124 protein-coding genes (2 of these 124 cut by a window edge) are annotated in these 115343 nt (G+C 27.9%); 118 read left to right on the top strand and 6 right to left on the bottom strand.

Features of this window, described 5'->3' with window-relative positions; all coding sequences use genetic code 11:
• From priA to ATCC9714_RS13335, 13 genes are all read left to right on the top strand, one after another.
• Positions 1-1550, top strand: partial view of a primosomal protein N' gene (priA, locus tag ATCC9714_RS13395; RefSeq protein ID WP_208872219.1) — the 3' portion only. 907 nt of this gene lie to the left of the window's left edge; 1550 of the gene's 2457 nt are visible here — the last part of the coding sequence; its start codon lies off the left edge, out of view; the stop codon is at positions 1548-1550.
• Between the two features lie 19 nt (positions 1551-1569).
• Entirely contained in the window at positions 1570-2010 is a 441-nt protein-coding gene (gene def, locus ATCC9714_RS13390) for a peptide deformylase (protein ID WP_021129213.1), read from the top strand.
• Between the two features lie 15 nt (positions 2011-2025).
• A complete protein-coding gene (gene fmt / locus ATCC9714_RS13385) occupies positions 2026-2958 on the top strand; it encodes a methionyl-tRNA formyltransferase (protein ID WP_057574333.1) in 933 nt (310 codons plus the stop codon).
• Positions 2959-2960: 2 nt separating this feature from the next.
• Positions 2961-3698: a DUF116 domain-containing protein gene (locus tag ATCC9714_RS13380; RefSeq protein ID WP_054630726.1), complete on the top strand. Its 738-nt coding sequence runs from the start codon at positions 2961-2963 to the stop codon at positions 3696-3698.
• Positions 3699-3700: 2 nt separating this feature from the next.
• A complete protein-coding gene (locus tag ATCC9714_RS13375; protein WP_021122949.1) occupies positions 3701-4399 on the top strand; it encodes a zinc metallopeptidase in 699 nt (232 codons plus the stop codon).
• 56 nt (positions 4400-4455) lie between these two features.
• Entirely contained in the window at positions 4456-5781 is a 1326-nt protein-coding gene (rsmB, locus tag ATCC9714_RS13370) for a 16S rRNA (cytosine(967)-C(5))-methyltransferase RsmB (RefSeq protein WP_057545440.1), read from the top strand.
• Positions 5782-5790: 9 nt separating this feature from the next.
• The gene (rlmN, locus tag ATCC9714_RS13365; RefSeq protein ID WP_021129209.1) at positions 5791-6819 is read left to right on the top strand and encodes a 23S rRNA (adenine(2503)-C(2))-methyltransferase RlmN; all 1029 of its coding nucleotides are present in this window, start codon (positions 5791-5793) and stop codon (positions 6817-6819) included.
• A 17-nt stretch (positions 6820-6836) separates the two neighbouring features.
• Complete coding sequence (locus ATCC9714_RS13360) at positions 6837-7586, top strand: Stp1/IreP family PP2C-type Ser/Thr phosphatase (protein WP_021122944.1); 750 nt, start codon at positions 6837-6839, stop codon at positions 7584-7586.
• A 12-nt stretch (positions 7587-7598) separates the two neighbouring features.
• Positions 7599-9413 (top strand): Stk1 family PASTA domain-containing Ser/Thr kinase, encoded by a 1815-nt coding sequence (gene pknB, locus ATCC9714_RS13355; protein ID WP_057545441.1) that lies wholly within the window; start codon positions 7599-7601, stop codon positions 9411-9413.
• Between the two features lie 107 nt (positions 9414-9520).
• On the top strand, positions 9521-10405 hold the full coding sequence (gene rsgA, locus ATCC9714_RS13350) for a ribosome small subunit-dependent GTPase A (protein WP_057545442.1): 885 nt from the start codon (positions 9521-9523) through the stop codon (positions 10403-10405).
• 2 nt (positions 10406-10407) lie between these two features.
• Positions 10408-11064, top strand: a complete 657-nt coding sequence (gene rpe, locus ATCC9714_RS13345; RefSeq protein WP_021129205.1) for a ribulose-phosphate 3-epimerase — start codon at positions 10408-10410, stop codon at positions 11062-11064.
• An 8-nt stretch (positions 11065-11072) separates the two neighbouring features.
• A complete protein-coding gene (locus ATCC9714_RS13340) occupies positions 11073-11723 on the top strand; it encodes a thiamine diphosphokinase (RefSeq protein WP_057545443.1) in 651 nt (216 codons plus the stop codon).
• A gap of 125 nt (positions 11724-11848) precedes the next feature.
• On the top strand, positions 11849-11995 hold the full coding sequence (locus tag ATCC9714_RS13335) for a hypothetical protein (protein ID WP_021122935.1): 147 nt from the start codon (positions 11849-11851) through the stop codon (positions 11993-11995).
• 155 nt (positions 11996-12150) lie between these two features.
• Here ATCC9714_RS13335 and rpmB read toward each other — a convergent pair whose 3' ends face one another.
• On the bottom strand, positions 12151-12339 hold the full coding sequence (gene rpmB, locus ATCC9714_RS13330) for a 50S ribosomal protein L28 (protein ID WP_021122933.1): 189 nt from the start codon (positions 12337-12339) through the stop codon (positions 12151-12153).
• Between the two features lie 208 nt (positions 12340-12547).
• Between rpmB and ATCC9714_RS13325 the strand changes: the two genes are divergently transcribed.
• The 6 genes from ATCC9714_RS13325 to ATCC9714_RS13300 all read left to right on the top strand — a co-directional run bounded on the left by ATCC9714_RS13325 (position 12548) and on the right by ATCC9714_RS13300 (position 18339).
• Positions 12548-12898 carry an Asp23/Gls24 family envelope stress response protein gene (locus ATCC9714_RS13325; protein ID WP_021129203.1) on the top strand — a complete coding sequence of 117 codons (351 nt, stop codon included), beginning with the start codon at positions 12548-12550 and terminating at the stop codon, positions 12896-12898.
• 16 nt (positions 12899-12914) lie between these two features.
• Positions 12915-14537, top strand: coding sequence for a DAK2 domain-containing protein (locus tag ATCC9714_RS13320; RefSeq protein WP_021129202.1), 1623 nt, complete (start codon positions 12915-12917; stop codon positions 14535-14537).
• A gap of 126 nt (positions 14538-14663) precedes the next feature.
• Positions 14664-16724: an ATP-dependent DNA helicase RecG gene (recG, locus tag ATCC9714_RS13315; protein WP_057545444.1), complete on the top strand. Its 2061-nt coding sequence runs from the start codon at positions 14664-14666 to the stop codon at positions 16722-16724.
• A gap of 40 nt (positions 16725-16764) precedes the next feature.
• Positions 16765-17319 carry a 16S rRNA (guanine(966)-N(2))-methyltransferase RsmD gene (rsmD, locus tag ATCC9714_RS13310; RefSeq protein WP_021129200.1) on the top strand — a complete coding sequence of 185 codons (555 nt, stop codon included), beginning with the start codon at positions 16765-16767 and terminating at the stop codon, positions 17317-17319.
• Between the two features lie 2 nt (positions 17320-17321).
• Positions 17322-17819 carry a pantetheine-phosphate adenylyltransferase gene (gene coaD / locus ATCC9714_RS13305; protein ID WP_021129199.1) on the top strand — a complete coding sequence of 166 codons (498 nt, stop codon included), beginning with the start codon at positions 17322-17324 and terminating at the stop codon, positions 17817-17819.
• 1 nt (position 17820) lies between these two features.
• On the top strand, positions 17821-18339 hold the full coding sequence (locus ATCC9714_RS13300) for a vacuolar-type H+-ATPase subunit H (protein WP_021129198.1): 519 nt from the start codon (positions 17821-17823) through the stop codon (positions 18337-18339).
• Between the two features lie 28 nt (positions 18340-18367).
• Here the strand turns inward: ATCC9714_RS13300 and ylbJ are convergent, their stop codons facing one another.
• Together ylbJ and ATCC9714_RS13290 are read right to left on the bottom strand one after the other, a co-directional pair.
• The gene (gene ylbJ, locus ATCC9714_RS13295; protein ID WP_057545445.1) at positions 18368-19555 is read right to left on the bottom strand and encodes a sporulation integral membrane protein YlbJ; all 1188 of its coding nucleotides are present in this window, start codon (positions 19553-19555) and stop codon (positions 18368-18370) included.
• An 82-nt stretch (positions 19556-19637) separates the two neighbouring features.
• Entirely contained in the window at positions 19638-20903 is a 1266-nt protein-coding gene (locus ATCC9714_RS13290) for a nucleotidyltransferase (protein WP_057545446.1), read from the bottom strand.
• Positions 20904-21217: 314 nt separating this feature from the next.
• Between ATCC9714_RS13290 and ATCC9714_RS13285 the strand changes: the two genes are divergently transcribed.
• The 86 genes from ATCC9714_RS13285 to buk all read left to right on the top strand — a co-directional run bounded on the left by ATCC9714_RS13285 (position 21218) and on the right by buk (position 103880).
• Entirely contained in the window at positions 21218-22414 is a 1197-nt protein-coding gene (locus tag ATCC9714_RS13285; protein ID WP_021129195.1) for an acetate/propionate family kinase, read from the top strand.
• A 144-nt stretch (positions 22415-22558) separates the two neighbouring features.
• Positions 22559-23086, top strand: coding sequence for a YceD family protein (locus ATCC9714_RS13280; protein ID WP_021129194.1), 528 nt, complete (start codon positions 22559-22561; stop codon positions 23084-23086).
• Positions 23087-23099: 13 nt separating this feature from the next.
• Positions 23100-23276 (top strand): 50S ribosomal protein L32, encoded by a 177-nt coding sequence (rpmF, locus tag ATCC9714_RS13275; RefSeq protein ID WP_021122919.1) that lies wholly within the window; start codon positions 23100-23102, stop codon positions 23274-23276.
• 191 nt (positions 23277-23467) lie between these two features.
• A complete protein-coding gene (fapR, locus tag ATCC9714_RS13270) occupies positions 23468-24025 on the top strand; it encodes a transcription factor FapR (RefSeq protein ID WP_021129193.1) in 558 nt (185 codons plus the stop codon).
• A gap of 12 nt (positions 24026-24037) precedes the next feature.
• A complete protein-coding gene (plsX, locus tag ATCC9714_RS13265) occupies positions 24038-25051 on the top strand; it encodes a phosphate acyltransferase PlsX (protein WP_057545447.1) in 1014 nt (337 codons plus the stop codon).
• 25 nt (positions 25052-25076) lie between these two features.
• A complete protein-coding gene (locus ATCC9714_RS13260) occupies positions 25077-26063 on the top strand; it encodes a beta-ketoacyl-ACP synthase III (RefSeq protein ID WP_057545448.1) in 987 nt (328 codons plus the stop codon).
• Between the two features lie 11 nt (positions 26064-26074).
• Entirely contained in the window at positions 26075-27025 is a 951-nt protein-coding gene (fabK, locus tag ATCC9714_RS13255) for an enoyl-[acyl-carrier-protein] reductase FabK (protein ID WP_054630378.1), read from the top strand.
• On the top strand, positions 27018-27968 hold the full coding sequence (gene fabD / locus ATCC9714_RS13250) for an ACP S-malonyltransferase (protein WP_057545449.1): 951 nt from the start codon (positions 27018-27020) through the stop codon (positions 27966-27968). Before fabK ends, fabD begins: the two co-directional genes overlap by 8 nt.
• Positions 27968-28717 (top strand): 3-oxoacyl-[acyl-carrier-protein] reductase, encoded by a 750-nt coding sequence (fabG, locus tag ATCC9714_RS13245; RefSeq protein WP_155485738.1) that lies wholly within the window; start codon positions 27968-27970, stop codon positions 28715-28717. The genes fabD and fabG overlap by 1 nt, the downstream gene beginning before the upstream one ends.
• Positions 28718-28762: 45 nt before the next feature.
• Positions 28763-28987, top strand: a complete 225-nt coding sequence (gene acpP, locus ATCC9714_RS13240; RefSeq protein WP_021122909.1) for an acyl carrier protein — start codon at positions 28763-28765, stop codon at positions 28985-28987.
• Between the two features lie 13 nt (positions 28988-29000).
• Positions 29001-30239, top strand: a complete 1239-nt coding sequence (gene fabF / locus ATCC9714_RS13235; RefSeq protein ID WP_057545450.1) for a beta-ketoacyl-ACP synthase II — start codon at positions 29001-29003, stop codon at positions 30237-30239.
• A 116-nt stretch (positions 30240-30355) separates the two neighbouring features.
• The gene (gene spoIIIAA / locus ATCC9714_RS13230) at positions 30356-31321 is read left to right on the top strand and encodes a stage III sporulation protein AA (RefSeq protein WP_057545451.1); all 966 of its coding nucleotides are present in this window, start codon (positions 30356-30358) and stop codon (positions 31319-31321) included.
• Positions 31311-31832: a stage III sporulation protein AB gene (locus tag ATCC9714_RS13225; protein WP_021122905.1), complete on the top strand. Its 522-nt coding sequence runs from the start codon at positions 31311-31313 to the stop codon at positions 31830-31832. The genes spoIIIAA and ATCC9714_RS13225 overlap by 11 nt, the downstream gene beginning before the upstream one ends.
• 10 nt (positions 31833-31842) lie before the next feature.
• The gene (gene spoIIIAC / locus ATCC9714_RS13220) at positions 31843-32040 is read left to right on the top strand and encodes a stage III sporulation protein AC (protein ID WP_021122904.1); all 198 of its coding nucleotides are present in this window, start codon (positions 31843-31845) and stop codon (positions 32038-32040) included.
• 21 nt (positions 32041-32061) lie between these two features.
• Entirely contained in the window at positions 32062-32439 is a 378-nt protein-coding gene (gene spoIIIAD, locus ATCC9714_RS13215; RefSeq protein ID WP_237164402.1) for a stage III sporulation protein AD, read from the top strand.
• A 14-nt stretch (positions 32440-32453) separates the two neighbouring features.
• The gene (spoIIIAE, locus tag ATCC9714_RS13210) at positions 32454-33617 is read left to right on the top strand and encodes a stage III sporulation protein AE (RefSeq protein ID WP_057545452.1); all 1164 of its coding nucleotides are present in this window, start codon (positions 32454-32456) and stop codon (positions 33615-33617) included.
• An 11-nt stretch (positions 33618-33628) separates the two neighbouring features.
• A complete protein-coding gene (locus ATCC9714_RS13205; RefSeq protein WP_057545453.1) occupies positions 33629-34186 on the top strand; it encodes a stage III sporulation protein AF in 558 nt (185 codons plus the stop codon).
• 14 nt (positions 34187-34200) lie between these two features.
• Entirely contained in the window at positions 34201-34749 is a 549-nt protein-coding gene (locus ATCC9714_RS13200; protein WP_055340254.1) for a stage III sporulation protein AG, read from the top strand.
• 79 nt (positions 34750-34828) lie between these two features.
• Positions 34829-35464, top strand: coding sequence for a SpoIIIAH-like family protein (locus ATCC9714_RS13195; RefSeq protein WP_021129180.1), 636 nt, complete (start codon positions 34829-34831; stop codon positions 35462-35464).
• 102 nt (positions 35465-35566) lie between these two features.
• Complete coding sequence (locus ATCC9714_RS13190; protein ID WP_021129179.1) at positions 35567-35914, top strand: Asp23/Gls24 family envelope stress response protein; 348 nt, start codon at positions 35567-35569, stop codon at positions 35912-35914.
• 93 nt (positions 35915-36007) lie between these two features.
• Entirely contained in the window at positions 36008-36514 is a 507-nt protein-coding gene (nusB, locus tag ATCC9714_RS13185) for a transcription antitermination factor NusB (protein ID WP_057538657.1), read from the top strand.
• Positions 36495-37463, top strand: a complete 969-nt coding sequence (locus ATCC9714_RS13180) for an O-sialoglycoprotein endopeptidase (RefSeq protein ID WP_057545454.1) — start codon at positions 36495-36497, stop codon at positions 37461-37463. The genes nusB and ATCC9714_RS13180 overlap by 20 nt, the downstream gene beginning before the upstream one ends.
• A gap of 2 nt (positions 37464-37465) precedes the next feature.
• The gene (gene xseA, locus ATCC9714_RS13175; protein ID WP_057545455.1) at positions 37466-38671 is read left to right on the top strand and encodes an exodeoxyribonuclease VII large subunit; all 1206 of its coding nucleotides are present in this window, start codon (positions 37466-37468) and stop codon (positions 38669-38671) included.
• Between the two features lie 2 nt (positions 38672-38673).
• The gene (xseB, locus tag ATCC9714_RS13170) at positions 38674-38889 is read left to right on the top strand and encodes an exodeoxyribonuclease VII small subunit (RefSeq protein WP_021122888.1); all 216 of its coding nucleotides are present in this window, start codon (positions 38674-38676) and stop codon (positions 38887-38889) included.
• Between the two features lie 2 nt (positions 38890-38891).
• Positions 38892-39779 carry a polyprenyl synthetase family protein gene (locus ATCC9714_RS13165; protein WP_021129175.1) on the top strand — a complete coding sequence of 296 codons (888 nt, stop codon included), beginning with the start codon at positions 38892-38894 and terminating at the stop codon, positions 39777-39779.
• A 9-nt stretch (positions 39780-39788) separates the two neighbouring features.
• Positions 39789-40226 carry a divergent PAP2 family protein gene (locus ATCC9714_RS13160; RefSeq protein ID WP_057574334.1) on the top strand — a complete coding sequence of 146 codons (438 nt, stop codon included), beginning with the start codon at positions 39789-39791 and terminating at the stop codon, positions 40224-40226.
• Between the two features lie 41 nt (positions 40227-40267).
• The gene (gene dxs, locus ATCC9714_RS13155; RefSeq protein ID WP_057545456.1) at positions 40268-42130 is read left to right on the top strand and encodes a 1-deoxy-D-xylulose-5-phosphate synthase; all 1863 of its coding nucleotides are present in this window, start codon (positions 40268-40270) and stop codon (positions 42128-42130) included.
• A 13-nt stretch (positions 42131-42143) separates the two neighbouring features.
• Positions 42144-42953 (top strand): TlyA family RNA methyltransferase, encoded by an 810-nt coding sequence (locus tag ATCC9714_RS13150; RefSeq protein ID WP_021129172.1) that lies wholly within the window; start codon positions 42144-42146, stop codon positions 42951-42953.
• 36 nt (positions 42954-42989) lie between these two features.
• Positions 42990-44657 (top strand): DNA repair protein RecN, encoded by a 1668-nt coding sequence (recN, locus tag ATCC9714_RS13145; RefSeq protein ID WP_021129171.1) that lies wholly within the window; start codon positions 42990-42992, stop codon positions 44655-44657.
• A gap of 95 nt (positions 44658-44752) precedes the next feature.
• The gene (locus ATCC9714_RS13140; RefSeq protein ID WP_077065723.1) at positions 44753-45724 is read left to right on the top strand and encodes a SpoIVB peptidase S55 domain-containing protein; all 972 of its coding nucleotides are present in this window, start codon (positions 44753-44755) and stop codon (positions 45722-45724) included.
• 101 nt (positions 45725-45825) lie between these two features.
• Positions 45826-46653: a sporulation transcription factor Spo0A gene (spo0A, locus tag ATCC9714_RS13135; protein WP_038293803.1), complete on the top strand. Its 828-nt coding sequence runs from the start codon at positions 45826-45828 to the stop codon at positions 46651-46653.
• Positions 46654-46738: 85 nt separating this feature from the next.
• On the top strand, positions 46739-47935 hold the full coding sequence (locus ATCC9714_RS13130; protein ID WP_057545457.1) for a CCA tRNA nucleotidyltransferase: 1197 nt from the start codon (positions 46739-46741) through the stop codon (positions 47933-47935).
• Positions 47936-48019: 84 nt separating this feature from the next.
• Entirely contained in the window at positions 48020-49141 is a 1122-nt protein-coding gene (gene steA, locus ATCC9714_RS13125) for a putative cytokinetic ring protein SteA (protein ID WP_021129167.1), read from the top strand.
• A gap of 19 nt (positions 49142-49160) precedes the next feature.
• The gene (locus tag ATCC9714_RS13120; protein ID WP_021129166.1) at positions 49161-50030 is read left to right on the top strand and encodes a copper transporter; all 870 of its coding nucleotides are present in this window, start codon (positions 49161-49163) and stop codon (positions 50028-50030) included.
• Between the two features lie 19 nt (positions 50031-50049).
• The gene (locus tag ATCC9714_RS13115; protein WP_057545458.1) at positions 50050-50742 is read left to right on the top strand and encodes a glycosyltransferase family 2 protein; all 693 of its coding nucleotides are present in this window, start codon (positions 50050-50052) and stop codon (positions 50740-50742) included.
• 5 nt (positions 50743-50747) lie between these two features.
• Entirely contained in the window at positions 50748-51572 is an 825-nt protein-coding gene (locus ATCC9714_RS13110; RefSeq protein WP_118028327.1) for a glycosyl transferase, read from the top strand.
• Between the two features lie 4 nt (positions 51573-51576).
• Positions 51577-52674, top strand: coding sequence for a DUF3866 family protein (locus ATCC9714_RS13105; RefSeq protein ID WP_057538659.1), 1098 nt, complete (start codon positions 51577-51579; stop codon positions 52672-52674).
• Complete coding sequence (locus ATCC9714_RS13100) at positions 52646-53176, top strand: NUDIX hydrolase (RefSeq protein WP_021122862.1); 531 nt, start codon at positions 52646-52648, stop codon at positions 53174-53176. Before ATCC9714_RS13105 ends, ATCC9714_RS13100 begins: the two co-directional genes overlap by 29 nt.
• 66 nt (positions 53177-53242) lie before the next feature.
• Entirely contained in the window at positions 53243-53842 is a 600-nt protein-coding gene (locus ATCC9714_RS13095; RefSeq protein ID WP_021129162.1) for a hypothetical protein, read from the top strand.
• 17 nt (positions 53843-53859) lie between these two features.
• A complete protein-coding gene (locus ATCC9714_RS13090; protein WP_021129161.1) occupies positions 53860-54741 on the top strand; it encodes a tyrosine-type recombinase/integrase in 882 nt (293 codons plus the stop codon).
• A gap of 23 nt (positions 54742-54764) precedes the next feature.
• Entirely contained in the window at positions 54765-55934 is a 1170-nt protein-coding gene (locus ATCC9714_RS13085) for a phosphopentomutase (protein ID WP_057545459.1), read from the top strand.
• Between the two features lie 21 nt (positions 55935-55955).
• On the top strand, positions 55956-56777 hold the full coding sequence (locus ATCC9714_RS13080) for a purine-nucleoside phosphorylase (RefSeq protein ID WP_118028326.1): 822 nt from the start codon (positions 55956-55958) through the stop codon (positions 56775-56777).
• Positions 56778-56817: 40 nt separating this feature from the next.
• Complete coding sequence (locus ATCC9714_RS13075) at positions 56818-58143, top strand: pyrimidine-nucleoside phosphorylase (RefSeq protein WP_057545460.1); 1326 nt, start codon at positions 56818-56820, stop codon at positions 58141-58143.
• A gap of 137 nt (positions 58144-58280) precedes the next feature.
• Positions 58281-59336, top strand: coding sequence for an endolytic transglycosylase MltG (gene mltG / locus ATCC9714_RS13070; protein WP_021129157.1), 1056 nt, complete (start codon positions 58281-58283; stop codon positions 59334-59336).
• A 102-nt stretch (positions 59337-59438) separates the two neighbouring features.
• Entirely contained in the window at positions 59439-60107 is a 669-nt protein-coding gene (locus ATCC9714_RS13065) for an O-methyltransferase (RefSeq protein ID WP_057545461.1), read from the top strand.
• Complete coding sequence (locus ATCC9714_RS13060; protein ID WP_055331082.1) at positions 60100-61035, top strand: peptidase U32 family protein; 936 nt, start codon at positions 60100-60102, stop codon at positions 61033-61035. The genes ATCC9714_RS13065 and ATCC9714_RS13060 overlap by 8 nt, the downstream gene beginning before the upstream one ends.
• 63 nt (positions 61036-61098) lie before the next feature.
• On the top strand, positions 61099-61728 hold the full coding sequence (gene udk / locus ATCC9714_RS13055) for a uridine kinase (protein WP_021129154.1): 630 nt from the start codon (positions 61099-61101) through the stop codon (positions 61726-61728).
• A gap of 58 nt (positions 61729-61786) precedes the next feature.
• Complete coding sequence (locus ATCC9714_RS13050) at positions 61787-63481, top strand: peptidoglycan D,D-transpeptidase FtsI family protein (protein WP_057545462.1); 1695 nt, start codon at positions 61787-61789, stop codon at positions 63479-63481.
• Positions 63482-63562: 81 nt separating this feature from the next.
• Positions 63563-64213 (top strand): RNA polymerase sporulation sigma factor SigK, encoded by a 651-nt coding sequence (gene sigK / locus ATCC9714_RS13045; protein ID WP_021129152.1) that lies wholly within the window; start codon positions 63563-63565, stop codon positions 64211-64213.
• A 97-nt stretch (positions 64214-64310) separates the two neighbouring features.
• On the top strand, positions 64311-66680 hold the full coding sequence (locus ATCC9714_RS13040) for a PAS domain-containing sensor histidine kinase (RefSeq protein ID WP_057545463.1): 2370 nt from the start codon (positions 64311-64313) through the stop codon (positions 66678-66680).
• Between the two features lie 28 nt (positions 66681-66708).
• Entirely contained in the window at positions 66709-68988 is a 2280-nt protein-coding gene (locus ATCC9714_RS13035) for a PAS domain-containing sensor histidine kinase (RefSeq protein ID WP_057545464.1), read from the top strand.
• Between the two features lie 120 nt (positions 68989-69108).
• Entirely contained in the window at positions 69109-69957 is an 849-nt protein-coding gene (gene aroE / locus ATCC9714_RS13030) for a shikimate dehydrogenase (protein WP_081013642.1), read from the top strand.
• A 1-nt stretch (position 69958) separates the two neighbouring features.
• Positions 69959-70318, top strand: a complete 360-nt coding sequence (locus ATCC9714_RS13025; RefSeq protein WP_021129148.1) for a hypothetical protein — start codon at positions 69959-69961, stop codon at positions 70316-70318.
• The gene (locus ATCC9714_RS13020) at positions 70315-70815 is read left to right on the top strand and encodes a hypothetical protein (RefSeq protein ID WP_021122831.1); all 501 of its coding nucleotides are present in this window, start codon (positions 70315-70317) and stop codon (positions 70813-70815) included. The genes ATCC9714_RS13025 and ATCC9714_RS13020 overlap by 4 nt, the downstream gene beginning before the upstream one ends.
• A 20-nt stretch (positions 70816-70835) precedes the next feature.
• Positions 70836-71258 carry a hypothetical protein gene (locus ATCC9714_RS13015; RefSeq protein ID WP_021129146.1) on the top strand — a complete coding sequence of 141 codons (423 nt, stop codon included), beginning with the start codon at positions 70836-70838 and terminating at the stop codon, positions 71256-71258.
• Positions 71248-71766: a hypothetical protein gene (locus ATCC9714_RS13010; protein ID WP_021122829.1), complete on the top strand. Its 519-nt coding sequence runs from the start codon at positions 71248-71250 to the stop codon at positions 71764-71766. The genes ATCC9714_RS13015 and ATCC9714_RS13010 overlap by 11 nt, the downstream gene beginning before the upstream one ends.
• 8 nt (positions 71767-71774) lie before the next feature.
• The gene (locus tag ATCC9714_RS13005) at positions 71775-72281 is read left to right on the top strand and encodes a shikimate kinase (RefSeq protein WP_057545465.1); all 507 of its coding nucleotides are present in this window, start codon (positions 71775-71777) and stop codon (positions 72279-72281) included.
• Between the two features lie 58 nt (positions 72282-72339).
• Positions 72340-72762, top strand: a complete 423-nt coding sequence (gene aroQ / locus ATCC9714_RS13000) for a type II 3-dehydroquinate dehydratase (RefSeq protein ID WP_021122827.1) — start codon at positions 72340-72342, stop codon at positions 72760-72762.
• 9 nt (positions 72763-72771) lie between these two features.
• Complete coding sequence (locus tag ATCC9714_RS12995; protein WP_077065724.1) at positions 72772-73839, top strand: M24 family metallopeptidase; 1068 nt, start codon at positions 72772-72774, stop codon at positions 73837-73839.
• A gap of 27 nt (positions 73840-73866) precedes the next feature.
• Positions 73867-74424: an elongation factor P gene (gene efp, locus ATCC9714_RS12990; protein WP_021129141.1), complete on the top strand. Its 558-nt coding sequence runs from the start codon at positions 73867-73869 to the stop codon at positions 74422-74424.
• An 87-nt stretch (positions 74425-74511) separates the two neighbouring features.
• On the top strand, positions 74512-74940 hold the full coding sequence (locus ATCC9714_RS12985) for a CD1247 N-terminal domain-containing protein (RefSeq protein WP_021122822.1): 429 nt from the start codon (positions 74512-74514) through the stop codon (positions 74938-74940).
• Positions 74941-75075: 135 nt separating this feature from the next.
• Entirely contained in the window at positions 75076-75777 is a 702-nt protein-coding gene (gene rnc, locus ATCC9714_RS12980; RefSeq protein ID WP_021129139.1) for a ribonuclease III, read from the top strand.
• 1 nt (position 75778) lies between these two features.
• Entirely contained in the window at positions 75779-76849 is a 1071-nt protein-coding gene (locus ATCC9714_RS12975; RefSeq protein ID WP_057545466.1) for an elongator complex protein 3, read from the top strand.
• Between the two features lie 27 nt (positions 76850-76876).
• Complete coding sequence (smc, locus tag ATCC9714_RS12970; protein WP_057545467.1) at positions 76877-80434, top strand: chromosome segregation protein SMC; 3558 nt, start codon at positions 76877-76879, stop codon at positions 80432-80434.
• A 10-nt stretch (positions 80435-80444) separates the two neighbouring features.
• A complete protein-coding gene (gene ftsY / locus ATCC9714_RS12965) occupies positions 80445-81629 on the top strand; it encodes a signal recognition particle-docking protein FtsY (RefSeq protein ID WP_057582218.1) in 1185 nt (394 codons plus the stop codon).
• 101 nt (positions 81630-81730) lie between these two features.
• Positions 81731-82099, top strand: coding sequence for a YlxM family DNA-binding protein (gene ylxM / locus ATCC9714_RS12960; RefSeq protein ID WP_021127819.1), 369 nt, complete (start codon positions 81731-81733; stop codon positions 82097-82099).
• The gene (ffh, locus tag ATCC9714_RS12955) at positions 82096-83448 is read left to right on the top strand and encodes a signal recognition particle protein (RefSeq protein WP_021127820.1); all 1353 of its coding nucleotides are present in this window, start codon (positions 82096-82098) and stop codon (positions 83446-83448) included. The genes ylxM and ffh overlap by 4 nt, the downstream gene beginning before the upstream one ends.
• A 38-nt stretch (positions 83449-83486) precedes the next feature.
• Entirely contained in the window at positions 83487-83759 is a 273-nt protein-coding gene (rpsP, locus tag ATCC9714_RS12950) for a 30S ribosomal protein S16 (protein ID WP_021122808.1), read from the top strand.
• A gap of 21 nt (positions 83760-83780) precedes the next feature.
• A complete protein-coding gene (locus tag ATCC9714_RS12945) occupies positions 83781-84008 on the top strand; it encodes a KH domain-containing protein (RefSeq protein WP_021127821.1) in 228 nt (75 codons plus the stop codon).
• Positions 84009-84095: 87 nt separating this feature from the next.
• Complete coding sequence (rimM, locus tag ATCC9714_RS12940) at positions 84096-84611, top strand: ribosome maturation factor RimM (RefSeq protein ID WP_021122806.1); 516 nt, start codon at positions 84096-84098, stop codon at positions 84609-84611.
• Between the two features lie 15 nt (positions 84612-84626).
• Positions 84627-85319: a tRNA (guanosine(37)-N1)-methyltransferase TrmD gene (trmD, locus tag ATCC9714_RS12935; RefSeq protein ID WP_057545469.1), complete on the top strand. Its 693-nt coding sequence runs from the start codon at positions 84627-84629 to the stop codon at positions 85317-85319.
• A gap of 107 nt (positions 85320-85426) precedes the next feature.
• Positions 85427-85771 (top strand): 50S ribosomal protein L19, encoded by a 345-nt coding sequence (gene rplS / locus ATCC9714_RS12930; protein WP_021122803.1) that lies wholly within the window; start codon positions 85427-85429, stop codon positions 85769-85771.
• Between the two features lie 168 nt (positions 85772-85939).
• Positions 85940-86845, top strand: coding sequence for a ribosome biogenesis GTPase YlqF (gene ylqF / locus ATCC9714_RS12925; protein ID WP_244465146.1), 906 nt, complete (start codon positions 85940-85942; stop codon positions 86843-86845).
• A gap of 310 nt (positions 86846-87155) precedes the next feature.
• Complete coding sequence (gene brnQ, locus ATCC9714_RS12920) at positions 87156-88481, top strand: branched-chain amino acid transport system II carrier protein (protein ID WP_057545470.1); 1326 nt, start codon at positions 87156-87158, stop codon at positions 88479-88481.
• A gap of 231 nt (positions 88482-88712) precedes the next feature.
• Positions 88713-90830, top strand: a complete 2118-nt coding sequence (locus tag ATCC9714_RS12915; RefSeq protein WP_057545471.1) for an adenosylcobalamin-dependent ribonucleoside-diphosphate reductase — start codon at positions 88713-88715, stop codon at positions 90828-90830.
• Positions 90831-90920: 90 nt separating this feature from the next.
• Positions 90921-91688, top strand: coding sequence for a ribonuclease HII (locus ATCC9714_RS12910; RefSeq protein ID WP_021127827.1), 768 nt, complete (start codon positions 90921-90923; stop codon positions 91686-91688).
• A gap of 57 nt (positions 91689-91745) precedes the next feature.
• On the top strand, positions 91746-92768 hold the full coding sequence (locus tag ATCC9714_RS12905; RefSeq protein WP_057545472.1) for an alpha-hydroxy-acid oxidizing protein: 1023 nt from the start codon (positions 91746-91748) through the stop codon (positions 92766-92768).
• A gap of 221 nt (positions 92769-92989) precedes the next feature.
• Complete coding sequence (locus tag ATCC9714_RS12900; RefSeq protein ID WP_054631481.1) at positions 92990-93334, top strand: YraN family protein; 345 nt, start codon at positions 92990-92992, stop codon at positions 93332-93334.
• A gap of 21 nt (positions 93335-93355) precedes the next feature.
• Positions 93356-94879, top strand: coding sequence for a YifB family Mg chelatase-like AAA ATPase (locus ATCC9714_RS12895; RefSeq protein WP_057574336.1), 1524 nt, complete (start codon positions 93356-93358; stop codon positions 94877-94879).
• Positions 94880-94899: 20 nt separating this feature from the next.
• Positions 94900-95988: a DNA-processing protein DprA gene (dprA, locus tag ATCC9714_RS12890; protein WP_057545474.1), complete on the top strand. Its 1089-nt coding sequence runs from the start codon at positions 94900-94902 to the stop codon at positions 95986-95988.
• 27 nt (positions 95989-96015) lie between these two features.
• Entirely contained in the window at positions 96016-98109 is a 2094-nt protein-coding gene (gene topA, locus ATCC9714_RS12885) for a type I DNA topoisomerase (RefSeq protein WP_057545475.1), read from the top strand.
• A gap of 149 nt (positions 98110-98258) precedes the next feature.
• Positions 98259-99041, top strand: a complete 783-nt coding sequence (codY, locus tag ATCC9714_RS12880; protein ID WP_021127833.1) for a GTP-sensing pleiotropic transcriptional regulator CodY — start codon at positions 98259-98261, stop codon at positions 99039-99041.
• Between the two features lie 104 nt (positions 99042-99145).
• Positions 99146-100393, top strand: a complete 1248-nt coding sequence (locus tag ATCC9714_RS12875) for an aminotransferase class I/II-fold pyridoxal phosphate-dependent enzyme (protein WP_054631485.1) — start codon at positions 99146-99148, stop codon at positions 100391-100393.
• 30 nt (positions 100394-100423) lie between these two features.
• Positions 100424-102205, top strand: a complete 1782-nt coding sequence (iorA, locus tag ATCC9714_RS12870) for an indolepyruvate ferredoxin oxidoreductase subunit alpha (protein ID WP_057574337.1) — start codon at positions 100424-100426, stop codon at positions 102203-102205.
• A 1-nt stretch (position 102206) separates the two neighbouring features.
• A complete protein-coding gene (locus ATCC9714_RS12865) occupies positions 102207-102785 on the top strand; it encodes an indolepyruvate oxidoreductase subunit beta (RefSeq protein ID WP_057545477.1) in 579 nt (192 codons plus the stop codon).
• Between the two features lie 3 nt (positions 102786-102788).
• Positions 102789-103880 carry a butyrate kinase gene (buk, locus tag ATCC9714_RS12860; RefSeq protein WP_155485735.1) on the top strand — a complete coding sequence of 364 codons (1092 nt, stop codon included), beginning with the start codon at positions 102789-102791 and terminating at the stop codon, positions 103878-103880.
• A 49-nt stretch (positions 103881-103929) separates the two neighbouring features.
• Here the strand turns inward: buk and ATCC9714_RS12855 are convergent, their stop codons facing one another.
• Complete coding sequence (locus ATCC9714_RS12855) at positions 103930-104235, bottom strand: DUF1540 domain-containing protein (RefSeq protein WP_021122772.1); 306 nt, start codon at positions 104233-104235, stop codon at positions 103930-103932.
• Positions 104236-104332: 97 nt separating this feature from the next.
• The gene (locus ATCC9714_RS12850; RefSeq protein ID WP_057545478.1) at positions 104333-104758 is read right to left on the bottom strand and encodes a hypothetical protein; all 426 of its coding nucleotides are present in this window, start codon (positions 104756-104758) and stop codon (positions 104333-104335) included.
• 161 nt (positions 104759-104919) lie between these two features.
• Here ATCC9714_RS12850 and ATCC9714_RS12845 point away from each other — a divergent pair, with 161 nt between their 5' ends.
• The 13 genes from ATCC9714_RS12845 (at position 104920) to ATCC9714_RS12775 (ending at position 115177) form a co-directional block, all read left to right on the top strand.
• Entirely contained in the window at positions 104920-105891 is a 972-nt protein-coding gene (locus ATCC9714_RS12845) for an ion channel (protein WP_057545479.1), read from the top strand.
• A 335-nt stretch (positions 105892-106226) separates the two neighbouring features.
• Positions 106227-106481, top strand: coding sequence for a thioredoxin-like (seleno)protein SaoT (gene saoT / locus ATCC9714_RS12840; RefSeq protein WP_242853419.1), 255 nt, complete (start codon positions 106227-106229; stop codon positions 106479-106481).
• Positions 106482-106492: 11 nt separating this feature from the next.
• Positions 106493-107572: an efflux transporter SaoE gene (saoE, locus tag ATCC9714_RS12835; RefSeq protein ID WP_055331104.1), complete on the top strand. Its 1080-nt coding sequence runs from the start codon at positions 106493-106495 to the stop codon at positions 107570-107572.
• A complete protein-coding gene (saoC, locus tag ATCC9714_RS12830) occupies positions 107562-108026 on the top strand; it encodes a Cys-Cys-COOH (seleno)protein SaoC (RefSeq protein ID WP_057545480.1) in 465 nt (154 codons plus the stop codon). Before saoE ends, saoC begins: the two co-directional genes overlap by 11 nt.
• Before the next feature lie 33 nt (positions 108027-108059).
• The gene (gene saoX / locus ATCC9714_RS12825; protein ID WP_057545481.1) at positions 108060-109172 is read left to right on the top strand and encodes an ABC transporter substrate-binding subunit SaoX; all 1113 of its coding nucleotides are present in this window, start codon (positions 108060-108062) and stop codon (positions 109170-109172) included.
• Positions 109159-109953, top strand: coding sequence for an ABC transporter substrate-binding (seleno)protein SaoB (gene saoB, locus ATCC9714_RS12815; protein ID WP_244465145.1), 795 nt, complete (start codon positions 109159-109161; stop codon positions 109951-109953). Before saoX ends, saoB begins: the two co-directional genes overlap by 14 nt.
• The gene (saoP, locus tag ATCC9714_RS12810; protein WP_244465144.1) at positions 109920-110723 is read left to right on the top strand and encodes an ABC transporter permease subunit SaoP; all 804 of its coding nucleotides are present in this window, start codon (positions 109920-109922) and stop codon (positions 110721-110723) included. Before saoB ends, saoP begins: the two co-directional genes overlap by 34 nt.
• Entirely contained in the window at positions 110723-111472 is a 750-nt protein-coding gene (saoA, locus tag ATCC9714_RS12800) for an ABC transporter ATP-binding protein SaoA (RefSeq protein WP_021122758.1), read from the top strand. Before saoP ends, saoA begins: the two co-directional genes overlap by 1 nt.
• A 15-nt stretch (positions 111473-111487) precedes the next feature.
• A complete protein-coding gene (gene saoL / locus ATCC9714_RS12795; RefSeq protein ID WP_244465143.1) occupies positions 111488-112114 on the top strand; it encodes a MerB-like organometallic lyase SaoL in 627 nt (208 codons plus the stop codon).
• Positions 112115-112256: 142 nt separating this feature from the next.
• Positions 112257-112580, top strand: a complete 324-nt coding sequence (locus ATCC9714_RS12790) for a hypothetical protein (protein ID WP_021122754.1) — start codon at positions 112257-112259, stop codon at positions 112578-112580.
• Between the two features lie 116 nt (positions 112581-112696).
• Complete coding sequence (locus tag ATCC9714_RS12785) at positions 112697-113353, top strand: sigma-70 family RNA polymerase sigma factor (protein WP_021122753.1); 657 nt, start codon at positions 112697-112699, stop codon at positions 113351-113353.
• A 9-nt stretch (positions 113354-113362) separates the two neighbouring features.
• Entirely contained in the window at positions 113363-114490 is a 1128-nt protein-coding gene (locus ATCC9714_RS12780; protein WP_057545485.1) for an anti-sigma factor domain-containing protein, read from the top strand.
• Positions 114491-114634: 144 nt separating this feature from the next.
• Positions 114635-115177, top strand: coding sequence for a VanZ family protein (locus tag ATCC9714_RS12775; RefSeq protein WP_021127853.1), 543 nt, complete (start codon positions 114635-114637; stop codon positions 115175-115177).
• 41 nt (positions 115178-115218) lie between these two features.
• Here the strand turns inward: ATCC9714_RS12775 and ATCC9714_RS12770 are convergent, their stop codons facing one another.
• Positions 115219-115343: the end of a CD3073 family putative ECF transporter S component gene (locus ATCC9714_RS12770; RefSeq protein ID WP_055330268.1), read on the bottom strand. It continues 442 nt past the right edge of the window; 125 of the gene's 567 nt are visible here — the last part of the coding sequence; its start codon lies off the right edge, out of view; it ends in the stop codon at positions 115219-115221.

Below are 115343 nucleotides of genomic sequence, written 5' to 3'. Positions count from 1 at the left end.
CAGGAAGTGGAAAGACAGAAGTCTATATGGAAATAATAGAAAATGCGTTAAATCAAGGCTTAGACAGCTTGATGTTAGTACCTGAAATATCATTAACACCACAAACTATATCTAGATTTAGAAATAAATTTGGAAATATAGTTGGGGTTTTTCATAGCCAACTATCAGAGGGTGAAAAACATGATGTTTATAAGCAAGTAAAAGAGGGAAAAATACGTATATTAATCGGGGCTAGATCTGCTTTATTTATGCCATTTACAAGTTTAGGAGTAATAATAATAGATGAGTTTCATGAAAGTGCGTATAAGTCTGAAAAAAATCCTAAATTTAATACTATAGAAGTTGCAAACTTTATATCAAGAAAAAGAGAAGTTTCTTTGGTTTTAGGTTCAGCAACCCCTTCAATTGAGGAATATTATAAGGCTATTAATGGGAAATATAAGCTACTTGAAATAAATAAAAGAGCAAATAATAAACCTATGCCAAAAATTGAAGTTGTTGATATGAAGGATGAGCTAATGATAGGAAATAAAAGTATATTTAGTTCTAGATTAAAACTTGATATGGAAGAAGCCGTTAAAAATAAAAATCAAATTATTCTATTTTTAAATAGAAGAGGATATTCTAATTTTGTTTCTTGTAGAAAATGTGGATATGTCTTTACGTGTGAAAATTGTGATATATCACTTACTTATCATAAAAAAAGCAATACAGGAAAGTGTCATTATTGCGGATATGAAAAAGAAATACCTAAAGAATGTCCTGAATGTAAAAGCAAGTATATTAAACCTTTTGGAATTGGAACTCAAAAGATAGAAGAAGAAATAAAAAGCTTATTTCCAAACATGAGAGTTTTAAGACTAGATAGAGATACAACATCAAAGAAAGGCTCATTTGATAGAATATTAAATAGTTTTAAAAATAAAGAGGCCGACGTTTTAATAGGTACCCAAATGCTTAGCAAAGGTCTAGATTTTGATAATGTTACTTTGGTAGGAATTTTATCAGCAGATATGATTTTAAAATTTCCTGACTTTAGGAGTGCAGAAAATACTTTTCAACTGATTACACAGGTTTCAGGAAGAGCAGGTAGATCTGAGCAAGAAGGAAAGGTTATTCTTCAGACTTATGACACAGAACACTATGCAATTAAACATGCTATAAATTATGACTTTAAAGGATTTTACCAAGATGAAATAAAAATAAGAAAACTATTTGACTATGCACCATTTAACAATATGTTAAGTGTAGTATTAAGTGGTAAAAATAATAAACTAGTAGAGATAAATGCGAAAAAAATGTATGATACTTTAGCATATTTACTAAATGAAAGAGGAATAGAAGATCTAAGTTTTATTTTAGGTCCAAATCAGTGTTCTATAAGTAAGATAAACCAAAATTACAGATGGCAAATATTATTTAAAGATGAGGATATTGAAATAAATTTATTAAAGGGTATAATAAAATATATATGTATAACTAAGCGCGAAATAGTTTTTGATAAGGATATAAATATATCTATCGATATAAATCCTTACAGTGTATTATAAAATTTAGGAGGGTTATAAAATGGCTTTAAGACAAATTGTACAAATAGGAGAACCGGTATTAAGAAAAAAGTGTAAAATTGTAGATAAAATCGATGAAAAAATAATACAATTATTAGATGATATGGCTGATACTATGTACGAAGCGGACGGTGTTGGACTGGCTGCACCACAAGTTGGAATATTAAAGAGAATAGCGGTAATAGATATTGGTGATGGAATAATCGAACTTATAAATCCAGAAATAATAGAAACTTCAGGAACACAAACTGATGATGAAGGATGCTTAAGTGTCGTAAATGAATGTGGACCAGTTACAAGACCATATTACGCTAAAGTAAGAGCTATGAATAGAAATGGACAAGTGTTTGAGATAGAAGGAGAAGAACTTTTAGCTAGAGCATTTTGCCATGAAATAGACCACTTAGATGGTATACTATTTGTAGATAAAATTGAAAAGTAGTAGGAGTTGAGATAAATGAAAATCGTATTTATGGGAACGCCAGAGTTTGCTGTTCCATGTTTGCAAAAGATAATAGATGAAGGACATGAAGTACTAGCAGTTGTTACTCAACCAGATAAACCAAAAGGTAGAGGAAAAAAATTAGCTATGCCTCCAGTAAAAGAATTAGCTTTAAAGTATAATATAGATGTTTACCAGCCTGTAAAAGCTAGAGAAGAGTCTTTCGTAGAGAAATTAAAAGAGATAAATCCTGAGTTAATTGTAGTTGTAGCTTTTGGACAAATTTTACCAAAGAGTATAGTAGATATACCTAAGTTTGGATGTGTAAATGTGCATGCATCATTACTACCAAAATACAGAGGAGCAGCACCTCTAAACTGGGTTATAATCAATGGTGAAGAAAAAACAGGTGTTACAACTATGTATATGGATGTTGGACTAGATACAGGTGATATGATTCTAAAAAGTGAAATACCATTAGATGATGAAATAACAGCAGGAGAGCTTCATGATAAAATGATGGTTCAAGGTGCAGAGGTCTTAAAAGATACAATAGATCTTATATCAAAAGGAGAAGCTCCTAGAGAAAAACAAAATGATGAAGAAACTTGTTATTCACCTATAATGGACAAATCTTTAGGAAATATAGATTGGAGCAAGTCTGCAACGGATATACACAATCTTATAAGAGGTGTGAATCCATGGCCTAGTGCATATACAACATATGATAAACAAACTATGAAAATATGGAAAACTAAAGTACTAGATAAATTAAGTGAAAAAACACCTGGAACTATATTAAGTGTTGATAAAAATGGAATTGAAGTAAGTACAGGAGACAAAGTATTACAAATATCTGAAATACAAATGTCTGGAAAGAAAAGAATGATAGTATCTGAATATATAAAAGGAAATGATATAAGCACTGGAATTGTATTAGGAATATAAACATGATAAATTTAAAAAAATACATGACTACAATAGGTTTTTTCATATTAATAATACTTTTACTATTTTTAGGAATAAATGTATTTATGAAAAGTTTTGAAAATATATTTTCTATGATAGTAAATATATTGCTTATTATACTTTTATTAATAACAATATTTTCAAGCATAGTTACCTATAGAGTATTAAAAGGTAAAACTGTCAATAAGTCTATAATGAAAATTAATTTTAAAATAGTTGACTTTTTATATCCTATACTTATCATTTTAGGAAATGCAATCAATATAACTAAGGATGATATAAGACAGGTCTATATTAAATTAAACAATGATTATATTTATAGCAATAGGTATAATATAAAATCAGAAGACATACTTATTCTTATACCACATTGTATTCAAAAAAGTGAATGCAAATTGAAGATAACTACTGATGTTAAAAATTGTAAAAGTTGTGGTCTTTGCAATGTAGCTGATTTACTAAAACTGCAAAATAAATATAATGTAAATGTATTTATAGCGACAGGAGGAACTTTAGCTAGAAAGAAAATAAAGGAATTTAGACCTAAAGCGGTTGTAGCTGTTGCATGTGAAAGAGATTTAACTGCAGGAGTTCAAGATATTAAGCAGATACCTGTTTTAGGAGTATTTAACCAAAGGCCTAATGGTCCTTGTGTGGATACTAAAATTGATGCAAAAGAAGTTGAAAATGCAATAAAATTCTTTATAGGAGAGTGTTAAATATGATGCCGTATTATGGATACTATGGGATTGATCCAACTATATTTATTTTAATACCAGGTATACTTTTTACTATGTATGCTCAATTTAAAGTAAGCAGCACAACTAATAGATATTTTAAGGTAAGAAGTAAACTTGGTTATACAGGTGAACAAACAGCTAGAAAAATTTTAGATGCCAATGGACTTTATAATGTAAGAATAGAGATGGTAAGAGGTAGTTTAAGTGACCATTATGATCCAAGAAGTAATGTAGTAAGATTATCTGAAGATGTTTACTATGGAACATCTATAACATCTGTTTCTGTTGCGGCTCATGAATGTGGGCATGCAATTCAACATGCTAAAGGATATGCTCCACTTCAAATAAGAAGTAGTTTAGTTCCTGTAGTTAGTTTTGCATCAAATATATCTTGGTTTTTAATACTTATTGGATTCGTTATGAGTGGACCATTCTTAAAAATAGGTATATTATTATTCTCGGCATCTGTATTATTTCAAATAGTTACATTACCAGTTGAGTTTAATGCATCTAGAAGAGCTTTAGTTCAAATAGGTAATGAAGGAATATTAGAAGGAAAAGAGATAAAAGAAGGTAAAGATGTATTAACTGCAGCAGCATTAACATATGTTGCAGCAGCATTAGTTTCAGTATTACAATTATTAAGATTAATTGCAATATCACAAAGACGTGATGATTAATAGAGATTGTCCTAGGGGTTTCTAGGACTTTTTCTGTTTAAATTTGGAGGTATTTAATGAACGCAAGAAAATTAGCATTTAAAACTCTATATGACATAGAAAGAAACAAAAATTACTCAAATATATCTGTGAATAAAAATTTCAAAAATGTAGATTTAGGTGATCAAGAAAAAGGATTGGCTACAGAATTAATTTATGGAATTATAGAAAATAAATATTATTTAAATTATATAATAGATAAACTATCTAAGATAAAATCGAAAAAGATGTCTACATATGTTAAAATAACATTGTGGTTAGGAATTTATCAAATTCTATTTTTAGATAGTATAAAAGATCATGCAGCAGTAAATGAAAGTGTTGCAATTATAAAAAAATATGATAAAAAGTCATCTGGATTTGTAAATGCAATATTAAGAAACGTAATAAGAAATAAAGATGATATAATGGAAATTGATAAAACAGATATAATTGAATATTTATCTATAAAATACTCATATAGTCCATGGATAATAAAAAAATGGATAGGTGATTTTGGACAAGACTTTGCTGAAGATTTACTAGAGGCAAATTCAGAAAAACCAAAATTATATATAAGAGTTAACACACTTAAAACTAATAGAGATGAACTTATAGAAAAATTAAGTAAACAAGGAATAGAATGTAGAAAAGTAAATGGAATAGAAGAAGCTATACAAGTTCAAAATTTAAAAAGTATAGAAAATAATGAATTCTTTAAAGAAGGATACTTTACAGTTCAAGATACAAGTTCAATGTTAGTGGGTAAAGTTTTAAATCCAGAAGAAAATAAGTTGATTTTAGATATATGTAGTGCTCCAGGTGGTAAAACTACTCATGTAGCAACTATTATGAAAAATTCGGGAAAAGTTGTGGCTAGAGATGTATTTGATCATAAATTAAAACTTATAAATCAAACTGTAAAAAGATTAGGGCTTAAAAATGTTAAAGTTGAAGATGGAGATGCTTTAAAGTTAGACCAAGACAGTATAAATAAATTTGACTATGTTATATGCGATGTTCCATGTTCTGGTATGGGAATAATAAAAAGAAAACCAGAGATAAAGTTTAAAAAAGAAGAGGAATTAAAAAATCTACCTGATATACAAAAAAATATTTTAAATAATGCATCAAAATATGTTAAAATAGGTGGAAATTTAATATATAGCACTTGTACTATTCATGATGAAGAGAATATAGATATAGTAAAATCTTTCCTAGATGAAAATGATAATTTTGAATTAGTGCCTATAAAGGAAGTTAATATAGATTTAGATAATCAAGATAGTGGATATATAAAAATATACCCAAATATACATGGTATGGACGGATTTTTTATAGCGAAACTAAAGAGAGTAAGGTAGGAAGTAATTATGAACAACAAGGTATGTTTAAAAAATTTAACCGAAGAAGAGTTAAAAGATTTTATAAAAAGTATAGGAGAAAAGGCTTTTAGAGGAAGTCAAATATATGGATGGATCTATAAAGGAGCTAAGACTTTTGACGATATGAAGAATATACCAAAGTCATTAAGAGAAAAATTAGAAGATCTATCTTATATAGGAAGTTTAGAAACTGAATTAAAATTAGAGTCTAAAATAGATGGAACGAGAAAATACCTTTTCTTATTAAATGATGGAAATATAATTGAAAGTGTTATGATGGAGTATGAACATGGAGTCACTGTATGTATATCAAATCAAGTAGGGTGTAGAATGGGATGCAGATTTTGTGCATCTACAATAGATGGACTCTTAAGAAATTTAGAACCATGGGAAATATTAGATCAAATAATAAAAATACAAGAGGATATAGGCAAAAGAGTGTCAAATATTGTACTAATGGGTAGTGGAGAGCCTCTTGATAATTTTGAAAATACAAAAAAATTCTTACAATTGGTAAATGAAAAAAATGGACTTAATATAGGATATAGACATATCACATTATCTACTTGTGGAGTAGTGCCTAAAATGTATGAACTAGCAGATTTAAAAATACCTATAAATTTAGCATTATCACTTCATTCGCCTTATGATGAATCAAGAAAAGAAATAATGCCAATAGCTAATGCATATTCGATAAAAGAAGTAATAGATGCTTGTAGATACTATATAAAAAATACAAATAGAAGGGTTACTTTTGAATACTCACTTATAAAAGGAGTAAATGACTCTAAAGAAGATGCAAATCAATTAGCTAAAATTTTAAAAGGTATGTTATGTCATGTAAACTTAATTCCTATAAATAAAGTTGAAGAAAGAAATTATGAGAAGCCAGATAAAACGTATGTATATAAATTTAGAGATTTATTATTAAAAGAAAATATAGCTGCGACTATAAGAAGAGAAATGGGAGCGGATATAAATGGAGCTTGTGGTCAATTAAGAAGAAAACACAAATAATATGAAGGGGGAAAATTATGATATATAGTTGTGTTTCCCATATCGGAAAAATTAGAAAAAACAATGAAGATTTTTGTAAAGGTGAGATTATATCCACTGATTCAGGAGAAATCGGTATATTTGCAATCGCTGATGGGATGGGTGGACATAATAAAGGTGAAGTAGCAAGTGAACTAGCAGTAGAAAACATAGTCCGTTTTTTAAAAAATAATTTAGTACAAAATGAAAATGTGAAAATAAATTATATTGACGATATACTTAAACAAGCTTATAACAATGTAAACTCTATAATATATAAACAAGCTAAAGAAGATGAAGGCTGTAGTGGAATGGGAACAACTTTAACCACTGTCATAATTTATAAAAATAAAGCATATATTGCAAATGTAGGCGATAGTAGATGCTATTTACTTCAAAATAGTGAATTTAGAAAAATAACAAGGGATCATTCTTTAGTTGAAGAATTAGTTGCTAGTCATGCTATAACAGAAGAGGAAGCTAAAACTCATCCAAAGAGAAATGTTATAACCAGAGCTTTAGGAACAGAGAAACTTATAATTGTTGATATTTATAAAAATGATATATTTAAAGATGATAAAATATTGTTAGCAACAGATGGGTTAACTAGTTTTGTTGAAAAAGAGGATATAGAAAAAATTATATCAAGTGATGATAGTTTAGAGGAAATAACTGATAGTTTAATAAACAAAGCTAATGAAGTTGCAGGTAAAGACAATGTTTCAGTTATATTGATTAAGTATGAGTAGGATGGTGATATAGTGGGAGAAACAGTTTTAGGAAACAGATATGAGATAATTAAAAAAATTGGCGACGGTGGGATGGCATTTGTATACGAAGCTAGAGATAAACTTTTAAATAGAACTGTAGCTATAAAGGTTTTAAGACCGGAGTTTGTAGATGATGAAGAGTTTTTAAGTAAATTTAAAAGGGAAGCTGAAGCTGTTGCAAGTCTTTCTCATCCTAATATAGTTAATGTATATGATGTTGGCGAAGATGGAAAAGTTCACTATATAGTTATGGAACTTATAGAAGGACAAAATTTAAAAGATATTATAAAAAATGAGGGAACTCTAGATGAATATACTGCACTAGACATAACTAAACAAATTGCTAAAGCATTAGGAGCAGCTCATAAAAAAGGCATTATACATAGAGATATAAAACCTCACAATATACTTATTTCTAATGAAGGTAGAATTGTCAAAGTTGCTGATTTTGGAATAGCAAAAGCTGTTTCAAGCTCAACTATGACAAGTACGGGAAGTGTAATTGGATCAGTTCATTATTTTTCTCCAGAACAAGCTAAAGGAAAATTTGTAGGAAAGACTACAGATTTATATTCTTTAGGTATAGTATTGTATGAAATGATAATAGGGAGAGTACCTTTTAGAGGCGATAGTCCTATATCTATAGCGCTTCAACATATCAATGATGAAATAGAATTTACTCAAGAAGAAAAGGTAGCAATACCTCAAAGTGTTAGAAATATAATAAAGAAATTAACTTCAAAAGCTAGTGCTGATAGATATCAAGGTGCAGATGAGCTTATAGAAGATATAGAGTATATAGAAAAAAATATAGATTTAGACTTTATCAAAGAATATGATAATTATGCAACTCAAAAAATAGATGAAAAGGAATTAAATAAAGCACTAAAACTTGGAGATACAAATCCAAAGATTAAATATGACGAAGAAGATTTAGAAGAAGCTGAAGAAGAAAGAAAGATTCCTAAAAAAAGTAAAAAAAGAAATAAAAAGTCAGATAATCCTAAGAGTAAAAGAAGATGGAAAATTGCAGCTGTTATATTATCATTAATATTAATCGCTCAAATAATATTTATAGGTAAAATTGCGTTAGGATTTAAGGGTAATAAAGTTGAACAAGGAACAGCACCAGAGCTTATAAATAAAACTTTAGATGAGGCTCAGGATATGGCTAAAGAGTTAGGTGTAAATATAAGGGTAAGTGTAGAAGAATATAATGATAAAATTGATAAGAATCATATAATTTCTCAAGCTCCAAATGCAGGAAGTGCTATAAAAGCTGGGGATACTATTACAGTTGTTGTAAGTAAAGGGAAAAATCAGGTATCAGCACCTAGTGTAGTTGGACTTACTTTATCTGACGCTGAAAATTCAATAAAAGAAAAAGGATTTGTTTTAGGTACTATAAATTATGAATATAGTGACTCTCATGATAAAGATGTAGTGATATCTCAATCTCCTAATGGAGGAAGTTTAAAGCCAGGAGATAAAATAAATGTAGTTGTCAGCAGAGGTCCAAAGCCGGTTGAACAAAAACCTGTTACACCAGAGCCACCAAAGGAGCCAGAACAACCAGCGGATCCAAATAAACCAACAAATGGAAATGGTAATGGTGGTGGAAGTACTCCTACTCCTGAAGATGGATCATCAGGAGGTCAAAACCCAGGAGGAACAACTGATGGAAGTGGTGGAGCACTTCCAGGATCTGGAGGATCAGAATCACCAGAATCTGGAAGTGGAATACAACCAGGAGGAGATACTGGAGTAACTAACCCACAACCAAATCCTAGTGGCCATCAACAATAAAAAATAATAAAAACTAAGATAATTGTAATTAAAGTCCAATGATTAAATAATTATTGGACTTTTTTATAATAACTATAAATAATAAATGAAATTTAAGGAGGTTTTGAATGCTAGAAGGAATTATTATAAAAGGCATTGGAGGATTTTATTATATAGACACAGATAAAGGTGTTTATGAATGTAGGGCAAGAGGAATATTTAGAAAAGATAAAATAACACCTTTAGTAGGTGATCATGTAAAAATGAGTATAGTAGATGAAGAAAATAAAAAAGGAGTATTAGAGGAGATAGAAAAAAGAGATACAGAATTAGTAAGACCTCCTATAGCTAATGTAAATAAAGCTATAATTGTATTTGCTATAAAAAATCCAAATCCTAATTTATCTTTACTAGATAGATTTATAGTTTTAGCAGAAAGAGAATATTTAGAAATAGTTATAGTATTGACTAAATCTGATTTAGCTACGGATGAAGAGTTAGAAAAGTTAAAAGATATATATGAAGTTAGTGGATATAAAGTTATACCTGTAAGTAATAATAAAGAATTAAATATAGATAAAGTTAAAGAAGAGTTAAAAGGTAATATAGTTGTATTTGCGGGACCATCTGGTGTAGGTAAATCTACTCTTTTAAATAATATAGATAGTAAATTTCAACTGCAAACAGGTGAAGTTAGTGATAAAATAAAAAGAGGAAAACACACAACAAGACATGCAGAGTTATTAAAGCTTGAGTGTGGAGGAATGGTAGCTGATACTCCAGGATTTAGTTCATTGACTTTAGATGATATAGAAGAAAATGAGCTTAAAGATTATTTTATAGAATTTGAGAACTTTTCCGATGAATGTAAATTTGGAGGAAGATGTATGCATGAAAATGAACCATCTTGTGGAGTAAAAAATGCAGTTAAAGAAAATAAAATATCAAAAGAAAGATATGAAAGCTACCTACAATTACTAAATGAAAAGAGACAAGGGAAGAGGAGGTACTAATAATGATAAAAATGGCACCGTCGATTTTATCAGCAGATTTTGCAAGATTATTAGAAGATGTTAAAAAGGTTGAAAATGCAGGGTGTGAATACCTACATATAGACGTTATGGATGGACACTTTGTACCAAACATAACTTTAGGGCCAGCTATAGTAAAGTCTTTAAGAAATGATGTAAATATGGTGTTTGATGCACATTTAATGATAGAAAACCCAGATAATTACATAAAAGATTTTGCTGATGCAGGATGTGATATTATAGTTGTCCATGAGGAAGCTTGTACTCATTTACATAGAACTATACAAAATATAAAATCACACAATGTAAAAGCAGGAGTAGCTTTAAATCCAGCTACACCAATTGAAAATATTAAGTATGTATTAAAAGATGTAGATATGGTACTTATAATGACTGTAAATCCTGGATTTGGGGGACAATCATTTATAGATGGCATGATTGATAAAATTAAAGAATTAAAATTATTAATAGATGAACAGGGATTAGAAGTTGATATACAAGTTGATGGGGGAATAAAACCTTCTAATGTAGATAAAGTTGTAAAGGCTGGAGCTAATGTAATAGTAGCTGGTTCAGCAATATTTAATAGTGATGATATAGACGCTACTGTTAAGGAATTTAGATTAAACGCATCTAAATAAATAATCAGATGAGAGCTTGTATTATATTAAATGGAGAAATAAAAAGTAAGGATTTTTTACAAGATACTATATCATCTAACGGTTATGAATATATAATATGTGCAGATGGAGGAGCTAAATATTTATATGAATTAGATATAATTCCACATTATATATTAGGAGATTTAGATTCTTTAGAAGAACATATTATTGAATTTTATAAAAGAAAAAAGGTTGAATTTAAAAAGTTTCCATCAAGAAAAAATGAAACGGATACCCAATTATGTGTACACTTAGCTGATGAATTAGGTGTAGAGGAATTACATCTTTTAGGAGCCTTAGGCGGTCGTGTAGACCATACTTTAGCAAATATCAATTTAATGTATTACATAAAAGAACTAGGAATAAAACCTATAATCAAAAGTGAAAATGAAGATATCTATATTATAGAGAATGAAAATATAACTATTTGCGGACAAAAAGGAAATACAGTTTCTATAATACCCTTAAAAGGCGATTTAAAAGGTATCACTCTTAAAAACCTAGAATATCCTTTAAATGATGCTAATATTAAATTTGGAGATCCTATAGGTTTGTCAAATGTAATGACTGAGGATAGTTTTAATGTTAACTTAGACAAGGGAAGTATACTTATAATTTTAAATAAAAAAGCAGTATAGCATATGCTATACTGCTTTTTTATTTAAAATTATCAATATAGCTTGGTTTATTTAATTTAAATTGTATTAAAGAAAGTTTAATATGAATAGTATATTCTATGAAGGTATTTATAGGGGGGAATGATTTGAGGAATCAATATAGAAGTTTACTTGGTATTTTATGTTTAGCTACAGGTATAACTGTTATATTAGCTTTAATACTTCCAAGTTGGATTTGGAGTATATTATTAGCTATTGTACTTATTGGGTGTGGAGTTATGTTATTTATGTAAAAATAAATATTTATATTCTAAGGGGGATGGAATTATGAAAGTAATAACTATTAAATGTCCTAAATTTTTATCAAAAATAATAACTTTTTTTATGAGAAAAAAATAAAAAAAGAGAAAAAATAAAAGCCTACAGTAGTAGGCTTTTTTTATAAAAACTAAGCTCTCTCAACTTTTCCAGAACGTAAACATCTAGTACAAACTTTTATTCTCTTTGGAGTACCATCTATTATCGCTCTAACGTTTCTTAAGTTAGCAGACCAAGTTCTTCTGCTATGTTTATTTGAGTGGCTGACTTGGTTTCCTGAAACCTTACCTTTACCACATACGTTACATACCTTTGCCATTTTTCGTACACCTCCTTAAATGATAACTATAACACTGAAAACACAGTTTATGTTAACATAAATCTCTAAAAAATGCAATAGAAATATATATTTGTCTTACATATATTGAAGAAATTCTTGTTATCATATAAAATTATATATATAATTCTATATAAAGTAAATATTAAAGTTAAAAATAAAACTAAAAATAATTTTAGGGGGTCAAACCATGAGCGCTAAAATAAATAACGAATTTGGAACTATAGAAATAGACAAGCAAGTAATAGCACAAATAGCATATCAATCGGCTATGGAAAGTTATGGACTAGTTGGTTTAGCACATAAAAGTAAAGGCATTGTTGAATTACTAAAAGGTGAAAATGCAACTAAAGGTGTTAGTGTGCAAGAATTAGAGGATGGGACAATAGCTATAGAGCTTTACGTTATAATGCAATATGGAACAAATATTTCAACTGTTGCAAACAACATAATAGATAAAGTAAAATATACACTTGAGAAAATGACAGCAATAAAAGTAAGTAAAATAGATGTTAATGTTCAAGGAATAAGAGTTAAGTAATACTAGGAGGAAAAATATGATTCAATATATTGATGGGAAAAATTTAAGAGATATGATGGTCTCTGGGGCTAACAATCTTCAAAACAACAAAGACTTAGTTGATAAACTGAACGTATTCCCAGTTCCAGATGGAGACACGGGTACTAATATGTCTCTTACAATATCTTATGCAATAAAAGAACTATCGAAGGTTAGTGATGACGACATAACTAATATAGGTAAGTCTTTAGCTAAAGGATCTTTAATGGGAGCAAGAGGAAATTCAGGAGTTATATTATCTCAGATAATAAGAGGATTTACTAAATCAATAGAAGGTAAAGAAAAATTAACTACTATTGATTTTGCACAAGCATTAAAAAATGGATCTGATACGGCATATAAAGCAGTTATAAAACCAATAGAGGGAACTATATTAACAGTGGTTAGAGAAAGTGGAGAGTATGCAATAAAAGCAGCTAAGAAAGAATCTGATATAATTAAATTCTTAGAACTAGTTATAAAAGAAGCAAATGCATCATTAGAAAGAACACCGGAATTACTTAAAAATCTAAAAGATGCAGGAGTTGTAGACTCTGGAGGAAAAGGACTTGTACTTATATATGAAGGAATGTGTGAAGCGTTAAAAGGAAATCCTATAAATGCAGATGGAAAGAGTAGTGCAAATACATCATCTTCAGAACCTGCTCAAGGAGAAATAAATACAGAAGATATTAAGTTTGCTTACTGTACTGAGTTTATACTTGAGAGCGACAAAGTAACTTATGACAAAATTAAAGATATAATGTTAGACTATGGAGATAGTTTAGCTGTAGTTGGAGATGACGGATTAATAAAAGTTCATGTACATACAAATGAACCAGGAACAGTTCTTCAAGAAGCATTAAAATATGGTCAATTAGTAACTATAAAAATTGAAAATATGAAAGTACAACATGAAAATATATTAATTGAAAATCAAACGGCAGTATCTGAAGAACCTATGAAGGAATATGGATTTATAGCTACATCTATGGGTGATGGATTAGCTGATATATTCAGAGATTTTGGAGTTGACTACATAATAGAAGGTGGTCAAACTATGAATCCAAGTACAGAAGATTTCATGAAAGCTATAGATTCTATAAATGCTGAAAATATAATTATACTTCCTAATAATAGCAATATAATTATGGCAGCAAATCAAGCTAAAGCTTTAAGTGAAAAGAATATAATAGTAATACCAAGTAAGACTGTACCTCAAGGATTTGCATCATTAGTAAGCTTTAATGCAGATGCATCAGTTGAGGAGAATGAAGCTACTATGGCAGAAGCATTAACGATAGTTAAGTCTGGTCAAGTAACTTATGCAGTTAGAGATACGGTTATGAATGATATAGAAGTAAAAGAAGGAAACTTTATAGGTATAGGCGAAAGTAAACTTTTATCAGCAGGAGAAAGCAAAGAAGAAATAACTTTAAAATTAATTGAAAGTCTTGTTGATGAAGATAGTGCAATTATAACTTTATTCTACGGAGAAGATGTAACAGAAGAAGAAGCTAATAGCTTTAAAGAAATATTAGAAGAAAAATATGAAGATATAGATATTGAACTTTATTATGGAGGTCAACCTATATATTATTATTTAATATCTGTTGAATAGTATTAAATAAATCCTGTATAATCTTACTATTAGGTAAATTATACAGGTTTTTTTATGCAAAATTTAGGGTAAATTAAGCTTTTAATTAGAATAAATAAAGTTTAAATACTATTTTAAGGTGATAAAATGAATAACTTAAATAAAGAAATTAAGTATGTAAAAGGTATCGGACCAAAGAGAGCTAATAAGCTAAGCAAATTAGGAATATTTACATTATTAGATTTGATATTTTATTTTCCTAGACAGTATGAAGATAGAAATAAATTAAAAAAAATATTTGAATTACAAAATGAAGAGAAAGCAACTGTAAGAGCAATTGTAAGTAGTATAGATACATCTAATGTAAGAAAAGGGCTTACTATAACAAAAGTTGGAGTAAGAGACGAAACTGGATTTGCTAAACTTGCATTTTTCAATCAAGATTACATATCTACTACATTAAAAAAAGGCGATACAATCTTGGTGTTTGGGAAAGTTAAAAAAAGTATACATGGAATTGAGCTAAGTTCTTGTGAAGTAGAAAAAATGTCTAATAATCCCAAGAGTACATGTGGAATAATGCCTATATATCCATTAACTTATGGATTAACTAATAAGGAACTTATAAATATAATAAAAACTGCTTTCACTAATGAACAAATACATATAAAAGAATATCTGCCTAGAAGAATTATAGAAAAGTATAAATTATGTAGCATAGATTATGCAGTTAAGAACATACACATGCCTGCTAACAAGGAAAGTTTAAAAATAGCTTTATATAGGTTGGTATTTGAAGAGTTCTTAATGCTACAATTAGGTTTATTTTTATTTAAAAATGGAGTTACAGAAAAATCTGGGATTAACTTTGAAAAAAATAAGGATTTAAGTAAGGTTTTAAACTCACTCCCATTTAAATTAACAAATGCACAAAATAGAGCGTTAAATGAAATTTTAGAAGATATGAACTGTAAAAAAGTAATGAATCGATTAGTTCAAGGAGATGTAGGAAGTGGAAAAACTGTAGTAGCTCTTTTATCCTTAGCTAATGGGGTTTTAAATGGATACCAGGGAGCTTTAATGGCACCTACAGAAATATTAGCTGAACAACATTATATTTCTTTAAATGAAACGTTATCTCCGTTTGGTATAAAAGTTGGGTTGTTAGTAGGTAGTTTAACTAAAAAACAAAAAGAAAATATTTTAGAAAAAGTTAAAAATAATGAGGTAGATATATTAATTGGAACTCACGCGCTTATAGAAGATAAAGTAGAGTTTAACAATTTAGGGATTGTTATAACAGATGAGCAACATAGATTTGGAGTAAGACAAAGAAATAAATTATCTGAAAAAGGGTATAATCCAGATATATTAGTAATGACTGCAACCCCTATACCAAGAACTTTAGCACTTATATTATATGGAGATTTAGATATATCTATTATTGATGAACTACCACCAGGTAGACAACCAATTGAAACTATAGCAGTATATAAAGATAGAAGAGAAAAAGCTTATAATAAATTAGTAAGAAGCGAGGTTGAAAAAGGAAGACAAGTATACATAGTATGTCCTTTAGTAGAAGAAAGCGAGGCTATAGAAGCTAAAGCTGCTGTAGACTTAGTAGAAGAGTTAAAGTGTGAATACTTTAGTGACTTGAGATTAGGCCTTTTGCATGGTAAAATGAAACCTAGTGAAAAAGATGATATAATGAAAAAGTTCAAAAATAAAGAACTTGATATTTTGGTTTCAACAACTGTAATTGAAGTTGGAGTCAATGTTCCAAATGCAACTCTTATGATAATTGAAAATGCAGAAAGATTTGGATTAGCACAGCTACATCAGTTAAGAGGTAGAGTTGGAAGGGGAAGCCATAAATCCTACTGTATATTGATTTACTCGTCAAAATCAGAAGTTTGCTCTCAGAGAATGGGAATAATGGAGGAAACCACAGATGGATTTAAAATCTCAGAAAAAGACTTAGAAATAAGAGGTCCTGGAGAGTTTTTTGGAACCAGACAACATGGACTACCAGAACTTAAAGTAGCTAATATATTTAAGCATATGAAAATACTAAAATTAGCACAACAAGAAGCTAGATATATAATAAGTGAAGACCCAAAACTTAATAGTTATGAAAACAAAAACTTAAAAGCTGAAGTTTTAAAAAAGTTTGAGAATAGATTGCAAGAAATATCATTAAATTAAAAGGTAATTATGCTAAAATAATATGGAAGGAGAAATTATATTGAGAGTAATTTCAGGAAAAGCTAGAGGCTTAAAATTAAATGCACCTAAAAATGAAGATGTAAGACCAACTACAGATAGAGTTAAAGAATCATTATTTAATATAATTAGTGAATACATAATAGATGGAGATGTTTTAGATTTATTTGCAGGAACAGGATCTTTAGGTATAGAGTGCTTATCTAGAGGAGCGAATAAAAGTGTATTTGTAGATTTAAAAAGAAGTAGTATTGATATAGTTAAATCTAATATAAAAAAAGCCAGAGTAGAAGAAAATAGTGAAGTTTTAAATTTAGATTATAAATTAGCTATCGATAAACTAAAAGCTAAGTCATATAAGTTTGATATGATTTTTATGGATCCTCCATATTATGAAAATCTGTTTATCGATGCGTTAAAAAAAATAGATGAGTCAAATATTCTTAAAGAAGATGGAATAATTATAGTTGAACATGATACAAAAGAAGAGTTTCCTGAAAATATAGGAAAATTAACAAAAGAAAGAAGTAAAAAGTATGGAAATACTACGCTTACATTTTATGGCATGGAGGACTAGTAATGGAAAACAATGTAAGAAAAGCTATATTTGCAGGGAGTTTTGATCCTATAACTAATGGTCATTTAGACATAATTGAAAGAGCTTCAAAATTATTTGATGAATTGCAAATAGGAGTATTATATAACCCAAATAAAAAAGGTTTATTTACATTTGAAGAAAGAGTAAGATTAATAAAAGAATGTACAAAGCATATTGAAAATATAAAAGTAGTAAGTTTTGATGGGTTATTAGTTAATTACTGTGAAGAACATGGTATAAAAACTCTAGTAAGAGGTATAAGAAATGGTGCAGATGTAGAGTATGAACTTCAAATGGCACATATGAATAGAGAGTTAAATCCAAGTATAGAAACTGTAATACTTCCAACTACAACAAAATATTCATATATAAGTTCATCTCTTATAAAAGAGGTATTAAATTTTGATGTTAATATAGAAAATTTAGTTCCTAAAGTCATTATAGAAGAATTAAAACGAAAAACTAATAGGGGGAGATAAAATGAATATAGACTTAGAAATAATGGAATTAATTGAGGAATTAGAAAATAGTATAAACAATGCAAGCTCAATTCCTTTTTCTCATAAATCGGGGATAGATAAAGAAGAAGTTTTAAGTATTATAGCTGACATAAAAACTATACTTCCAGAAGAAGTAAAACAAGCTGTATGGATAAACAAAGAAAGACAAAAAATACTAAGTAATGCAAATCAAGATGCTGAGCTTTTAATAGAGCAAGCTAATAAAGAAGCTAAGCAAATTATTGAAAAGGCAATGAAAGAAACTGAAGATATGAAAAAAAATTCAGAAGATATAATAAAATCATATATTGATTCTGATGGACTAGTTGTAGAAGCTGAAGAAAAAGCTAAAACTATAATAGAGAAAGCTGAGTATACAGCTAGAGAAATAAAAATAGGATCTATAAGATATGCAGATGATGTTTTAGAAGGATTACAATACAATCTTCAAAATATTATGGATGAAATATCTATAAATAGAAGAGAATTAAGTGAATAAAAAGTAGCTATCATTTGATAGCTACTTTTTAATTATTTCTTGCACTTGATTTTTTAATTAAAACAAATGTAGAAAGTATATAAATGAAAATTAATATTGGAAAAATAATTTTATAATTATTTATATAATAAGTCCATAATGAGTTATTCGTAAATATATTTGATAAGTTTGAAATTAAAGGTATTGAATTTGCAATAGGATAAAATGCAAATGTAAATATTGATGCAAATAGTCCATGTAAAAACTTTGAAAAAATATAAGTGCTAGTTTTTATATCAGTTTGAGCTAAAAAACTACAACATTGAGCTAATATAGATAATCCACTAAAAGCAATCAAGAAGCTACATAAAGAAGCTCTTAAAATTTCAGGAGAATTTAATACACTAGAAACTTGGCTACATCCTATAGTTATCTCAAATAAACCGCTTATAAATGCATTACAGAGTTCTCTTGAAAAGCCAAGTAAAGATAGAGGAATATGTAGTATATATGAAGATAATTCAATTATGTTAAATATAGATAGTATTTTAAATACAACGGAAAATACTATTACAAATCCACCTACCATTAAAATTGTGTTGACTCCACTAAACACAGCATCTCCAAATAAAACGAAAAAACCTTTATTTTCATTTCTTCTTTTTGAAATAATTTTATTAACCTCAAAGTTAAAATTCGTTTTATCGCAAATTATAGTTTCTCTACCATAGTTTTTAAATAAAAAGCCAACTGTAAGAGCTGATAAATAATGACATATTAAAATTAAGTATCCTAAAGGTGGATTATTGAACATTCCAACGGAAACTGCTCCTACTATAAAGAGTGGGCCTGAGGTTGAACAAAACGAAACTAATCTTTGCGCTTCAAATTTAGATATTTCATTGTTTTGACGAAGTTCAGAAGCTAACTTAGCTCCTACAGGATATCCAGAAACGGTTGAAATAGCAAAAACAAGTGAACTTTTGCCCGAAACATTGAAAAGTTTTCTCGTAATAGGATTAATTATTAAGCCAATTACATCTATAAATTTTAATTTAACTATTAAGTTAGCTGCTATTATAAATGGAAGCAAAGAAGGAATTAGAGTATCTGTCCATATCTTATAACCATTTTTAGCTGCATTTATAGAATCACTTGGGAATAGTATTATTCCTAAAATTAATAACATTACTATAAGAGATGGAATTAAAAAAACTATAAATTTATTTTTTCTCACTTTGTCACCTACTTTTAATATTTTCTATGATAATTATATTAAAAGTAGGTACAAACTATGATAATTAAGTTAAACAAAAGTCTTATTTTACATATATTGGAGAGATATAATAATCCATTGGACCTTTTAATAGTTTTGAATTGCTTTTATAATAAAGTAAATTATATATATTGGTAGATTTTATATCATATTTAATTAATGTTTCAAATATAGGATCATTGTTAAAGTTTATATTCGAAAATTTATTTATTATGCTTATGTCTGAGTTTAGTTTGATTTTTTTTAGAATTTCACGACCTTTATCATTAAAAGCGAGAACTCTAATGTAAGGCAATTTATTTATATCTTTTACCATATTCATATCTTCTTTCGTAATTCCTAGCAATATGTTATTTAACATTCTTTTTACTTTTGTAAGAGTATACCTTTTAGACTTAATAGATTGTTGAAGTTCAGATAGATTAGATGTTAAAAATATAGATTTATATATTTTATTTTCAATGCCTTCACTAATATCAAAATAATCACTTAACTTGTCAAAGTCTCTAGCTACTAACTCTCTTATTACATCAAAATAAAATTCATCAAACATTGGATTGAAACCATTATCTATATGTTTAGAAATTAAATTTAGAGTCTCTAGAGGTACAACAGATGAAATTTCGCTTAAGCTATTTCCCCTTCTTAAGGATTCTCTTATTGCTGTAGCAGAACAAATATTACTAGAAATTGTATGCGAATTATAAGATGACTGTATACGATTAATAGTGTAAGGAGCTATGCTACTTTTCTGTTTTAATAAACTTTTTATATATTCAATACCTAAAATATTATTTGAAGAACTTAAAATATCATGAAGTTTTTCTTCTTTTAAATTTAATATATTATTTCTTGATATATACTCATAAAGAGCAGTGCTTCTAGCAGTTGCAAATAAAATACCTTCATCTAGCTTTTCTTTTAAAATAGATTTGAACTCATAAGGCTCATTAATTAATATTTTAGAAATTTCTAATAATAAGTCTATATTTCCCTCTTCACTTCCAAAGCAAATAGAGTCAATGCAATTTAATGAGTCAAGCAAAGAAACGGCACCATGAGCAAAAAACTCTGCACTTTGGCAAGCAAACAGCGTAGGTAACTCTACAACTAAATCTACTCCATTAGATACTGCTATTTCAGCTCTTTTAAATTTATCAAATAATGCAGGTTCACCTCTTTGTAAAAAATTACCGCTCATCACAGCAATTGAGTGGGTAGCATTAGTTAATTCCATAGATTTTTTTAAATGGTGTAAATGTCCATTATGAAATGGATTATACTCAACAACTAAACCAGTTATCTTCATGAAAATCTCCTTTTCGCTAAAAATTTTAAAAAATATATCAAAAACAAAGGAATTATTGTTTAAATATAGAATTATATTATAAAAAATAATTATATCTATTATAATATTAAACAAAAATGAGAACAATAATTCTTGAGTTAATTATAGTTATATAAAAAAGAAAAAATATTATAAAGTATGTACTTTTATGTGAAAAAATGATATAGTAATAATGAATAAATTTGTTTAATGTATACAAGTGATATTAGTCAATTGTTAAAAATTGAAAATAAAAATTTACATAATTATTGGTAAAGATTTAAGGAGGTATACTAATGAAAGTATTAGTATTAAACTGTGGTAGTTCTTCATTAAAATATCAATTAATAGATATGGCAAATGAAGAAGTTTTATGTATAGGATTAGTTGAAAGAATAGGAATAGAAGGTTCTATATTAAAGCAAGAGAAAGATGGAGTAGAAGGTAAGCTTGTAGTTGAGCAACCAATGAAAAACCATCAAGATGCTATAAAATTAGTATTAGAAGGTGTAGTTCACCCAGAGTTCGGTGGAGTTAAAGAAATAAGCGAAGTAGAAGCTGTTGGACACAGAGTAGTTCACGGTGGAGAGAAATTTGCTAAATCAGTTAAGATAAATGGTGAAGTTATGGCTGCATTAGAAGAGTGTGTTGAATTAGCACCACTTCATAACCCAGCTAACATAATGGGAATAGAAGCTTGTGAAGCTATACTTCCAGGAGTACCAATGGTTGCTGTATTTGATACTGCATTCCATCAAACTATGCCTAAGAAGTCTTACTTATATGGATTACCTCATGAGTTATATACTAAATACGGTGTAAGAAGATACGGATTCCACGGAACTTCTCACAAATATGTATCTCAAAGAGCTGCTGATATGTTAGGAAAGAACATAGAAGACGTAAAAATAATAACTTGTCACTTAGGAAACGGAGCTTCTATAGCTGCTGTTGATGGTGGTAAATGTGTAGATACTTCAATGGGATTCACTCCATTAGAAGGTTTAATAATGGGAACTAGATGTGGAGATATAGATGCTGCTATATTACCATTCTTAATGGAAAAAGAAGGATTAACTGCTGCTGGTTTATCTGACTTAATGAACAAACAATCTGGAGTATACGGAATGACTGGTATATCAAGTGACTTCAGAGATATAGAAGGAGCTGCTTCAAAAGGAGATGAAAAAGCTCAAGTTGCATTAGATGCTTATGTACAAAGAGTTCAAAAATACATAGGAGCTTATGCTGCAGAAATGAACGGAGTAGACGCTGTTGTATTTACTGCTGGTGTTGGTGAAAATGGTATAGAAATAAGAGAATCTATAGCTTCAAATATGGAATTCTTAGGAATGAAATTAGATAAAGAAGCTAACAAAGTTAGAGGTAAAGAAAGAGTAATATCTACAGAAGATTCTAAAGTTAAGATGTTATTAATACCAACTAACGAAGAGTTAATGATAGCAAGAGATACAGTTGCATTAGTAAAATAATTGTAAGTGGATATAATACTATTAAGGTAGGTTAAAACCTACCTTAATTTTTGCCAATATAAGAGTTAAGTATCAAGTAAAAATACTTGACAAACATAGCTTATATTTGTATAATAAATTTGGCAATAAATTGAGGTGAACTTAATGAAAATTAGTTTAGATAAGATAATAAGAAGAGAAACTGATAATTTACACTTGAATTTTTGCGAAAAAATTGATAGTATTAATTATTGTGATGATACTTATAAACTAGCTTCTCCAATTAATTTAAATGGTAAAATAAGCAATGCGAATAAAGGCTTATTTCTAGATTGTAATGTTGATTTTAAAATAATCGATAACTGTGCTAGATGTTTAAATGAAGTGGAAGTAGAGTTAAGTTATCCTATTCAAGGATTTTTAGTAAAAAAAGAAGTTGACGAAAATGAAGTAGAAGAATTTGATGTTTATACTTATAAAGATGATGAAGTAGACTTCATAGATTTAATAGAACAAACATTAGATTTCAATTTACCTCAAAGAGTTCTTTGTAGTGAAGATTGCAAAGGTCTTTGTTCAACTTGCGGAGCAAACTTAAATGATGGAGTTTGTTCTTGTAATGAAGTCGCGAACGACGAGGATACAATAGATCCCCGTTTTGCTAAATTAAAAGAAATGTTTAAAAATGACTAAGGAGGTGGCGTAAATGGCAGTACCAAAGCGTAAAACATCTAAATCAAATACAAAAATGAGAAGAGCAGCTAACTCAAAAATGGTAGCAACTGGATTCGTAAGTTGCCCACAATGTCATGAGCCAAAGTTACCACATAGAGTATGTCCAGACTGTGGATATTATAAAGGTAAAGAAGTTGTAGCTAAGTAATACTTCTAAAAAACATGTAGAATACTCTACATGTTTTTTTTTGCTTAATTACGGTAAAACTTATGATAATATTTAATTATACCTAAAAATTATAAATAAAAAATAAATAAGTGGTTGATTATTTATAATTAATATTATATACTACTATTAGTAGTTGGTACTAATTCCAACTATAAAAACTTGGAGGTAATATGAAAAAGAAGAGCAAAGCAGAAAGACAACACGAACTTGTCGAAATGCTGAAAAATGATCCTTTTTATACAGACGAAGAATTAGCCAGTGTATTTGATGTAAGTATACAAACTATAAGACTAGATAGACTTACGTTAAATATACCAGAATTAAGAGAAAGAGTTAAACAAATTGCTGAGACTGAAACATCTAAAGTTAAGACTTTAGGTATAAAAGAGATAACAGGAGAGATAATTGACTTATCAGTAGGTCAATTAGGCATATCTATGTTAGATATTACCGAAGATATGATTTACTCCAAAACAGGTACTCTTAAAGATGAATATATATTTTCATTAGCAAATTCATTGGCTATGGCCATTATAGACGCACCACAAGTAATTATGAGATTTGCTAATATAAAAACGCTTAAACATATACAACAAAAAGATAGGCTTATAGCTAAAGCCGAAATATACAAAAATGTTGATAAAAAACATTATGTAAAAGTTGTAGTTAATAATAAAGCGCAAGAACAAATTTTTAGAGGAAAATTTATATTTGAAGAGTTGGTTTAGGAGGAGAAGGATATGAAAATTGTAATTGATGGAATGGGTGGAGACAACGCACCAAAATCGAATGTAGAAGGTGTTGTTAACGCAATAAATGAATATGGTGTAGATGTAATAATAACTGGAGATAAATCTACATTAGAAAATGAATTTTCGAAGTATGAATTTGATAAAAGTAAATTAGAAATAGTTCATACAACTGAAATAATAGAAAATGAAGATAAACCTGTAAAAGCAATAAGATCTAAAAAAGATTCATCTATGGTTGTTGCTTTAAGAATGGTTAAAGAAGGTAAAGCTGATGCAATAGTATCTGCAGGAAATACTGGAGCATTATTGGCAGGAGGATTATTTGTCGTAGGAAGAATTAAAGGTATTGATAGACCTTGTTTATGCCCAGCTATACCAAATGTAAAAGGTGGAATGACTATTATAGCAGATGGTGGAGCAAATGCAGATTGCAAGCCAATAAACTTAGTTGAATTTGCAGGTATGAGTAATATATATGCTAAAAAAGTATTAGGACTTCAAAATCCAAGAGTTGCACTTGCAAATGTTGGAATAGAAGAAGGAAAAGGAAATGATTTAGTTAAAAAAACTTATGAAGAACTTAAAAAGTTAGATTTAAACTTTATTGGAAATATAGAAGCAAGAGAACTTATAAACTCATATACAGATATAGTTGTATGTGATGGATTTACTGGAAATATATTATTAAAATCAGCAGAAGGTATAGCTATGTCTATACTAGGATTATTAAAAGAGACTTTCTTATCTAGTACAAAAGGAAAACTAGGAGCACTACTTTTAAAGGATGATTTAAAAAAGTTAAAAAGTATGATGGATTATGCTGAATATGGAGGAGCACCTTTATTAGGTGTTAACGGAGGCGTTATCAAAGCACATGGAAGCTCTGATGCAAAAGCAATAAAAAATGCTATAAATCAAGCTATTAAATTTGCAAATGGTAATGTAGTTGAAGATATAAAAGGATTTATACAATCCTTGGAAGAAGATAAGAAAGAAGAATAAGAAAATACCACTTGGAGGTTAAATTATGAATACAAAGGCTGGTATAGTCGGAGTTGGGAGTTATGTTCCTAAAAATATAATTTCAAATTTCGATCTTGAAAAGATAATGGATACATCAGATGAATGGATAAAAACTAGAACTGGAATAAGGGAAAGAAGAATAGTAGATGAAAATGAAGCAACATCAGATCTTGCAACTAAAGCAGCATTAAATGCTATAAAAGATGCAAATTTAACTCCAGAAGATATAGACTTGATAATTGTAGCTACAATAACTCCTGATATGATATTCCCATCTACAGCATGCCTAGTTCAAGCTAATATTAAAGCTACTAAGGCAGCATGTTTTGATTTAGAGGCAGCATGCTCAGGATTTATATATGGAATTACAGTAGCTAAACAATTTATAGAATCTGATACATATAAACATGTTTTAGTTATCGGAGCGGAAGCTTTATCTAGAATATTAGATTATGAAGATAGATCGACTGCTATACTTTTTGGAGATGGAGCAGGGGCTGTAGTTATGGGACCTGTTATTGAAGGTGGAGTATTATCTACTAGCTTAGGTTCTGATGGAAATGGTAAAGATTATCTTAATATACCAGCTGGAGGTTCAAAAACTCCAGCAAGTGAAGACAGTATAAAAAATAAATTGCATTATATAAAAATGGCAGGAAATGATGTTTTTAAATTTGCAGTTAGAATAATGCAGGATGCATCAGTTGAATGTATTGAAAGTGCAAATCTTGAAATACAAGATATAGATTACCTTATACCACACCAAGCTAATATAAGAATAATAGAAGCTTCAGCAAAAAGACTTAAATTAAGTATGGATAAAGTTTATGTTAACCTAGATAAATATGGAAATATGTCAGCAGCATCAATTCCGGTAGCATTAGATGAAGCTTATAGAGAAGGTAAGATAAAAAAAGGCGATAATATAGTGTTAGTAGGATTTGGAGGCGGTCTAACTTGGGGAGCTTCTGTAGTTAGATGGAGTATATAAGGAGGAAACTTATGAATAGATTATGTGAAATTTTAAATATAAAATACCCAATAATTCAAGGTGGAATGGCTTGGGTTGCTACTGCAGAATTAGCTGCAGGAGTATCAAATGCAGGAGGCCTAGGGTTAATAGCAGCTGGTAATGCACCAAAAGAAGTTATAAGAGAGCAAATAAGAAAATGTAGAGAATTAACAGATAAAACATTTGGTGTTAATGTAATGTTATTATCACCATTTGCAGATGAGATAATTGATTTAGTAATAGAAGAAAAAGTAGAAGTTATAACTACTGGAGCTGGAAATCCAGCTAAGTATATGGATAGATTAAAAGAAGTGAATACAAAGGTTATACCAGTAGTTCCAACTATAGCACTAGCAAAAAGAATGGAAAAATATGGAGCAGATGCTGTTATAGTTGAAGGAACAGAAGCAGGTGGACATATAGGAGAATTAACTACGATGGTTTTAACTCCACAAGTTGTAAGTAATGTAAATATACCGGTTATTGCAGCTGGAGGGATAGCTGATGGGAAAGGTTTGGCAGCAGTGTTATGCTTAGGAGCTAGCGGAGCTCAAATTGGAACAAGATTTATATGTAGTGATGAATGTATAGTACATGAAAATTATAAGCAACTTATTTTAAAATCTAAGGATAGAGATGCAATTGTAACAGGTAGAACTACAGGGCATCCAGTAAGAACTTTAAAAAATAAGCTAGCTAAAGATATATTAAATATGGAAAAAGAAGGAGTAGATCCTTTAGATATAGATAAAAAAGGTATAGGGTCATTAAGAATGGCTGTTATAGAAGGTGATTTAGATAATGGTTCTTTTATGGCTGGACAGATAGCATCTTATATAAATGACATAAAGCCTTGTAAAGAAATAATTGAAGATATAATGAAAGAAGCTAAGTCTATAGTATCAAAAATTGATATAAACTTGGAGGTATCACATGGGTAAAATAGCATTAGTGTTTCCAGGTCAGGGAGCTCAATATGTAGGAATGGCAAATGATATATACAATAATGATGATATAGCAAGAAAAGTTATAGATGAAGCTGAAAAATCAATTGGAGTAGAGCTAAAAAGAATAATGTTTGAAGGCAGTGATGAGGAACTATCTAAAACAGAAAATACTCAACCAGCTATAGTTACACATAGTATAGCATTATTTAAAAGTTTAAAAGATAAAGTTAATTTAAAATATGATGCATGCCTAGGACTATCACTAGGAGAGTATAGTGCTTTAGTAGCTGCTGATGCAATAGAATTTCAAGATGCAGTTTCTGTAGTTAAAAAAAGAGGTAAATACATGCAAGAAAGTGTTCCTTTAGGAAAAGGAGCTATGGCTGCTATTTTAGGACTAGATAGAGATAAAGTTAAAAAGGTTATAGATGAAGTGAATGATGGTATAGTAGAAGTTGCTAATTATAATTCACCAGGTCAAATTGTCATTTCAGGAGAAGTAGATGCTATAAAAAATAGTATAAATATCTTTAAAGAAAATGGTGCTAAGAGAGCTGTTTTATTAAATGTAAGTGCACCTTTCCACTCGTCTATGTTAGAGCCAGCTGGTGTAAAATTGAAAAAAGAATTAGATTCTATAAAATTAAAAAAATGTAATGTATCTGTAGTTTCTAATGTTAATGCAAGATTCTATAAAGAAAACTATAAGGATTTGTTAATAGAACAAGTTAGTTCGTCTGTTTTATGGGAAGATTCTATAGAAAAATTAATAGATGAAGGCTTTGATACTTTCATAGAAATTGGACCAGGAAAAACTCTAAAAGGGTTCATAAAAAAAATATCGAGTAGGAAAAAGTCTGAAACAAACGTTTACAATATAGAAAATATGGAATCTATGAATGAATTTATAGAGATTTATAAAAGAGGTGAGATATAATGATGGACTTAAATGGAAAAGTAGCTCTTATAACTGGAGGATCAAGAGGTATCGGTAAAGCTATAGCTATAAAGTTAGCATCTTATAAGGCTAATATAGTTATAAACTATACTTCAAATAAAGAACATGCATTAAAAGTTAAAGAAGAGATAGAAAGCTATGGAGTTAAAAGTATAGCTATAAAATGTGATGTATCAAAGTCAGATGAAGTTAACAATATGATAGAAGAAGTAGTTAAAGAATTTGGGCAAATTGATATATTAGTAAATAATGCAGGAATAACTAGAGATGGACTTTTAATGAGAATGAAAGAAGAAGATTTTGATTCTGTAATAGATATAAACTTAAAAGGTGTTTTTAACTGTACAAAATCAGCAACAAAATATATGATGAAAAAAAGATATGGGAAAATAATAAACATATCATCTGTAGTAGGCCTTATAGGAAATGCAGGGCAAGCAAATTATTGTGCATCTAAAGCAGGAGTTATAGGTCTTACAAAATCTAGCGCCAGAGAACTTGCATCAAGAAATATAAATGTAAATGCAATAGCACCTGGATTTATCGATACAGATATGACTAGTGTTTTAAATGAAAACTTAAAAGAAACTATGTTAAAAAATATTCCACAAAATAGATTTGGAAGTCCAGAGGATGTAGCAAATTTAGTTTTATTTTTAGCAAGCGATATGTCCAGCTATATAACTGGTCAAATCATTAATGTAGATGGTGGAATGGTTATGCAATAAATTTAAAAATTAAAATTATAAAATAAAATCTAGGAGGAAACAAATATGTTTGAAAAAGTTGTAGAAATAATAAAGGATCAATTAGGAATAGAGGATAAAGAAATAACTATGGAGACTTCATTAATGAAAGATTTAGAAGCAGATTCACTAGATGCAGTTGAAATAATGATGGCACTTGAAGATGAGTTTTCAATAGAAATTCCAGATACAGAAGCAGAAAAGTTTGTATGTATAGGAGATATAGTTAAATATATAGAAGCTAACAAATAGTGGAGGATAAGTTATGAAAAAAAGAGTTGTTATAACTGGATTAGGTTGTGTAACTCCAGTTGGTATAGGAAAAGAACAGTTTTGGGCCAACATAAAAGATGGAGTTTGTGGTATAGATACAATAACTAGATTTGACGCATCCTCTTTTCAAACACAAGTAGCTGGGGAAGTTAAAGATTTTAACCCAGAAGAATATATAAATAAAAAAGAATTAAAGAGAATGGATAGATTTACTCACTTTGCAATAGCATCTGCTGATATGGCTGTAAAAGATGCAAATATTGATTTAGAAAAAATAGATAGAGATAAAATGGGTGTTATAATAGGTTCAGGAATAGGTGGAGTTGAAACTATTGAAGAACAACATAAGATAATGTTAGAAAAAGGAAATAGAAGGGTAAGTCCATTCTTTGTACCTATGATGATAGCTAATATGGCTGCTGGCCAAGTTTCAATTTTACTAGGAGCTAAAGGACCTAACACAAATGTAACAACTGCATGTGCATCTGGATCTCATGCAATAGGAGATGCTTTTAAGGTTATCCAAAGAGGAGATGCAGATATTATGGTAACTGGAGGTAGCGAAGCTGGAGTTACACCATTAGCATTTGCAGGATTTTGTAATATGAAGGCTATGTCAACTAGAAATGATGATCCAAAAACTGCATCAAGACCATTTGATAAAGACAGAGATGGGTTTGTAATGGGAGAAGGATCAGGAATAATAGTATTAGAAGAGTTAGAACATGCTTTAAAAAGAGGAGCTAAAATTTATGCTGAATTAGTAGGGTATGGAGCTACGGCTGATGCATACCATATGACAACTCCAGCAGAAAATGGAGAAGGAGCAGCAAGATCAATAAGTATGGCTATAAACGATGGAAACATACCTCTTAATGAAGTTGATTATATAAATGCACATGGTACATCGACTTACTATAATGATAAGTATGAAACTTTAGCTATAAAAGATGTATTTAAAGAACATGCATATGAGCTTTGTGTTTCATCTACAAAATCTATGACAGGGCACTTATTAGGTGCAGCGGGAGCTATAGAAGCTATAGTTTGCGCTATGTCAATTTATGATGGATATGTTCCTCCTACTATAAATTTACAAAATGTAGATGAGGAATTGGATTTAGATTATGTTCCAAATGAAGGAAAAGAAAAAGACGTTAGATATGCATTATCAAATTCTTTAGGGTTTGGTGGTCACAATGCGACTTTAGCATTTAAAAAATATGAATAATAAAAAACTTCTAGTGATTAATTTTGCTAGAAGTTTTTTTTATTGTAATAAAAAGTTTTTGGAATAAAATAAGAAACTTGAAAATATAATTATACAAACAAAGGAGGACAAGAATTATGAAAAAACTCTCAGAGGAAATTTTAAACTCTATAGCACCAAGCATAAAAGAAAAAATAATTAAAATTCAAGATGAGAAAACTATAGAAGAAATAAGACTAAGAGTTAACAAACCTTTAATATTAAATTCAAATAATAAAGATTATTTTTTTAATCAATCAAAAATGATTTTAGATAAAGAAGAGATTAACTCATACATTGTAACAAAAGAAGATATAGAAAGAACATTCCAACTTATGTGTAAATACTCCATACACTCTTTTATGGATGATATAAAAAAAGGATTTATAACATTAAAAGGTGGACATAGAGTTGGTATTGTTGGGAAAGTAGTTATAGAAGATGAGTCTGTAAAAAATATAAAACATATTTCTTCTTTGAATATAAGAGTATCAAGAGAAGTCTTAAATTGCTCAGAAAAAGTTTTAGGGCATATAATTAAAAATTCTAAAGAAGTAAACAATACGTTAATCATTTCTCCGCCACAATGTGGGAAAACCACTTTACTTAGAGATATTGTTAGAAATATTAGTACTGGAAACAAAGCAAGAGGATTTGAAGGAGTTAAAGTTGCTTTAATAGATGAAAGAAATGAAATAGCTGGATCGTATTTAGGAATCCCTCAAATGGATATAGGAATAAGAACAGATGTTATAGAGACATGTCCAAAAGATATAGGTATAATGATGCTTTTAAGAGCCATGTCACCTAAAGTAATTGTTACAGATGAGATAGGAAGTGAAAAAGAAATAAAAGCCTTATATACTGCATTAAATGGAGGGGTTAGTCTAATAACAACGGTACATGGAGATTCCATAGAAGATATAAAAGAAAGAAAAGAGCTAAATAGACTACTAGATAAAGAATTGTTTAAAAAAGTTATAATTTTATCTGCGAAAAACGGTCCTGGAACAATAGAAAAGATATATGACCTAGAAGAAAAGAGGTGGTATTTTGCAAATTAAAATAATAATGATAAGTATACTAGTAGCTTGCAGTTATCTCATAGGAGAATATATATATAAAGCATATACTAAGAGGCATAAACAATTAAATGAACTCATAAGAATATTAGAGATAATGAGAATGGATTTAGCATTTGGACTATACACCCTAGATGAAATGTTTTTTAGAATAGGAGAAAATAAAGAGATGTCTTTTCATATGGTTTTTAAAAACATATGTAAAGATTTAAGAGATGAAAATAACAAAACATTAGAATCAATATTGGATAAAAATTTAAAAGATATGGGGAAAGATACATATTTACAAGACCAAGAGATTGAAGAACTGAAAAATTTAATTTTAACACTTGGAAAGGGAGATATAGAATCACAAGAAAGAATGATAGATTTATCTATTAGTAATTTGAAGAAAATGACAGAAGAAAGCTTAGAGGATATAAATAAAAAGGGGAATGTTTATAAGAAGCTTTCGACTATAATTGGATTGGTTATAGGAATTTTTTTAATGTAGGAGGTTGAATATGGATATAACTTTGATATTTAAGGTAGCAGGTATTGGACTGTTAATTTCAGTACTCAATATGGTGCTTGAAAAAACAGATAGAAAAGATTGGACTACCTTAACTACGCTTGCAGGAGTGATAATTGTTTTGACGATGGTAATAACAGAAATAAACGATTTATTTAATGCTGTAAGAACAATGTTTCAACTGTATTAAGGGGGAGATGCTTTGGATGTAATGAAACTAGTAGGACTTGCACTAGTATCAACGATTTTATGCTTGATTATAAAAAAGGATAGACCTGAGATGGCTATGTTTATTGCCATATTAACAGGAATAATGATTTTATTATCTGTGACATATCAGTTTAATTTCATAATAGAAAGTATAAATGAATTGGCTAATAAGGCTAATATACCTACTATGTATATATCGCTAATAATAAAACTAATTGGTATAGCTTATTTAATGGAGTTTGCAATTCAAATTTGTAAAGATTGCGGAGAGGGGAATATAGCATCTAAGCTTGAATTTGGAGGAAAGATTATAGTCATGACAATGTCATTCCCTATTTTAGTATCTATAATAGATATGATTTTAAATATAATCCCATAGGAGAATGAATACATATGAAAAAAATATTAATTAGTATAACCATGTGCATACTAATTGGATTTACATTTACAAGTATTTCTTTTGCAAACGAAGAAGAAATAAAAGATAGTGTGGATTCATATATAACCAAGCAACTAAATAAAATTAACTTGGAAGATATACAAAAGCATATAAAGGAAGAAAATTTACTTGTAGACGTGGACTTAAAAACTTTTGTAAAAGATTTAATATCAGGTAAAAAAACTATGCTAGATTTATTTAACAAAGAGGGGTTTAAGGTATTTTTATTTGAAGAATTAAAAGCAAGTCTAAAAGTAGCTTCCATAATATTTGTTTTAGCTCTTTTATCATCTATTTTAAAAAGTTTAGACAATTCATTTTCATCTGGAGCAGTAAGTCAAGTGACTACATATATAGTCTTTATAGTCATGGTAACATTAACCTTAGTTGGCTTTAAAGATGTCTTAAATATTTGCAATAATACTATTGATAGTATGATTAGTTTGATGCAGATTGTAATGCCTATTTTAATCACGTTTTTAGTAGTTATGGGATTTCCAATTACATCTACGGTTATGACACCTATATTTATGGGTGGAGTAACATTTATAAATATAGTATTTAAAAACTTTTTATTCATTTCTATTACCATAGGATTTGCAGTATTAGTTATCAATAATATTTCGAGTAGCATAAAACTAAAAAAATTATCATCATTTATAAAGCAAATAAACTTAATAACAATTGGAGCGATATTCACCATATATTTAGGACTTGTTTCTATGCAGGGTATGTATGTAAAAAGTTTAGATGGATTTGCCATAAAGAGCACTAAATTTGCTATAGGAAATTTTATACCTGTTGTAGGGGGGTTTGTTTCAGACTCCTTTGATATAATTCTATCATCTTCACAGTTAATAAAAAATTTATTTGGAGGAGTAGGGCTGATAATTCTTATAGGAATATGCCTTATACCTATAGTAAAAATAATTTCAATAATCTTGGTATATAAAGCATCAGCTATGATTGTAGAGCCAGTTGGAGAAGAAAATATATCTAATTTTTTAAATGAAATCTCAAATTTAATGGCTATAATGTTAGGTTGTATAATCGCTATAACAATAATGTTTTTTGTTACGATAGCAATAGTAATATCTATTAGTGTCGTAGCTCAATAAAGGAGGAACTTGTGTTAGAAAGTGTAAAATCTTGGATAGTCAGCATTTTAATTGCTGCTTTTATAGTTAATATAGTTAATATGGTTTTACCATCCTCTAAAATTAAGTCGTACATAAACTTAGTATTAAATTTTATATTTATATTTATAGTTATAACACCAATAATTAACTTTTTTTCGGATGGAATAAGTCTAGAAGATAGAATTTTAAAAACATATACTAAGTACAATCAAGAATATATAGATAGTATGAATAAGTTATCAAAAGATACTGGTAATGAAAGTTTAAAGTCTGGATATGAAGAGGGTATAAAAAGCATATTACAGCTTAAGCTAGATGAGTATGGATACGAATTAGAAGACGTAGACGTAGATGGAAAGGACATAAATAAAGTAAAAGTAAAAGAAAAAAGTAGTAATGAAGGTAAAACAAAGAATGCACAATCTAGTAATGATGAAGAAGATAAGCAAGTATTTAATGAAGAATCTAATGGAAAATCTAAAACAGAGATGAAAGAGAGTTTAGGAGACATACTTGATATATCAATTGAAAATATAGAAATTGATTGATAGGGGATGAAAAAATGTTTAAAAATTTTAAAGAAGAAGACAAGAAAAAAATATATACATTAGCAGCAGTGTCATTTGCATGTATTATGGGACTTGTTATTTTTTCTAAAAAACCAACTGATAATAAAGAAAAAGAAGCTTTTAAGGAAGAAAAGAACACAAGTGTTAAAAATGTTCAGGTTAAAGAAAAGGATGATCTAGAAAGTAAACTAAAAACAATATTATCAAAAATAGAAGGAGCTGGAGATGTAGATGTCATGATAACATTTGCAGCTAGCGAGCAAATTGAACCTGCATTTAACTCAAATGCAACTAAAGAGGAAACAACAGAAAAAGATGCAAAAGGAGGAGAAAGAACTGTAACAACATCTAGTGAAAATAAGACGATGATAACATCTGGGGAAAATAAACCTGTTGTTATAAAAACCTCAGGACCAGAAATAAAAGGAGTTTTAGTAGTGTCAAGTGGAGCTAAGGATCCTTTAATTAAAGAAAATTTATATTCAGCAGTTCAAACAGCACTTCAAGTCTCTGGACATCAAGTAGAAATATATTCAAAATAAATTAAAAAATAATCATAATAATAAAGCTCGTACATATAAATATTACAAGAGAATAAATTTAAAATTAGGGGGAATACAAATGAAGTTTAATAAGGGGATATTTAAAAGTAGAGGATTTGTCGTTATGGTACTAACACTAATGTTAGTAGTAGTTGGTACAGTAAATTATAACTTAAGCAAAAAGTCTGTATTAGAAGCATCAAAAGAAATGGAAATGTATGAACAAGAACAAGCTAAAAAAAATAATGATAAAAAAGATGTTAAGGTTGTAGATAGCAAAGAAACTGTAGTAAATGAAAAAGTAAAGGAAACAAGTAAAGAAATTGAAAAGCAAATGACTTCAGATAAAAATATGAAAAAGGCATCATATGCAATAGATATGAAAATGAATAGAGAGAAACAAAGAAATGAATTAACTGAGGATTTAAATGAAATAATAAATAATCCATCAACTGCAGAAGAAACAAGAAAGCAAGCTTCAAACATGAAGTTACAATTAGTTAAAGATCAAGAGTTAGAGTTAAAAATAGAAAATTTACTAGGGGCAAAAGGGTTTGAAAATTCACTAGTTTACATAAATAATGAAATAGTAAATGTAGTAGTAAATGAAAAAGAATTAGAACAACAAGAGGCAGCTAAAATATTTGATTTAGTGGCTAATGAAGCTAAAACTAAGCATGAAAATATAAAGGTTATGAGCAACAAAGCAAAATAAGTATAAAAGCCCTAGTTAGACTGGGGCGTTTTTTGTTGCAAAGTAATTTACTATTTGGTATTATTATATAATAAAATAGTTTATATAGGGATGTGATATATGATGGAAAATAATAACTTTGGCCAAGTTAAGATATCAAATGATGTCATTGCTACTATAGCAGGTCTTGCAGCTATAGAAGTAGAAGGAGTAGAAACTACATCGACTTTCACAGATAAATTGCTAAAGAACAATGGAGTTAAGATACAAATAGAGGAAGACGAAGTTGTCTTAGATGTTATGATAATAATTGATTATGGAATATCTATACCTGACATAGCTTTTAAAGTACAGGAAAATGTAAAAAACACAGTTGAAACAATGACTGGTTTAAAAGTTTCTCAAGTTAATATACATGTTCAAGGTATCAACTTTAAAAAAGAAAAAGTTGATAAGGCGGAATCAAAGTAAGCATCTATGATAAATTAATATGACCCTCTGAAAATCAGAGGGTTTTTTTATGAGTAAATATGTATATAATAAATTCAAAGGAGGAAGAATCAAATGAAAAAGGCGAAAATGATAACAACAAGAGAGTATATGATGAAGTTTATATACCAAATAGACATAAATAAAGAGGGCGGAGAAGATATAAACTCACAATTAGAAAATTTCTTAAACGATAACTTTGAATATATAAAAAATAGATATGAGGAACTTAAATTACAATTTTCAGATGAAGCAGATGTTGAACTAAATGAAAGTCAATTAGATGAAATAATAGATAGAAAATACTTAAATGAAATGGTTAAGAATTTTGAGTTAAACAAATCTACTATAGATGAATTAATAAGCAAATATGCTAAAAACTGGACAATAAATAGAATGGCCAAAGTTGATCTAGCAATCCTTAGACTTGCAGTGTGCGAAATTTTATATGTTCCAAATATACCTACAAAAGTTTCAATAAATGAAGCTATAGAATTAGCTAAACTTTATTGTGATGATAAATCTCCTAAATTTATAAATGGAATATTAGGTAGTGTTGTAAATGAAATCGGAGAAAAGTAAAAAAATAATAATAGGAATTGATACTAGCTGCTATACGACTTCGATAGCAGCTATATCTTTAGAAAACAATGTAATATTCAATAAAAAAATAATGTTAGAAGTAGGAGATAAAGCAAAAGGATTAAGACAAAGTGAGATGGTTTTTCAGCACGTGAACAATTTAGGAAAACTAAGTGAAAGTTTAAATGATTTAATGAAGGAGTATGATGTAGTTGGAGTTTGTGCATCTAAGAAACCTAGACCGGTAACTGATTCTTATATGCCAGCATTTACGGTAGGATACAATTTTGCAAAATTACTAAGCAGTATGAATTCTATAAACTTATACACTACAACGCATCAAGAAAATCATATCTATGCTAGTTTAATAAATAATAAGTTGAAAAGGCAAAAAAAATTTATTTCTGTACATATGTCAGGTGGAACAACAGAAATATTATTAGTTAAAAATATTGTAAATGGGTTAGAGATAGAAATAATTGGTGGAAGTCGAGATATAAGTTTTGGACAATTAATAGATAGGTTAGGTGTGAAATTAGGATATAAGTTTCCTTGTGGAAAATATATTGATAAAAATGCCATAGAGTGCAATGAAAAAATTGAAGTAGGTATAAAAACATCTGTTAAAAATGGATATATGAATTTATCAGGAATAGAAAATCAATTGGATAAGTTAATTAATACTTGTAGCGATAAATTTATATCTAAACTGCTAATGGATGCAATTGTTAGAAATTTAGGTAAAACACTTATTTATTTATGTGAAGAAAATAATATTTATGAAGTTGTATTTGTAGGAGGGGTATCATCTAGTGAATATATAAAAAATAACTTGGTTAAAAAGTTAAGAAAGGATAAAATAAACTGCTATTTTACTAAAAGTGAGTATAGTACAGATAATGCTGTGGGATGTGCTAAAATAGGTCTGGATAAATTTATAGGAGAATAATCATGAAATTAAGAGCTTTAGAAGTTAGTGAGGTCAATTCATATATTAAAAGAATTTTAAGTAATGATGCTATTTTATACAATTTAAAAATAAAGGGAGAAATTTCAAACTTTAAAGTTCATAGTAGTAAAAATGTTTATCTTACTCTAAAAGATCAATCATCTAAAATTAGCTGTGTAATATTTAAAAGTAATTATGATGATAGTTTGGGACTAGAAGATGGAACAAAGGTTATTGCAACTGGATATATATCTGTGTACGAAAGAGATGGGTCATATCAATTATATATAGAATCTATAGAGATAGATGGAGTTGGAAGTTTGTATTTAGAGTTTAATAAGCTTAAAGAAAAGTTAAGCAAAGAGGGTTTGTTTGACATAAAGTACAAAAAAGCTATACCAATTATGCCTAAGAATATAGGGGTGGTTACATCTGAAACAGGAGCTGTAATTAGAGATATAATAAATGTTATAAAAAGAAGATATCCAAAAGTAGGAATAAAACTATATCCAGTATCTGTTCAAGGGAGAAATTCATCTCAAGAAATATGTAAAGGGATTAGTTTTTTTAATAATGTTAATAATGTAGATACAATAATAATAGGTCGTGGCGGTGGATCTATAGAGGAATTATGGTCTTTTAATGAAGAAGATGTAGCTAGGGAAATTTTCAATTCAAAAATACCTATAATATCTGCAGTTGGACATGAGACAGATTTTACAATAGCAGATTTTGTATCAGATATGAGAGCACCTACTCCATCTGCAGCTGCTGAAATTGCTACTCCAAATATAGAAGATTTAATATATAAATTAGAAAATATAAAATCTAGAATTAATAAAGCTTTAATTAATCAATCAAACTTAGATAAAAATAAGTTAGAAAATATAATTGATAAAATTAATACTATTGTTAAGTCTTATATAATAAGAGATAAAATTATACAAATAGATCTAATATATGATAAAATAACTAATGAGATAAAAGATACAATTGATTTAAAAAAGAATGACTTAAAATCATCAGGTGCTATATTGCATAGTTTAAGTCCTTTATCAACTCTAGATAGAGGGTATAGTATAGCACAAAAAGATGGAACTATAATAAATAGAGTAAATCAAGTAAATATAGACGATAGTATAGAACTTAAACTTAAAGATGGAGATTTAAATTGTAAAGTTGAAAAAATAAACGTTAAAGAGGTATAGAAATGAACTTATCTTATGAAGAGGCTTATAAAGAGCTAGAAGATATATTAATTAAACTAGAAAGTGGTACAACTAGTTTAGATGAATCTCTTAACTTATACGAAGAAGGCATAAAGCTTTACAGGCATTGTAATAAATTATTAGATAATGCCAACCTAACAATTAACAAATTCGATAAAGACGGTAAAGAAATACCTTTTAGTATAAAGGAGGAGTAGATATGAACTTTAATTGTGAATTAAAAAATAGAGTTAATAAAATTGAACAGATATTAAATGAATATATGCCAAAAGAAGAAGGGTATCAAAAAAAAATTTTTGAATCTATGAATTACAGTTTAAAAGCTGGAGGAAAAAGATTAAGACCAATACTTACATTAGAAGCATGTAAAATAGTTGGAGGAGAAGAGGAAGATGCTATTGCATTTGCAGTAGCAATTGAAATGATACATACATATTCTTTAATACATGATGATCTTCCAGCTCTTGATAATGATGATTTAAGAAGAGGTAGAAAAACAAATCATAAGGTATATGGAGAAGCTATGGCAATCCTTGCTGGAGATGGTCTTTTAAACTATGCTTATGAAATTATGTTAAAAGAATCGATAGGGAAAAACGATCCAGAAAAATACTTAAAAGCTATAAATGAGATTGCAAAATCAGCTGGTATATATGGTATGATAGGTGGACAAGTTGTCGATATTGAAAGCGAAGGCAAAAAGATAGATATGGATAAACTAGACTTTATACATATGAATAAAACAGCAGCTATAATTATTGGGTGTATGAGAGCTGGAGCGATAATAGGTAATGCTACAGATAAACAACTAGAAGATATAACTAAATATGCAAAAAATATAGGATTATCATTCCAAATAGTAGATGATATATTAGATATTGTTGGAGATGAAGCAAAATTAGGTAAGAACGTCGGAAGTGATATAGATAATGAAAAATCTACTTATCCATCTTTAATTGGACTTGAAAAATCTAAAGAAGTTGCAAATCAATTAATAAAAGAAGCTAAAGCTAGCATAAATCAAATAAGTAAAGACAATGCATTTTTAAATGGATTAGCAGAGTATATAGTAGATAGAGAGTATTAAGGAGGAAAAATGAGTTTTATTTCGGATATTTTTAGCAACAAAGTGTTAGGAATAAGTATGCTTGCATGTTTTCTAGCACAGTTATTTAAAGTTTTTACTGGGGACGAAAAGCGAATTCAAATTTCTAGAATTTTTACTTCTGGAGGAATGCCAAGTTCTCACAGTTCATTTGTAACTTCTCTATCTACATTAGTTGGAATAGATTGTGGGTTTTCATCAACCGAATTTGCTGTAGTTGCTGTTTTTTCGATGATAATAATGTATGATGCATCAGGCGTTAGACGTTCAGTTGGAAAACAAGCAGTTATATTAAATCAAATAGTAGATGACCTTCAACATAGAAAGCATATAGAACATAAGAAGTTGAAAGAATTAGTAGGACATACTCCTATAGAAGTTTTTTTTGGAGCTATTTTGGGAATAATTACAGCCTTAGTATTTAAATAAAATGCTAAGGCAAAACTACTTAGATAAAAAGGTGAGAAAATATGTATAATTATTTAGATAATGTGAATTCTCCTGATGATATAAAAAATATGGACACAAAAGAATTAGATTTACTAGCTAAGGACATAAGAAAATTTTTAGTAAGATCAGTATCAGATACTGGTGGGCACTTAGCATCTAATTTAGGAGTTGTAGAACTTACTTTAGCTTTACATAAAGTGTTTAACAGTCCAAAAGATAAATTTATATGGGATGTAGGACATCAATCTTATGTTCATAAAATATTAACAGGAAGAAAAGATAAATTTGATACGCTAAGAAAATTCAATGGATTAAGTGGATTTCCAAAAGAATGTGAAAGTGAGCATGATATATTTGATACTGGCCATAGTAGTACATCTATATCTGTTGGAGCAGGGCTTGCTTGTGCTAGAGATATAAATGGAGAAGATTATTCTGTTATATCTATAATTGGAGATGGATCTATAACAGGAGGTATGGCCCTAGAGGCTTTAAATCATTTAGGAGAGATAAAACCTAATATGATTGTTATTTTAAATGACAATGAAATGTCTATAGATGAGAATGTAGGAGGAATGTCTAAACATTTATCTTCTATAATTAAAACTTCGACTATGAATAAAATGAAAGATGAAGTTGAGAAAATACTAAATGTTACTCCAGCAGGAAATATGATATCAAAAACAGCTAGTAAAGTAAAAGATAGTATAAAAAGTAAATTTGCTTTACAAGACTGTGCTTTTTTTGATTCATTAGGCATAGATTACCTAGGGCCTATAGATGGGCATGATATAGATGAAATAACAAGGGCTTTAAAGAAAGCTAAAAGAAAAAATGGACCAACATTAATACATGTAATAACAAAAAAAGGTAAAGGATATAAATTTGCAGAGGAGCAACCTCATAAATATCATGGAGTATCTAAGTTTGATATAAAAACAGGTTTAAATCCATCATCAACAAAAAGTATATCTAAAGCTGTAGGAGATAAATTGATTCAATTAGCAAGTAAAGATGAAAAAATAGTTGCAATAACAGCTGCTATGCCTTCAGGTACGGGATTGATTGATTTTGGGAAAAAATTCCCTAAAAGATACTATGATGTTGGGATAGCTGAGCAACATGCCGTAACATTTAGTTGTGGCCTTGCTAAGGCAGGTATGAAACCATACTTTGCTGTATACTCATCTTTTTTACAAAGAGGGTATGATCAGATAATTCATGATATGGCTATAACTAATAAAAATGTAAAACTATTAATTGATAGAGCTGGTCTTGTAGGAAATGATGGAGAAACTCATCATGGAATATTTGACTTAAGTTATTTAAACAATGTGCCGAATATAGTTGTGATGGCACCTAAAGATACTAAAGAACTTGAATTAATGATGGACTTATCACTTGAAATAGATGGGCCTATGGCTATTAGATATCCTAGAGGAAATAGTTACTATATAGATAAAGGTAGTTATGAACCTATAAAGCTTGGTAAATATGAAATTATTAATCAAGGAAAAGATGTATTAATATTAGCTATTGGAAATATGGTTAAACAATCAATAGAAGCAATAGATATATTGAATAATGTTGGTATAAATCCTACACTTGTAAATGCTAGATTTTTAAAGCCGATAGATGAAAATATGATAACAGAATTAGCTAAAAATCATAAGTATATAGTTACTGTAGAAGATAATGTAATTACTGGCGGATTTGGAAGTAGAATAAACAAATTTATAATAGACAATAAGCTTGAGAATGAAATTATAAATATAGGGATAAAAGATGAATTTGTTCCTCATGGAGATGTAAACTCTTTATATGAAAGTTGTGGAATCTCACCAAGATGTATAGCAAGCGAAATTGAGGGTTTATTAAAATAGAAAGGTAGTATTTATGAAAAAAAGAATAGACATATTACTTGTAGAGCAAGGATTTTTTGACAGTAGAGAAAGAGCAAAAAAAGCAATAATGGCTGGATTGGTTTTCGTAGATAACCAAAGATGTGACAAGGCTGGTTTTGAGGTTAAAGAAGATAGTAAAATAGAGGTAAAAGGAAATCCAATACCATACGTTAGTAGAGGCGGATTAAAGCTAGAAAAAGCTATGAAAAATTTTGATATATCTTTAGAGAACAAGATATGTTTAGATATAGGAGCCTCAACTGGAGGATTTACAGATTGCATGCTTCAAAATGGTGCGATTAAAGTCTTTTCAATTGATGTTGGATATGGACAATTAGCATGGAAACTTAGACAAGATGAAAGAGTTGTATGTATGGAAAGAACTAATATAAGACATGTAACTATAGAAGATACTAAAGAATTTGGACAATTTGCATCTATTGATGTATCTTTTATATCACTTAAATTAGTTTTACCAAAAGCTAAAGAACTTTTAGAATCTAGTGGACAGATAGTAGCTTTAATAAAACCTCAATTTGAAGCGGGAAGAGAAAAAGTAGGTAAAAAAGGTGTAGTTAGAGAAAAGTCTACACATATAGAGGTTATAGAAAAAATATCTGATTTTGCTGTAGAGGCAGGATTTGAAATACTTGGACTTGACTATTCTCCTATTAAAGGACCAGAAGGAAATATTGAATATTTAATTCACTTAAAAAATTCAAATGATGGATATGAGTTTAATAAAGAAGAGTTTAAACAAGTGATAAATAGAGTTGTAGATAATTCTCATAATTTAATGTAGTAAAGAGGGGGATTTAAATTGATCCTTGAATTATATATGAAAAACTGTGCCTTAATAGATGAATTAAGGTTAAATTTAGATAAAAACTTAAACATATTAACTGGAGAAACTGGGTCAGGTAAGTCGATTATTATAGGAGCGCTTGGGTTATGTTTAGGCGGTAAATATGACAGATCTTTTCTGAGAAAAGGAACAAATAAAGGTTTAGTAGAAGCCTTATTTGATGTAAATAATTCAAAATTAAAGGTGAAGTTATTAGAAAATGGCATAGATATAGATGAAGATAGTCAAATAATAATAAGCAGAGAAATTTTTGATGATGGAAAGAGTATATCTAGAATAAATGGAAGAAATGTAAAGGTATCTTTTTTAAAAGAAATATCAACTTATTTAATAGATATACATGGACAACACCAAAATCAAGTTTTATTTAATAAAGATACACATATAGATTTTTTAGATTTATTTGGAGAGGAAAAACTATATAATTCTAAAATCGATTATGAAAATATTTATCATGAATACAATGAAGTAAAAAAAGCATTAAATATATTAACTGAAAATAAAGATGATATGCAAATTCAAAGAGAAATAGATTTAATTCAGTTTCAAATAAATGAAATAGAATCTGCAAATTTAAATTCTAATGAATATGAAGACTTATTAAAACAAAGAGAAGTATATAGAAATGGAGAAAAAATATACAAAAACCTAAATAATGCATATATAAATTTATATGATGGAAGCATAAACTCTGTTGACCTTATTTCTAAATCTTTAGGAGATTTAGGATCAATATCTCAATATGATGACAAACTGAGTGAGTACAATGAAACTATAGAAAGAATAATGTATGAATTGCAAGATATATCTAGGGATATAAGAGGATATAAAGAAAGTATAGATTTTTCTCCATATGAGTTGGAACAAATAGAACAAAGAGTTGATGAAATTAATACTCTAAGAAGAAAATATGGCGATACAATAGAAGAAATTTTAGAGTATAAAGAGAAAGTTGCAAATAGATTAGATGAGATTTTAAATAGAGATGAAAAAGTTGAAGAATTAAAATCTAAATTGAAAAGCATAGAAGTTATGCTAAAAGTTAAGGCGGATAAATTAACTGAAGATAGAAAGCTTATAGCAAAAGATCTTCAAGAAAAATTATTATATGAACTTAAAAGCTTAAATATGAAAAATGTTGTATTTGAGGTTTCATTTGATGAGATATCATTTAATTCAAAAGGACAAGACGACATTGAATTTATGATATCATTTAACTTAGGTGAGGATATAAAGCCAATTTACAAAGTTGCATCAGGCGGAGAAATGTCTAGATTTATGCTTGCTTTTAAAACGATATTAGCAGATATAGATGAAATAGATACTTTAGTTTTTGATGAGATAGATACTGGAATAAGTGGAATAGCTGCACAAATTGTAGGCGAGAAGTTATCTGTTATAGCAAAGAAAAAACAAATTCTTTGTATAACTCATTTACCTCAAATAGCAGCTAATGCAGATACTCACTATTGTATAGAGAAAAAAACATCTACAGATAGAACATTTACAGTAATTAGTAAGTTAAATGATGAAGAAAGAAAAGATGAAATAGCTAGATTAATAGCAGGAAGCAATATAACTGAAAAAACTATGGAACATGCAAGTGAAATAATAGAATTGGCAAAGAAGGTACCTAATTAGGTGCCTTCTTATTTTTTACAATAGAAATGGATAAAATTTAGATAAATTGGAATTATATGTACATAAGTTTATTTAGAAAGGGCTGTAAAAAATAAATGAAAAAAAGATATATTATTTTAGTAGCATCTATAATTCTATTTATACTAGGGATTTCAAATAATATTAATAGTAGTGAAAAAGAGAAGAAATATTTGGTCCCTATGGGTAATATTATTGGGATAAGTGCTAATACTGAAGGTGTTTTGATATTAGATAGTGAAGAATACATAGGTGGAATAAGATCTGGAGATAGCATAGTAAGTATAGAAGGTATAAATGTAAATAGTAATCAAGATGTAAAAAAAATTTTAAATAAATGTAAAAAAAATTATGTAGATGCTGTTATAAACAGAGATGGAGGATATTTTAATAAAAAGCTAAAAGTAAATAAAATAAATGGAGAATACAAATTAGGTATATGGATAAGAGATAAAATTTCTGGAATTGGAACTATGACATTTTATGATCCTAAAAGTAGTAATTTTGGGGCATTAGGACATGCAATAAAAGACAAAGATATTAATGAACTAATAAAAGTAAAAAGTGGAAAAATATATAATGCTAAAGATACTAAAATTTTGAAGGGGAAAGATGGATACGTAGGACATATCAAAGCAGATTTTAGTGACGAGAAACATATTGGATATTTCGATAAAAATAACAAATTTGGTATAAATGGAAAATTAACGACATATGATAATAGCAGAAAATATAATATGATAGAAGTAGGCAATAAAAAAGAAATACAAACTGGTAAGGCTAATATTTTGTTTCAAAATGAAAGTGGAGAAGTAGAAAAATACGATGTGAATATTAAAAAAGTAAATTATACCAATAAAAATGATGGAAAAGATATGGTTATTGAAGTTACTGATGAAAGGTTAATTAATTATACTGGAGGAATAGTGCAAGGTATGAGTGGAGCGCCTATAATACAAAATAATAAAATAATCGGTGCACTAACTCATGTTTTTCTAGATAACTCTAAAATAGGATATGGAATTTTTATAGATAAGATGATAATATAAATATATGTATAAAAACAAAATAAACAGAAGGAATATATTTACTAAATGTCGAATAAGTTAATTAGAGAAAAAAATAATATTTAAATAAATTTATAAATTCTATGGGGGGAAATTTAATGAACGAAAAAATAAAAATAGTTTTAGCTGATGATAACAGGGATTTTTGTCAAGTGTTAAGAGAATATCTATCGAATGAGGACGATATAGAAATATTAGGAATTGCTAAGGATGGAATAGAAGCATTAGATTTAGTGTCTAGAACACAACCAGATGTATTAGTTTTAGATGTTATTATGCCACATCTTGATGGGTTAGGGGTAATAGAAAAGTTAAACTCTATGAATCTAGCAAAAATGCCAAAAATAATAGTTTTATCTGCTGTAGGTCAAGATAAAATAACTCAAAGTGCAATAAACTTAGGTGCTGATTATTATATCGTTAAACCTTTTGATTTTGTTATATTTATAAATAGAATAAGAGGTTTAGTTTCAAATAAAAATACAGTTGTTGAGTCAAAATCTAGGGGTAGTATGGATATAAAAATGACTAAGACTGATTTCGTTAAAAATGTGGGTAATATAGAAACAGAAATAACTAACATAATACATGAAATAGGGGTTCCAGCACATATTAAAGGCTATTTATATTTAAGAGAAGCGATAAAAATGGTTATTGATAATGTAGAGTTATTAGGAGCTGTTACAAAAGAGTTATATCCAAGTATAGCTAAGAAATTTAACACAACTCCAAGTAGAGTTGAAAGAGCAATAAGACATGCTATAGAAGTAGCTTGGAGTAGAGGTAAAGTAGATACTATAAATCAATTGTTTGGGTACACAGTTCATAATACTAAAGGAAAACCAACAAACTCAGAATTTATTGCAATGATAGCAGATAAATTAAGATTAGAACATAGTATGGTAAAATAGATACAAAATAAAGCCTTCATAAAATGAAGGCTTTATTTTTTTGCAAATGAGTAAACTATAAATACTTAATTATAGAGGTGAAAAAATGAAAATTAAAATACCAAAAGATGTAGAAGAATTAATAGAAGAAATTTACAATAATGGATATGAAGCATTTATAGTTGGAGGATGTGTTAGAGATTCTGTAATAGGATTAGTTCCAAATGATTATGATATTACAACTAATGCAAATCCAAATGAAATCATAGATATATTTAAAAACTATAAAGTGATAGAAACTGGAATTAAACATGGAACTGTTACAATTATAAAAAATAAGTCTGAATATGAAATTACTACATATAGGATTGATGGAGAATATAAAGATAATAGAAGACCTGATAAGGTAGAGTTTACAAGTAATATAAAAAAAGACCTAGAGAGAAGAGACTTTACTATAAATGCAATGGCATATAATTCTAAAGTAGGATTAGTGGATGAATTTGAAGGAATACGAGATATAAACAAGAAATTAATAAAGACAGTAGGAAGTCCTGAGAAGAGATTTAAAGAAGATGGGCTTAGAATTATAAGAGCTGTAAGGTTTAGTGCAAAACTAGCATTTGAAATAGAGAAAAATACTATGGAGGCTATTTATAAAAATATAAATTTAATTTCTAGTGTAAGCTATGAAAGGATTCAAGAAGAAATTAACAAAATATTGTTAAGTGATAATCCAGAGAAGATATATATACTATATGATGCAGGAATATTTGATGTATTAGATCTTGATGATATCAAAATAGAAGAAAATAAACTTAATAAGATTAAAGTTTCTCATAAGGACTTAATCTTAAGATTAAGTATATTTGCATATTTAATGGGAGACACATATAAAGGTAAGCAATTTTTAAAACTTCTAAAATATTCAAATAATATTAGAATTCAATGTGAAAAAATTATAGAAAATATAGATATAGATTTAAAAAAGTCTAAAAAAGATGTGAAAAAATATTTAAATAAATTCGGTAAAATTAATTTTATGTATATATTAAAAATCAATGAAATTTTAAATGGGAACGATAATACTAAAATATATGAAATAATAGAAGAAGTAGAAAAAAATAATGAATGCTATGAACTTAAATCATTATCTGTAAATGGTAATGATTTAAAGGCTTTAGGATATAAGGGTAAAGATATTGGAATTAAGCTAAATGCTTTATTAGAGCTAGTTATTGAAGATTCTGAACTTAATGACAAATTAAAGCTAATTGAAATGTTAAATGATACGCCAATTTAGATGACAATTTTAATTATTTAAATTGTTTTAAAATAATGCTATAATGTAATGTGATTTCAAAAACGAAAGATGGAGGTTTTAAGTATGAGAGTCGAAGCCCCTATTAAGGTAGACAGAAAAACTAAAAGGCTTGCAAAGCGACTTACTGGCGGAGAAATAGCGGTCATAAATCATAAAGATATAGATGAAGTTGCTGCAAATTCATTAGTAGAGGGAAAGATAAAACTCGTTATAAATGCATCTCAGTCTATAAGTGGAAGATATCCGAATAAAGGCCCGGGGATACTTGTAGATAAAAATATACTTATTGTAGATAATATAGGAGAAGGATTATTTAACGATTTAGAAGAAGGCCAAGTTATAGAAGTTGTAGATGGTAAAATTTACAGAGATGGAAAGCTTCTAGGACAAGGAGAAATATTAGATAAAAATGCTGTAGATAACAAGATTAAATTAGCATATGAAAACTTATCTGTAGAGTTAGACAGATTTATAGATAATACAATAGATTATGCTAAAAAAGAAAAAGGTTTTATTCTTGGTGAAGTAGAAATACCAAAAGTAAACACTGATTATAAAAATAGACATGTACTAATTGTCGTAAGAGGGCAAGACTACAAACAAGATTTAAGCACTATAATATCATATATAGAAGAAATGAAACCTATATTGGTAGGAGTAGATGGTGGAGCTGATGCTCTTTTAGAGTTTGGATATACACCTGATGTAATTGTTGGAGATATGGATAGTGTAAGTGATGAAGCTTTAAAGAAGGCTAAAGAAATAGTTGTACATGCGTATACAGATGGAAGAGCTCCAGGATTAAAGAGGGTACAGGATTTAGGGTTAGATGCCATAGTTTTTCCAGCACCAGGTACAAGCGAAGATATAGCCATGCTTACAGCTTACGAATATAAGGCTGAATTAATAGTAGCTGTAGGTACCCACTCAAATATGATAGACTTTCTTGAAAAAGGTAGACCAGGAATGGCAAGTACATTCTTAGTCAGATTAAAAATAGGATCAAAACTTATAGATGCAAAAGGTGTAAACTTACTTTATAGAAGCAAATTAAAATTAAAGTATATATGGGCATTAATAGCTACTGCATTATTCCCTGTTTTCATACTTGCTTCGTTTTCACCAAGTGTTCAACAATTTATGCATCTTATGCAATTAAAAATTAGATTATTATTACAGATGTAACAATTTAAGGAGGATTACCATGCATATAAATATGAAGTACTATATAGTAACCATTGGAGCTATATTTATTGCATTAGGAATAGGTATGTTAGTTGGTTTTAATTTAAATTATGACCAAGAACTTAGTAAGCAACAAGCTTCGATAATTAATGATTTAGATAATAAGTTTGAAGAGATTAAAAATACTAATAACGATTTAGAAAAGAAATTAGATACAAAAAATGAAGAATATAATAAATTAGTGGAATATGTAAATGACAATTATGTAAAATTAATAAAAGATGAGTTGCAAGATAAAAATATAGGAATAATTACTACTACAGAAAACTATGATTATATACAAGATGTATCTAATACTATAACAGATGCTAATGGTTCAATAGCATTTAATATTGTAATAAAAGATAATATAAATAATAAAGATAAAATAAAAGAACTTTCAAGTATAACTAATTCAAGCTTAAAAACTAGTAAAGACGTAATAAGTTATATGGTAGACTGTTTAAAAGAAGAAAATGCTATTTCTAAATTACAAGCACTTGAAAAATTAGATATGATAAAAATCAATTCTATATCAGAAAACTATATAGATTACACTCAAGTCGTTTTAGCTTCTGGAAATACTAATGACTCTTCGAATAAATATGAAAGTATTGATAAAAACTTAATTAATAAGTTCAAAGGTCAAGATAAATACATAGTAATGACTCAAAAAAGCGATGTTAAATTCTCAGATATTGAAAAATATAAAAAAGATAAAGTACCAACTATAAATAATTCAGAACAAGGATTAGGGAAAATAGCACTAGTTTATTCTCTTAGAGATTCTGTAGATAAAGGTAACTTTGGTGCTGGAGAAAAAGTTGACTCTGTGATACCATTTAAGTAAAAATAAAGGAGATGTAACTATGAATCCTTATGTTAGTATAATAATACCTGCATATAATGAAGAAGCTAGAATAAAAGATACACTTCTAGGTATAGTAGGTATTAGCGAAATTAATGAAATAATAGTTGTAGATGATGGGTCAAGTGATAATACTGAACAAATTGCAAAATCTATAACAAATGATAAAATTAAATTTTTTAGATTAGATAGAAATAGAGGTAAAGGATATGCATTGAACTATGGTTTAAAAATAGCTATGGAAAATGCTAATGTTATAGGTTTTTTAGATGGAGACTTGGGAAGTTCTTCAAGTGAAATTATAAAACTTATAAAACCTGTACTAAATAATGAAGTAGATGTGACAATAGCTAAATTCCCTCCAGCAAAGAAAAAAGGTGGAATGGGATTTGTAAAAAGATTAGCAAAAGACTCTGTTTTTGAAATGACAGGTGTAGAACTAGATGCAACAATATCAGGTCAGAGAATATTCAAAAGAGAAGTGTTAGAGAAGTTTGATGAAATACCTTATGGGTATGGAGTAGAAGTTGGTATGACAATAGATATTCTTAAACATGGATTTACAATAAAAGAAGTATTAGTAAATATGACCCACAATGAAACTGGAAGAGATTTAAAAGGTTTTATACACAGAGGCAAGCAATTTTATCATATTAAAAAAATTGCTAATAAGAAAAGAAAAGAATGGAGGTAGTGTTATTGAATTCAAAGATAATATATATAATAATGCTACTGGTTGGTATGTTAGTTACATACGTTGTTATGCCATTTTTTAGAAATATGTTAATAGACAGCAATGTCATAAGACCAAATTACAAAAAAGATATGATTCCTGTAAGTATGGGACTGGTATTTTTGCCAACAATAGTTATAAATGCCATAATATTAATATATTTCACCAAGAATTTTAATGATTTAGTATATGTGTTTTTATACATATTTGGATTAATGTCTATGTGTCTAGTTGGTATACTAGATGACATTATCGGAAATAGGGATGTAAGCGGCTTAAAAGGACACTTTAAAAGCTTACTTAAAGGAACACTAACTACAGGTGGATTTAAAGCTTTATTTGGAGGATTTGTAGGGTTAACAATATCAGTAGCTATATCTAAAGATATTGTAGACATAGTAATAAATACTTTAATAATAGCATTATCTACAAACTTAATGAATTTATTAGATTTAAGACCAGGAAGGGCTATAAAAGTATATTTACTTATAGCAATTATTTTACTTTTAACATTATCAGGGTATCCTAAAGGATTACTATTTATTTTATTACCAAGTGTATTAATATACTTTAGAGACGATTTAAAGGCAAAAGCTATGATGGGAGATACAGGATCTAATGTGTTAGGTATTTCAATAGGTATTTTAGTAGCTATAGGATATACTCAACCTATAAGATTAGGTTGGTTAGCATTTTTGGTATTTATACATATACTAACTGAAAAATATTCTTTAACAAAAATAATAGAAAATAATAAGGTTCTAAACTTTATTGACAGATTAGGAAGGTAATCTTATGATAAGTAAAAAAATTGGTTTAGTAGAATCTATAAAAAGTAAATCAGAAAACTTAGAAGAGATAATTGTAATTATAAATGGAGAAAAAGCTAAAGCATATAATTACCCTAAAATGACGGGAAGTATAAGTGTAGGAGATGAAGTTTTACTAAATACTACTGCAGTAGAACTAAGCCTAGGCACAGGTGGATATCATTTTGTTATAATGAACTTAACTAAGCCTGAGTCTGAGATGACCCCAGGTGGACATATAATGAAATTAAGATATACTCCTATACAGGTAAAGGTTGATTCTGTAGAAGAACAAGATAGTGAACTACATGATAAAATCAATAATTTTAAGAGCTTAGAAAATCTTCCTGTAGTTGTAGGAACACTACATAGTATGCTTACACCATTTGCAGCATCTTTTAAAAGATACAATCCAGATAAAAAACTTGTTTATATAATGACTGATGGAGCTGCTCTTCCTATATATTTAAGTAAAAATGTAGAAAGTTTAAAAGCTAAAAACATAATAGATGAGACTATAACTATAGGAAATGCATTTGGAGGAGACTACGAATGTATAAATATTTATTCTGCACTTATAACTGCTAAAGAGGTATTAAATGCAGATGCAGTGTTTGTAAGCATGGGGCCTGGAATTGCAGGAACTGGAACTAAATATGGTTTTACAGGGGTAGAACAAGGTCCAATATTAGATGCAGTTAAAAAGTTAGGAGGGTATCCTATAGCTATACCAAGAATAAGTTTTGCAGATAAAAGGGATAGACATGTAGGAATAAGCCATCATAGTTTAACTGTATTAGATGAAATTGTTAATGTAGGGGTAAATATCCCTATAGGAATAGAAGACGAAGATAAATTAAGTTATGTAAATAGACAAATTAATGAAAATAATTTAAATCAAAAGCATAATATAGTATATATAAAGCCGGCAAATACTTTTGAAGATTTAAGTTATTATGGACTTAAGGTTAGAAGTATGGGAAGAAATTATGAGCAAGATAGCGAATTTTTCGATGCTGCTAGTAATGCGGCATATTACTTAATGGAGGTTTGTTATGATAATAGAAGAACAAACAGTAAGTAGTGATAGGATATATACTGGAAAAGTTATAAGTTTAAAAGTAGATACTGTAGAAGTACCAAAAAAAGGGTATCAAAAAAGAGAAATAATTGAACATCCAGGTGCTGTTGGTATAGTAGCTGTAACAAATGATAAGAAAGTTGTTTTAGTTAAGCAATATAGAAAAGCTATAGAAAAAGCTATATGGGAAATACCAGCAGGCAAATTAGAACAAGGAGAAAATCCAAAAGATTGTGCACTTAGAGAGTTAAAGGAAGAAACTGGATATACTGCTAATAATATAAGGTTGATTCATAAATTCTACACATCTGCTGGGTTTTCAAATCAAAAGGTATATGTTTATTTAGCAACTGAATTAGAAGAAGGAGAAGCGAACTTAGAAGATGGTGAATTTCTCGATGTTCATGAAGTTGAACTAAATGAAGCATATGAAATGATTAATAAAAATGATATAGAAGATGCTAAAACATCTATAGGTCTTTTGCTTGCAAAAGAACTTTTATAAACTAAGAATAACCTCCTCTTATGTTGCATAGAAATTATGTAAGAACAAAAGAGGGGGTTGTAATTTTTGAGAAGAATAAGCAAAAGAAATATTTTAGAAAAAATTAATAAGGAAATAATCTTTATAGCAAGTCTTTTTATAGTATGCGTGACTATAGGATCTTTACTAAATAAAATTTTTCCAGATTATATGGAGTTAGTAAGTGACAATATCACCACTACTGCAAATTTTTATAATTCTAATATCAATTTAAAAGATACAATTTTTTCAAATTTAAAAATGGACTTGTTTTTCTTAGGTGGAATTAGTTTAGCAACAATTAGTGTAATATTTTTTCCGATAGGATTAATTCTTTTTGCAGTAAAAGGAATATCAATTGGATATACTATAAATAGTTTTATATTGGCTATGAAGTTTGGTTCAATTAAAATTTTATTAATAACTTTAGTTAAAATTTTAATTGTACTTCCGGGGATGTTAATATTATCACTTATATCGATTAAATATTTAGGACAATTTATACAAGAGAGTAAAAGAAAAAACAAAGCAAATTTCCAATATATTATAAAAAGGTATTTAATAAATTCATCAATTATAGTTTCTGTAACTATATTAGCTCAAACTATTTTAAATACTATATCAATTACAATACTAAAAATATTTTAGATTTGAAGGATTAAGATATGCAAATACTAGACGAATATATAAGATACATACAATCAGTAAGAAAATTAACTGAAAATACAGTTAACTCTTACTTAATAGATTTAAAAAAATATTTAACATATATAAAAAATAAAAATATTGACTTATTTGATTCGACAGAAAATGATATAATAAGTTATATAATCGAACTTGAAAAGACAGATGTGTCTACAGCTACTATTTCTAGGAGCATATCATCTATAAAATCTTTTTATGAATATTTATTTTTAAATAGGTATACAAAATCGAATGTATCTAAAAATATTAAAAAGCCTAAAATAGAAAAAAAAGAAATAGATATTTTATCAGAAGAAGAAGTCGAAGCGCTATTAAGTTTTCCTGATCTTAAAAATATAAAGAATATAAGAGATAAAGCTATATTTGAAGTTTTATATGGGACAGGAATTAAAGTAACTGAATTAATAGAATTAGACGTTGATGATGTAAGTTTAGAGTTTGGTTATATTTGTTGTAAAATAGGTAAAAACCCAAGGGTTATACCGTTAACTAAAATTAGTAGCAAATATATTGAAAAATATTTGAAAGAATCTAGAAATGAGATTTTAAAAACTAACTATGAGGAAAAGGCTTTATTTATAAATTCTAATGGGTCTAGATTTACACGACAAGGGCTATGGAAGCTTATAAAAAAGCATGCAAATAGGGTAAATATAAATAAAAATATTAATCCTACGATACTTAGAAATTCATTTGCGATTCACTTGCTTAATAAGGGTGCTAACATAGCTGTAGTTAGCAAAATATTAGGGAGTACAAATTTATCTAGTTTACAACACTATTTAGACTGTATGGATAAAAATTTAAGACAAGAATTAAAAGAAAAGCATCCTAGAAAATAAACTAATACTTAGGAGGAAATTTTATGAGCAGAGTTATATGGATGGTAATTGACAGTGTGGGAATAGGAGCTCTTCCTGATTCTGAAAAATTTGGAGATGTAAATGTAAATACTTTAGGAAATATAGTTAAAGCGTATGAAGATATACAATTACCTAATATGATAAAATTAGGATTAAGTAATATAGATGGAATTGATAGTTTAGACAGCATAGATAATCCTATAGGTTCTTTTGGACGAGCTAGTGAAGTATCTAAGGGAAAAGATACAACAACAGGGCATTGGGAAATGACAGGAGTATTAGTAGAAACTCCTTTTAAAACATATGAAAATGGATTCCCAAAAGAAATAATAGATGAATTTGAAAGAAAAACAAATAGAAAAGTTATAGGAAATAAGCCTGCATCTGGAACAGCTATATTGGATGAACTAGGAGAACAACAAATGAAAACTGGAGAAGTTATAGTATATACTTCAGCAGATAGTGTATTCCAAATTGCAGCACATGAAGAAATTATACCATTAGAAGAACTTTATAAAATGTGTGAAATTGCAAGGGAAATAATGATGGGAGAAAATGCTGTAGCAAGAATAATAGCTAGACCATTTGTAGGTAAACCAGGTGCGTTTGAAAGAACTTCAAATAGAAGAGATTACTCATTAAGCCCATTTGAAGATACTGTTCTAGATACAATAAAAAAATCTAACTTAGATGTAATTGGAGTTGGAAAGATAGAAGATATATTCAATAAACAAGGTATAACAGAAGCTATCCACACTAAGGATAATATGGATGGGGTAGATCAAACTATAAATTATATGAAAAAAGAAAACAAAGGGCTTATATTTACTAACTTAGTAGATTTTGACTCTAAGTATGGACATAGAAGAGATGTTGAAGGCTATAAAAAAGCACTAGAAGAGTTTGATGCAAGAATTCCTGAAATAATAGATAATATGAAAGATGATGATATATTAATCATAAATGCAGATCATGGAAATGATCCAACATACAAAGGAACAGATCATACAAGAGAGTATATACCGGTACTAGTTTATGGAAAAAATATAAATAAAGGATACAATTTAGGAACTAGAAAAAGTTTTGCAGATATAGGAGCTACTGTAGCAGATATATTAAATGTAGACCTTCCTAAACATGGAGAAAGTTTTAAAAGTGAGATAATGAAATAATTGACTTTACGGAGGATTATGATGAAAAACTTATATGATAAAATACAAGAAAGTAAAAATTATATAGAATCAAAAATAAACACTACTCCAGAAATAGGTCTTATATTAGGATCAGGATTAGGGGTTTTAGGTGATGAAATAGAGAATCCTATAAAAATTAAGTATGATGAAATTCCTAATTTTCCAGTATCGACAGTAGAAGGACATAATGGACAATTAGTTATAGGTAAGTTACAAGGTAAAAATGTAATTGCTATGCAAGGGCGTTTTCATTTTTATGAAGGATACTCTATGGAGTCTGTAACATTTCCTGTTAGAGTAATGAAAGAATTGGGAGTTAAAACTATAATAGTTACAAATGCAGCTGGAGGAGCTAATAAATCATTTAAGCCAGGAGACTTAATGATAATAAAGGATCATATTAACTTTAGTGGGCATCATCCTTTAATAGGGCCTAATGATAGCAGATTAGGAGTTAGATTCCCAGATATGTCGACTGCATATACTCCTAAATATGTAGATTTAGCAAAAGATTGTGCAAAAGAATTAAATATAGATGTAAAAGAAGGTGTTTATACATTCTTTAGTGGACCAACTTATGAAACACCAGCAGAGGTAAGATTAGCTCAAGCTATAGGATCTGATGCTGTTGGAATGTCTACAGTGCCTGAAGTTATAGTTGCAAGACATTCTAGCCTTGATGTTATAGGTATTTCTTGTATAACTAATATGGCAGCTGGTATTTTAAATCAGCCATTAAATCATGAAGAAGTTATAGAGACTACACAGAAGGTAAAATCAGAATTTTTAAGTCTAGTTAAATCTATAGTTAAGAAATTATAAAAAAAGCAAATTAAAAATAATGAAATAAAGGAGAATAGTTATGAGAATTTATGACATTATAAAGAAAAAAAGAGACAATGAAGTTTTAACTAAAGAGGAAATAAACTTTTTTGTAGATAAATACTCAAAAGGTGAAATACCTGACTATCAAGCATCTGCACTTTTAATGGCTATATACTTAAATAAAATGAACAAACAAGAAACGGCATATTTAACAGAGGCTATGATGAATTCTGGAGAGGTTATAGACTTGTCTGAAATAAATGGTATAAAAGTTGATAAACATAGTACTGGAGGAGTAGGAGATAAAACTACAATAGCATTAGCTCCACTAGTAGCAGCGTGTAAGGCTCCTGTTGCAAAAATGTCTGGAAGAGGGCTAGGACATACAGGAGGTACATTAGATAAGTTAGAATCTATACCTGGGTTTTCTATAGAAATGGAACCAAGTAAATTTATAGAATCTGTTAATAAGCATAATATAGCTGTATGTGGTCAAACGGCGTCAATAGCTGTTGCTGATAAAAAGATGTATGCATTAAGAGATGTTACTGCTACAGTTGATAATATATCATTAATAGCAAGTAGTATAATGTGTAAAAAACTTGCATCAGGAGCAGATGCTATAGTTTTAGATGTGAAAACTGGAGACGGGGCTTTCATGAAAACTATAGATGATTCATTTGCATTAGCAAAAGAAATGGTAGATATAGGGGATAATATGAATAGAGAGACTGTAGCTCTTATAACTGATATGGATGAACCTTTAGGATTTGCTGTTGGAAATTCATTAGAGGTAATAGAAGCTATAGAAACTTTAAAAGGTAGAGGGCCAAAAGATTTTGTTACGTTATGTGAGACTCTAGGAGCATATATGTTAGTTTTAGCTAAAGTTGCAAAAGATTTCGAAGAAGGCAAAACTAAAATAAAAGAAGCTATATATAGTGGAAGTGCACTTGAAAAACTAAGAGAGTTTATAGAAAATCAAGGCGGAAATAGTGCTATAGTTGATGATTATACATTATTACCTCAAGCTAAGGAAATAATGGAAATAAAAGCTCCAAAAACAGGATATATTAAAAAAATAGAAGCTGAAGAAGTTGGAGTTTCAGCTATGATGTTAGGAGCTGGAAGAGAAACTAAAGATGACGAATTAGATTTATCGGCAGGAATAGTTTTAACTAAGAAAGTTTCTGATTTTGTAAATGAAGGAGATACAATAGCTTATATGCACTATAATAAGCTTGATAAAATAGATTCAGCAAAAGAAAGATTCTTAAATGCATATATAATATCTGATGAAAAAGTTGAAGAAGGTAAGTTAGTTTATGGTGTCGTTACAAAAGACAAAATAACAAAATTTTAAAGATATGATTAAAAAAAGCCTAACGTGTGAAAAATAACGTTAGGCTTTTTATTTACTTTCGACAATTTTATTGAAAATTTTTAAGCTTAGATTTATAATATAAAGGATATAAATATGCATAAGGAGTAGATAACCCTATGAATCATAGAAAGGTAAGTATAAAAGTTATAGCAATTATAACTATAGCAATACTAGCAATAATCGGAGGATATATATATATTCAGATCGGGCCATATGATAGACAAAGCAAAAAAGAAGTTGTAGTAGAGATACCTAGTGGAGCAACACTAACAAATGTTACTGATATTTTAAAAGATAATAAACTTATAAAAAATAAAGCTTTATTTAAAGTAGTAGCTAAAATAAGTCCAGAAAAGAGCGGAGTAAAAGCTGGTAAATACTTATTAAAGCAAAACTATTCAAACTCAAAAATATTAGATATATTAACAAGTGGAAAGTTTCATAATGATGGTATAAAAGTTACTATACCAGAAGGATTAACTTATAAAGAAGTAATAAAATATTTAACGGATAAAGGTATCGGTAAAAAAGAAGTATACGAACAATTAATAAATAATCCTAAAGAGTTTTATGATAAATTTAAATTTTTAAATGAGCCAGATATAAAAAGTTTAGAAGGATTTTTATATCCAGATACTTATTACTTCAATAAAACAGATAACGAAAAAGAAGTTTTATCAGATATGTTAGAAAGATTTAACAAGATTTATACAAATAAATTTAAAGAAGAGCAAAAAGCACGTGGATTAACTCTTCAACAGGTTGTTAACTTAGCATCTATAATAGAAAAAGAAGCTGTATTAGATGAAGATAGACCTATGATTGCAAGTGTATTTTACAATAGGTTAAAAATAGGAATGCCTCTACAATCAGATGCTACTATACAATATATATTTGAAGAAAGAAAAGAAAGAGTAATGTATAAGGATTTAAAAATAGACTCTCCATATAACTCATATATAAATAAAGGATTGCCACCTACACCTATAGCAAATCCAGGAGTTAAATCAATTGAAGCTGTTTTAAATCCATCACAAAGTGATTATTTATACTTTGTTGCGACTGTTGATGGTAAAAACAATTACAGTAAAACTTATGACGAACACTTAAAACATGTAGAAAACTATAAACAAGAGAGAGATAAATTAAATCAAGAAAAATCTAAAAAGTAAATAAAACATTTGTCCATAAAGGCAAAGGATTATCGCAAAACTTAATAAAGTATAAATGCGAAACTTTTGCCTTTTTTTAGGGCAACTCAAGGAGTTGAAAGTATGAGCAATATAGTTGATGGTTTAGTAGAAGATTATATAAGAAACACATTAAAAGATAAAGAAGGTTTATTAAAGGAATTAGAAGAATATGCAAAAGAAAATAATGTTCCAATAATTCATAAGGAAGTTTCAGATTTTTTAAAGGTAATATTAAAAATGCAAAAACCTAAGAGAATATTAGAAGTAGGTTGTGCTATAGGTTATTCATCTATTTTTTTTGCAACTGTTCTTGATAAAAATGTAGAGATAGTAACTGTTGAAAGAAATGAAAAGATGATTGAAAAAGCAAAAGAAAATATAAAAAGAGCAGGGATGGAAAATAATATAACTATATTAGAAGGTGATGCAGAAGAACTTCTAAGTCAAGTTGAAGGTGAATTTGACATGATTTTCTTAGATGCTGCAAAAGGTCAATATAAGTTATTTTATGATTTAGTAATAGATAAATTAAAAGTAGATGGATTACTTATATCTGATAATATATTATACAAGGGTATGGTAGCTCATGATAGTTATGTTATAAGAAGAAAGAAGACAATAGTTAAGAGAATGAGAAGCTATTTAGATTATATATGTAATTGTAATTATTTAGATACATCGATAATTCCTATAGGAGATGGAGTTACACTTAGTTACAAAAATAAAATAAGGGGTGATATAGATGCATAATGTTGAACTTTTAGCTTCAGCTAAAGATTTAAGTAGTTTAAAAATAGCACTAGAAAATGGAGCTGATGCTGTATACATAGGTGGAGATTCTTTTGGAATAGATGCTATAAATGAAAGTTTTTCTAGTGAAGATCTAGAAAATGGAGTAAAGTTTGCTCATGAAAGAGGAAAAAAAGTTTATGTAGCTGTAAATGTTATGCCTCATAATGAAGATTTTCAAAATTTAAAAGATTATTTATTAAATTTACAAAAGTTAAATATAGATGGAATAATAGTTTCTGACCCAGGTGTACTAAGTATAGTAAAAGAAACTGTTCCAAGTATAAATATACATATGGGACAACAAGCTAATGTAACTAACTTTAACAGTGCTAATTTTTGGTATGAGCAAGGTGTAAAGAGAATAATTATAACAAGTGAACTATCTATAGAGGAGATAAGTACTATTAGAGCTAAAACTCCACTGGATATGGAAATAGAAGCTTTTGTACATGGTCCAATATGCATATCTTACTCAGGTAGAAAACTTATAAGTAGTTATTTAAATGGAAAAGATAATACAACATATGAAAAAGATTGCAAGAGATATAATTTATTAGAAGAAAAAAGACCAGGCGAATACTATCCTGTTTATGAAGATGAAAAAGGAACGTTCTTCTTTAACTCAAAAGATTTATGTATGTTAAGATACATACCGGATTTTGTTAAATCTGGAGTGACAAGTTTAAAAATTGATGGAAGATTACAAAGTGAAGAATATTTACAAACTGTAATAAAAATTTATAGAGAAGCATTAGATGAATTTTATAAAAATCCAGAAACATGGGAATTTAATGAAAAATGGTTAGAAGAAATAAAGGCTAAAAGTCATAGACCTCTTACCAATGGATTCTATACAGGACAAGCCATGCCTGAGGATTTTGAATAAAAACTTATAAACTATACATCAAAGTTAATAGTATAAATAAAAACTTTTAAGGAGAGAAGACAAATGGAAAAAGAAAAAAAGACACTTATAATAGGAATTACAGGTGGTACAGGATCAGGTAAAAGTACAGTGTGTAAATCTATAAAAGAGAGTATACCAGAAGAAAATATAGCTATTTTAGAGCAAGATGCATACTACAAGGATCAATCCCATTTATCATTTGAAGAAAGATTAAAAACAAACTATGACCATCCTTTATCTTTTGATAATAAACTTTTAATAAAACACTTAGATATGTTATGCAATGGAGAAACTATAGAAAAACCTATATATGACTATGAACTTCATACTAGAAATTTAGAGGAAACTGTTACAACTGAGCCTAAAGATATAGTAATAGTTGAAGGAATAATGATACTAGAAGATGAAGAATTAAGAAATAAATTAGATATAAAAATATATGTTGATACAGAAGATGATTTAAGAATTTTAAGAAGAATACAAAGAGATATAAAAGAAAGAGGAAGAACAGTTGACTCTGTAATAGAACAATATTTAGCAACTGTAAAGCCCGCACATGATCAATTTATAGAGCCATATAAAAAATATGCAGATATAATAATACCAGAAGGTGGACAAAACGAAGTAGCTATTGATATGGTAATAGCAAGAATAAAAACACAATTACATTAATAATTAGTATTAACCCCTTATTAATTGTCAAGAATTACAATTGATAAGGGGTGATTTTATGTCTAGGAAAAAAGGTGCAATAGATTATAATATAAAAAATAGAATATACTTTTTATTCATTTTATGTTTATTAATATATGGAGTCTTGATTTATAGATTAGTAGACATACAAATAATCAATGCAAAATTTTATGAAAAACGTGCAAAAGAACAGAGTAGTACAGTTTTAGATCTAGGATCAGGTAGAGGAACTATTTATGATAGAAATAATAAAAAATTAACTGACAATAAATCTAAAGATATAATAATAATTCAAAAGGATCAGATCAGTGCTAAAAGTGGTTATATAGACTTAATTAAAGAAGTTACAGAATTAGAAAATTATGAAATTTATAATAAAGCACAAGAAGAACCTCAATCTCCTATTTTAGAATTGGAAATAAAGAATATAAATGATGATTTAAGAAAAAAATTAAAAAAAGAAAATATACTTATTGAGAAAAAAACATATAGATATTCAGATGAAAACTTACTTACACATACAATTGGATACTTAGATAAAGATAATAATGCTATAAGTGGAATAGAGAAAAGCCAAGATAAGATTTTAAAAAATAAAAATTTAGACTATGTAGAAGTTTTTAAAGCAGGAACATCAGGAAATTCAGGTAAAAATAAAAAAATAGGAATTTTAAATGGGAGTTTTAAAGTTAATGAAAATAGCAATGAAGATAGACATTTACGCCTAACTATAGACTCAAATATACAAAGAAAATTAGAAAAACTAGTTGATAAAGAAGAAAATCCTAGTGCAGTTGTCATATCAGACGTTAAAAGTGGAGAAGTTTTAGCTATGACATCTAGACCTAACTACAATCAATATTCTGTTGAAGAGTTTTTAAAGGCTTCAAATGGAGAGTTACAAAATAGAGCGATAAGATATATGTATGCTCCAGGATCTGTATTTAAAATAGTTGTATTATACGCAGCTCTAGAAAATAAGATAATAGATGAAAATTATGAACATACATGTACTGGATCTAAAGAATTCAATGGAAGAATATTAAACTGTAATAAACTAGATGGTCATGGTAAATTGACTTTGGAACAAGCTTTTGCAAATTCTTGTAATACTGCATTTTTAGATATAGCCTTAAAAGTTGGTAAAGATAAAATTATAAAAGCAGCAGAAGACTTACATCTAACTAAAGAAGTGGGAATTGATATTGAAGGAGAAAAGACAGGAAGTTTAAATAAAGATATAGATATAGTTAACTTATGTATAGGACAAGGGGAAATGATGTTTACACCTCTTCAAGTAAATCAAATGACACAAGTTATAGCGAATAATGGAACCTATAAGCCCTTACGTATTTATGATAGCATCATAGATAACAATAAAAAAATTATTAAGAGTTTTGATAAATATAAAGATGAAGAAATGCTATCACCATATATTATAACGAAGATAAAAAATATGATGAAATCAGTAGCTAAAGATGGTACAGCAAAAGAATTATCAGATTTAGAAAAAGGAAGTGGAGTAAAAACAGGAACGACACAAGCTATAATTAATGTTGAAAATGCTGATAAAACTATAAAAAAAGAAAAAATTTCTCATGGATGGGTAACAGGATTTTATCCTGAAGATAATCCAAAATATTGTATAACAATAATAATTGAGGGCACTAAAGAATCTAGTAAATCAGCAGTACCTTTATATAAAGACATATGCACTAATATATTAAAATAAATTTTTTGATACAAGCAATTTTATCATGCCACCTTCATATAATTTAAAATGACATGGAAGGAAGAAAAAGGGGTGGCATGATTGACTATATTAAAATCTTTTGAAAAACCCTTAACTCCTGAAGAAGAGTACAATTATTTAACTAAATTAAAAATAGAAAAAGATGAATCAGCAAAGGAAGTTTTAATTGAAAGAAACATGAGATTAGTAGCACATATAGCGAAGAAATATAACAATGCAAATGAAGACCAAGATGACCTTATATCAATAGGAACTATAGGGCTTATAAAAGCTATAGAAACATACAACGTAGATAAAGGAACTAGATTAGCAACATATGCATCTAAGTGCATAGAAAATGAGATACTAATGAATATAAGAACAAATAAAAAAAATAAAGTTCAAGTTTCTCTACAAGACCCAATAGGAACGGACAAAGAAGGTAACGAAATTAGTTTAATAGATGTTTTAGGAACTGATATAGACCATATATTAGATCAGGTCGAACTTAAAGTGCAAATCAGTAAGCTATATGAAAAGTTAGAAAGTATACTAACACCTAGAGAACGTGAGATAGTTCAGTTAAGATATGGATTAACTCCATATGGATATAAAACACAAAGAGAAATTGCACAAAAGTTAGACATATCTAGATCTTATGTTTCTAGAATTGAAAAAAGAGCTTTAAAAAAATTAAGAAAAGAATTAAAATCTGAAAAAAGTCTCAATTGAGACTTTTTTTTTTGACTACTCAAGAAATGACAAAAAATTCAAAATGCATGTGCTAATATTATTGTAAAAGTGAATTATAAATAGAAGGTGGTAGGATATGATTATTTTAAGTGAAAATATGGGACTGTTTTTTATCGCAAATTTAATCATTATAGTATCTAACATGATAAATAGTATATATAAGATATTTTTTGAAAAAAGTAGAGATATTAAATACGTTATATTTTTATATTTAGTGGAATTTACTCTATTTTTATCGATATTTAATAAAAGTAACGACATTATTAATATATATAAATACACAATATATATATATGCTATATTTAAACTATTTTATATAAATAAAAACAGGTCAAAATTGAAATTGAAAAACTTAAATTATATTATTTTAGTATCTATAAACATATTTAGTTTTATATGTGCGATATTTAATATAAGTATGTATTTAATTTTAAATATTGTGGGAAACTTACTAATTATAAAATTTACGATTATAGATGATGTAAAGCTAAAGTTAAGTAAGTTAGATTATAGTATTAGAAAGTCGAAAAGACTTAATGAAAATATAAGTAAAATTAGCAATAAAATAGGAAAAGAACAAATACGACAAAGTGAACTAGAGGAGGACTTGATAAATATACAAGAACAAATAAAAAAAGCTGTTAATGAATCTGAGATGCCAGTTATGAAAATTGATGAAAGTGAAAAAGTCATATACTGTAATAAAAGCTCATGGATAGATATAAATTTCAATAAAGCTAATGAAATAAAATTTATTGAAAAAAGATTTACCAATGGAGGAGAGTGTATAAAATTAATAAGAAATACTAAATTAGATGAATATAATTCTATGAATTTATACACTAAAGAAGATCAGGTGTATAGGTTTATATGTAGTTGTGAATTGAGTGGCAATAATATTATAAAAACCTTAATTTTCAATGATATAACCCAAAGTACTTTAATTCAAAATCAATTAAAAGAAAGTGAAGAAAAATATAAGAAACTGATGGATCTTTTAATTGATGGAGTTATAATACATGATTTAGAAAATATAGAATATATTAATGATGCAGCATTAGAAATGCTTAACATTCCAAAAGATATTAAAGATATTAGATTTATAAATATCAAAGAAAAATTAAATGATAAATATCTTAAAGAGTTTAATGATAGCCTAAATTTGATTTTAAAAGGGAAAGTAAATAAAATTATAAATAAATTCAAAACTATAAATAATAAATATATAGAAATAATAACTACAAAAATGGAGTACAACAATTCATTTATGATATTAAGTATAATTGTAGATATAAATGAAACTGAAATAGCATTAAGAAAGTTGGATGGAAGCAAAAAAACTTATCAAGCATTAGTCCAAAATTTACCTGATGGAATAATTGTAATGGATAAGTTTAAAAAGAATATTATTTATCAAAATAAATCAATGATAAGGATATTAAAAAGTATTAAAATTGAATCTATAAATAAGTTTATAGATGATTATATAAGTAAAGAATTTTATGGACAAGTCAAAAAATATGAAATCGATAAAGCTGAAAATAGTTCCTTGGCACTTACTATAATTGATATGAAAGAAGAAAATCAATTTTTAGTTTTAATTAGATTGCTAGATAATGAAGAAAGAGTTTTAGAGGCTATAAAAGAACTGGATTTAGTAAATAATCAACATCATGTCAAAAACGAATTTTTAATAAACACATCTAAGTGCTTGAAAGACCCGATAGAAAACATAAGCAAAATTAATGATAAATTAGAAAAAAATAAACACAAGTATAATTCAAATCACATCAATAATTACACTAAGCTTGTAAAAAGAAATTGCTATAGAATACAAAGATTAATAAATAATATGAAAGAAATTGCAGATACCGAAAATGGAGTATCATCAGAAAACTTTGTAGGCTATGATATTGTAAAACTAACTAAAAATATAGTAGAGATCATAGAAAAAAATTACTCTAATAAAGGAATAAATATAAAATTTAAATCCAACATAAACTCTTATAATATGATTATAGATGTTGATAAAATGGAAAGAGCCATTTTAAATTTAATATCAAATTCAATTAAATTTAGTGAAATGGGTAGTTACATAGAAGTAAATATAACACGTGAGAATAAGGAAATAAAAATAAGTGTAAAAGATGAAGGGGTTGGAATACCAAAGGATAGGATGAATTTTATTTTTACTAAATTTGGACAGATTGATAGAACCTTATCTAGAAATACAGAAGGATGTGGAGTTGGATTAGCTTTAGTAAAAGAAATTGTCAATCTTCATAAAGGTCAAATACATGTGCAAAGTGAGGAAGGAGTAGGAAGTACATTTACAATAATTTTACAAGAAAATATAGGATTTATAGATAAAAAAACTTTCGAAAGAGAAGAGTACAAATCTATAGAAGAAAAAATAAACGTAGAATTTGCAGATATATACTTTTAAAAACCATAAATCTATAGGGGGAAAGGTTATGGCTGATAAATTAATATACATAATGAATTTGTCATTTTTAATAGCTAGCATATTTTGCATAATTAGTTTTAATATTAAATATATATATAAAGATTTATTTTATATTATATGTATATTTATGATAAATGTAGTAAATATACACAATTCAACAGTATTTTATTTTATATCTATAGCTTTAAGTTTTTTACTTTTTATAAAAACTTTAAGTGAAAATAGCATAAACGATAATAAAGTTAAAAAAATTATTTTTTTAATAATTACAATAACTGCTTGTACAATTTTAAAGTTAAAAATAGAGTATATAAATTTAATTTTTATTGTAGTAAGTAATTTTAATATGATGATTAAATATATAAAAAATAACTCTTTAAAAAATGAAGAGAAAAATAGAAAACTATCTAAAGATATAAATAGTTTGAAGTTAAAAGAGAATAGTGGAATGAAGCTTTTGAAATCAAGCAAAGAAACTAATAAAAAAACTTTAAATATAATAGAGAGAAAAAAAGAGTTATTGAATATAATTTTAGAACAAAATAATAAGTGTGTAATTATAATCGATAAATATGGCTATATATCCAATAAAGATAGTAATTTTCATAAAACATGGAAATATTATGAGCTTTGTAATTACAATATTAAGTTTTCTAATTTTATAAATAGCAATTTTACAGATAGTATTGAAATTTTACTAGATGTCCAAAAAGTATACGAACTAGGCCGAGAGATAAATACAGAATTGTTAAGTAAAGATAATAAATACTTTGAATGCAAATATACTCCTTTTATAGTTAATGGGGAAACTATGGGGGTTATATGTATAATGACAGATATAACATATAAAAAATATTCTCAAAAAATTATTGATTATAATAAAATTAAATATAAAAAAACAATAGAAACAATTCCTCATACTATTGTTGTTACAAAGGATAGAAAGATTATATATAGTAATGATAAAAATTTTGACATTGATATACACAATGAAAAAGTTAAAAGCTTTATATTTGATACTGAAAAATATGGTGACTTTGAAGGTGAAATTGAAAAAGGAAATAAAAAATATTTGAACATAAGGAAGACAAATTTCGAAGAAAACAATATAAATAAAGAAATAGCTGTTTTAAGAGATATAACAGATTATAAATTGCTTATAGAAGATATAAAAAAACAATCAAATAAGCATAGTTCATTAGTTAATTCTATACCACAAGGTATATATATATATGACTTTGAAGAGAAAAAGACTGTATATATAAATGATGTACTTTTAAAGATGTCAGGATATAAAAATCTTAATGAATTTAATCATAGTCATATAGTAAAAGATGTTGCTTGGGTTTTAGATAAATTTGGACAAGATACTAAGTTTATAAGACATAAGATAAAAAATAGTTTAGGAACGTATATTGATGTAGAACTTGGGGGAATTACCCTGGAAATAAATAATAAAATGAAGTGTATAGGGATTATGAATGATATAAGTGAAAAAGTAAGGGCTGAAAAACTAGAAAAAGAAGTTGCAAAGAAAAAAATGGAGTATAAACAAAAAAATCACTTTTTTATGAATATGTCACATGAATTAAAAACTCCACTTAATTTGATAATGTCAACAAATCAACTTATACAGTCAATATTTAAAAATGAAATAGAGAAAAATCCATCTAGCCAAATATCAAGCACTACTAAAATAGTTGAAAATCAGAGTTACTTATCATTACAGATTATAGAAAATATAATGACATTAGCCAAAGTAGATGCTGATTTTTACAGACCAGAAGTTGGATGTTATGACATTGTAAGTATAGTGGAGGATATAATAACTGAAATTAATAGATACTCAAAAAATAATCAAATTGAATTTATTTTTGATACTAATATGGAGGAAAAGTTGGTCTATATAGATCCTTATGATATAGAAAGAATCATACTATTAATTTTAAGTAAAGTTATTAAGCAATCTGAAGCTAAAAGTACAGTATATGTAGATTTTGTTGATAAGGATTCAGAAGTTGAAATTTTTATAAAAAATAAAGGTGGATATAATAAAGATTTAAGCTTAGAAAATTTATCAAAAGAAAATATACAAATGAATTTAGAAGTTGCTAGCTCTATTATAAAAATGTATAATGGAAAAATTTATATTAAAGAGAATCTGAACTATTTGGAGATAATTATAAAAATGAAACTTGAAGAAAATTATAATTATGAAGATAAAAAGGAATCTATCATAAATAGAGAGTCTATATATAGTCAATATTCTATGATAAAGGCATTATAAAAGAACTGCGCATAAGTTAGATAATTTATGCGCAGTTTTTATTTTACGATTTTGAAAAAATAGAAATTAAATTGTATAATAAATTAAATGATTGGAAATAAAACACAATAGGAGGTTGAAATGGATATAAATTCAAAAACTAAAACTATATGCTTAATAGGTAATCCTGTTGAACATAGTTTATCACCAAATATACATAACTATTTATTTGAAAAGTATGATATAAATATGAAATATTTATGTTTTAAGGTTGAAAACACAAATTTGAAAGAAGCTATACAAGGAGCAAAATCTCTTGGTATAAAAGGGTGTAATATAACGATACCCCATAAAGTTGAGGTAATGAAGTTTTTAGATGATATAGATAAAAATGCAAAGCTTATAGGAGCAGTAAATACTATAGAAAATAAAAATGGAAAATTAATAGGCTATAATACAGATGGAATTGGGTTTGTAAAATCTATTCTAGATAAGGGTTATAAAATAAAAGATAAGAACATAATGATTCTAGGGGCTGGAGGAGCATGTAGAAGCATAGCTGTTGAACTTGCATCTAAAGGAGCTAGGAAGATGGAGATACGAAATAGAAGCTTAGAGAGTGCTAAGAAAATAAAAACTATTATCAAAGATAATTTCGATACAGAAATATGTATATCTTCAGAAAAAATAGAAAGGGAAGATTTAGAACAAATAGATATAATCATAAATACAACACCTATAGGTATGGATAAAGATAGAGAAAATTGTCCTATAGATGAAGATATATATGTAAGTAAAGATTTATTAGTTTGTGACATAGTTTATAAACCACATGAAACTAAGTTTTTAAAGTGGGCTAAAAAAAATAATTTAGATATTGTACATGGCATTGATATGTTAGTAAATCAAGCTATATATGGATTTTACATATGGACAAAAATAAAACCTCTAGAAGAGGAAAATATAAAAAAAATATTGAGAGGAATATAACTTGAAAAATAAGAAAAAAGGATTTCTTATATTAGAAAACATAATATCATTAAGTTTAATAGCTATAATATCATCACTAGTTGTAAGTGTTTTTTCAACTAGTATTTTTTGTTTATCTAAATCTAACAAAAAGGTTGAAATGGCAAATTTAGCTAATAAAGAAATATGTAAACTTCAACAAATGTTAGATGACAATGAATTGGGAACAGAAAATATTTTAAAAAATAAAACTTTAAATGAATTTGATATAAAATATAGTATAAATAAAATAGAAGATTTTCTTGATTGCTATAAAATAAGTGTTATTGTAAAAAATGAAAATGCAAGAATAAATTTAAATAGTTATGTGGTGAAAAATTGAAGAAAAGAAACGGTTCAGTAGTAGTTACATCATTGCTATGTTTTTCCATATTAAGTTGTATATTTATAGGATGTTTAGAGATTATAAATTCAAATTTAGAGATTGTAAATACTTATGAAATTGCATTAAAGTTAAGACACGATGTGAAAAGTGGAATAAATTTAGGATATAGTAAAATTTTAGAAGAGGTAAATAAAGCCATAATAATAGCTAAAGAATACGAAAACCAAAATGAAAAATATAAAGAATATTTTCTAGGAAGTAATAAGATTGAATTTATAAAAGCTATTGAAGATATTAATATAGATGAAATAAGCTTAGATATAGTAAATAATAAGGTTTATATAGAGGACAATTACATAAGATTAGATATTGTTTCAAAACAAACAGAAGGAGAACTGGAGAAAGGAGCTAGATGTTCATTTAAAATTAATTTGGATTTTAATCAAGAAAATATAAAAAACATAGTTGAAAAATATGACTATAAGGAGATATAAAATATGAAAAGAGAAGGAATGTGACAACACTAGAACTTGTCATAGGCATAGGTTTAATACTTATAATTATATATATAAGTTTTCCTAAGTTAGAAAGTAATAAGTATGAATTAGATTCATTTGCAAGACAGTTAGTAGCTGATATTAGATATGTAAGAAATATGAATATAAATGGAAATAAAGATTGTTATATAGAAAATATTAAAGGTCCTGATAAAATAAGGTACATAGTTAAAGACAATTCAAAGACGATAAAAACAGTATATCTTCCCAAAAATTCAAATCTGTCGTCTCCATTATCAATAATAAAGTTCAAATCTGATGGTTCATTAAGCTCTAAGGGAGAAACTATAAATATAAATTCAAATAAAAGAAGCATAGAAATAACGATTGTACCTTTTAGTGGAAGGGTTTTGCTTAAAGAAGGTAAATATGAAAGTTAAAAAAGGATATTTAATGCTAGAAGTGTGTATATCAATGGGAACAATGTTTATAATTATATCTATAATTTATTGGATATTTTTTTCATCATTAAGTATATATAAAAGAATTAATAGTAGTGTAGAAATTCAGCAGCAAGGAATAGAGATACAAGGTCATGTAGAAAAAGAATTATGTGATGGAATAGAGATAATAAGTGTAAAAACTAGAGAAAATAATATAATAAATTCAAGAGATTTTGACATTACCGATGTGATATCTATAAAATATAAACCTATAAATAGAGATGCTAGTTTAGGATTGGATGAGCTTTATTTAAATACGAGGTCAAATAAGATATTTATAAAAAGAAGAAATGCTGCATCTGGATATGAAATAGGGGATTACCTAGACAATATATACATTTCGAAGAAGAAAGATGGTAAAATTGTAAATATAGAGTTAAAGTTATCAAAAAATACACAAAAATATTTTAATAAGTTTACAATGTATCAAAATCAAAAAATGTAGGTGAACATATGAGTAATATAATATTAATTGGATTTATGGGAAGTGGAAAAACTACTATAGGTGAAAAACTATCATTAATGAAAAAAATGAGGTTTATTGACTTGGATTTGGAAGTTGAAAAGTTAGAAAAGAAAACTATAAATGATATATTCACTGAAAAAGGAGAACAATACTTTAGAAATATTGAATCTAAATTACTTGAAAAATATTGTTATTTAGATGATGTGGTGATATCTACAGGCGGAGGTATTGTTGAAAGTAACGATAATATAGAGATACTAAAAAATAAAAAAAATGTAATATGGCTAGATGGAAATATAGATACTATATTAAACCATTTAAGAAATGAAACACATAAAAGGCCGAAATTAAAAGATGAAAAAAATCTTGAAGAATACATAAAAAAGCTTTTGGACTATAGAAAAGATAAATATAATAAAGCATCAAATATAAAAATAGATATTAATGGTAAAAATATAGAACAAGTAATTAGTGAGATACTTGTTTATATTTAGCAAAATATGTTATTATATTAATGTGAAAAACTATATCAGAAAAAGGGCGGTGATGGTAATGAAGATACTAATAATTAATGGCCCAAATTTAAATATGCTAGGAAAAAGAGAACCTGATATATATGGAGAAGACACCTTAGAAAATTTAGAATGTATGATAAAAAATGCATTTAAAGATTCTATAGAATTTGAATTTTTTCAAAGCAACCATGAAGGTTACATAATAGATAAAATACATGAAGCCAATGAAAATTTTGATGGTATTGTTATAAACCCAGGTGCATTCACACACTACAGTTATGCAATAGCAGATGCAATAAAATCTATAAAAACTAAAGTAGTAGAAGTGCATATTTCAAATATACATAAACGCGAGGAATTTAGACAAAAAAGTGTAACAGCAAGTTCATGTATAGGACAAATATCTGGATTTGGATTTTACAGCTACATTTTAGGTGTAAGTGCAGTGCTAAATTGTTAGGTGGAATAGGTGGAAAACCGAGTATTTAAATTAAGAGAAAAAATGAAAGAATTAAATTTAGATGCAGTTTTAATAGAAGACTCTAATAATAAAAGATATATATCTGGATTTACAGGTACTGCTGGATCTATATTAATTACTAAAAATAAATGTATACTTTTTACCGACTTTAGATATACACAACAATCTAAATATCAGGCAACAAATTTTGAAATAGTTGAAATATCTAGAACTAATCCTATAACAAATTTTCTAAAAGAAATAAAAATAAATAGACTAGGATTTGAAGATGATAAAATGAGTTTTTCAACATATTCAAATTATAAAGAAGCTTTAAATGATGTAGAGATGGTTCCTTTAAAGGGATTAATGTTAACATTAAGAGCAGTAAAAGATAAAAAAGAATTAGAGACAATAAGACACGCTGCTAAAATTGCAGATAGTGGATTTATGCATATAATAGAGTTTATTAAGCCAGGAATGAAAGAAAATGAAGTAGCTTTAGAACTTGAATATTTTATGAGAAAACAAGGTGCAACAGGAGCATCGTTTGATTTTATAGTAGCTTCAGGAAAAAGATCGTCTATGCCACATGGAGTTGCTAGTGATAAAGTAATAGAAGTTGGAGATTTTGTTACAATTGACTTTGGATGTGTATATAATGGATATTGTTCAGACATGACTAGAACTATAGTTGTAGGAAAAGCAAATGAAAAACAAAAGGAAATATACAATATAGTACTAGAAGCTCAACTTAAGGTTATAGAATACGCTAAAGCTAATATGACTGGAATAGAACTTGACAATATCGCAAGACAATATATAATTGAAAAAGGATATGGTGATAAATTTGGTCATGGCTTAGGACACGGAATAGGGCTTGATGTACATGAACTTCCTAATGTTAATGCATTAGGAGTAAATGAACTAAAGCCTAATATGGTTATAAGTGATGAGCCAGGTATATACATAGAAGATTTTGGTGGTGTAAGAATTGAAGATTTACTTATAATAACAGAAGATGGTTGTGAAGTAATAAATTCATCGCCAAAAGAATTAATAGAATTAGAATTTTAAAAAACGTATAATTATGGAGGGACAAATATGGTAACAGCAGGTGATTTTAGAAAAGGTGTAACATTTGAAAAGGATGGACAACCATGTTTAATAGTTGACTTCCAACATGTTAAGCCAGGAAAAGGTGCAGCATTTGTTAGAACTAAGTACAAAAACTTAAAAACAGGAGCTATAAGAGAAGAAGCTTTCAACCCAAGTGATAAATTCCCAAAAGCTCATATAGATACTAGACAAATGCAATATTTATACAATGATGGTGAGTTATACTACTTCATGGATAACGAAACATTTGAACAAATACCACTAGACTATGAAAAAGTTGAAGATGCAATAAAATTCTTAAAAGAGAATGAAACTGCAACAATAAGATTCTATCAAGGTCAACCATTCCAAGTTGAAGCTCCAAACTTTGCTGAACTTGAAATAGTTGAAACTGAGCCAGGAATAAAAGGAGATACTGCAAGTAACGTTACTAAGTCAGCTACAGTTGAAACTGGTGCAGTAGTTCAAGTACCTTTATTTATAAATACAGGAGATAGAATAAAGATAGATACAAGAACTGGAGAATATTTATCAAGAGTTTAATAATCGTATGTATATAAAAGCTTATATATCTAATAATAGATATGTGGGCTTTTAAATTTATATAAATAAACTTATGGAGGGGTATCGATGAAACATTTATACGAAGAAGTTGCATACTTAAAAGGTCTTGCAGAAGGTTTAGAGATAAGTAATGACACTAAAGAAGGAAAAATAATACATAAAATAGTAGATGTTTTAGAAAGTTTTGCAGATGCTATTGTAGAATTAGAAGAAGAGCAAATAGAACTTATTGAATATGTCGAATCTATAGATGAAGATTTAGCTGATGTAGAAGATGATATATACGAAGAAGATGATGAAGATGACGAAGAGGAATTAAACTTTATTGAAATGGAATGTCCAAATTGTAATGATTTCGTAGAGATAGATGAAGACTTACTATATGACGAAGATGTAGATATTGTTTGCCCAAATTGTAACGCAGTAATATTAGCATCTGATGATGAGTGTAGTTGCGATGGAAACTGTGACTGTGATTGCTATGATGAAAAATAAAACTTTATAATGTAAGAATTTATAGAGCCTATGAAGTTATATAAGTTTCATAGGCTTTTCTTGTTTTTATGTTTTGCAATAATTTTAGAAAAATAGTACACTATAGTCTAGAGAGATTTAACCGGAGGTAAGTAGATGAAAATAAAATCAAGCATATTAAATAATATATCTAAATTTGAAGAAATTATAAACTATAAATTTAAGAATAAAGCATACATACTAGAAGCATTGACACATAGTTCTTATTCTAATGAAAATAAATCATACGCATTTAATGAAAGGTTAGAATTCTTAGGCGATTCTGTTTTAGGAATAGTAGTAAGTGATTTTTTATTTAAGAATGAAACAGAGCTTCCGGAAGGAGAATTAACAAAATTAAGAGCCAATATAGTTTGTGAAGAGTCTTTAAGTGATGTAGCCAAACATTTAAATTTAGGCAAGCATATTCTTTTAGGTAGAGGAGAAGAAGCTACAGGAGGAAGAGACAGAGTATCTATATTAGCAGATGCTTTTGAAGCTGTTATAGCAGCTATATACCTAGATGGAGGAATAGAACCTGCAAAAACATTTGTATTAAAAAATATGGAAGAAATAATAGAAGACTCTATAAAAGGAAGAATTTTCAGAGACTATAAGACTCATCTTCAAGAGGTTGTACAAAGCCAAGGGGAAAGCAATATAGTTTATAATTTAGTAGAAGAAATAGGACCTGACCATAATAAAAGATTCGTTATGGAAGTTAGATTAAATGACGAATCTTTAGGAAAAGGAGAAGGTAAAAGTAAAAAGGAAGCAGAACAATCAGCTGCAAAACAAGCACTAAGAAGGATGATATAATATGAAAAAAAGAATAATACCTATATTTGTTCCTCATAGAGGTTGTCCTCATGATTGTATATTTTGTAATCAAAAAAAAATCACTGGAGTAAGCACAGATATAACAAGTGATGATGTTAGGAATATAATAGAAGAATATTTAAAAACTATAGATAAGGATGCTAGTGTAGAAGTGGCTTTCTTTGGTGGTAGTTTTACAGCTATAGATATAGATATTCAAAGAAATTTACTTTCTGTAGCTAAAGAATATGTAGATAAAAATATCATTGATGATATAAGAATGTCTACAAGACCAGATTGTATAAATGATGAAATACTTACTATGTTAAAAGAATACAAAGTAAGTATAATAGAACTAGGAGTTCAATCACTAGATGATAAAGTTTTAATTGATAGTGTAAGAGGACATAGTGATAAAGATGTATTTGAAAGTGCAGAACTTATAAAAAAATATGGAATAAATCTTGGACTTCAAATGATGATTGGACTTCCTTCAGACACAGAAGAAAAATGTATATATACTGCTAAAAAGTTTATAGATTTAAAACCAGACTGTGTAAGGGTTTATCCAACATTAGTAGTAAAAGAGACAGGTTTAGAAAAGTTATTACAAGAGAACAAATATAATCCATTTTCTTTAGAAGAAAGTATAGATATAGTTAAAAAAGTTTTAGTATTATTTTATATAAATAATGTAAATGTAATAAGGGTGGGGTTACAAGCAACTGAGGATATAGCTATAGGTAAAGAAGTATTAGCTGGACCTTATCACCCTGCATACAGAGAATTAGTAGAAAGTAAAATGTATGGAGATTATATTGAGCATTTAATAAAAAAATATAATGCTAAAAAGAATATTGACGTATTAGTTAACAAAAAAAATGTATCTAGAATATTAGGAAATAAAAAATCAAATGTAAAAAATTTAAAAGAGAAGTATGGAGTTTTATTAAAAACTAAGGAATCGGAAATTAGTATAAATGAGTTAGCATTTATTATAGATGATAAAGAAACTTTAAATATAAATATTTATGAAATATATAATGTTTTAAAGGATATATATAACCTTTAGTTTTAATATTGGAGGGAGAGAAAGGTAGTGTATTTAAAAAGATTAGAACTTAAAGGATTTAAATCCTTTCCTACTAAGACAGATGTACTTTTTAATGAAGGTATAACTGCAATAGTTGGTCCAAATGGAAGTGGGAAAAGTAATATATCTGATGCTGTAAGATGGGTATTAGGTGAACAAAGCATAAAAAGCCTAAGAGGAGATAAATTAGAAGATGTAGTTTTTGCAGGAACAGATACTAAAAAAGCTATGAATTACTGTGAAGTTGCCTTAACTATTGATAATAGTGACAAAAAACTTGATTTAGAATATAGTGAAATAACTATAAAAAGAAGAGCTTATAGAAGTGGAGAAAGTGAATTTTTCTTAAATAATAAATCATGTAGATTAAAAGATATCAAAGAACTTTTACTAGATACTGGTATAGGAAAAGATGGATATTCTATAATAGAACAAGGAAAAGTTGATGAAATATTAAGCAATAATCCTGTAAATAGAAGAAAAGTATTTGATGAGGCTTGTAACATATCTAAGTATAGATATAAAAAGCAAGAATCTGAAAGAAATTTAAAACATACCAAGGAAAACTTAAGTAGAATAGAAGATATTTATATAGAGATAGAGAATCAATTAAAACCTTTAGAAGGACAACAAAAAAAAGCAATAAAATATTTAGAATTAAAAGATAAATTAAAGGTTTTAGAAGTAAATAGTTATATTAATGAAATAGAAGAACTTAATAGACAAGTTGAAGAATCGCTAAAACATGATAAATTGCTAGATGAACAATCTAATGATTTAAAAAAACAAAAAGAAACTCTAGAAGAAACTTTAGCCAAAACTAGTGAAGAAGCTGAAGGTATAGAAAGCAAAATAAATAAGACTATAGAATACACTAATACCATAAAAGGTGTAATAAATAAAAAGTATTCTGAACTTAGTGTTTTAAAAGAAAAAATTATAAATTCTGATAGTGATATAAAAAGATATAATGAAGAAATTGCAAATACAAATGAAAAGTTAAAGAATAACAAATTAGAATTAGATGAACTAGAGAAAAAGAAAGAAGAAGTATTTGATAATTTATCATGTATGAAAAAGCAAATAAATGAAGTTGATGTTAAAAATAAAAATAAAAAATCTAGTATAAGTGAATTGGCTGAGAATGTTGAAAATTTAAAAGATGAAATAATAACTTTACTAGATTTAAAGCAAAATAGTGCAAATAAACTATCTACATTTACTGCAAATATAGAAAATATAGAAAAAAGAACTGAAACTATAAATTTAGATGCTGAAATTGTAAAAAAGAATATAGAAAGTAAAAAAAATGAAATAAAATCTCACCAATTAAATAAAGAAGAAAAAATAAAATTTATTGAAGAGTTAAGACTAAGACATGAAAATATAAACAAAAATATAGATATGTTAAAGTCAAACTCTAAAAATATAGATAATAATATCCAGGTTTCAAAGCTTAAACTAAATGAGTATAAGTCAAAACTTAATATATATATTGATATGGAAAAACACTATGAAGGATTTAATAGAGGTGTTAAAGAAGTATTAAAAAATAAAAGTTTGACAGGAATTTATGGGGCTTTAGGACAAGTTATATCATCATCTCAAGAATATGAAAAGGCTCTAGAAGCATCTTTAGGAAGTTATATGCAAAATATAATAACAAAGGATGAAAATAGTGCAAAAACAGCTATAAACTATTTAAAGAAAAATAATTTAGGTAGAGTAACATTTTTACCTTTAAATATAATTAAGTCAAATAAAATAGATAAAAAGATGATAAAAAGCACTACTAATTATATAGGAATAGCTAGTGACTTAGTTAAAGTAGATGAAAAGTATAAAAATATAATAGAAAATATATTAGGAAGAACTATTGTTATAAAGAACATGGATGAAGCTATAAAATTTGCTAGAGAGACTAACCATAGATACAAAGTTGTAACTTTAGATGGAGAGATACTTAATCCAGGAGGATCTTTAACAGGAGGAACAATAAGAACCAATGGTAACATACTTTCTAGAAAAAGACTTATAGAAGAATTTGAAGAAAAATTAGTAGTTGAAAAATCTGAACTTGAATCTCTTGAAAATAAAAAATTAGATTTAAGTAATGATATTAATGAAGAAGTTAAAAAGTTAGAAATAGTAGACTTAGAATTAAGCGAAAATGATAAAAGCTTAGTATATATAAACACAACTATAAAAAGTTTAAATGATGAAGTTTTAAATTTAGAAAATAGTTTACAAAAACTAATTAATGAAAAAATAGGATTAGGTGAAAATCTAGAATATACACTAAATAAAGCTAAGTCTTTAAAAGAAGAAATAAAAGATTTAGAAGAAAAGCATTTAAATAATAAAGTGAAAATAAATCAACTTAATGTACAATTAAAAGAATTTAATAACGTATATGAAGTTGAAAAAAATAAATTTGATGACTTAAATATAGAGTATGCTAGATTAAATCAAGCTTATGAAAGTATACTTAAGGATATAGAAAGAATAGCAAAAGAAAGTGAACTTCAAGAATCAACATTAAAAAATATAGAAAAACAACTTGAAGAAGGTAAATTAAATAAAGTTAAAATCGAAGAACAGATCAAAATAGAGACATCTGAAAAAGAAAACTTAGAAAATCAACTTATAGATGAAAATAAGAAATTAGCTTTACAAAAAGAACAGAAAGAGTCTATAAAGAGTAAGAGTGACAGTATATTATCAGACCTTAAAAATATAGATAGAAAATATATAGAGGTAAAGGAAAGTTTATTTAAAATTGAAAGTAAGATAGATAGAGTCAAATCTGCTAAGGAAAATTACATAGCTAAATTATCAGAAGAGTATGAATTAACTTTAGAGGAAGCTGAAAATCTAAAAGATGAATCTATAATTATTGACAAAAAGGAACTAGAATCTTTAAAAAGAGAATTAAAAGGTTTAGGTAATGTTAATTTAGATTCAATAAAAGAATATGAAGAGATAAAAGAACGATATGATTTTTATAGTGAACAGAAAAAAGATTTAGAAGAATCCATAGAAGTTATATATAAACTTATACAAGAACTTGAAGAAAATATGAAAAAAGAATTTAATGAAAAGTTTACACTTATAAATGAGAATTTTAAGTTTGTATATAAAAAATTATTTGGTGGAGGAAATGGAGAACTTAAAATAGTAGATAAGGCAAATATTTTAGATAGTGATATTGAAATTGTTGCACAGCCACCAGGTAAGAAAATGAAAAATTTAAATCTTTTATCTGGAGGAGAAAAAGCTCTGACTGCTATAAGTATATTATTTGCGATATTATTAGCAAAACCAACACCGTTTTGTATACTAGATGAGATTGAAGCACCACTTGATGATGCAAATATATATAGATTTGGAGAGTTTTTAAAAGAATTATCAAAAGAAACTCAATTTATATCTATAACACATAGAAGAGGAACTATGGAAGTTGCAGATTACATATATGGTGTAACTATGCAAGAAAAAGCAATTTCAAAAGTTATAAGTCTTAAATTACAAGAAGCTAAAGAATTAACAGAAGATATAATTTAAGGAGGTAGCTATGTTTAAAAAGCTATTTAATTTTGGTAAGAAAAAAGAAGAAGATATATTAAAAGAAGAACAAAACAGAGAAGATAATGAAGAAGTAGTTGAAGCTGTTGAGTTTAAAATAGAGGAATCAAAACCAGAAGAAATAATAGAAGAAATAGTTGAAAAAGAAGAAATTATAAATGAAAATATTCCAGAAGCAGAAGCAGAAGCAGAAGCAGAAGCAGAAGCAGAAGCAGAAGCAGAAGCAGAAGCAGAAGCAGAAGCAGAAGCAGAAGCAGAAGGTACTGGTTTATTTGCAAGACTTAAAGCTGGTCTTACAAAAGCAAAACAAGGTATAACAGACAAAATAGATGCAGTTTTAAATTCATACACTACTATTGATGAAGACTTATTAGAAGAACTTGAAGAGATATTAATAACTGCAGATGTTGGTGTAAACACAACAATGGAAATGATTGATAGATTAAGGGATGCTATAAAATCTAAAGGTTTAACTGATCCGTTATCAGTAAGAGATGAATTAAAGACTATAATTTCAGATATGCTAGGAGAAGAAGACTCAAAATTAGATGTAGAACAAGGCCCAAGTATAATACTTATGGTAGGAGTTAATGGTGTTGGAAAAACTACAACTATAGGAAAGCTTGCAAATAGATATACTAAAGAAGGCAAAAGAGTAATACTTGCAGCAGGAGATACATTTAGAGCTGCGGCAATAGAGCAATTAGAGGTATGGGCAAATAGAAGTAATGTTGATATAATTAAACATCAAGAGGGTGCTGATCCTGGAGCTGTAATATTTGATGCTGTAAAAGCTGCTAAAGCTAGAAAAGCAGATATATTAATTTGTGATACAGCAGGAAGACTTCATAATAAGACAAACTTAATGAATGAGTTAGGAAAAGTATTTAAAATCGTAGATAGGGAATATCCAGAAGCTAAAAAAGAAGTTTTATTAGTTGTAGATGCCACTACTGGTCAAAATGCAGTTTCTCAAGCTAAGACATTTAAAGAAGTTGCAGATATTACAGGCATAGTATTAACTAAACTAGACGGTACTGCCAAAGGTGGAGTAGTTTTAGCTGTAAAATCTGAAGTTGACGTTCCAGTAAAACTTATAGGTGTTGGAGAGCAAGTACAAGACTTACAAGATTTTAATTCAAAAGCATTTATAGATGCATTATTTGGGAACTAATTAGCTTTTTAAAATAAATGTTGACAACTTTATTAGTATGATATAAAATACAATGTGTAAAGGAAATGACCTTTACAGTAAAGTAATTGGGAAGTGTAATTATGAATTTAGAAAAATTAGTAGAGATTGGGTTGTTATTTGAACAATACAAGATGCTTCTAACTGATAAACAAAGAGAAATAGTATCTCTTTATTATAATGAAGATTACTCTCTTGGTGAAATCAGTGAAAATTTAAATGTATCTAGACAAGGTATATATGATACACTTAAACGTTCTGAAAAAATATTAAAAGATTATGAAGATAAATTAGGCTTAGTTAAAAAGTCAAAAGAACGTGAAAATATTACACAAGACATATATGATAAAGTTGTTGACATTAAACAAGATTTATTGCAAAATAGAGATTGTGCTAATTTAATCCCTAAGTTAGAAAATATAGAAGATTTATGTAGGGAGATGTTAAAATGATATTTGAAGGATTAGCAGATAAACTACAGGGCGCTTTAGGTAAATTAAAATCTAAAGGTAAGCTTACTGAAAAAGATGTTAAAGAGGCTATGAGAGAAGTTAAACTTGCTTTATTAGAAGCAGATGTTAACTTTAAAGTAGTTAAAGACTTTGTTAAAAAAGTTCAAGAAAGAGCTGTAGGTCAAGAAGTTATGGAAAGCTTGACACCAGCACAACATGTTATAAAGATTGTTAATGAAGAACTTACAAGTTTAATGGGTGACGTTCAAAGTAAAATAATGATATCACCAAAACCACCAACAGTTATAATGATGGTAGGTCTTCAAGGTGCAGGTAAAACAACTACATCTGGTAAACTTGGAGGATACTTTAAAAAGCAAGGTAAGAAGCCTTTATTAGTGGCTTGTGATATATATAGACCTGCAGCGATTAAACAATTACAAGTTGTAGGAGAGAAATTAGATATACCAGTATTTAGTATGGGAGATAAAGAGAGTCCTGTAAATATTGCTAAGGCTGGATATAATCATGCATTAAAAAATAATAACGATTTAGTTATAATAGATACAGCTGGTAGACTTCATATAGACGAGACTTTAATGGATGAGTTAAAAAATATTAAATCAGAAATTAAACCTCATGAAATATTATTAGTTGTTGACTCTATGACAGGACAAGATGCAGTAAATGTTGCAGAAAGCTTTAATGAAGCTCTTGGAGTAGATGGAGTTGTATTAACAAAACTAGATGGTGATACAAGAGGTGGGGCAGCACTTTCAATAAGAGCTGTAACACAAAAACCTATAAAATTTATAGGTATGGGAGAAAAGCTAGATGACTTAGAGCCTTTCCATCCAGATAGAATGGCATCTAGAATATTAGGTATGGGAGATATCCTAAGCTTAATAGAAAAGGCTCAAGAAAATATAGATTTAGAAAAAGCTAAGGAATTAGAAAGCAAAATCAAAAAGCAAGAACTTGATTTTGAAGATTTCTTAGAACAAATGGAACAAATTCAAAAAATGGGTCCTCTTAATAAAGTTCTTGAAATGATACCAGGTATGGGTCAAGTAAAAGATCAACTTGGGGACATAGATATGAATAATAAAGAAATTGTTAAGACTAAGGCAATAGTTCAGTCAATGACAATAGAAGAAAGAAGAAATCCTAGTATACTAAATGCGTCTAGAAAGAAAAGAATAGCAAGAGGTAGTGGTACTAGTGTTCAAGATGTAAACAGACTTATAAAGCAGTTTGGTGAAATGAAAAAGATGATGAAGATGTTTACAGGAACTCAAAAAAGCATGAAGAAAAGGGGAGGCTTTGCCGGTTTACCTTTCTTTAAATAATAGAAAACAAAAAGATAAATTTTTTCGGAGGTGTCGATATGGCAGTTAAAATAAGATTAAAAAGAATGGGATCTAACAAAAAACCTTTCTACAGAATAGTAGTAGCAGATTCTAGATCTCCAAGAGATGGAAAATTCATAGAAGAAATAGGATTCTACAATCCAATTTCTCAACCAAAGCAAGTTAAAATAAACGATGAGAAAGCTGTTAAATGGTTAGGATGTGGAGCACAACCAACTGATACAGTTAAGACTTTATTAGTTAACAACGGAGTAATGGAAAAGTTCGAAGCTTCTAAACAAGCTAAGTAATTTTGATTGGAGCGAAGTGATATGAAAGAGCTAGTACTAGATATAGCAAAGGCTCTTGTCGATAATCCAGAGGCAGTTGAAGTAGAGGAAACTTTTAACGGAGATGAAACAATTCTAAAGTTAAAAGTTGCTCAAGATGACATGGGTAAGGTTATCGGTAAGCAGGGTAGAATAGCTAAAGCTATAAGAACTGTTATAAAATCTGCTTCAAATAGAGACCACAAAAAGGTTACTCTTGAAATAATATAAAGGATTAGGTATTAACCTAATCCTTTTTGTATATACTTTGTATGTACTACGATAAGATAAAGCATAATTTTTAAAGAAGGTGAGATTATGGAAAGTAAATTAACTCATTTTAAAATAGGACAAATAGTAAAAACACAAGGACTTAAAGGTGAAGTAAGAGTTTACTCAACAACTGATGATATATATAGATTTGATGATTTAAATACATTTTATATAGGAAAAGACTTTAATACTGAGTATAAAGCTGAAAGAGTTAGATACAAAGGTAATCTAGTTATAATGAAAATAAAAGGTATTGATTCAGTTGAAATAGCTGAGAAGTTAAAAGGAAAAAATATATATGTATCTAGAGAAGAATCTAGAGAACTTGAAGAAGATGAATTCTTTATAGCTGACATGATAGGAATGGAAGTTTATACAGTAGATAATAAATATGTAGGGACTTTAGAAGATGTATTACAATATTCAGCAAATGATGTATATGTTATAAAAGGTGAAGGCGATAAAGAATACCTTATACCTGCTGTTATGAAATTTGTACCTGAAATAGATATGGAAGAAAGAAAAATGGTAATAGACCCAATAAAGGGAATGTTAGACTAAATTTAAGGTGATATTATGAGATTTCATATAATGACTTTATTCCCAGAAATATTTAACTCATATATGAGCGAAAGTATAATGAAAAGAGCTGTAGAAAAGGGAATTATAGAAGTGAATATTTATAATATAAGAGATTTTTCTACAAATAAGCATAAAAAGGTAGATGATTACCCTTTTGGAGGGGGAGCAGGAATGGTTATGACTCCTCAACCTATATATGATACATATAAGTATATAGTAGATAAGTTTAATATAGAAGAACCTAGAGTTATATATTTAACACCTAAAGGAAAGGTACATAATCAAGAAATAGCTACAGAAATGTCAAGTTATGAAGATATAATACTTTTATGTGGACACTATGAAGGTATTGATCAAAGAATAATTGATTCTATAGTAACAGATGAAATTTCTATAGGAGATTATGTACTAACTGGAGGAGAACTTCCAGCTCTTATACTTATAGACTCTATATCAAGGCTTATACCAGGCGTTTTAAATCAAAATGAATCTTTCGAAGAGGAATCCTTCAAAGATAATTTATTAGAATATCCTCATTACACTAGACCTAGAGAGTTTATGGGAATGGAAGTTCCAGAGGTTTTACTATCTGGAAATCATAAGAAAATAGATGAGTGGAGACATGATAAATCTATTGAAATAACTAAAGAAAGACGTCCTGATTTATACAAAAAAGCTTGTAAATAAATAGGACATATAGTATAATAAAATCTGTTGAAAAATAAAAAACGGGCGTTCCTCTGTTTACAAATGGTCAAGTAATTAAGAGCGTCTATGATACCAGGAGGATTAAAATGAACGAAATATTAAGATCATTAGAGCAAGAGCAATTAAAGAACGATGTTCCTAACTTTGGACCTGGGGACACTGTAAAAGTACACGTTAGAATAGTTGAAGGAAAAAGAGAAAGAATACAAATATTCGAAGGTGTTGTATTAAAGAGACAAGGTGGAGGAGCTAGAGAAACTTTCACTGTAAGAAAAATATCTTTCAACGTTGGAGTAGAAAGAACATTCCCTGTTCATTCTCCAAAATTAGAGAAGATAGAAGTAACTAGAAAAGGTAAAGTAAGAAGAGCTAAACTAAACTACTTAAGAGGTAGAGTAGGTAAAGCTGCTAAGATAAAAGAAGCTAGATAATTAAACTTTACTATACAGGGGACTGAAGATTCAGTCTCCTTTTTTTAAATAGTAAAACTTTATTATTAATAAAATTTAAGAAAATTGAAAAATATAAATAAATATAAATTATAAAATTTAATATAAAAAATAGTTTGTGTTTTTAATATTATAAAAAGGAGAATGAATATGAAAATACAAAGAATGACAGATGAATATTTGAGAGATGACAGTTTACATATAAACTGGTATCCAGGACATATGAAAAAAACTAAAGAATTAGTAAAAAATAATTTAAAATTAGTCGATGTTGTAGTAGAGCTTTTAGATGCGAGAATTCCACTTAGTAGTAGAAATCCTGATATTGATAAGTTTGTTGGAGACAAGCCAAGAGTTGTAGTTTTAAATAAAAGTGATATATCAGATCCAAGTAAACTAAATCAATGGGTAGATTATTACAAAAAAAGAGGTATAAAAGCAATACCTGTAGATACTTTAAAAGGTAAGGGTGTTAATAAAATAATAGAAGAATGTAAGAATGAAACTAAAGAAAAGATGGAAGCTTTGGTTAAAAAGGGAAGAATAGAAAGACCTATAAGAATAATGATAGTTGGAATACCAAACGTAGGTAAATCTTCTCTAATAAATAAACTTACAGGAAGAAAAAGTACTCAAACTGGAGATAGACCAGGTGTTACTAAAGGTAAACAATGGGTTAAACTAAGAGGAAACTTAGAGTTACTAGATACGCCAGGTATACTATGGCCTAAATTTGAAGATGAAGAAGTTGCATTAAAGTTAGCTTTTTGTAGAGCTATAAAAGATGAAGTTTTAGATGTAGATACATTAGGTCTTAAATTAATTGAAAAGTTAATGGAAATTGAGCCTGAAAAGTTAAAAGAAAGATATAAGTTAGATCATTTAGGAGAAACTCCTATAGATACAATGGAAATGATTGGAGTTAAAAGAGGATTAATACTTAGAAAGAATGAACTTGATTATACTAGAATCGCTACAACAGTATTAAATGAGTTTAGAGATGGTAAAATAGGAAGAATTACTTTAGAAACTCCTAAAGAAATGATTATAGATTAACAATATTTAAATAAGAGATTATGAGATAAAATTTTGAGAACAGTTTTAAAATACTAAAAAGAAATTGTTTTTAAATAATATCGACATAATCTCTTATTTTTTTACAAAAAAATGAAAAAAATCGATTATACGAAAAATAAATTTTTTATGTAAATTCGTTAAAAATAAAGCAAATTTGGTTAAATTTAATAAAAAACTAAATATTGAGAATATTGCATATATTGTTAAAATTATTGACAGTTAGGAAAATGTGTAATATAATATATTCAGAATATTTAATAAACAAGAAAACTTTTTAGGGGGCTTTAGTATGAACAATACAAACAAAGATATAATTGTAGTAGGATTTGCACTATTCGCGATGTTCTTTGGAGCAGGAAACCTTATATTTCCTCCATTTTTAGGAGTTATATCAGGTGAAAGCTGGATGACAGGTTTCTCAGGATTTATATTAGCAGATGTAGGGTTAGCATTATTAGCAATAGCAGCTGCAGCTAAATGTGGTGGAGATGTCAATAAAATATTAGACAGATCAGGTAATACGTTAGCTAAGATAATTGGAGTTGCCATAATGATATGCCTAGGGCCATTATTAGCAATACCTAGAACAGCAGCTACAACATTTGAGATGGGGGTTCAACCTATAGTTGGAAACTCAATATCTCCAGTGATATTCTCTATAATATTCTTTGCTATAGTATTATTACTTACTATTAGACCTTCTAAGGTTGTTGATATAATAGGTAAAGTATTAACACCAGCACTTTTAATAGCGTTAGCAGTTTTAATAATAAAGGGAGTTGTTACACCATTAGGAGAAATAAGTCCAAAGACTTTAGTTGATAGTGTATTCTCAAATGGGATTTCACAAGGATATCAAACAATGGATGCATTAGGAGCAGTTGCACTTTCAACTATAGTAATAGCATCTCTTCATAATAAAGGATACAAAGAAAATTCAGAGAAGGTTAAATTAACTATAAAAGCTGGTATAGTAGCTGGAGTTGCTCTTTGTTTTGTATACGGAGGACTTACTTACTTAGGAGCTACAATATCTCAAGGATATGCTGGAGTAGATATAAGTACAATATCTCAAACGTCTTTAATAGTTGGTATAACAGAACAATTACTTGGATATCCAGGAAAGGTTATATTAGGTATAATTGTTGCACTAGCTTGTTTAACAACTGCTATAGGATTAACTTCAGCAACAGGACAATACTTTACAAAACTTACTAACAATAAATTAAAATATGAAGTAGTAGTTACAATAGTATGTATATTCAGTGCCATAGTATCTAATTTCGGAGTAAATACTATAATAAAAGTTTCAGCACCTATATTAGATATGGTTTACCCTGTAACGATACTATTAGTAATAACAACTTTATTCTCAAATAAAATTAAAAATACAAATATAGTTAAGGGTGCAGCATATGTAACATTATTGGTTAGTATACTAGGAGTTGTAAATTCACTATCTAGTACTTATGGATTACCAATACACATACCATTCTTAAGTTCATTACCATTTACAAAATTAGGATTTAACTGGATAGTTCCTGCAATAGTAGGAGGTTTACTTGGAAGTCTTGTTAAGACTACTGAATGTAGTGTAAGTCCAGAGTTAGATTAATATAAAGAAGCTAAAAGTCGTTGATATTATATCAACGGCTTTTTATATATATTTTTGTATATAACTTAAATAACTACTATTTTAAAACTAAATAAATAATAACTTTTAAATTTTGAAATATAGGTATAAGGAAAATGAATTTTAGTAGATTAATATATAATAGATGTTTAATTTGTTATTAAAAACGTGTATCTATATAATAAAGCAAAAGGATTTTATTTGGAGGTAGAAATGGAAAAGATTATAAAGAGAGATGGAAGTATAGAAAGATTTAGTAAAGCAAAAATTGAAGATGCAGTGTATAAATCAACTATAAACAGCGAAAACGGTATAGATAAAAAACTTGGAAAAGAAATTGCTAAAAAGGTAGAAGAAATATTTAAAAGTAAGCAAAAAGTATTAACTGTAGAAGAAATACAAGATCTAGTAGAAGTATTACTTATGGAATCGGATAGAAAAGATGTTGCAAAACATTATATATTATATAGAGAAAAAAGAGCTAGTGTAAGAAAAAAACCTTGGGATATGGATGAATTACAAAAATCTATATGGAAAAATAAATACAGATATAATGATGAGAATTTTGATGAATGGATAAATAGAATTTCAGCTAAAAATACAAGAATAGAAAAACTAATAAGACAGAAAAAATTCTTGTTTGCAGGTAGAATTCTTGCAAATAGAGGACTATATAAAGATGGATTAAAAGTTACATACTCAAACTGTTACGTGCTAGAACCTCCTAAAGATAACTTAGAAGATATTTTTGATACAGCAAAAAAACTTGCTAGAACATTTAGTTATGGTGGAGGTGTTGGAATAGATATATCAAAGTTAAGACCAAAGGGCGCTAGAGTAAATAATTCAGCTAAAAATACAACAGGGGCAGTTTCATTTATGGAACTTTACAGTATGACTACTGGATTAATAGGTCAAAGAGGAAGAAGAGGAGCACTGATGATATCTATGGATGTTAGTCATCCGGATATAGAAGATTTTATAGATATAAAAACAGATTTAACTAAGATAACAAAAGCTAATATTTCCATAAAAATAAATGATGAATTTATGGAAGCAGTTGAAAATGATGATTTATACAAATGTGAATTTAAGGTAGAAGCAAATGATGAATATATAGAAAAAGAAATAAGTGCTAGAAAGTTATTTATGAAACTTTGTAAAAATAATTGGGATTATGCAGAACCAGGTTTATTATTTTGGGATAATATAAAAAATAATCATATTATGAGTGAAGATAATACATTTTTACATTCTGGAGTTAATCCATGTGCAGAAGAACCTCTTCCAAGTGGAGGAAGTTGTTTACTTGGGTCTATAAACTTATCTGAGTTTGTTATACAGCCATTTTATGAAAATGCAATGTTTGATATTAATAAGTTTAAAGCATGCGTTAGAGAGGCTGTAATAGCCTTAAATCAGGTTTTAGATGAAGGATTAAAACTACATCCGTTAAAAGAACAACAAGAAAGTGTAGAAAAGTATAGACAAATTGGACTAGGTGTAATGGGAATTGGAGATATGCTTATAAAAATGAACTTAAGATATGGTTCAGATAAGTCTATAGAGTTGTGTAGTTTAATTGCAAAAACAATGCTAAATGAAGCAGTAAAACAGTCTGCATTACTTGCAAAAGAATATGGACCATTTAAAGAGTATAAAGAAGAAGCCATATTTAAGTCAAAATTCTTTAAAGAAAATATTGATGAAAACATAAAAGATTTGGTTAGAGATTATGGGCTTAGAAACTCTCAACTACTTACTATACCACCGACAGGGTCTATATCTACTATGCTTGGCATAAGTGGAGGAATAGAACCTATATTTAATTTATCTTATATAAGAAAAACAGAAAGTTTACATGATGAAGATGTTTATTACAAGGTATATACTCCTATAGTTAAAGAATATATGGATTTAAATGGAATAACAGATGAAAGTGAACTGCCAGACATATTTGTTACAGCTATGAATTTAGATTATAATGAAAGAATAAAAATGCAACAAGCATGGCAAAAATATATTGATGCATCTATTTCTTCTACTATAAACTTACCTAATGAAACAACTGTAGAAGATGTTTATGAAATTTATATGAAAGCATGGAAAGCTAAGTTAAAAGGAATAACTATATACAGAGATGGATGTAGAAGAAGTGGAGTTCTTATAAATGAAAAGCCTGCAAAAGAGAAAGAAAAAGTTAAAGAAGAATTAGCAATTACAATAGAATCAGATGAGAAATTTATATGCCCTGAATGTGGTAATGAGCAAATGGCTAATACTGGAGGATGTAGTATTTGTTTAAAATGTGGCTACAGTGGATGTAATTAAGATAATTTTAATTAAAGTGCTTAAATTTATATTAAGCACTTTAATTTTTTGATAAAATATAATAATAGAAAAAATAAAGGAGAATTATGAATGAAAGAAAAAAGTGTAAAAGAAATAAATTCAATTATAGAAAATATTAGTACAGACGAATATTTAAAGTATATAGATATATTAAAAGATGATGAAAGAAAGTCAGTAAAAAACATAGCTGTAAAATTAGCTAAAAAGTTAGATAAAATGAGAGCTGAAAATGAAAGACTAGAAATGATAAATATATTTGAAAATGAAGGCTATGAAAAAGGATTTACATACATAGGTGGAATAGATGAAGCCGGAAGGGGACCTTTAGCAGGACCAGTTGTAGCGGCTGTTGTAGTATTTAAACCAGGAACTAAAATAGAAGGAATAAATGATTCTAAAAAGTTAAGTGAAGCAAAAAGAGATGAGTTGTTTGAAATAATAAAAGAAGAGGCTCTAGATTATGGCATAGGTATAGTGCAAAAAGATGAGATAGATGAATATAACATATTAAATGCAACTTATATGGCTATGAAAAAGGCTGTAAATTGCTTGAAACAAAAACCAGATTATTTATTAGTAGATGCAGCTCATATTCCAGATGTAGATATAGAACAAAAATCTATCATCAAAGGAGATTCAAAGTCTATATCTATTGCAGCAGCTAGTATATTAGCTAAAGTTACAAGGGATAGCATAATGTATGAATATGATAAAATGTATCCAGAATATGGATTTGCGTCTCATAAAGGGTATGGCACAGACCAACATTATAAAGCAATAAGAGAACATGGAATAACATCGATACATAGAAGAAGTTTTTTAAAGAACATACTGTAAAATTTATCTGAAGTGGTATAATTATACTGTTAAAACAGTATGAAGGGAGAGTTTTAAGTGGAATATAAAGAAATGTTAAAAAATGCAAGAGAGAATTTAAATGGAAGTTGCAGAGTATGTAAGGTCTGTAATGGAGTTGTATGTGCTGGAGAAGTTCCTGGAATGGGTGGTAAAGGAAGTGGAAGTGCATTTATAGATAACTTTAAGAGTTTAGATAGAGTAAAGTTAAATATGAGAGTTATACATAATGTGAAAAATCCAGATACTACTATAGAATTATTCGGAAGAAAAATGAAAGCTCCTATATTTGCAGCTCCACTAACAGGAACAACTTTAAATATGGGTGGGAAATTAACAGAAAGAGAATACATAACTAGTGTTGTTGATGGATGTTTAAAAAATGATATATATCCTATGGTTGGAGATACGGCAGTTGATGAATTTTTAATAGAAAATTTAAGAGTGCTTAAAGAATTTGATGGTAATGGAATTGTATTTATAAAACCTTGGGAAAATTCAGATATAAAAAGAAAAATAAAATTAGCAGAAGAAGCAGGTGCCTTTGCAATAGGTGTAGATATAGATGCCTGTGGATTAGTTACATTATCTATGCACGGAAAAACAGTAGAACCTAAATCTGTTGAAGCTATAAAAGATTTAAAAGCATCTACAAAGTTGCCTTTCATATTAAAAGGTATAATGACTAAAGAAGATGCTTTAATGGCTGTAGAAGCTGGAGTTGACGCTATAGTAGTATCAAATCATGGAGGAAGAGTTCTAGATTATACTCCTGGGGTTTGTGATGTATTAGAAGACATTGCAAAAACTGTTAAAGGTAAACTAATAGTTCTTGCAGATGGAGGGGTTAGAACAGGTGTTGATGTAGTTAAAATGTTAGGGCTTGGAGCAGATGGAGTACTAATAGGTAGACCATTTGTTACAGCTTCATTTGGGGGACTTAGTGAAGGTGTAGATATGTATGTTAAAAAGCTAATAAATGAACTTGAATCTACAATGATACTAACAGGATGTAAAGATATTAAATCTATAAATGATAAAGTAATATTTAAAAGAGACTAAATAAAAATGGGCTATTTCAATAGTCCATTTTTTTATTGTTTCATTTATATAAAAAACTTATTAAAATTAATTTTTTTCTTAATGCTAGATTTATATATAGATACTAATATATTTTTAGTGTGCATTCAACTTAATACTTAAAAATCAATTATTTAAAAAATTTGTATACTACATATAAGTAATGACAATAATGTAGAAAAATTAAAAATGAGGAAATATATATGAATAATATTGAAAAAGGTAGATTAGGTGAAAAAATTGCAACAGAGTACTTAAAGAATAAGGGGATATATATTATAAAAAATAACTACAAAATTAAGCTTGGAGAAATAGACATAATAGCAAAAATAGAAGATTTAATTTTATTTATTGAAGTGAAATCTAGAAATAGCAATAAGTTTGGATATCCAGCAGAAGCTGTTAATTATAAAAAAAGATCAAAAATAACAAATGTTGCAAAATATTATATGGCAGTTAATAATTTAGAAAATGTACAAGTAAGATTTGATGTAATAGAAATATATTTAAAAGATCGAAAAGTTAATCACATTGAAAGTGCTTTTTAAAAAAATAGAAGAGGTATAAATATGTTAAGTATTATAAAATCAAGTACTCTTATAGGAATTGACGGAATTATTGTTAAGGTCGAAGTTGATATATCAAATGGAATTCCTTGTTTTAGCGTTGTTGGACTAGCTGGAGTAGCAATAAAAGAATCAAGGGAAAGGGTAAAATCAGCAATTTTAAACAGTGGATTTAAGTTTCCAAATTCAAGGATAGTTGTTAATTTATCTCCTGCAGATATGAAAAAAGAGGGTTCATACTTTGATTTGCCAATTGCAATAGGAATTTTAAGAAATCTTATAGACCAAGAAGATGAATTTTTAGATGAAAGTATGTTTATAGGCGAACTTTCACTAGATGGGAAGCTTAGGAAGGTTAAAGGGGTCTTATCTTTAGTTATAAATGCAAAAAACAAAGGAATTAAACGAATTTTTTTACCGAAAGAAAATGAAAATGAAGCCTTATTTATAAATGAGATAGATATAATACCAATTGATAACTTATCGGAGTGTATAGATTTTTTAAATAAGAAAATTAATATAGTAAAAAGCAAACCATGTAAGATTTATGAAAAAGAAATTTATGAAGAAGACTTTTGTGATATAAAAGGAAATTACTTTGTCAAAAGAGGAGCAGAAATTGCTGCAGCAGGTAATCATAATTTTTTAATGATAGGGCCTCCCGGTTCAGGAAAAACTATGATAGCAAAAAGAATACGGACTATATTACCAGATATTAATGAAGAAGAAGTTCTTGAAATAAGCAAAATATATAGCTCATCAGGGCTTACAAAAGACAAATCAATAGTAACAAATAGACCATTTAGATCACCACATCATACAGCAACAAAACAAGCTTTAATTGGTGGTGGTATAGATGCTAGACCAGGCGAAGTAGTTCTTGCTCATAAAGGAATATTATTCTTAGATGAAATTGCTGAGTTTGATAGAAGGATTTTAGAAACATTAAGACAACCTATAGAGGATAAATATATTAATGTTTCCAGAATTAAAATGAATTTAAAATATCCGTGCAATACTATGTTTATTGGAGCTATGAATCCATGTCCTTGTGGATTTTATATGTCAGATAAAGTGTGTAAATGTAGAGTTAATGATGTAAATAGATATTTAAATAAATTATCAGGACCATTACTTGATAGGTTTGATATGTTTATAGAGGTAAATTCAATACCATATGATGAATTTAATAGTGAAAAAGTAGAAGAAAAATCAAGGGATATAAAGTTAAGAGTTGAAAATGCCAGAAAAATTCAAAAAAATAGATTTAAAAATGAAAATATCGATTATAACAGTGAAATAAAATCTTCTAAGTTAAATACATACTGTATTTTAAGTAATGATGCAAAAGAAACTATAAAAGTTATATTTAATAAATATAATTTAGGAAATAGAAGTTATACAAAATTAATAAAAACAGCTAGGACTATAGCAGATTTAAATAATAGTGAAACTATAAAGCAAAAACATATATTAGAAGCTTTTTCATTTAGAAAAGCTTACTACAATTATTTTATGGCAGAGTAAATTAAAATTGGAGGTGAAAGATGGATAAAAAAGATATTTATTTATGGTTACTATCCATAGGAGGTATAGGAAATAAAACTATAGAAAAAATAGAAGACAATATTGAAAATATTGAAGATTTAATTGACTATGATGATAAAGATATTTTAAAATTAAAAAATTTAAATTTAAATATTAAAGAGAATATAGTAAAATATAAAAGTCATTCTTATATAGATGAAATTAAAAATAAATTATATAAGTATGATGTAGGGTATATAAGTAAAGTTGATAAATTATATCCAGATAAGTTAAAGCATATATATAACTCACCAAGTATACTTTTTTATAAAGGTAACATAAATCAGTTAAAAAATTTATCATTAGCTATGGTTGGAACAAGAAAGCCGACCTCTTATGGAATATGGTGTGCACAAAATATAAGTGAAAAACTTTCTAATTATGGTATAAATATAGTTAGTGGATTAGCTATGGGAATAGACGAATATTCTCATAAAGGTTGCTTAAAAGGTACGTCTAAAACTATTGCAGTATTGGGCTCAGGTGTGGAAAATCCACTGCCTAAAAGTAATTTAAAATTAGCGGAAAAAATTTTAAGTGAAGATGGTTTACTTATATCAGAATATGGTGTAGAACATAAGGTATCAGCTGGAAACTATCCTGCTAGAAATAGAATCATAAGTGGTATAAGTGATGGAGTTATAGTTGTAGAAGCTGCAAATAAAAGTGGAGCTTTAATAACTGTAGAGCATGCACTTGACCAAGGTAAAAACGTTTTTGCTATGCCAGGAAACATTAACTCGGATATGAGTAAGGGATGTCATAAAATAATAAAAGAAGGTGCAAAGCTAGTTGATAATATAGAAGATATATTAAGTGAATATAATTTAAATAATTTTAATAAAATATCTAGTAATGATGAAAATAAGCCATTAGGAGGTATTCAAAAAAGTATTTTTGACATAATAAAAATAAAAGGAAGCTTGCATATAGATAAGATTTGTGATTATACTAATATGAATATACAAGATATAAATTGCATTTTAAATATTCTTGAAATAGAAGGAATGGTTGTAGAAATGCGAAATAAGATATATAGTGTAAAATAGAATGAAAAATTGTGGGGGTGTGGTTATATGGCAAAAAGCTTAGTCATCGTTGAGTCGCCTGCAAAAGCTAAGACCATAGAAAAATTTTTAGGAAAAAGTCATTATACAGTAAAAGCATCAGTAGGACATATAAGAGATTTACCTAAAAGTAAATTAGGAGTAGATATAGAAAATAATTTCGAACCTCAATATATAAATATAAGAGGTAAAGGGGATGTAATAAAGGAACTAAAAAAAGAAGCAAAGAAATCAAAAAAGGTCTTCTTAGCAACCGACCCCGATAGAGAAGGAGAAGCTATATCTTGGCATCTAGCGCATATTTTAGCACTAGAAGATACTGAAAATTGTAGAATTGAATTCAATGAAATAACTAAAGATGCTATAAAAAAAGCAATAAAAAATCCTAGAAATATTGACATAGATTTAGTAGATGCACAACAGGCACGACGTGTTTTAGATAGATTGTTAGGTTATCAAATAAGTCCTATACTTTGGCAAAAAGTTAGAAAAGGACTAAGCGCAGGTAGAGTTCAGTCTGTTACAACTAAATTAATTTGTGACAGAGAAAAAGAAATAGAAGAGTTTGTACCTAAAGAGTACTGGACTATAGAATTAGATGCAAAGACAAATGAAGGAGAGCCATTAATTTTAAAATTCTATGGTGAAAATGACAAAAAAATAGAACTTGAAAATGAAGAACAAGTTAATGATATTTTAGAAAAAATAAAAAATAAAGATTTAATTGTAAGCAATATAGAATCAAAGTCTAGAAGAAAATCAGCTCCAAAGCCATTTACAACAAGTATGCTTCAACAAGAGGCTGCAAATAAACTTGGATTTACTACTAAAAAGACAATGATGATTGCACAGGAATTATATGAAGGTATAGATATAGATGGTGAAGGAACTGTCGGTCTAATTTCATACATAAGAACAGATTCAAAGAGAATTTCAGATGAAGCTAGAGAAAAAGCTAAGGAATTTATTCTTGAAGAATATAGTGAGAAGTATTATAAATTTGAGGAAAAGAAAAAAGCAAAAGCTGAATCCAAAAAAGTACAAGATGCTCATGAAGCTATAAGACCAACATCTGTAGAAAGAACACCAGATAATATAAAAGCTTCTTTAAGTAAAGACCAATATAAGTTATATGATTTAATCTGGAGAAGATTTGTTGCAAGTCAAATGGAAGATTCAGTGTTCGATACTTTAAATTTAACTTGTAAAGTTGATAATGTTACTTTTAAAGCTACTGGATCAAAATTAAAATTTGATGGATATACTAAAGTTTATAACTTCACAGATAGAGAAGATAAAATACTTCCTCAATTATCAGAAGATGATAAACTTTCAATTGATAGTATAAATCCAAATCAACATTTTACACAGCCACCAGCAAGATATACAGAAGCTAGCTTAGTAAAAACTTTAGAAGAGTTAGGAATAGGTAGACCATCTACTTATGCACCAACTATTGCAACAATATTAAATAGAGAATATGTTGAAAAAAATGGAGCAAGTTTATGCCCAACAGAACTTGGGAAAATAGTTACAACTATATTAGAAGATAACTTCCAAAAGTTTGTAGATGTTGATTTTACCGCTGATATGGAAAACATGTTAGATGGAGTTGAAGAAGGAAATATATATTGGAAAGACGTTGTAGCAGATGTTTATGCTCCATTAAAAGAAGCTATAGAGGAAGCTATTGAGAATATAGAAAAAATAAATATGGATGAAGAAACTGATGAGATCTGTGAAACTTGTGGATCTAATATGGTTATAAAATATGGAAGATTTGGTAAGTTTATAGCTTGTAAAAATTATCCTGAATGTAAGACAACCAAGCCACTTGTAAATAAAATTGGAGTCAAATGTCCAAAATGCAATGAAGGAGATATAATTCTTAGAAAATCTAAAAAAGGCAAGGCTTTTTATGGTTGTTCTAATTATCCTGAATGTGATTTTGTTTCATGGAACAAGCCAACAGGTGAACTATGTAGTGAATGTAATTCTTATTTAGTAGAGAAAGTAAGTAAATCAGGAACGAAAATTGTTTGCTCGAATAAAGATTGTAAAAAAGAAAAAAATTTAGAAAATAATGATAAAAGCAATGAATAATATCAAATAATGTTTTTAAATGAATTAATAGTATTGAAAAACATTTGAAATTGTGATAATATGACAATTGCTAAAGCAAGAACGTTAACAACAATATAATGTATTAAGGGTTAAAAAGTGGCCAAACTTCATGAGGAGATGATTAATAGATGGCGAGTCAAATGCTAGAAAAAACAAGAAAAATAAACAAAACGCTACAAACTAGTGGTGGTAGCAGCGTATCTTTTAGTTTATTAGCCGAGGCATTAGGTGAAGTTTTAGACTCTAATGCTTATGTAGTAAGTACTAAGGGAAAAATATTAGGAGTATATCTTAATGTTGAAAAGGATAGCTCAGTTATAGAAGATGAAGAAACACATAAGAAAATGTTTCCTGAGCCATATACAAAAAGTTTACTTAAGTTAAATGAAACTAAAGAAAACTTAACTGGTGATGAAATGGTTGAGTTATTCCCATACGAGGGAGATAGAAAGAATAAATACTTAACAGTAGTTCCAATATTATCAAGTGGACAAAGATTAGGAACTTTAATACTTTCAAGATATGATGAAAAATTCACTGATGATGATTTAGTAATAGCTGAATACAGTGCAACAGTTATAGGGCTTGAAATATTAAGAGCTATAGGTGAAGAATTAGAGGGAGAAATGAGAAAGAAAGCTGTAGTTCAAATGGCAATCGGAACATTATCTTACTCTGAGTTAGAAGCTGTTGAGCATATATTTGAAGAATTAAATGGAAAAGAAGGCTTACTAGTTGCTAGTAAAATAGCTGATAGAGTAGGTATAACTAGATCTGTAATAGTAAATGCACTTAGAAAATTTGAAAGTGCTGGAGTTATAGAATCAAGATCATTAGGTATGAAAGGTACTCATATAAAAGTACTTAATGACAAGTTAATAGAAGAATTAGATAAGTTAAAATCTAACTAATAACATAAAAAATAAGACATCCTATATAGGATGTCTTATTTTTTTATCATTAAATCCTAAAAAGTTTAATATGTATAAGTATACAAACTTTTAGGGGGGATAAAATGATTAAGTCAATGGTGGCTAAACATGCTATTTGGCCCAAAGAAGAAGATATAATATTTAGTTTATCTGAAAGAGCTCAAAGAGCTGAAAATTTATATAATAAAGAAAATGTAATAAATGCAACGATAGGTGTACTCGTAGATGACAATGGAAAACTTGTTGCTTTTAACTCTGTATATGACGAGTATAAGAGTTTAGATAATACATTAATTGCTCCATATGCTCAAATAGCTGGGCAGAAAAATTATATAGAATCTGTAAAGAAAGCTTGCTTTAAAAATCATATGCCAGAGGGTTATATTAAAGTAGTTGCATCTCCTGGAGGGACAGGTTCTATAAAAATGGCGGTTTTTAATTATACAAATGAACAAGAAAGTATTTTAACTCCGGATTGGTATTGGGGTCCATACAAAGTAATTTCGGAAGAAATAAATAGGAAAATTGTAAATTATGATTTTTTTGATGAAAATGGTAATTTTAACTTTAAATCATTTAAAAATCAATTCATAAACTTATCTGAAGAACAAGAAAGAATATTTACTATATTTAACACACCAGCACATAATCCAACTGGATATACAATTTCTAATAAAGAATGGGACGATATATTAAATCTTTGTAAAGAAATATCAAATAAAAAGAAAATTATATTATTTATAGATATTGCATATATTGACTTTTCAGGTGGTAAAGAAAATGACACTAGGGAATTTTTCGAGAAGTTTTCTAATTTACCGGAAAATATATTAGTTATAGTAGGGTATAGCATGTCAAAAGGTTACACTGCTTATGGAATGAGAAGTGGAGCTTGTATATGTATATCATCGAATAAGGAAATAGCTGATGAATTTTATTATTCTTGTTCTCATTCAGCAAGAGCAAATTGGTCAAACTGCAATAGAGGAGCTATGGAACTTTTATCAACAATAGTAAATAATGATAAAAAATTAAAAGCTTATGAACTTGAAAGAGACAGCTATAAAGAATTATTAAAAGAAAGGGCTAAAGCTTTTGTAGAGGAAGCAAATAATATAAATTTAAACATACTTCCATATAGAGATGGATTTTTTATAAGTATACCTTGTAAAAATCCTATAGAAGTATGTGAAAAAGCAATTGAAAGTAATTTATTTATGATTCCTTTGAAAATGGGAGTAAGGTTTGCGGTATGTGCAGTAAATAAAGAAAAATGTAAAAAGGCACCTAAAATAATAAAAGAAGCTATAGAATTTGTTAATGAACGATAAAATAAATTTGAAATAAATAGGGGGATAATAATGAAAGTATTAATGACTGGAAATGAAGCAATAGCTCGTGGAGCTTATGAAGCAGGAGTCAAATATGCATCTGCATATCCTGGAACTCCAAGTACTGAAATATTAGAAAATGTTGCTACATACAAAGATGATATACTGGCTGAATGGGCTCCAAATGAAAAAGTAGCATTAGAAGCTAGTATAGGAGGATCTATAGCTGGTGCTAGAACTCTTTCATGTATGAAACATGTTGGTGTAAATGTAGCAGCAGATCCACTATTTACCTTTGCATATACGGGAGTAAACGGAGGGATGGTTTTAGTTTCAGCAGATGAACCAGGAATGCATTCATCACAAAATGAGCAAGACAATAGAAACTACGCAAAGTTTTCTAAGATAGCTTTGTTTGAGCCATCAACAAGCCAAGAAGCAAAAGATATGATAAAAGAAGCTTATAGAGTTAGTGAAGAATATGATACTCCTGTTTTATATAGAGTTACAACTAGATTATGTCATTCTAAAGGAATAGTAAAATGTGATGAAAGAAATGAAGTTGGAGTTAAAAAATATGAAAAGAATGTTGAAAAAAGAGTTACTGTTCCAGCACACGCTAGGGATTTAAGAATAAAAGTTGAAGAAAGACTAAATAAATTAAGAGATTATTCTAATTTAACAGAGTTAAACTTTATGGAAATCAACAATGATGAAATAGGAATAATCGCAAGTGGAGTTTGTTATAACTATGCAAAAGAAGTATTTAAAGATAAAGCATCATATTTAAAACTTGGATTTACAAATCCACTACCAGATAAAAAAATAAAAGAATTTTCAGATAAAGTTAAGAAAATATATGTAATAGAAGAAAATGATAAATTTTTAGAAGATCAAATTAAAGCTATGGGAATAGATGTTATCGGAAAAGACATACTTCCATATACAGGTGAAATGACTCCTGATGTAATAAAAGAAGCAATATTAAATGAAAAAGTAGAAACTATAGATTATAAAAAAGATTTAGTTGTAGGAAGACCACCAACATTATGTTCAGGATGTCCGCACAGAGGATTTTTCTATGAAATAGGTAAAAGAAAAAATATAATGATATCAGGTGATATAGGTTGTTATTCACTAGGATTTGCAAGTCCATATAATGCTCTAGATTCTATAGTTTGTATGGGAGCAAGTTTAAGTGTTGGACATGGAGCTCAACAAGTATTTAATATGGATGATGAAAATAAAATGAGAGTTGTTGGAGTATTAGGGGATTCAACATTTTTCCATACAGGAATAAACTCATTAATAGATATAGCCTATAATCAAAGTAATACAATATCTATTATATTAGATAATAGAATAACAGGTATGACAGGACACCAACAAAATCCAGGTACAGGATATACACTACAAGGAAAATCAGTTAAGGAATTAGACTTAGAAAAATTAGTTTTGGCTTGTGGTATAGAAAATGTAAAAACTATAAATCCAAATAATTTAGAGGAAGTAAACAATGTACTAGATTGGGCACTAGAGTTAGAGGGACCATCAGTTATAATAACAAGATGGCCATGTGTTCTTAAAAAATTCTCTAAAGAAGATAAAGAAGAGTTTAAAGATGCATTTATTAAAAAATGCTATGTAGATAAAGACTTATGTATAGGCTGCAAGTTATGTATAAAATCAGGTTGTCCATCAGTTTCTTTTGACAATGAAATTAAAAAGGCTTGTATAGATAAAACTACTTGTGTAGGATGTGAAGTTTGTGGTCAAATATGCCCAAAACATGCTATAAAGGGGGATAAATAATATGGCAAAGAGTATATTATTAGTTGGAGTTGGAGGACAAGGAACTATTTTAGCAAGTAAACTTTTAACTATAGGACTTATGGAGTCTGGATATGATGTTAAGATGAGTGAAATACATGGAATGAGTCAAAGAGGAGGATCTGTATCATCTCAAGTAAGATATGGAGAAAAAGTATATTCACCTGTTATTGAAAAAGGTGGAGCAGATATATTAGTTTCTTTTGAAAAAATGGAAGCTTTAAGATGGCTGGATTATTTGAAAATAGATGGAAAAATTATTACTAACAATTATAAAATTAAATCTATGCCTATAATTACAGGAAAAGCTAAATATTTAGAAGAGGAAATAAATGATGAGTTAAGAAAAGTTGGAGCAAAATTAATAGATGCATCAAAACATGCTATAAATTTAGGAAATCCAAAAACAATGAATATAATACTTCTTGGAAGTTTAGTTAAATCTATGAATCTAGAACATATTGACTGGAATAAAATTATAAGTAATAATGTAAAAAAGGAGTTTGTTGACATAAATATAGAGGCATTTAAGGTAGGAATGAATTTAGTAAAAGGGGAGTAATTTATGGTGTATAAAATATTGGCAATAAATCCAGGTTCAACATCTACTAAAATTGCAGTATATGAAGATGAACAAATGATTTTTTCAAAAGCAATAAATCATAGTTCAAAGGAATTAGAAGCTTATAAAAATGTAACAGACCAGTTTGAAATGAGAAAAGAACAGATTTTAAATAGTTTCAAAGAAAACGATTTCAAAAAAGAAAACTTAGATGCAATCGTAGGAAGAGGGGGAATACTACCACCTGTAAAATCAGGAGCATACTTAGTTAATGATATTATGATAGAGCGATTAAAAAATAACCCAATAGTAGAACATGCATCTAATTTAGGAGCTCTTATATCTTATGAAATCGCAAAAGAATTAGGATTAAACGCATATATATACGATAGTGTTTCCGTAGATGAATTAGACGATGTGGCTAGGGTACTAGGGTTTTGCGAAGTTGAAAGAACTTGCTTAAGTCATGCACTAAACTCAAGAGCTATGGCAATTAAATTCGCTAAGGAAAATAATAAAGATTATAAGGATTTAAATCTGATAGTAGCTCATTTAGGTGGAGGAATAACTATATCAGCACATAAAAAAGGGAAAATGGTAGATGTAGTATCAGATGATGAAGGGCCTTTTTCTCCTGAGAGAAGTGGAAGGATTCCGGTTAAACAGGTTATTGATATGTGTTATAGTGGAAAATATTCTTATAAAGAAATGCTAAAGAAAGTTAGAGGAAAAGGCGGTATAGTAGCTCATTTAGATACTGTAGATATAAGAGAAGTTGAAAATATGATTGAAAATGGTGATAATAAGGCTAAATTAATATACGATGCACTTATATATCAAGTAGGAAAAGGAATAGGAGAGCTATCAACGGTTTTAAAAGGAGAAGTAGATGAAATAATACTAACTGGTGGTATAGCTTATTCTAAAAATTTAACAAAAGAATTAGAAGAAAGAGTTAAATTTATTGCACCAGTAAATGTATTGCCAGGAGAAAATGAATTAGAGGCCCTTTCTTATGGAGTCCTTAGAATTTTAAGGGGACAAGAAAATTATAGAGAATATGAAGAAAAGTCTCTAGCAGAAGAATTAATATAAATAAAAAAGATTGTATTGATAAATCAATACAATCTTTTTTATTTATAAACTATCTAGATATAAATGTTTCGCAAGATGCATCATCCATATTTATTTTAACGGCTTCAGCTTTACAAGCTCCGCTATCGTTATATTTACAGTTTTTAGCCTCACATAATATCGAGTTTATTCTAGCACAATCATTTTCTTGAACACTATTTGTAAATGAACTAGAATCTCTGTCTTGATAAGTATCACAGTTTGTTTCACAAGTAGTAGTAGCTCTAGTTCCTGTTACTTGTATACCTGAAGCAAAACATCCACCAGAATTGTTATAAGTACAACTTGTTGCTGAACAACTTATTGGATTTGACATGTTTAAATACCTCCTAAAATAATAAGTTCGTAGTCATATGACTACGAACTTATTATTTGTTTATTTATAAAAAATATTAGTGATATATTAAATTTACTTATTTTAAACAATTAATACATAACACATCAACATCATCGAAGGTTTCTCTTCCAAAATTATCATTAATATGATAAACATCTAAATTATTATTAGAACCGCATACTGAACATTCGTGGTCAAAGTGACAAAAAGCTTTTTCTTTAAATATTTTCCAATGAATAGTATCTAGGTAAGTTGAATAATCAATCTTATGTAAACTTTCTAAAAAATTAATATATAAAGTATCTAAATCTGAAGATGTTATTTGATTACTTTCAGATTCAAAGTGTTCGCAAAGTTTTTCACCTAAAGGTGATTCATTTAAAATGACACACTTTACATCATATGTAAAATTTTCACTTGGACCAACTAAAGAAAGATGTTTACAATAAGCACAAGACTTTTTCGGCAGGTTTTCCTCTAAAACTTTTATCTTAGTATTCATAAATATATCCTCCAATAACGTTTATTTATATAAGTATATTATTTGAAATTTAAAAATATGATAAAAACTTATACAAGCATTTATAAAATCAAAGGATAAAGTGATTAAAAAAAGAACTAACTAATAAGTTGAAAAATTTTTATAATCATAAGGAGATATTTATGAGTAATATTGAATTTAATAAGCTAAGAAAAAATAAAAAAAATAATATAGAAAATACAATCAATAATGATGAAGATTATATACATATAAGTAATAATAGTTTAAAACATCATATTAAATATAATTTGATAAAAGATTTAAAAATAGTAAAAAGCTTAAATCTTAAATTAAGAAAATTTGATGGGATAAATTTTGATTGTATAGAATTTAACAATTGTAATTTAGAAAATAGCATTTTTATAAACTGTAAAATGGAGAATGTAAGGTTTATTAATTGTAAAATGAAAAAGTTAATAATTAAAGATAGTGAGTTAAATAAGATTATATTTGAAAATAATGAGATGAAAAAATCTAATTTTATAAACTGTGATATAAAATCTAATATTATTAGAGATTGTGATTTTAAAGGTGCTAGTTTAATTGAATGCAATATTTATGATTTTGAATTTGACGATAGATTATTAACAAAATTTGATGAAGATACATTTTTTGATAAATTAAAAACAGAAGAGGAAGAAGATAATTTTACTTTTTATAAGAGTATAGCTTACAAATTTCAACAAAATAATTTATTGAATCACTATGGAGAGTATTTTTATATTTATAAAATTTCTGAGAGAAAAAAACTAAGAGGATTAGAGAAACTAAAATCAATATGTTTATGGTTAATATGTGGTTATGGTGAACGACCTACATACACACTTATTACATCTCTAGAAATAATATTTTTATTTACCATAATGTATATGATATTTGGACTTAAGTTAGTAAATGAAAATGTATATTTAGGATTATCTATTAATGACTTTTTTAGAGCATTTCATTTTAGTATAGTTACATTTACTACTGTTGGATATGGAGATATAACTCCTATTGGATATAGTATTTTATTATCGGGGATAGAAATGTTTTTGGGGGTAACTATGGTGGGAATATGGACAGCTACATTAGCTAGAAAAATAAATAGGTAGAGAAGTTTGATAGATTATTTTAAAATATAAAAATTAGATAGATTTATTAAAGTTTATGAAAAAGATTTCATATAGATTATATCTATGATTGATAAGTTTATCATAGATATAATCTATTGTACTTTTTTGGCAAATAGTGGTTATAATTGAGAAGGATATCAGAAAAAATCGAAATATTAAAAATCATCGGGGAAAAGTATAAAAGTATTTTTTTATAAAATAAATATACAGGTAATTTTAGGTAAAATGATAGCACCTAAATTTTATAATAATTAATTAAATGGTTTAGAAGTTTATTGACTATTTAGATTGTCAAAATATTTAAGGAGTGAATTATGTCAAAAGTATTAGTAGAATTTATAAACACATGACCTACATGTGATGAGCATGGAATGTTAGTAAGAAAATTAGGGGAAAAGTATAAAGATAAGTTAGATGTTAAGTTATATCAAGCGGGAAAAGATTTTTCGTATATAAAGAAGTATGGAATTATAACAAAAGGAACTTTAATTATAAATCAAAGAAAAAAATATGATAGATTATCTAAAGATGTCATAGAAAGAGCAATTGAAGAAGTTATCAATAATTAAAGGAGACAGGAATGTATATTTTAGAATTTTTTAAGGATGTATTATATTCATCCATAAGTATATTAAATGGAGCTTCAGGATGGCTTATCATAAGCTTTATAATTGCAGGACTTTTACATAATCTAATAAGCCCACAAAGATTTCAAAGATCTCTAGGAAACACCAAAATATCTTCACTTTTAAAAAGTACAGTTTCAGGAATGTTATTACCTATATGTAGTTGCGGAGTTATACCAATAGGGATAAGTATGTATTTTTCAGGAGCTTACTTAGGACCAGTACTTGCCTTTATGACATCAACACCTATTATAAATCCAATAGCTGTTATTTTAAGTCTAGGTCTACTTGGACCTGATGTAACAATTATATATGTAATTTCTGGATTTACAATACCTATGATTGTTGGAATTTTAGGAAATAAGCTAGGGGGACCTGAACTTTGCATAAAGCAAGATGAGGATGAAGAAATAGCTATAGAATTAGAAGAAGAAAGTTTAAGTATTACTCAAAAGATAATAGAAGGATTAAAATGGTCTTTTTCTGAATTAGCACTTACTATTAGTAAATATGTAGTTCTTGGTATGCTTGTTGCAGGATTTATAACAACTGTATTTCCAAGTAGCATAATTCAAAAATACTTAGGAAATCCAGGGGTACTTTCACTAGGAAGTATAGCTATACTTGCATGTATAATGTATGTTTGTGCAGTTGGACATATACCGTTTATAGCAGCTTTAGTTGCAAGTGGAGCATCACCAGGTGTTGCAATAACCTTTTTAATAGCAGGAGCAGCTACTAATTTACCAGAGCTTATAAGTATGTATAAGGTAATAGGAAAAAGAACTGTAGCAATATATTCTATAACTCTTACAACTTGTTCTCTTATAGTTGGATATATAACAAATCAGTTACTAATGGGTAGAGCTAGCAGTATAAATTTAGAAGCTAAAAAGGAATCTATAAATATAGCTAACACGATAATGTTAAATATTCCAGATAGTATGAAGTACTTATGCTCATTTATAATATTTTTATTTTTCTTAAAAGCAATATTACCTAGCATTAGAAAGGTTGTTGGAAATGAAGCATAAAAAATTATTAATAATTTTAGGTGTTGTTATAGTTTTAGTTGGAATAGGAGTTTACAGCGCTGAAAAGAAAAAAGAAATCAAAGACTTACCAAAAGTGAATGAAAAATACTTAGATTATTTTAAAAAAAATGCTAAGTATGAAAACATAATTACTTATACTGAAGAAGACATAAATAATGACAATGAAAAAGACTTATTAGTAGTTTATAAAAAAAATAATAGATATAATGAAATGGTCGGAATTATAAGTGATGGGGATAAAGTATATATGACAAAGCCAATACTTGCACCGCAAGAAGATGTAGTAATAGAATTTAAGAACATAGATAATAAAGGACAAATGGAGTTAATATTATCAGGTTCTAAAAATGGTAATGTTGGATATGCAATTTACCGATTAGAAAAAGATAAGTTAATAGATTTATTTGGAGAAGGCATGAATTCATGTTGCTAAAAAATTGCAATCATAATTATTTGGGAGGAAAGTATGAAAATATCAAAAAAGGTTAAATCATTAGTTGCATTAGGTGCAATAAGCACATTAGTTTTAACTGGGTGTAGTGGTAAAGATGAAAAAAAGGAAACATCTAAAAAAGCAGATTCAGATTACACTATAAAATTAGGTTATTATAACTGTGACCACATGACAGCAGCTCCAGTAGCAGTAGATGCTGGAATATATAAAGATATAGGATTAAATGTAGAGGCTGTTGGAAATGGTAAGGTGCCAGAAGCTATGGCAGCAGGCCAGATGGATGCAGGTTATATTGGAACAAAGGGGCTAGTTGGAGCTATACCTAAAGGCTCACCAATAGTAGTAGCAGCAAACAACCATACAGGGGGCTCAGAATATTTAGTAGTAGCAAAAGATGTGAAGGATCCAAAAGAATTAATAGGACAAAAAATAGCATCAGATCCAGAAAATGATTTATTATGGACAACTGATTACGGTCCAGAAACAGGACTTCCAGTAGATGCATCTAAGTATCAAGTTGTAAATATGGATTCAAGTAAAGATGCTTACTTAGCTTTAAAAACAGGGCAAATAAAAGCATTTAGTACTTGTGACCCGTGGGGATCACTTGCTGAAAAAGAAGGTGTTGGAAAGATAATATCAACAACTCAATTTAAAGAAAAAAATACTGGGAAAGATTATAACTGTTGTTCTTTCTCACTAAATACAAACTTTGTAAAAGAACATCCAGACTTAGCTAAAAAAATGGTTTTAGCACATACAAAGGCTATAGAGTATATATACACTCATCCAGTTAAAGCAGCTAAAATATTTGCTAAAAATTACAATGTAGATGAAGAAGTTGCTTTAATGACTATATACAAAAAGACTGTAGGTGAAGGTAGAACACTTACTTGGAAAATAGATGGAGATGAATATAAAAACAACTTACAAATGTATAAAGACAATAAATCTTTTGAAGAAATTCCTGATTACAACAAAGTTGTAAATGATGAACTTTTAAAATCTTGTGGAGCAGATGATTTTGACAAGTTTATAAAAGAAAAAGTAAATCCGGTATTCCCAGAAGGGATGAGTTATGAGCAATGGAGGGAAAAGGCAATGGAGATAGATGGACAAAAGTAAAAAAATATTAATTGGATTATCTATATTAATCGGAAGTTTATTTATATGGTTTTTCAATCCAAATGATGAGAAAATAGATGGACATATAAGGGTAGGGGTATCAGATGATACCTCTGGCTTTGTAATAAACTATATGATAAATCAAAAGTATTTTTCAGATTTAGATGTAGAAAATTTAATAGAACCATATTCTATAAATGATTGTTGAGCGAGCACTATGCAATGGGCTCTGAGTTCAGACCAAGTAGACATGGCTATAATTTGTAAAGAAGCTGCAGATAAATTTATTAAATATGACAAAAACTTTGAAATAGCTAATCCTTTAGTTCAAAATTCAGATGTGTTTTTATTAAAAAATGAAAAACCTAAAAATATAGGATATACTCAAAACAGAAATTATCAACTAGATTTAATAAAAGAATACTATAAAGAAGCAAAACCAGTACCTTTTATAAGTGGAGGATTAGCTTATGCTCTTGAAAGTAAAAAAGTAGATGGAATAGTAGTAGATACTATAAAGTCTTTAAGCTTAGAAGGAAGCAAGTTTTCAACTTCTGAAAATAGTAATTATGATACTTATGTTTTAGTTGTTAATAAAAATTTTAAGAAAAGTAAGTTATACAATCAATTTGTAAAATTATATAACAAAAGTATTGAGGAACTTAAAAATAAAAATACTTTTAAAGCTGAACTTAAAAATTATACAGATGAAAAAATATCAGATAAAGATTTGGAGGATTTAAAAAAGTGGAAGTTAAAGTTTCTGCAAATACAAGATTAAAAAAGAAAAAAATTAACTCAAAACTTTTAGATATATTGTACAAGATAGTAGCACTTGTAATTATAATTGGGATATGGCAAATTAGTGCAGATAAAATAGGAAGCTCACTACTTCTACCTATGCCAATGGATGTATTTAAAGGATTTATTACATGCATAACAGATCCTGATATAGTGAAAAATGTAATTATAACTCTTCAAAGGGTTTTAAAAGGATTTATGTATGCACTTATATTTGGATTACCACTTGGACTTATAATGGGATTTTCAAGTAGTTGTGAAAAATTATTTTCACCGTTAGTAGATTCAGCAAGACAAGTACCTATAATGGCATGGGTACCTCTTACAATAGTATGGTTTGGTATAGGTGATGGACCAACAATATTCTTAATCGCATTTGCTGGGGTATTTCCAATTATACTTAACACTATCCAAGGAGTTAGGTCTATATCAAAGGATTACTACAATGCAGCAAAAAGTATGGGAGCATCTCCATTTACTATATTTACAAATGTAATGCTACCAGCAGCGCTTCCTGATATATTAACAGGAGCAAGGCTTGCGATTAGTACTGGTTGGATGTCTGTAATCTGAGCCGAGTTTATAGCAACGAGTGCCGGTCTTGGTTACTCTATGGTACAAGCTCAAACAATGATGAATACAGAACTTTTAATTGGGCTTATGATATTTGCAGCACTAATAGGATTTATAATAGATAGAATATTAAAATTTATAAACAAAAGCCTTTGTAAATGGAGGTTTGATAATTAATGAAATTAAAAATAGAACATGTAAGTAAAACTTTTATAAATAATAAAGTTGAAAATAAAGTATTAGAAAATATTAACTTAGATATAAAAGAAGGAGAATTTGTATCCTTACTTGGGCCTTCTGGATGTGGGAAAACAACGCTATTAACTATAATAGGAGGTTTTCAAAGCTGTGAAGAAGGTCAAGTTTTATTAAATGATAAAGTTGTAGACAAACCAGGAATAGATAGAGCTTTTGTATTCCAAAACTATGCTTTATTTCCTTGGAAAACAGTAAAAGCAAATGTTGAATTTCCTATGAAACAAAGAAAGCTTTCAAAAGAAGAAAGAGAAAAGAAATTAGAAGAGCTATTAGAGATATCTGATTTAAAAGGTAGGGAAAAAATGTATCCTCATCAGTTATCAGGAGGAATGAAACAAAGAGTAGCAGTAATAAGAGCGTTAGCTTGTAGTCCAGAGGTTTTACTAATGGATGAACCTTTAGGGGCTGTTGATTTTCAGATGAGACAAAATCTTCAAGAAGAACTAGAAAGTATTTGGATAAAAAATAAAATAACTGCAATAATGGTTACTCATGATGTAGATGAGGCGGTTTATATGAGTGATAGGGTCGTAGTAATGTCTAGAGATAAAGGACGAATAATAGAAGACTTAAAAATTGATTTAGATAGACCTAGAAATAGAGAAAGTGATGATTATTTAGAGTATAAGAATAGATTAACAAAGCAGTTATCAGAGTGTTATGTATAGTATAAGGGAGAAAAGATGAAAAGCAATAAATATAGAAATTTAGATAAAAATCAAAAACAAATAAGATTATCTATAATGAATATGATAATAGATGAAAAAAGACCAGTAAGTTTGGATGAAGTTACAAAAGAATTAAAAGAAAGATTAAATCAAGATGAAAATAATATAAGACAAACATTAAAATTATTTTTAGATAAAAACATAATGGTTATAGATAAAGATGAATATATAAACTATATATATCCAGTTTCAGCACATACTACTATGCATCAAGTTACACTAGCTGATAAAAGAACATTTAATGCAATGTGTGCAATAGATGCACTTGGGTGGAGATGCACATTCCATCAAGATATAGATATAAACTCTAAATGTTATGTTACAGGAGAGGATATAAATATATCTATAAGAGATGGAAAGATAATCAGCATAAATAATCCTGATTTAAGAGTACTACACTTAAATTTAGATAAGTATGCAAATTGGGCTGCAAGCTGTTGAAATATCATGAATTTCTTCTGGACGAAGAATGAATTTGATAAATGGATAAAAGAAAACGGATTTGAAAATGATGAAGACATATATTGCTTAAATATTGATGAAGCTATGGAAGCTTCTTATGATATTTTTTATGTAGATTAAATAAAAACTACTAAAAAGTTAAAAACTTTTTAGTAGTTTTTATTTTTTTATAAAAAAGGTACCTAAAATTAAAATTTACTTTGTATTTTATATTGAGAGAAATAATTAGAACGAAGTGAAGTAGATTTAGGAGGCACACAATATGAAAAGTATACTAATAACTATAACTGTGGTAACAATTATAGTTTTAGGGTCAACACATATTTATGAAAATGAGAGCGAAGATATAGCTATTGACAATAAAAATAATGATTTAGTAATAAGTATAGAAGTAGATTTAAGGGGAGTTTTAGAGGGGGATTTCAATAAAAACTGGTACGAACATATGAATGAAAAATACGGTAATAATTGGGAAGATATATTAGATTACAAATATGGAGATGAATGGGAAGATAAATTTAATAAATTATATTTAAATTATACTGATGAAAGTACGTATAAAAATATAGATAGTTATAAAATGTGAATTTAAAGGTACTATTTATTTTATAAAATGTATTGTAATTGAAAATCAACTGAAATTCATTTAAAATATAATAACTAGATAGACATACAAAGATAAAAAGGAGTTAATAGTATTTTATGGATTTAAAGACTGATAACTTAAAAGATATTGACAGCAATGAATTTATAAAAGAACATATACCATTTATAATAAAAACAATAAATGAGATTACAGGAAGATATATATGTTTAGATAATGATGAAGAAATTAGTATTGGACTGTTAGCTTTTAATGAAGCTAGACAAAAATATGATTACTCTAAAGGGCATTTCCTACCTTATGCAAAGTTAGTTATAAAAAGTAGAATTTTAAACTATTTAAGAAAAGAGAAAAATAATAACTTGAAAGAATCCTTAGAAAAGCTTAGAGAAGATGGTTTTGATTTTAGTCAAGAATTGTATAATCCCATAGAAAACCAAGATATATTAATCCAAGAAATGAATATTTTAAAAACAACTATACAAGACTTTGGATTTGAACTAGATGATTTAGTAGAAGAATCTCCAAAACATAAAGATACTAGGAATAGAGCTATTGATTTATCAAATAAAATAAATGATGATAACAAAATAAAAGAATCTATGTACACAAAAAGACGGTTACCTATAAAGGAGATATCTATTAAATATGTTATAAGCCAAAAGATAATTAAGGGAAGTAAAAAGTTTATTATAACAGTTGTCATAGTTCTTGATAAAAATCTAAGAAATTTGAAGTTATGGGTAAGAAAGTAGGTGTGGGGAATGTACTATAAAGCTATAGTAATGGAAATAAAAGAAGAATATATTATTGTTATGACTGATGATGCTTCGCTAGTTAGAATAAAAAAGAGAGGATCTTTAAAAGAAGGAGATACTATAATTTTCTTAGAAGATGATATTTTAAAAAATTCTAAAAAGATTAAAGGGATAAGTAGCATTATAGTTCCTTTTATGTATATAGCATCAATTTTAATGATTATAGTATTGCCTAATTTAAGTAAAAAAAATTATGCCGTAGTTACACTAGACATTAACCCTAGTATTCAATTGAATATAGATAAAAGCAAAACAATAATAAAAGTTTTAAGATTAAATAAAGATGCAGAAAAAATAAATTTAGATGATGCGATTGGAATGAAACTAGGAGAAGGTTTAGAAAATATTAAATATAACCTTGAAAAAGAAAATTATAAAATAAAAAATGATTATGCTTTGGTAGGATTTGCAATTATTGAAGATGCTAAGAATGTTACATATGAAAAAGAGGTTAAAGATATCGTAAAAAATAGCTTTAAAGGAACTAATACAATATATTTAAGCTCAAATAAAAAAGATTTACAGCTAGCAAATAAAGAAGGTATAAGTTTAGGAAGGTATTTAGCAGATAAGAAAATAAGTTATAAGTATGATGCAGGAAAAATGAATGTAGATAAAATTGTAGATGAATTAAAAGAAGATAAAAATGTATATATACAAAAACCTGCAAAAGAAAATAAAGAAGATAAAAAAGAAGAAATAAAAGTAAATGAAAAATCAAATAAGGAAACAAAATCTAAATTAGAAATAAATAGAGATATTGATAATAAAAAAGAAATTAACGATGAATCAGAAGCGGTTAAGTCAAAAGAAAAAATTATAAGTAATGATAAAGTTTATAATAGTGATAATTTAAATAAAATAAAACAAAATAATAATGAAAATCAACCAAATGAGCATGCAAATGAAAATGCCAAAGATAAAAGTTTAAATAAGTACAAAGAAAAAAGTAATAATGGTAAAGCTCATAAAAATAGTTTGAATTTCATTGATGTATTAGGTACAAATACATATACATATAATAATGAATCTTATGGAGATAAAGTTCATGAAAAACATAATCACAAAAGATAGTAATTAAATAAAATATTATGTAGATAAAAAAATGGGTACTTATTGAAATATTACATTAAGTACCATTTTTTATTACAAAAAATTCACTATTACAATATTAATATATAGTGTATACTTAGTCTAATAAAGAAAGGTGATGATAGAATGAAAAAACTATTATGTTTAATTTTAGTAGTTTTAACTATGGGAACTATGTATTATTTTTCTAGCCAAAAAGGTGATGTATCTACGGTTCAATCAGATACAGCAGTTAGCATCATAGATCAGATAAGAAATGAAGTTACATTAAAAGATCATAGATTAATAAGTATTAAAGAAAAAGTATTTAATGTACTTAAACAATATGGAAGTAAGGGGTACATAGTAAGAAAGCTAGCCCATTTTAGTATATATGCTTGTATAGGAGCTTCTATAAGTTTATTTATATATGTTCTTAGTAAAAGGATATATATATCTAGTGTAGTTGCAATGATAGCAAGTATTTCATATGCATATTATGATGAGATGCGACAATTATCTGTAGTAGGTAGATCTGGAAATATGAAAGATGTATTAATTGATTCCACTGGAGCGTTTACAGGGGTTTTAATATTACTTATAATAGTAGTTACTTTTAAAGGAATAAGGGGATTTTTTAATTTTTTATTTAGAAGAAACAAAGAAGATGAATACAAAGAAAATATATAAAGAAAAGGACCTTTAAGGGTCCTTTTTAATTACTTTTATTTTTAATGATTTTTATATGGTGATTTATTAAATTGATATATAAAACCTCTAGGCATTTTACTTAAAAAGTAAACTACCATAACACAAGATAATGGTTTATCTATTATATTAGTAAGTATTCTAGGAA

Origin of the sequence: Paraclostridium sordellii, from assembly GCF_000953675.1 — a bacterium.
In the GTDB taxonomy this organism is placed as follows: Bacteria; Bacillota; Clostridia; order Peptostreptococcales; family Peptostreptococcaceae; genus Paraclostridium; species Paraclostridium sordellii.
Note: the sequence above shows the minus strand (reverse complement) of the source record. Positions and strands in the feature narration are given on the sequence as shown.

Bases quoted from the DNA above. Each gene is read 5' to 3' on its own strand.
- def (WP_021129213.1), top strand. From the start codon at position 1,570: ATGGCTTTAAGACAAATTGTACAAATAGGAGAACCGGTATTAAGAAAA.
- fmt (WP_057574333.1), top strand. From the start codon at position 2,026: ATGAAAATCGTATTTATGGGAACGCCAGAGTTTGCTGTTCCATGTTTG.
- ATCC9714_RS13380 (WP_054630726.1), top strand. From the start codon at position 2,961: ATGATAAATTTAAAAAAATACATGACTACAATAGGTTTTTTCATATTA.
- ATCC9714_RS13375 (WP_021122949.1), top strand. From the start codon at position 3,701: ATGATGCCGTATTATGGATACTATGGGATTGATCCAACTATATTTATT.
- rsmB (WP_057545440.1), top strand. From the start codon at position 4,456: ATGAACGCAAGAAAATTAGCATTTAAAACTCTATATGACATAGAAAGA.
- rlmN (WP_021129209.1), top strand. From the start codon at position 5,791: ATGAACAACAAGGTATGTTTAAAAAATTTAACCGAAGAAGAGTTAAAA.
- ATCC9714_RS13360 (WP_021122944.1), top strand. From the start codon at position 6,837: ATGATATATAGTTGTGTTTCCCATATCGGAAAAATTAGAAAAAACAAT.
- rsgA (WP_057545442.1), top strand. From the start codon at position 9,521: ATGCTAGAAGGAATTATTATAAAAGGCATTGGAGGATTTTATTATATA.
- rpe (WP_021129205.1), top strand. From the start codon at position 10,408: ATGATAAAAATGGCACCGTCGATTTTATCAGCAGATTTTGCAAGATTA.
- ATCC9714_RS13340 (WP_057545443.1), top strand. From the start codon at position 11,073: ATGAGAGCTTGTATTATATTAAATGGAGAAATAAAAAGTAAGGATTTT.
- rpmB (WP_021122933.1), bottom strand. From the start codon at position 12,339: ATGGCAAAGGTATGTAACGTATGTGGTAAAGGTAAGGTTTCAGGAAAC.
- ATCC9714_RS13325 (WP_021129203.1), top strand. From the start codon at position 12,548: ATGAGCGCTAAAATAAATAACGAATTTGGAACTATAGAAATAGACAAG.
- ATCC9714_RS13320 (WP_021129202.1), top strand. From the start codon at position 12,915: ATGATTCAATATATTGATGGGAAAAATTTAAGAGATATGATGGTCTCT.
- recG (WP_057545444.1), top strand. From the start codon at position 14,664: ATGAATAACTTAAATAAAGAAATTAAGTATGTAAAAGGTATCGGACCA.
- coaD (WP_021129199.1), top strand. From the start codon at position 17,322: ATGGAAAACAATGTAAGAAAAGCTATATTTGCAGGGAGTTTTGATCCT.
- ATCC9714_RS13300 (WP_021129198.1), top strand. From the start codon at position 17,821: ATGAATATAGACTTAGAAATAATGGAATTAATTGAGGAATTAGAAAAT.
- ATCC9714_RS13290 (WP_057545446.1), bottom strand. From the start codon at position 20,903: ATGAAGATAACTGGTTTAGTTGTTGAGTATAATCCATTTCATAATGGA.
- ATCC9714_RS13285 (WP_021129195.1), top strand. From the start codon at position 21,218: ATGAAAGTATTAGTATTAAACTGTGGTAGTTCTTCATTAAAATATCAA.
- ATCC9714_RS13280 (WP_021129194.1), top strand. From the start codon at position 22,559: ATGAAAATTAGTTTAGATAAGATAATAAGAAGAGAAACTGATAATTTA.
- rpmF (WP_021122919.1), top strand. From the start codon at position 23,100: ATGGCAGTACCAAAGCGTAAAACATCTAAATCAAATACAAAAATGAGA.
- fapR (WP_021129193.1), top strand. From the start codon at position 23,468: ATGAAAAAGAAGAGCAAAGCAGAAAGACAACACGAACTTGTCGAAATG.
- plsX (WP_057545447.1), top strand. From the start codon at position 24,038: ATGAAAATTGTAATTGATGGAATGGGTGGAGACAACGCACCAAAATCG.
- ATCC9714_RS13260 (WP_057545448.1), top strand. From the start codon at position 25,077: ATGAATACAAAGGCTGGTATAGTCGGAGTTGGGAGTTATGTTCCTAAA.
- fabK (WP_054630378.1), top strand. From the start codon at position 26,075: ATGAATAGATTATGTGAAATTTTAAATATAAAATACCCAATAATTCAA.
- fabD (WP_057545449.1), top strand. From the start codon at position 27,018: ATGGGTAAAATAGCATTAGTGTTTCCAGGTCAGGGAGCTCAATATGTA.
- fabG (WP_155485738.1), top strand. From the start codon at position 27,968: ATGATGGACTTAAATGGAAAAGTAGCTCTTATAACTGGAGGATCAAGA.
- acpP (WP_021122909.1), top strand. From the start codon at position 28,763: ATGTTTGAAAAAGTTGTAGAAATAATAAAGGATCAATTAGGAATAGAG.
- fabF (WP_057545450.1), top strand. From the start codon at position 29,001: ATGAAAAAAAGAGTTGTTATAACTGGATTAGGTTGTGTAACTCCAGTT.
- spoIIIAA (WP_057545451.1), top strand. From the start codon at position 30,356: ATGAAAAAACTCTCAGAGGAAATTTTAAACTCTATAGCACCAAGCATA.
- spoIIIAC (WP_021122904.1), top strand. From the start codon at position 31,843: ATGGATATAACTTTGATATTTAAGGTAGCAGGTATTGGACTGTTAATT.
- spoIIIAD (WP_237164402.1), top strand. From the start codon at position 32,062: ATGAAACTAGTAGGACTTGCACTAGTATCAACGATTTTATGCTTGATT.
- spoIIIAE (WP_057545452.1), top strand. From the start codon at position 32,454: ATGAAAAAAATATTAATTAGTATAACCATGTGCATACTAATTGGATTT.
- ATCC9714_RS13200 (WP_055340254.1), top strand. From the start codon at position 34,201: ATGTTTAAAAATTTTAAAGAAGAAGACAAGAAAAAAATATATACATTA.
- ATCC9714_RS13195 (WP_021129180.1), top strand. From the start codon at position 34,829: ATGAAGTTTAATAAGGGGATATTTAAAAGTAGAGGATTTGTCGTTATG.
- ATCC9714_RS13190 (WP_021129179.1), top strand. From the start codon at position 35,567: ATGGAAAATAATAACTTTGGCCAAGTTAAGATATCAAATGATGTCATT.
- nusB (WP_057538657.1), top strand. From the start codon at position 36,008: ATGAAAAAGGCGAAAATGATAACAACAAGAGAGTATATGATGAAGTTT.
- ATCC9714_RS13180 (WP_057545454.1), top strand. From the start codon at position 36,495: ATGAAATCGGAGAAAAGTAAAAAAATAATAATAGGAATTGATACTAGC.
- xseA (WP_057545455.1), top strand. From the start codon at position 37,466: ATGAAATTAAGAGCTTTAGAAGTTAGTGAGGTCAATTCATATATTAAA.
- xseB (WP_021122888.1), top strand. From the start codon at position 38,674: ATGAACTTATCTTATGAAGAGGCTTATAAAGAGCTAGAAGATATATTA.
- ATCC9714_RS13165 (WP_021129175.1), top strand. From the start codon at position 38,892: ATGAACTTTAATTGTGAATTAAAAAATAGAGTTAATAAAATTGAACAG.
- ATCC9714_RS13160 (WP_057574334.1), top strand. From the start codon at position 39,789: ATGAGTTTTATTTCGGATATTTTTAGCAACAAAGTGTTAGGAATAAGT.
- dxs (WP_057545456.1), top strand. From the start codon at position 40,268: ATGTATAATTATTTAGATAATGTGAATTCTCCTGATGATATAAAAAAT.
- ATCC9714_RS13150 (WP_021129172.1), top strand. From the start codon at position 42,144: ATGAAAAAAAGAATAGACATATTACTTGTAGAGCAAGGATTTTTTGAC.
- recN (WP_021129171.1), top strand. From the start codon at position 42,990: ATGAAAAACTGTGCCTTAATAGATGAATTAAGGTTAAATTTAGATAAA.
- ATCC9714_RS13140 (WP_077065723.1), top strand. From the start codon at position 44,753: ATGAAAAAAAGATATATTATTTTAGTAGCATCTATAATTCTATTTATA.
- spo0A (WP_038293803.1), top strand. From the start codon at position 45,826: ATGGGGGGAAATTTAATGAACGAAAAAATAAAAATAGTTTTAGCTGAT.
- ATCC9714_RS13130 (WP_057545457.1), top strand. From the start codon at position 46,739: ATGAAAATTAAAATACCAAAAGATGTAGAAGAATTAATAGAAGAAATT.
- steA (WP_021129167.1), top strand. From the start codon at position 48,020: ATGAGAGTCGAAGCCCCTATTAAGGTAGACAGAAAAACTAAAAGGCTT.
- ATCC9714_RS13120 (WP_021129166.1), top strand. From the start codon at position 49,161: ATGCATATAAATATGAAGTACTATATAGTAACCATTGGAGCTATATTT.
- ATCC9714_RS13115 (WP_057545458.1), top strand. From the start codon at position 50,050: ATGAATCCTTATGTTAGTATAATAATACCTGCATATAATGAAGAAGCT.
- ATCC9714_RS13105 (WP_057538659.1), top strand. From the start codon at position 51,577: ATGATAAGTAAAAAAATTGGTTTAGTAGAATCTATAAAAAGTAAATCA.
- ATCC9714_RS13100 (WP_021122862.1), top strand. From the start codon at position 52,646: ATGATAATAGAAGAACAAACAGTAAGTAGTGATAGGATATATACTGGA.
- ATCC9714_RS13090 (WP_021129161.1), top strand. From the start codon at position 53,860: ATGCAAATACTAGACGAATATATAAGATACATACAATCAGTAAGAAAA.
- ATCC9714_RS13085 (WP_057545459.1), top strand. From the start codon at position 54,765: ATGAGCAGAGTTATATGGATGGTAATTGACAGTGTGGGAATAGGAGCT.
- ATCC9714_RS13080 (WP_118028326.1), top strand. From the start codon at position 55,956: ATGAAAAACTTATATGATAAAATACAAGAAAGTAAAAATTATATAGAA.
- ATCC9714_RS13075 (WP_057545460.1), top strand. From the start codon at position 56,818: ATGAGAATTTATGACATTATAAAGAAAAAAAGAGACAATGAAGTTTTA.
- mltG (WP_021129157.1), top strand. From the start codon at position 58,281: ATGAATCATAGAAAGGTAAGTATAAAAGTTATAGCAATTATAACTATA.
- ATCC9714_RS13065 (WP_057545461.1), top strand. From the start codon at position 59,439: ATGAGCAATATAGTTGATGGTTTAGTAGAAGATTATATAAGAAACACA.
- ATCC9714_RS13060 (WP_055331082.1), top strand. From the start codon at position 60,100: ATGCATAATGTTGAACTTTTAGCTTCAGCTAAAGATTTAAGTAGTTTA.
- udk (WP_021129154.1), top strand. From the start codon at position 61,099: ATGGAAAAAGAAAAAAAGACACTTATAATAGGAATTACAGGTGGTACA.
- ATCC9714_RS13050 (WP_057545462.1), top strand. From the start codon at position 61,787: ATGTCTAGGAAAAAAGGTGCAATAGATTATAATATAAAAAATAGAATA.
- ATCC9714_RS13040 (WP_057545463.1), top strand. From the start codon at position 64,311: ATGATTATTTTAAGTGAAAATATGGGACTGTTTTTTATCGCAAATTTA.
- ATCC9714_RS13035 (WP_057545464.1), top strand. From the start codon at position 66,709: ATGGCTGATAAATTAATATACATAATGAATTTGTCATTTTTAATAGCT.
- aroE (WP_081013642.1), top strand. From the start codon at position 69,109: ATGGATATAAATTCAAAAACTAAAACTATATGCTTAATAGGTAATCCT.
- ATCC9714_RS13010 (WP_021122829.1), top strand. From the start codon at position 71,248: ATGAAAGTTAAAAAAGGATATTTAATGCTAGAAGTGTGTATATCAATG.
- ATCC9714_RS13005 (WP_057545465.1), top strand. From the start codon at position 71,775: ATGAGTAATATAATATTAATTGGATTTATGGGAAGTGGAAAAACTACT.
- aroQ (WP_021122827.1), top strand. From the start codon at position 72,340: ATGAAGATACTAATAATTAATGGCCCAAATTTAAATATGCTAGGAAAA.
- efp (WP_021129141.1), top strand. From the start codon at position 73,867: ATGGTAACAGCAGGTGATTTTAGAAAAGGTGTAACATTTGAAAAGGAT.
- ATCC9714_RS12985 (WP_021122822.1), top strand. From the start codon at position 74,512: ATGAAACATTTATACGAAGAAGTTGCATACTTAAAAGGTCTTGCAGAA.
- rnc (WP_021129139.1), top strand. From the start codon at position 75,076: ATGAAAATAAAATCAAGCATATTAAATAATATATCTAAATTTGAAGAA.
- ATCC9714_RS12975 (WP_057545466.1), top strand. From the start codon at position 75,779: ATGAAAAAAAGAATAATACCTATATTTGTTCCTCATAGAGGTTGTCCT.
- ftsY (WP_057582218.1), top strand. From the start codon at position 80,445: ATGTTTAAAAAGCTATTTAATTTTGGTAAGAAAAAAGAAGAAGATATA.
- ylxM (WP_021127819.1), top strand. From the start codon at position 81,731: ATGAATTTAGAAAAATTAGTAGAGATTGGGTTGTTATTTGAACAATAC.
- ffh (WP_021127820.1), top strand. From the start codon at position 82,096: ATGATATTTGAAGGATTAGCAGATAAACTACAGGGCGCTTTAGGTAAA.
- rpsP (WP_021122808.1), top strand. From the start codon at position 83,487: ATGGCAGTTAAAATAAGATTAAAAAGAATGGGATCTAACAAAAAACCT.
- ATCC9714_RS12945 (WP_021127821.1), top strand. From the start codon at position 83,781: ATGAAAGAGCTAGTACTAGATATAGCAAAGGCTCTTGTCGATAATCCA.
- rimM (WP_021122806.1), top strand. From the start codon at position 84,096: ATGGAAAGTAAATTAACTCATTTTAAAATAGGACAAATAGTAAAAACA.
- trmD (WP_057545469.1), top strand. From the start codon at position 84,627: ATGAGATTTCATATAATGACTTTATTCCCAGAAATATTTAACTCATAT.
- rplS (WP_021122803.1), top strand. From the start codon at position 85,427: ATGAACGAAATATTAAGATCATTAGAGCAAGAGCAATTAAAGAACGAT.
- ylqF (WP_244465146.1), top strand. From the start codon at position 85,940: ATGAAAATACAAAGAATGACAGATGAATATTTGAGAGATGACAGTTTA.
- brnQ (WP_057545470.1), top strand. From the start codon at position 87,156: ATGAACAATACAAACAAAGATATAATTGTAGTAGGATTTGCACTATTC.
- ATCC9714_RS12915 (WP_057545471.1), top strand. From the start codon at position 88,713: ATGGAAAAGATTATAAAGAGAGATGGAAGTATAGAAAGATTTAGTAAA.
- ATCC9714_RS12910 (WP_021127827.1), top strand. From the start codon at position 90,921: ATGAAAGAAAAAAGTGTAAAAGAAATAAATTCAATTATAGAAAATATT.
- ATCC9714_RS12900 (WP_054631481.1), top strand. From the start codon at position 92,990: ATGAATAATATTGAAAAAGGTAGATTAGGTGAAAAAATTGCAACAGAG.
- ATCC9714_RS12895 (WP_057574336.1), top strand. From the start codon at position 93,356: ATGTTAAGTATTATAAAATCAAGTACTCTTATAGGAATTGACGGAATT.
- dprA (WP_057545474.1), top strand. From the start codon at position 94,900: ATGGATAAAAAAGATATTTATTTATGGTTACTATCCATAGGAGGTATA.
- topA (WP_057545475.1), top strand. From the start codon at position 96,016: ATGGCAAAAAGCTTAGTCATCGTTGAGTCGCCTGCAAAAGCTAAGACC.
- codY (WP_021127833.1), top strand. From the start codon at position 98,259: ATGGCGAGTCAAATGCTAGAAAAAACAAGAAAAATAAACAAAACGCTA.
- ATCC9714_RS12875 (WP_054631485.1), top strand. From the start codon at position 99,146: ATGATTAAGTCAATGGTGGCTAAACATGCTATTTGGCCCAAAGAAGAA.
- iorA (WP_057574337.1), top strand. From the start codon at position 100,424: ATGAAAGTATTAATGACTGGAAATGAAGCAATAGCTCGTGGAGCTTAT.
- ATCC9714_RS12865 (WP_057545477.1), top strand. From the start codon at position 102,207: ATGGCAAAGAGTATATTATTAGTTGGAGTTGGAGGACAAGGAACTATT.
- buk (WP_155485735.1), top strand. From the start codon at position 102,789: ATGGTGTATAAAATATTGGCAATAAATCCAGGTTCAACATCTACTAAA.
- ATCC9714_RS12855 (WP_021122772.1), bottom strand. From the start codon at position 104,235: ATGTCAAATCCAATAAGTTGTTCAGCAACAAGTTGTACTTATAACAAT.
- ATCC9714_RS12850 (WP_057545478.1), bottom strand. From the start codon at position 104,758: ATGAATACTAAGATAAAAGTTTTAGAGGAAAACCTGCCGAAAAAGTCT.
- ATCC9714_RS12845 (WP_057545479.1), top strand. From the start codon at position 104,920: ATGAGTAATATTGAATTTAATAAGCTAAGAAAAAATAAAAAAAATAAT.
- saoE (WP_055331104.1), top strand. From the start codon at position 106,493: ATGTATATTTTAGAATTTTTTAAGGATGTATTATATTCATCCATAAGT.
- saoC (WP_057545480.1), top strand. From the start codon at position 107,562: ATGAAGCATAAAAAATTATTAATAATTTTAGGTGTTGTTATAGTTTTA.
- saoX (WP_057545481.1), top strand. From the start codon at position 108,060: ATGAAAATATCAAAAAAGGTTAAATCATTAGTTGCATTAGGTGCAATA.
- saoA (WP_021122758.1), top strand. From the start codon at position 110,723: ATGAAATTAAAAATAGAACATGTAAGTAAAACTTTTATAAATAATAAA.
- ATCC9714_RS12790 (WP_021122754.1), top strand. From the start codon at position 112,257: ATGAAAAGTATACTAATAACTATAACTGTGGTAACAATTATAGTTTTA.
- ATCC9714_RS12785 (WP_021122753.1), top strand. From the start codon at position 112,697: ATGGATTTAAAGACTGATAACTTAAAAGATATTGACAGCAATGAATTT.
- ATCC9714_RS12780 (WP_057545485.1), top strand. From the start codon at position 113,363: ATGTACTATAAAGCTATAGTAATGGAAATAAAAGAAGAATATATTATT.
- ATCC9714_RS12775 (WP_021127853.1), top strand. From the start codon at position 114,635: ATGAAAAAACTATTATGTTTAATTTTAGTAGTTTTAACTATGGGAACT.